This is a genomic window from Caballeronia sp. LZ029 (genome assembly GCF_031451275.1).
GTDB lineage: Bacteria > Pseudomonadota > Gammaproteobacteria > Burkholderiales > Burkholderiaceae > Caballeronia > Caballeronia jiangsuensis.
In genome coordinates this window covers 502,833-617,357 of record NZ_JARUXO010000004.1, presented here as the reverse complement: position 1 = coordinate 617,357, position 114,525 = coordinate 502,833, and the positions used below count along the sequence as shown (strand labels likewise).

General features: G+C 64.2%; 103 protein-coding genes (1 of these 103 cut by a window edge). 55 read left to right on the top strand and 48 right to left on the bottom strand.

Going from position 1 to position 114,525, the window contains the following annotated elements; all coding sequences use genetic code 11:
- Positions 1-122 carry the 3' portion of a hypothetical protein gene (locus QCE73_RS28775; RefSeq protein WP_309884602.1) on the top strand. Its footprint begins 646 nt before the window's first position, so the window shows 122 of its 768 coding nt (coding positions 647-768); the start codon falls outside the window, past its left edge; its stop codon occupies positions 120-122.
- Positions 123-172: 50 nt separating this feature from the next.
- Here the strand turns inward: QCE73_RS28775 and QCE73_RS28770 are convergent, their stop codons facing one another.
- Positions 173-1,504 carry an Nramp family divalent metal transporter gene (locus QCE73_RS28770; RefSeq protein ID WP_035509850.1) on the bottom strand — a complete coding sequence of 444 codons (1,332 nt, stop codon included), beginning with the start codon at positions 1,502-1,504 and terminating at the stop codon, positions 173-175.
- A gap of 264 nt (positions 1,505-1,768) precedes the next feature.
- Between QCE73_RS28770 and QCE73_RS28765 the strand changes: the two genes are divergently transcribed.
- The 6 genes from QCE73_RS28765 (at position 1,769) to QCE73_RS28740 (ending at position 10,591) form a co-directional block, all read left to right on the top strand.
- Entirely contained in the window at positions 1,769-2,053 is a 285-nt protein-coding gene (locus tag QCE73_RS28765; RefSeq protein WP_309884601.1) for a DUF4148 domain-containing protein, read from the top strand.
- A 344-nt stretch (positions 2,054-2,397) separates the two neighbouring features.
- Complete coding sequence (locus QCE73_RS28760) at positions 2,398-5,583, top strand: efflux RND transporter permease subunit (protein WP_309884600.1); 3,186 nt, start codon at positions 2,398-2,400, stop codon at positions 5,581-5,583.
- A 21-nt stretch (positions 5,584-5,604) separates the two neighbouring features.
- Positions 5,605-6,846 carry an efflux RND transporter periplasmic adaptor subunit gene (locus QCE73_RS28755; RefSeq protein ID WP_309884599.1) on the top strand — a complete coding sequence of 414 codons (1,242 nt, stop codon included), beginning with the start codon at positions 5,605-5,607 and terminating at the stop codon, positions 6,844-6,846.
- The gene (locus QCE73_RS28750) at positions 6,843-8,309 is read left to right on the top strand and encodes an efflux transporter outer membrane subunit (protein WP_309884598.1); all 1,467 of its coding nucleotides are present in this window, start codon (positions 6,843-6,845) and stop codon (positions 8,307-8,309) included. Before QCE73_RS28755 ends, QCE73_RS28750 begins: the two co-directional genes overlap by 4 nt.
- A 96-nt stretch (positions 8,310-8,405) precedes the next feature.
- Complete coding sequence (locus QCE73_RS28745) at positions 8,406-9,119, top strand: heavy metal response regulator transcription factor (RefSeq protein ID WP_035509834.1); 714 nt, start codon at positions 8,406-8,408, stop codon at positions 9,117-9,119.
- Positions 9,116-10,591, top strand: a complete 1,476-nt coding sequence (locus QCE73_RS28740; RefSeq protein ID WP_309884597.1) for a heavy metal sensor histidine kinase — start codon at positions 9,116-9,118, stop codon at positions 10,589-10,591. The genes QCE73_RS28745 and QCE73_RS28740 overlap by 4 nt, the downstream gene beginning before the upstream one ends.
- 10 nt (positions 10,592-10,601) lie before the next feature.
- Here the strand turns inward: QCE73_RS28740 and QCE73_RS28735 are convergent, their stop codons facing one another.
- From QCE73_RS28735 to QCE73_RS28690, 10 genes are all read right to left on the bottom strand, one after another.
- Positions 10,602-11,228 (bottom strand): hypothetical protein, encoded by a 627-nt coding sequence (locus QCE73_RS28735; RefSeq protein ID WP_309884596.1) that lies wholly within the window; start codon positions 11,226-11,228, stop codon positions 10,602-10,604.
- Between the two features lie 143 nt (positions 11,229-11,371).
- On the bottom strand, positions 11,372-12,343 hold the full coding sequence (locus tag QCE73_RS28730) for a hypothetical protein (RefSeq protein ID WP_035509829.1): 972 nt from the start codon (positions 12,341-12,343) through the stop codon (positions 11,372-11,374).
- A gap of 140 nt (positions 12,344-12,483) precedes the next feature.
- The gene (locus QCE73_RS28725; RefSeq protein WP_035509871.1) at positions 12,484-12,831 is read right to left on the bottom strand and encodes a hypothetical protein; all 348 of its coding nucleotides are present in this window, start codon (positions 12,829-12,831) and stop codon (positions 12,484-12,486) included.
- Between the two features lie 123 nt (positions 12,832-12,954).
- The gene (locus tag QCE73_RS28720; RefSeq protein WP_035509828.1) at positions 12,955-13,305 is read right to left on the bottom strand and encodes a hypothetical protein; all 351 of its coding nucleotides are present in this window, start codon (positions 13,303-13,305) and stop codon (positions 12,955-12,957) included.
- Positions 13,306-13,495: 190 nt separating this feature from the next.
- Positions 13,496-13,657, bottom strand: a complete 162-nt coding sequence (locus QCE73_RS28715) for a hypothetical protein (protein WP_309884595.1) — start codon at positions 13,655-13,657, stop codon at positions 13,496-13,498.
- A gap of 295 nt (positions 13,658-13,952) precedes the next feature.
- Positions 13,953-16,682, bottom strand: a complete 2,730-nt coding sequence (locus tag QCE73_RS28710; protein WP_309884594.1) for a molybdopterin-dependent oxidoreductase — start codon at positions 16,680-16,682, stop codon at positions 13,953-13,955.
- A 660-nt stretch (positions 16,683-17,342) separates the two neighbouring features.
- Positions 17,343-18,605 carry an FAD-dependent oxidoreductase gene (locus QCE73_RS28705; RefSeq protein WP_309884593.1) on the bottom strand — a complete coding sequence of 421 codons (1,263 nt, stop codon included), beginning with the start codon at positions 18,603-18,605 and terminating at the stop codon, positions 17,343-17,345.
- Entirely contained in the window at positions 18,602-18,946 is a 345-nt protein-coding gene (gene nirD, locus QCE73_RS28700) for a nitrite reductase small subunit NirD (RefSeq protein WP_035509869.1), read from the bottom strand. Before nirD ends, QCE73_RS28705 begins: the two co-directional genes overlap by 4 nt.
- Positions 18,947-18,963: 17 nt before the next feature.
- Positions 18,964-21,504, bottom strand: a complete 2,541-nt coding sequence (gene nirB / locus QCE73_RS28695; RefSeq protein WP_309884592.1) for a nitrite reductase large subunit NirB — start codon at positions 21,502-21,504, stop codon at positions 18,964-18,966.
- An 11-nt stretch (positions 21,505-21,515) separates the two neighbouring features.
- The gene (locus QCE73_RS28690) at positions 21,516-22,841 is read right to left on the bottom strand and encodes an MFS transporter (RefSeq protein ID WP_035509868.1); all 1,326 of its coding nucleotides are present in this window, start codon (positions 22,839-22,841) and stop codon (positions 21,516-21,518) included.
- Positions 22,842-23,443: 602 nt separating this feature from the next.
- Here QCE73_RS28690 and cobA point away from each other — a divergent pair.
- The 7 genes from cobA (at position 23,444) to QCE73_RS28655 (ending at position 32,785) form a co-directional block, all read left to right on the top strand.
- On the top strand, positions 23,444-24,211 hold the full coding sequence (cobA, locus tag QCE73_RS28685; RefSeq protein WP_035509822.1) for a uroporphyrinogen-III C-methyltransferase: 768 nt from the start codon (positions 23,444-23,446) through the stop codon (positions 24,209-24,211).
- Between the two features lie 93 nt (positions 24,212-24,304).
- Positions 24,305-24,877 carry an ANTAR domain-containing response regulator gene (locus tag QCE73_RS28680; RefSeq protein ID WP_035509819.1) on the top strand — a complete coding sequence of 191 codons (573 nt, stop codon included), beginning with the start codon at positions 24,305-24,307 and terminating at the stop codon, positions 24,875-24,877.
- A gap of 13 nt (positions 24,878-24,890) precedes the next feature.
- On the top strand, positions 24,891-26,021 hold the full coding sequence (locus QCE73_RS28675) for a CmpA/NrtA family ABC transporter substrate-binding protein (protein ID WP_309884591.1): 1,131 nt from the start codon (positions 24,891-24,893) through the stop codon (positions 26,019-26,021).
- 729 nt (positions 26,022-26,750) lie between these two features.
- Positions 26,751-27,236: an adenosine-specific kinase gene (locus QCE73_RS28670; protein ID WP_187606465.1), complete on the top strand. Its 486-nt coding sequence runs from the start codon at positions 26,751-26,753 to the stop codon at positions 27,234-27,236.
- Positions 27,237-27,539: 303 nt separating this feature from the next.
- Positions 27,540-28,115 (top strand): DUF2760 domain-containing protein, encoded by a 576-nt coding sequence (locus QCE73_RS28665; protein ID WP_309884590.1) that lies wholly within the window; start codon positions 27,540-27,542, stop codon positions 28,113-28,115.
- Entirely contained in the window at positions 28,112-29,998 is a 1,887-nt protein-coding gene (locus tag QCE73_RS28660; protein ID WP_309884589.1) for an Hsp70 family protein, read from the top strand. Before QCE73_RS28665 ends, QCE73_RS28660 begins: the two co-directional genes overlap by 4 nt.
- On the top strand, positions 29,999-32,785 hold the full coding sequence (locus QCE73_RS28655; RefSeq protein ID WP_309884588.1) for an Hsp70 family protein: 2,787 nt from the start codon (positions 29,999-30,001) through the stop codon (positions 32,783-32,785).
- 177 nt (positions 32,786-32,962) lie between these two features.
- Here QCE73_RS28655 and QCE73_RS28650 read toward each other — a convergent pair whose 3' ends face one another.
- Complete coding sequence (locus QCE73_RS28650; protein WP_309884587.1) at positions 32,963-33,109, bottom strand: hypothetical protein; 147 nt, start codon at positions 33,107-33,109, stop codon at positions 32,963-32,965.
- Between the two features lie 257 nt (positions 33,110-33,366).
- On the opposite strand from QCE73_RS28650, the gene QCE73_RS28645 reads away from it, so the two are divergent.
- The gene (locus QCE73_RS28645) at positions 33,367-35,376 is read left to right on the top strand and encodes a hybrid sensor histidine kinase/response regulator (RefSeq protein ID WP_035511651.1); all 2,010 of its coding nucleotides are present in this window, start codon (positions 33,367-33,369) and stop codon (positions 35,374-35,376) included.
- A 633-nt stretch (positions 35,377-36,009) separates the two neighbouring features.
- On the opposite strand, the gene QCE73_RS28640 is transcribed toward QCE73_RS28645, so the two are convergent.
- Positions 36,010-36,684, bottom strand: a complete 675-nt coding sequence (locus tag QCE73_RS28640; protein WP_309884586.1) for an alpha/beta hydrolase — start codon at positions 36,682-36,684, stop codon at positions 36,010-36,012.
- Between the two features lie 18 nt (positions 36,685-36,702).
- Entirely contained in the window at positions 36,703-37,092 is a 390-nt protein-coding gene (locus QCE73_RS28635) for an MAPEG family protein (RefSeq protein ID WP_309884585.1), read from the bottom strand.
- 104 nt (positions 37,093-37,196) lie between these two features.
- Between QCE73_RS28635 and QCE73_RS28630 the strand changes: the two genes are divergently transcribed.
- Complete coding sequence (locus QCE73_RS28630) at positions 37,197-37,592, top strand: DNA-binding protein (RefSeq protein WP_309884584.1); 396 nt, start codon at positions 37,197-37,199, stop codon at positions 37,590-37,592.
- Here QCE73_RS28630 and QCE73_RS28625 read toward each other — a convergent pair.
- From QCE73_RS28625 to QCE73_RS28615, 3 genes are all read right to left on the bottom strand, one after another.
- Positions 37,576-38,427, bottom strand: a complete 852-nt coding sequence (locus tag QCE73_RS28625) for a metallophosphoesterase (protein WP_309884583.1) — start codon at positions 38,425-38,427, stop codon at positions 37,576-37,578. The two genes, QCE73_RS28630 and QCE73_RS28625, sit on opposite strands and share 17 nt — an antisense overlap.
- Positions 38,424-39,410 (bottom strand): diacylglycerol kinase family protein, encoded by a 987-nt coding sequence (locus QCE73_RS28620; protein ID WP_309884582.1) that lies wholly within the window; start codon positions 39,408-39,410, stop codon positions 38,424-38,426. The genes QCE73_RS28625 and QCE73_RS28620 overlap by 4 nt, the downstream gene beginning before the upstream one ends.
- Positions 39,411-39,521: 111 nt before the next feature.
- Positions 39,522-39,962 (bottom strand): CBS domain-containing protein, encoded by a 441-nt coding sequence (locus QCE73_RS28615; RefSeq protein ID WP_035501590.1) that lies wholly within the window; start codon positions 39,960-39,962, stop codon positions 39,522-39,524.
- Positions 39,963-40,233: 271 nt separating this feature from the next.
- On the opposite strand from QCE73_RS28615, the gene QCE73_RS28610 reads away from it, so the two are divergent.
- Positions 40,234-41,193: a chemotaxis protein gene (locus QCE73_RS28610; RefSeq protein WP_309884581.1), complete on the top strand. Its 960-nt coding sequence runs from the start codon at positions 40,234-40,236 to the stop codon at positions 41,191-41,193.
- 109 nt (positions 41,194-41,302) lie between these two features.
- Here the strand turns inward: QCE73_RS28610 and QCE73_RS28605 are convergent, their stop codons facing one another.
- The 3 genes from QCE73_RS28605 to QCE73_RS28595 all read right to left on the bottom strand — a co-directional run bounded on the left by QCE73_RS28605 (position 41,303) and on the right by QCE73_RS28595 (position 42,719).
- Positions 41,303-41,581: a hypothetical protein gene (locus QCE73_RS28605; protein WP_035501587.1), complete on the bottom strand. Its 279-nt coding sequence runs from the start codon at positions 41,579-41,581 to the stop codon at positions 41,303-41,305.
- A gap of 296 nt (positions 41,582-41,877) precedes the next feature.
- Positions 41,878-42,192: a response regulator gene (locus tag QCE73_RS28600; RefSeq protein ID WP_309885273.1), complete on the bottom strand. Its 315-nt coding sequence runs from the start codon at positions 42,190-42,192 to the stop codon at positions 41,878-41,880.
- 179 nt (positions 42,193-42,371) lie between these two features.
- The gene (locus tag QCE73_RS28595; RefSeq protein ID WP_035501623.1) at positions 42,372-42,719 is read right to left on the bottom strand and encodes a hypothetical protein; all 348 of its coding nucleotides are present in this window, start codon (positions 42,717-42,719) and stop codon (positions 42,372-42,374) included.
- A gap of 290 nt (positions 42,720-43,009) precedes the next feature.
- Between QCE73_RS28595 and QCE73_RS28590 the strand changes: the two genes are divergently transcribed.
- Both QCE73_RS28590 and QCE73_RS28585 read left to right on the top strand, forming a co-directional pair.
- Positions 43,010-44,032, top strand: coding sequence for a transporter (locus tag QCE73_RS28590; RefSeq protein ID WP_035501584.1), 1,023 nt, complete (start codon positions 43,010-43,012; stop codon positions 44,030-44,032).
- Between the two features lie 68 nt (positions 44,033-44,100).
- Positions 44,101-44,283, top strand: a complete 183-nt coding sequence (locus QCE73_RS28585; RefSeq protein WP_404989820.1) for a CsbD family protein — start codon at positions 44,101-44,103, stop codon at positions 44,281-44,283.
- Between the two features lie 35 nt (positions 44,284-44,318).
- Here QCE73_RS28585 and QCE73_RS28580 read toward each other — a convergent pair whose 3' ends face one another.
- A complete protein-coding gene (locus QCE73_RS28580) occupies positions 44,319-44,786 on the bottom strand; it encodes a nuclear transport factor 2 family protein (RefSeq protein ID WP_309884580.1) in 468 nt (155 codons plus the stop codon).
- A gap of 97 nt (positions 44,787-44,883) precedes the next feature.
- On the opposite strand from QCE73_RS28580, the gene QCE73_RS28575 reads away from it, so the two are divergent.
- Positions 44,884-45,468 (top strand): TetR/AcrR family transcriptional regulator, encoded by a 585-nt coding sequence (locus tag QCE73_RS28575; protein ID WP_309884579.1) that lies wholly within the window; start codon positions 44,884-44,886, stop codon positions 45,466-45,468.
- A gap of 8 nt (positions 45,469-45,476) precedes the next feature.
- Here QCE73_RS28575 and QCE73_RS28570 read toward each other — a convergent pair whose 3' ends face one another.
- On the bottom strand, positions 45,477-47,003 hold the full coding sequence (locus QCE73_RS28570) for a PLP-dependent aminotransferase family protein (protein WP_309884578.1): 1,527 nt from the start codon (positions 47,001-47,003) through the stop codon (positions 45,477-45,479).
- Positions 47,004-47,181: 178 nt separating this feature from the next.
- On the opposite strand from QCE73_RS28570, the gene QCE73_RS28565 reads away from it, so the two are divergent.
- From QCE73_RS28565 to QCE73_RS28545, 5 genes are all read left to right on the top strand, one after another.
- Complete coding sequence (locus QCE73_RS28565) at positions 47,182-48,279, top strand: ABC transporter ATP-binding protein (protein ID WP_309884577.1); 1,098 nt, start codon at positions 47,182-47,184, stop codon at positions 48,277-48,279.
- A 72-nt stretch (positions 48,280-48,351) separates the two neighbouring features.
- Positions 48,352-49,386 carry an ABC transporter substrate-binding protein gene (locus tag QCE73_RS28560; RefSeq protein ID WP_035501580.1) on the top strand — a complete coding sequence of 345 codons (1,035 nt, stop codon included), beginning with the start codon at positions 48,352-48,354 and terminating at the stop codon, positions 49,384-49,386.
- Between the two features lie 80 nt (positions 49,387-49,466).
- Positions 49,467-50,738 (top strand): ABC transporter permease, encoded by a 1,272-nt coding sequence (locus QCE73_RS28555; protein ID WP_309884576.1) that lies wholly within the window; start codon positions 49,467-49,469, stop codon positions 50,736-50,738.
- Positions 50,739-50,744: 6 nt separating this feature from the next.
- Positions 50,745-51,581, top strand: a complete 837-nt coding sequence (locus QCE73_RS28550) for an ABC transporter permease (RefSeq protein WP_035501577.1) — start codon at positions 50,745-50,747, stop codon at positions 51,579-51,581.
- Positions 51,582-51,929: 348 nt separating this feature from the next.
- Positions 51,930-52,397: a DUF3331 domain-containing protein gene (locus QCE73_RS28545; RefSeq protein WP_309884575.1), complete on the top strand. Its 468-nt coding sequence runs from the start codon at positions 51,930-51,932 to the stop codon at positions 52,395-52,397.
- Positions 52,398-52,457: 60 nt separating this feature from the next.
- On the opposite strand, the gene QCE73_RS28540 is transcribed toward QCE73_RS28545, so the two are convergent.
- Positions 52,458-53,072 (bottom strand): NAD(P)-dependent oxidoreductase, encoded by a 615-nt coding sequence (locus tag QCE73_RS28540; RefSeq protein WP_309884574.1) that lies wholly within the window; start codon positions 53,070-53,072, stop codon positions 52,458-52,460.
- Positions 53,073-53,512: 440 nt separating this feature from the next.
- Here QCE73_RS28540 and QCE73_RS28535 point away from each other — a divergent pair, with 440 nt between their 5' ends.
- The 11 genes from QCE73_RS28535 to QCE73_RS28485 all read left to right on the top strand — a co-directional run bounded on the left by QCE73_RS28535 (position 53,513) and on the right by QCE73_RS28485 (position 71,281).
- Positions 53,513-53,710 (top strand): hypothetical protein, encoded by a 198-nt coding sequence (locus tag QCE73_RS28535; RefSeq protein WP_035501573.1) that lies wholly within the window; start codon positions 53,513-53,515, stop codon positions 53,708-53,710.
- A 540-nt stretch (positions 53,711-54,250) separates the two neighbouring features.
- Positions 54,251-54,706, top strand: coding sequence for a cellulose biosynthesis protein BcsD (gene bcsD / locus QCE73_RS28530; RefSeq protein ID WP_035501620.1), 456 nt, complete (start codon positions 54,251-54,253; stop codon positions 54,704-54,706).
- A gap of 122 nt (positions 54,707-54,828) precedes the next feature.
- On the top strand, positions 54,829-55,581 hold the full coding sequence (gene bcsP, locus QCE73_RS28525; protein WP_309884573.1) for a cellulose biosynthesis protein BcsP: 753 nt from the start codon (positions 54,829-54,831) through the stop codon (positions 55,579-55,581).
- The gene (gene bcsQ, locus QCE73_RS28520; protein WP_035501571.1) at positions 55,578-56,366 is read left to right on the top strand and encodes a cellulose biosynthesis protein BcsQ; all 789 of its coding nucleotides are present in this window, start codon (positions 55,578-55,580) and stop codon (positions 56,364-56,366) included. Before bcsP ends, bcsQ begins: the two co-directional genes overlap by 4 nt.
- A complete protein-coding gene (gene bcsA, locus QCE73_RS28515; protein WP_035501569.1) occupies positions 56,363-58,579 on the top strand; it encodes a UDP-forming cellulose synthase catalytic subunit in 2,217 nt (738 codons plus the stop codon). Before bcsQ ends, bcsA begins: the two co-directional genes overlap by 4 nt.
- Positions 58,579-61,068, top strand: coding sequence for a cellulose biosynthesis cyclic di-GMP-binding regulatory protein BcsB (gene bcsB / locus QCE73_RS28510; protein WP_309884572.1), 2,490 nt, complete (start codon positions 58,579-58,581; stop codon positions 61,066-61,068). Before bcsA ends, bcsB begins: the two co-directional genes overlap by 1 nt.
- Before the next feature lies 1 nt (position 61,069).
- Entirely contained in the window at positions 61,070-62,212 is a 1,143-nt protein-coding gene (bcsZ, locus tag QCE73_RS28505) for a cellulose synthase complex periplasmic endoglucanase BcsZ (protein ID WP_309884571.1), read from the top strand.
- Complete coding sequence (locus QCE73_RS28500) at positions 62,206-66,798, top strand: cellulose synthase subunit BcsC-related outer membrane protein (protein WP_309884570.1); 4,593 nt, start codon at positions 62,206-62,208, stop codon at positions 66,796-66,798. Before bcsZ ends, QCE73_RS28500 begins: the two co-directional genes overlap by 7 nt.
- 78 nt (positions 66,799-66,876) lie before the next feature.
- Positions 66,877-67,830, top strand: a complete 954-nt coding sequence (locus tag QCE73_RS28495) for a LysR family transcriptional regulator (protein ID WP_309884569.1) — start codon at positions 66,877-66,879, stop codon at positions 67,828-67,830.
- Positions 67,831-68,289: 459 nt separating this feature from the next.
- The gene (locus QCE73_RS28490; RefSeq protein ID WP_309884568.1) at positions 68,290-70,542 is read left to right on the top strand and encodes a TonB-dependent siderophore receptor; all 2,253 of its coding nucleotides are present in this window, start codon (positions 68,290-68,292) and stop codon (positions 70,540-70,542) included.
- Between the two features lie 55 nt (positions 70,543-70,597).
- On the top strand, positions 70,598-71,281 hold the full coding sequence (locus tag QCE73_RS28485; RefSeq protein WP_035501562.1) for a Fe2+-dependent dioxygenase: 684 nt from the start codon (positions 70,598-70,600) through the stop codon (positions 71,279-71,281).
- A 1-nt stretch (position 71,282) separates the two neighbouring features.
- Here the strand turns inward: QCE73_RS28485 and QCE73_RS28480 are convergent, their stop codons facing one another.
- Positions 71,283-72,242 (bottom strand): LysR family transcriptional regulator, encoded by a 960-nt coding sequence (locus QCE73_RS28480; RefSeq protein WP_309884567.1) that lies wholly within the window; start codon positions 72,240-72,242, stop codon positions 71,283-71,285.
- A gap of 133 nt (positions 72,243-72,375) precedes the next feature.
- Here QCE73_RS28480 and QCE73_RS28475 point away from each other — a divergent pair, with 133 nt between their 5' ends.
- The 3 genes from QCE73_RS28475 to QCE73_RS28465 all read left to right on the top strand — a co-directional run bounded on the left by QCE73_RS28475 (position 72,376) and on the right by QCE73_RS28465 (position 76,714).
- Positions 72,376-74,517: an FUSC family protein gene (locus QCE73_RS28475; RefSeq protein ID WP_309884566.1), complete on the top strand. Its 2,142-nt coding sequence runs from the start codon at positions 72,376-72,378 to the stop codon at positions 74,515-74,517.
- A 220-nt stretch (positions 74,518-74,737) separates the two neighbouring features.
- Positions 74,738-76,234: an acetyl-CoA hydrolase/transferase family protein gene (locus tag QCE73_RS28470; RefSeq protein ID WP_309884565.1), complete on the top strand. Its 1,497-nt coding sequence runs from the start codon at positions 74,738-74,740 to the stop codon at positions 76,232-76,234.
- Positions 76,235-76,357: 123 nt separating this feature from the next.
- A complete protein-coding gene (locus QCE73_RS28465; protein ID WP_035501558.1) occupies positions 76,358-76,714 on the top strand; it encodes a host attachment protein in 357 nt (118 codons plus the stop codon).
- A gap of 51 nt (positions 76,715-76,765) precedes the next feature.
- Here QCE73_RS28465 and QCE73_RS28460 read toward each other — a convergent pair whose 3' ends face one another.
- Both QCE73_RS28460 and QCE73_RS28455 read right to left on the bottom strand, forming a co-directional pair.
- A complete protein-coding gene (locus QCE73_RS28460; protein ID WP_309884563.1) occupies positions 76,766-78,154 on the bottom strand; it encodes an FAD-binding oxidoreductase in 1,389 nt (462 codons plus the stop codon).
- A 405-nt stretch (positions 78,155-78,559) separates the two neighbouring features.
- A complete protein-coding gene (locus tag QCE73_RS28455) occupies positions 78,560-83,425 on the bottom strand; it encodes an NAD-glutamate dehydrogenase (protein WP_035501555.1) in 4,866 nt (1,621 codons plus the stop codon).
- Between the two features lie 225 nt (positions 83,426-83,650).
- Between QCE73_RS28455 and QCE73_RS28450 the strand changes: the two genes are divergently transcribed.
- Positions 83,651-84,076, top strand: a complete 426-nt coding sequence (locus QCE73_RS28450) for a cupin domain-containing protein (protein ID WP_309884562.1) — start codon at positions 83,651-83,653, stop codon at positions 84,074-84,076.
- Here the strand turns inward: QCE73_RS28450 and QCE73_RS28445 are convergent.
- Together QCE73_RS28445 and QCE73_RS28440 are read right to left on the bottom strand one after the other, a co-directional pair.
- Positions 84,073-84,567, bottom strand: a complete 495-nt coding sequence (locus QCE73_RS28445) for an LEA type 2 family protein (RefSeq protein WP_035501552.1) — start codon at positions 84,565-84,567, stop codon at positions 84,073-84,075. The genes QCE73_RS28450 and QCE73_RS28445 overlap by 4 nt on opposite strands.
- A 27-nt stretch (positions 84,568-84,594) precedes the next feature.
- Positions 84,595-85,110 carry a metal-dependent hydrolase gene (locus tag QCE73_RS28440; RefSeq protein ID WP_187606503.1) on the bottom strand — a complete coding sequence of 172 codons (516 nt, stop codon included), beginning with the start codon at positions 85,108-85,110 and terminating at the stop codon, positions 84,595-84,597.
- A 258-nt stretch (positions 85,111-85,368) separates the two neighbouring features.
- Between QCE73_RS28440 and QCE73_RS28435 the strand changes: the two genes are divergently transcribed.
- Positions 85,369-85,875 carry a M48 family metallopeptidase gene (locus QCE73_RS28435; RefSeq protein WP_187606504.1) on the top strand — a complete coding sequence of 169 codons (507 nt, stop codon included), beginning with the start codon at positions 85,369-85,371 and terminating at the stop codon, positions 85,873-85,875.
- Positions 85,876-85,891: 16 nt separating this feature from the next.
- Here QCE73_RS28435 and QCE73_RS28430 read toward each other — a convergent pair whose 3' ends face one another.
- From QCE73_RS28430 to nthA, 5 genes are read right to left on the bottom strand one after another with little or no spacing between them, the layout of a single operon-like run.
- Positions 85,892-86,593, bottom strand: coding sequence for a 4'-phosphopantetheinyl transferase superfamily protein (locus QCE73_RS28430; RefSeq protein ID WP_309884561.1), 702 nt, complete (start codon positions 86,591-86,593; stop codon positions 85,892-85,894).
- Positions 86,590-86,976, bottom strand: a complete 387-nt coding sequence (locus QCE73_RS28425) for a tautomerase family protein (RefSeq protein ID WP_238217114.1) — start codon at positions 86,974-86,976, stop codon at positions 86,590-86,592. Before QCE73_RS28425 ends, QCE73_RS28430 begins: the two co-directional genes overlap by 4 nt.
- Before the next feature lie 22 nt (positions 86,977-86,998).
- Positions 86,999-87,796: a nitrile hydratase accessory protein gene (locus QCE73_RS28420; RefSeq protein ID WP_309884560.1), complete on the bottom strand. Its 798-nt coding sequence runs from the start codon at positions 87,794-87,796 to the stop codon at positions 86,999-87,001.
- A gap of 1 nt (position 87,797) precedes the next feature.
- Positions 87,798-88,472: a nitrile hydratase subunit beta gene (gene nthB / locus QCE73_RS28415; RefSeq protein WP_309884559.1), complete on the bottom strand. Its 675-nt coding sequence runs from the start codon at positions 88,470-88,472 to the stop codon at positions 87,798-87,800.
- Positions 88,469-89,122: a nitrile hydratase subunit alpha gene (gene nthA, locus QCE73_RS28410; RefSeq protein ID WP_309884558.1), complete on the bottom strand. Its 654-nt coding sequence runs from the start codon at positions 89,120-89,122 to the stop codon at positions 88,469-88,471. Before nthA ends, nthB begins: the two co-directional genes overlap by 4 nt.
- A 123-nt stretch (positions 89,123-89,245) precedes the next feature.
- Here nthA and QCE73_RS28405 point away from each other — a divergent pair, with 123 nt between their 5' ends.
- Positions 89,246-89,440 (top strand): DUF1059 domain-containing protein, encoded by a 195-nt coding sequence (locus tag QCE73_RS28405; protein WP_035501542.1) that lies wholly within the window; start codon positions 89,246-89,248, stop codon positions 89,438-89,440.
- Between the two features lie 17 nt (positions 89,441-89,457).
- Here the strand turns inward: QCE73_RS28405 and QCE73_RS28400 are convergent, their stop codons facing one another.
- The 5 genes from QCE73_RS28400 to QCE73_RS28380 form a co-directional block, all read right to left on the bottom strand.
- Positions 89,458-90,288 carry a GNAT family N-acetyltransferase gene (locus QCE73_RS28400; RefSeq protein WP_404989839.1) on the bottom strand — a complete coding sequence of 277 codons (831 nt, stop codon included), beginning with the start codon at positions 90,286-90,288 and terminating at the stop codon, positions 89,458-89,460.
- Positions 90,289-90,488: 200 nt separating this feature from the next.
- Positions 90,489-90,728: a hypothetical protein gene (locus QCE73_RS28395; RefSeq protein ID WP_035501540.1), complete on the bottom strand. Its 240-nt coding sequence runs from the start codon at positions 90,726-90,728 to the stop codon at positions 90,489-90,491.
- Positions 90,729-91,019: 291 nt separating this feature from the next.
- Complete coding sequence (locus QCE73_RS28390; RefSeq protein ID WP_309884555.1) at positions 91,020-91,526, bottom strand: cupin domain-containing protein; 507 nt, start codon at positions 91,524-91,526, stop codon at positions 91,020-91,022.
- 19 nt (positions 91,527-91,545) lie between these two features.
- On the bottom strand, positions 91,546-92,340 hold the full coding sequence (locus QCE73_RS28385; RefSeq protein ID WP_309884554.1) for an alpha/beta hydrolase: 795 nt from the start codon (positions 92,338-92,340) through the stop codon (positions 91,546-91,548).
- Positions 92,337-93,368 (bottom strand): M14 family zinc carboxypeptidase, encoded by a 1,032-nt coding sequence (locus QCE73_RS28380; RefSeq protein ID WP_309884553.1) that lies wholly within the window; start codon positions 93,366-93,368, stop codon positions 92,337-92,339. Before QCE73_RS28380 ends, QCE73_RS28385 begins: the two co-directional genes overlap by 4 nt.
- Before the next feature lie 237 nt (positions 93,369-93,605).
- Here QCE73_RS28380 and QCE73_RS28375 point away from each other — a divergent pair, with 237 nt between their 5' ends.
- Entirely contained in the window at positions 93,606-93,857 is a 252-nt protein-coding gene (locus QCE73_RS28375; RefSeq protein ID WP_035501533.1) for a DUF4148 domain-containing protein, read from the top strand.
- Between the two features lie 11 nt (positions 93,858-93,868).
- On the opposite strand, the gene QCE73_RS28370 is transcribed toward QCE73_RS28375, so the two are convergent.
- Complete coding sequence (locus QCE73_RS28370) at positions 93,869-95,050, bottom strand: acyl-CoA dehydrogenase family protein (protein ID WP_309884552.1); 1,182 nt, start codon at positions 95,048-95,050, stop codon at positions 93,869-93,871.
- 82 nt (positions 95,051-95,132) lie between these two features.
- Positions 95,133-95,513: a nucleotide pyrophosphohydrolase gene (locus QCE73_RS28365; protein WP_309884551.1), complete on the bottom strand. Its 381-nt coding sequence runs from the start codon at positions 95,511-95,513 to the stop codon at positions 95,133-95,135.
- 290 nt (positions 95,514-95,803) lie between these two features.
- Here QCE73_RS28365 and QCE73_RS28360 point away from each other — a divergent pair, with 290 nt between their 5' ends.
- On the top strand, positions 95,804-97,009 hold the full coding sequence (locus QCE73_RS28360) for an NAD(P)/FAD-dependent oxidoreductase (RefSeq protein WP_035501528.1): 1,206 nt from the start codon (positions 95,804-95,806) through the stop codon (positions 97,007-97,009).
- Between the two features lie 7 nt (positions 97,010-97,016).
- On the opposite strand, the gene QCE73_RS28355 is transcribed toward QCE73_RS28360, so the two are convergent.
- Both QCE73_RS28355 and QCE73_RS28350 read right to left on the bottom strand, forming a co-directional pair.
- Entirely contained in the window at positions 97,017-98,000 is a 984-nt protein-coding gene (locus QCE73_RS28355) for a 2-dehydropantoate 2-reductase (protein ID WP_309884550.1), read from the bottom strand.
- A 70-nt stretch (positions 98,001-98,070) separates the two neighbouring features.
- Positions 98,071-98,259, bottom strand: coding sequence for a DUF2970 domain-containing protein (locus tag QCE73_RS28350; RefSeq protein ID WP_035501527.1), 189 nt, complete (start codon positions 98,257-98,259; stop codon positions 98,071-98,073).
- Between the two features lie 212 nt (positions 98,260-98,471).
- Between QCE73_RS28350 and QCE73_RS28345 the strand changes: the two genes are divergently transcribed.
- From QCE73_RS28345 to QCE73_RS28305, 9 genes are all read left to right on the top strand, one after another.
- Positions 98,472-100,229, top strand: a complete 1,758-nt coding sequence (locus QCE73_RS28345; RefSeq protein ID WP_309884549.1) for a nitrite/sulfite reductase — start codon at positions 98,472-98,474, stop codon at positions 100,227-100,229.
- On the top strand, positions 100,226-100,603 hold the full coding sequence (locus QCE73_RS28340; RefSeq protein WP_309884548.1) for a DUF934 domain-containing protein: 378 nt from the start codon (positions 100,226-100,228) through the stop codon (positions 100,601-100,603). The genes QCE73_RS28345 and QCE73_RS28340 overlap by 4 nt, the downstream gene beginning before the upstream one ends.
- Positions 100,604-100,807: 204 nt before the next feature.
- A complete protein-coding gene (locus QCE73_RS28335; RefSeq protein WP_035501522.1) occupies positions 100,808-101,242 on the top strand; it encodes an Hsp20/alpha crystallin family protein in 435 nt (144 codons plus the stop codon).
- Positions 101,243-101,255: 13 nt separating this feature from the next.
- Complete coding sequence (locus QCE73_RS28330; RefSeq protein WP_309884547.1) at positions 101,256-101,660, top strand: Hsp20/alpha crystallin family protein; 405 nt, start codon at positions 101,256-101,258, stop codon at positions 101,658-101,660.
- Between the two features lie 149 nt (positions 101,661-101,809).
- On the top strand, positions 101,810-102,589 hold the full coding sequence (locus tag QCE73_RS28325; RefSeq protein ID WP_309884546.1) for an ABC transporter substrate-binding protein: 780 nt from the start codon (positions 101,810-101,812) through the stop codon (positions 102,587-102,589).
- Between the two features lie 5 nt (positions 102,590-102,594).
- A complete protein-coding gene (locus QCE73_RS28320) occupies positions 102,595-103,383 on the top strand; it encodes a methyltransferase domain-containing protein (RefSeq protein ID WP_309884545.1) in 789 nt (262 codons plus the stop codon).
- Between the two features lie 75 nt (positions 103,384-103,458).
- Positions 103,459-104,106 (top strand): H-NS histone family protein, encoded by a 648-nt coding sequence (locus tag QCE73_RS28315; protein ID WP_309884544.1) that lies wholly within the window; start codon positions 103,459-103,461, stop codon positions 104,104-104,106.
- Positions 104,107-104,238: 132 nt separating this feature from the next.
- Positions 104,239-104,514 carry a hypothetical protein gene (locus QCE73_RS28310; RefSeq protein WP_309884543.1) on the top strand — a complete coding sequence of 92 codons (276 nt, stop codon included), beginning with the start codon at positions 104,239-104,241 and terminating at the stop codon, positions 104,512-104,514.
- Positions 104,515-104,693: 179 nt separating this feature from the next.
- A complete protein-coding gene (locus QCE73_RS28305; RefSeq protein ID WP_035501512.1) occupies positions 104,694-104,954 on the top strand; it encodes a hypothetical protein in 261 nt (86 codons plus the stop codon).
- Between the two features lie 45 nt (positions 104,955-104,999).
- Here the strand turns inward: QCE73_RS28305 and QCE73_RS28300 are convergent, their stop codons facing one another.
- Positions 105,000-106,415 carry a PLP-dependent aminotransferase family protein gene (locus tag QCE73_RS28300; RefSeq protein ID WP_309884542.1) on the bottom strand — a complete coding sequence of 472 codons (1,416 nt, stop codon included), beginning with the start codon at positions 106,413-106,415 and terminating at the stop codon, positions 105,000-105,002.
- Between the two features lie 155 nt (positions 106,416-106,570).
- Here QCE73_RS28300 and QCE73_RS28295 point away from each other — a divergent pair, with 155 nt between their 5' ends.
- Positions 106,571-107,899 (top strand): aspartate aminotransferase family protein, encoded by a 1,329-nt coding sequence (locus QCE73_RS28295; protein WP_035501511.1) that lies wholly within the window; start codon positions 106,571-106,573, stop codon positions 107,897-107,899.
- A 58-nt stretch (positions 107,900-107,957) separates the two neighbouring features.
- On the opposite strand, the gene QCE73_RS28290 is transcribed toward QCE73_RS28295, so the two are convergent.
- From QCE73_RS28290 to QCE73_RS28270, 5 genes are all read right to left on the bottom strand, one after another.
- A complete protein-coding gene (locus QCE73_RS28290) occupies positions 107,958-108,407 on the bottom strand; it encodes a PaaI family thioesterase (protein ID WP_309884541.1) in 450 nt (149 codons plus the stop codon).
- On the bottom strand, positions 108,404-109,867 hold the full coding sequence (locus QCE73_RS28285; RefSeq protein WP_309884540.1) for an efflux transporter outer membrane subunit: 1,464 nt from the start codon (positions 109,865-109,867) through the stop codon (positions 108,404-108,406). Before QCE73_RS28285 ends, QCE73_RS28290 begins: the two co-directional genes overlap by 4 nt.
- A gap of 16 nt (positions 109,868-109,883) precedes the next feature.
- Positions 109,884-111,458, bottom strand: a complete 1,575-nt coding sequence (locus tag QCE73_RS28280) for a DHA2 family efflux MFS transporter permease subunit (protein WP_309884539.1) — start codon at positions 111,456-111,458, stop codon at positions 109,884-109,886.
- Between the two features lie 11 nt (positions 111,459-111,469).
- The gene (locus QCE73_RS28275) at positions 111,470-112,561 is read right to left on the bottom strand and encodes an HlyD family secretion protein (protein WP_309884538.1); all 1,092 of its coding nucleotides are present in this window, start codon (positions 112,559-112,561) and stop codon (positions 111,470-111,472) included.
- Between the two features lie 157 nt (positions 112,562-112,718).
- Complete coding sequence (locus QCE73_RS28270) at positions 112,719-113,657, bottom strand: LysR substrate-binding domain-containing protein (protein ID WP_309884536.1); 939 nt, start codon at positions 113,655-113,657, stop codon at positions 112,719-112,721.
- A 176-nt stretch (positions 113,658-113,833) separates the two neighbouring features.
- Here QCE73_RS28270 and QCE73_RS28265 point away from each other — a divergent pair, with 176 nt between their 5' ends.
- Positions 113,834-114,370 (top strand): carboxymuconolactone decarboxylase family protein, encoded by a 537-nt coding sequence (locus tag QCE73_RS28265; protein WP_309884535.1) that lies wholly within the window; start codon positions 113,834-113,836, stop codon positions 114,368-114,370.
- Positions 114,371-114,525 lie beyond the last annotated feature (155 nt).

Here is a 114,525-nt window from a genome sequence, read left to right as displayed (position 1 = left end):
GCTCGTTATGTGCTCTCAGCAACGTGTCGGTGTCCGTCGAAGCGACTGTCGTGAACGGGCAGCTCACGATCGTCGGCGTGACGCCGCAACGAGATCAGGCGTTCTATCTGTCGGCGCAGTAGAGATTGGCGGCGCGCCATGTACGTGACCGGTGCATGGCGCTCATATTCGATCAGCCGATCCACTCCGTCGCCGTCTGCACGACGAGCCATATGTTCGCCGCGCTGATCACGACGAACAGCGCCCACGCGACAAGCTTCATGTGCGGCTTGTTCGCGAACGCCCCCATCAGGCTTCGATCGCTCGTCATCCGAATCAATGGATAAAGCGCGAACGGCAACTGCAGGCTCAGCACGACCTGACTCGCGACCAGCAGCTTTCCGACCGCGCCGTTCCCCATCACATATACGCCGATCAACGCCGGCACGAGCGCCAGCGCCCGCGTGATGAACCTGCGCTGATAGCAGGGAATCTTCAGGTTCAGAAACCCTTCCATGATCACCTGCCCCGCGATGGTTCCGGTGAACGTAGAGCTTTGCCCCGACGCGAATAGCGTCACCGCAAAAAGAACCGCGGCAAGTCCGGTGCCGACGATCGGTGCAAGCAGCTTGTACGCATCCTCGATTTCGGTGACTTGCGTGTGCCCCGTCGCATGGAACGCCGATGCCGCGAGAATCAGGATCGCCGCATTGATGAGCAGCGCAAGAACCAGCGACACGATGGTGTCGAGCCGCGAGAAACGGATCGCCGACGCGAGGCTCTTCGCATCGCGATTCACGACGCGCGTCTGCACGATCGAGGAATGCAGATACAGGTTATGCGGCATCACGGTCGCGCCGAGAATGCCTATCGCGAGATAGAGCGGTTCGCGCTCGCTCAACGCGTGAATCGAAGGCACGAGCCCCGCGGCGATGGAAGGCCAATGCGGCTTGACGAGCACGAGCTCGACGACATAACCCACGCCGATCGTCGCAATCAGCCCGAGCATGATCGCTTCGAGATCGCGAAAGTTCTTGCCCTTCAATCCGAGCACGATGAGCGTATCGAATGCGGTGAGCACCACGCCCCATATCAGCGAAACACCGAACAGCAAGTGAAACGCGAGCGCGCCGCCGAGCACTTCCGCGAGATCGCACGCGATGATCGATAACTCCGCCAGCATCCATTGCACATTCGCGACGGGCTTTGCATAGCGCTCGCGCGAAAGCTGCGCGAGATCCTTTCCCGTGACGATGCCAAGCCGCATCGAAAGGCATTGCAACACCATCGCCGCGAGACTCGACAGCACGACCACGAACAGCAGGTTATAGCCATAACGCGATCCGGCTTCGATGTCCGTCGCCCAGTTGCCAGGGTCCATGTATCCGATGGAAATGAGCAAGCCCGGTCCCGCGAATTGCAGCAGCTTTTTCCAGAGCGGCGCGCCCGGCGAAACAGCCACCGAGCCTTTGACTTCCGATGGACAAAACGGCGCTGTGGCCGTGGTCGGCAGATTGAAAGGCAATTTATCGGTTCCTGATTTTAAGTGGCTTACAAACCGCTCTCGCGGGCGAGTCTATCATCGGCCACACGCGATTTCAGACAGCCCTTCGATGCTTCTTCCTCGTGTTCAGCGCGCGCTCCAATCTGACGATAACGCCATCTGATCGCCAGCATGTCGTCACGGTGCTACACATAGAATCCAGTGGTGGCTGTGGTAAGCGTGCCGACGTTGCAAATCGCACACCCGCACGCCGCGTTCATCCTTCAAACACATGAGGAGTACGCCATGAAACTGGTCACACGCATCGCCATGATCGCGCTCGCCGTCGCACCGCTGACCGCGCTCGCACAACAGTCCGACGGCCTGACGCGCGCACAGGTCAGACAGGACCTGCAACGCGTCGAGCAGGCCGGCTATAACCCGTCCGAGCGCGACGCCTTCTATCCCACCGACATCCAGGCAGCGGAAGCGAAGGTCAGCACGCAAAGCGCATATGGCGCTTCAACGGATGGCAGCTCGTCTTCCGGACGCACGATGTCGACGACACCGCTCGGCCAGACGCCGCAATAAGCACGCAGACATTCCTATCGAAGAGACACGCGCGGCTCCCATCGACCGCGAATGATCCCGCGCCGTCTCGTTGCATTCCAGCACACACAGTTACCGGCGCATAAGTTGCGCTATTCCCCCCTATTCAATAACAAGCACGCATTCCTACCGCGCGCTTTCGCAAGCTTGCTTTCAAATCGCCTTATCTGACAGTCGCGCCATATTCACGTCATATTGTCGTTGGCACCCGGCCACTACCATAGCGACACGGATGGCGAACCGCACGCCTCGTTCCGTCATTGCGTCTCGCGCGCCGCACTCGCCTCTTTCGCAGCGCCCTTCCCCAGCATCTTCCGAACGACTCAATGTGGATAGTCAACGTTGCGCTTAAGCGGCCCTACACGTTCATCGTGATGGCCATCATGATTCTGCTGGCGACGCCCTTCGTCCTCTTGACGACGCCGGTGGACGTGCTTCCCGAAATCGATATTCCCGTCGTCAGCATCATCTGGAACTACACGGGCCTGTCCTCGCAGGACATGGCCAATCGCATCACGTCGGTCAACGAGCGCAGTCTCACGACCACCGTGAACAACATCGAGCATATCGAGTCGCAATCGCTGCCGGGCATCGCGATCATCAAGCTCTTTTTGCAGCCGACGGCGAATATCCAGACCGCGATCGCGCAGACCGTCGCTGTCGAGCAGGCGCAACTGAAGCAGATGCCGCCGGGCGCGACGCCGCCGCTCGTCATCAGCTATTCGGCGTCGAGCATTCCGGTGATCCAGCTCGGCCTATCCAGCCCGAAGCAGTCCGAGCAGGATCTGAACGACACCGCGCTCAACTTCCTGCGTCCGCAACTCGTGACGATACCCGGCGCGGCCGTGCCTTATCCCTATGGCGGCAAGACGCGCCTCATCTCCGTCGATCTCGACACGCGCGCGCTGCTCGCCAAGGGGCTCACGCCGACCGATGTCGTGCAGGCCGTCAATGCGCAGAACCTGATCCTGCCGACCGGCACCGCGAAGATCGGCCCGCGCGAATATACGATCAACATGAACGGTTCGCCCGCGACCGTCGCGGGTCTGAACGATATTCCCGTGCGCACCATCAACGGCGCGACGACCTATCTGCGCGAAGTCGCGCACGTGCGCGACGGCTTCTCGCCGCAGACCAATATCGTGCGGCAGGACGGGCATCGCGGCGTGCTGATCTCGGTGCTGAAGAACGGCAACGCATCGACGCTTTCCATCGTCAACACGCTGCAGGATCTGTTGCCGCAAGCGCGCGCGTCGCTGCCGCCCGATCTGAAGATCAGCGCGCTCTTCGATCAGTCCGTGTTCGTGAAGGCCGCCGTGCAGGGCGTGGTGCGCGAGGCGCTGATCGCAGCCGCGCTCACCGCCGCGATGATCCTGCTCTTTCTCGGCAACTGGCGCAGCACGTGCATCATCGCGATCTCGATTCCGCTCTCGATACTCTCGTCATTGATCGTGCTGCATGCGCTCGGGCAGACCATCAACATCATGACGCTCGGCGGCCTCGCGCTCGCGGTCGGCATTCTCGTCGACGATGCGACGGTGACGATCGAGAACATCGAACGCCATCTGCATCTGGGCACGAATCTGCATGACGCGATTCTCGAAGGCGCGGGCGAAATCGCGGTGCCCGCGCTCGTTTCGACGCTATGCATCTGCATCGTGTTCGTGCCGATGTTCTTTCTCACCGGCGTCGCCAAGTTCCTGTTCGTGCCGCTCGCGGAAGCCGTCGTGTTCGCGATGATCGCGTCGTACATTCTGTCGCGCACGCTCGTTCCGACGCTCGCGATGCTTCTGATGGGACACGCCCACGCGCCCGATTCGAAAGCGAAGCCGAATCTCTTCATGCGTCTGCATCGCCGTTTCGATCGCGGCTTCGAACGCATGCGCGGCGCGTATATCGTCATTCTGTCGACGCTGCTCGTGAAGAGGCGCCTGTTCGCCACGCTCTTTCTCGGCTTCTGTCTGCTCTCGACGGCGCTCGTGTTCGTGCTCGGCGAGGACTTCTTTCCGAGCGTCGATGCAGGCGATATCCGCATGCACATGCGTGCGCCGACCGGCACGCGCATCGAGGAAACCGCGCGTCTCGCCGATGAAGTCGAAAAGGTCGTGCGCCAGATCGTGCCGCAGGACGAACTCGCCACCATACTCGATAACCTCGGCCTGCCTTATAGCGGCATCAATCTCTCGTACAGCAATGCAGGAACGATCGGCACGCTCGACGGCGAAATCCAGGTCGCGCTCAATCCCGATCATGCGCCGACGCAAAAATACATCGACGAATTGCGTGCGCTGCTGCCGCGCCGCTTTCCTGGCGTCGAGTTCTTCTTTCAGCCCGCGGACATCGTCACGCAAATCCTGAACTTCGGCCTGCCCGCCGCCATCGACGTGCAGATTCAAGGGCAGAACGCACAGGCGAACTTCGAAGTCGCGAGCAAGCTGATGAAGCAGGTCCGCATGATTCCCGGCAATGTCGATACGCACATCCAGCAGAAGCTCGATGAACCCGCGATCAACCTGCAGATGGATCGCACACGCCTGCAACAACTGAATCTCTCCGCGAGCAACGTCGCGCAGAACGTGCTCGTTTCGCTGTCGGGCAGTTCGCAAACCGCGCCGGGCTTCTGGTTCAATTCGCGCAATGGCGTCGAGTACAACCTCGCGGTGCAGACGCCGCAGTATCAGATCTCATCGATCGACGAGCTGCTGCGCACGCCGGTGTCCGCATCGATCAACGGCCCGACGCAACTGCTCGGCAATCTGGTGCGCATCGCGCCGGAGAATCAGTTCGCGGTGGTCACGCACTACAACATCCGGCCCGTGATCGATCTCTTCGTGAGCGTCGAAGGGCGCGATCTCGGCGGCGTCGCGCGGCAGGTAAATCATCTCGTCGATGAAGCGCGCAAGACGCTTCCGCGCGGCAGCCAGATCGTCGTGCGCGGTCAGGTCGAAACGATGCGCACGTCGTTCTTCGGCCTCGGCCTCGGCGTCGCGATGGCGATCGTGCTCGTGTATCTGCTGATCGTCGTGAACTTCCAGTCGTGGGTCGATCCGCTCATCATCGTGAGTGCGTTGCCCGCGGCGCTCGCCGGCATCATCTGGATGCTCTTTCTTACCGGCACGCACTTAAGCGTGCCCGCGCTCACCGGCGCGATCATGACGATGGGCGTCGCGACCGCGAACAGCATTCTGATGGTGTCGTTCGCGCGTCAGCGTCTGAACGCCGGCATGCCGCCGCTCACCGCCGCGCTCGAAGCGGGCGCGAGCCGCATACGCCCCGTCTTGATGACCGCCTTCGCGATGATCATCGGCATGATTCCGATGGCGCTCGGTCTCGGCGAAGGCGCGGAGCAAAATGCGCCGCTTGGCCGCGCCGTGATCGGCGGCCTGCTCTTCGCCACGGTTTCCACGCTCTTTTTCGTGCCGCTCGTCTTCGCGGGCATCCACGCGCGTCTCGCGCGCCGCGCCGCGCGCAAAGGCCCGGCGCAGCATGAAAACGGCAGCGGCCAACACTGACATCACAGCATCCCGACGAACATGACCGAAAAGAACCACGCATCGCTTGCGATTCCCGCTCGCGACCCGAACGAAGGGCCCGCGCTGCCGCCGCGCCAGGTCGAATGGAAGCGCGCGAAGATCGCGCTCGTCATCGTGCTCGCGTTGCTCGCGATCGGCGCGGCGCGCACCGTCGTCACCGACGTGCTGCATAGCCGCTCGATCGCCTCGCGCACGCAGCAGAACGCGCAGCAGTATGTGAACGTCGTGTTGCCGACGCAAACCGATGGCGGTGGTGAAACGACCTTGCCGGGCACGCTGCGCGGCTTCGTCGAATCGCCTATCTATGCGCGCGCGACGGGTTATCTGCTGCACTGGTATGTGGATATCGGCGCGCGCGTGAAGCAAGGCCAGGTGCTCGCCGATCTCGATACGCCCGAGATCGATCAGGAACTCGCGCAGGCGGTCGCGCAACGCGATCAGACGGCGTCGAGCCTCGGTCTCGCCAAGAGTTCGCTCGAACGCTGGCAGCAATTGCGTCAGCGCGATGCGGTGTCGCAACAGGAACTCGACGAACGGCAAAGCACCTACAACCAGGACGTCGCGAACCTCGCCGCGGCGGATGCCAACGTGAAGCGCCTGCGTCAGCTCGAATCGTTCAAGCGCATCGTCGCGCCGTTCGCGGGCGTCGTCACGCAACGCAATGTCGATGTGGGCGATCTCATCGATGCGGGCAGCGGCACGAGCCGCGCGCTCTTCGCGCTCGCGCAGTCCGATCCGTTGCGCGTGTTCGTGCAAATGCCGCAGGCGTATGCGCAGAACGTTTCGCTCGAACAGGACGTGACGGTCTCGCAGGCGGAACTGCCCGGCCAGCAGTTTCACGGCAAGATCACGCACATCTCCGGCGCGATCGACGTGCCCACGCGTTCGTTGCAGGTCGAAGTGACGCTGTCGAATCCCGATGGCCGCCTGCGTCCCGGCGCGTATGTGCAGGTTGCGGTGCCAGCAACCGCACATGCGCGTCTGCTGGTGCCGGGCAATGCGTTGCTGTTCCGCTCGGAAGGCCCGCGTCTCGCGGTCGTCGATGCCGACGGGCACGTGCGTCTGCACAAGATCGTGATCGCGCAGGATCTCGGGCAGTCGCTCGAAATCGAGAGCGGCATCGACGCGACGGACAAGGTCATCATCAACCCGAGCGATTCGGTCGCGGATGGCGATCATGTCGTGATCGCGCCGCAGCAGAAGCAACAGCAGCCTGCTTCGGGTAACAAGGCCACATCATGAAAGCCGCGCTTTGCATCACGCTCGTTTCGATGCTCGCCGCGTGCACGGTCGGGCCTGACTATCGCCGGCCCGTCGCCGAAACGCCGCCGACATGGAAGACGGATTCGTACTGGCGCGTGGGCGAGCCTTCGCATGCGCCGCTTGCGCTCGGCTGGTGGCAGACATTCGACGACGACACGCTGACCGGCCTCGAAACGCAGGCGCTCGCGCAAAACCAGACGCTCGCCGCCGCGAGCGCGCACTACGCTCAGGCGCGCGCGACGCTTGCACAGACGTCCTCGCTCGCGCTGCCCGAAATCGATCTCGGCGCGAACGCGTCGCGCTCGCGCATTTCGCGCAACCGGCCCGTCAACAACTACGCGACGCCGAACAGCTCGACCGTGCAGAACGATCTGAAGCTCGCGCCGACCGTCGATTACGACGTCGATCTCTTCGGCCGCATTCGACGCGAGGTGGAAGGCGCGCGTGCGTCGGCGGACCAGTCGCGCGACGATCTCGCGAACGCGCGACTCGTGCTGACCACCGATCTCGCGAGCGACTACTTCTCGATACGCGAGCTCGACGCCGAAATCGACGTGCTGAACCGCTCCGTCGATCTTCAGAACAAAGCGCTCGACTATGTGAAAGCGCAACACGATCTGGGCGCGGTATCCGGCCTCGACGTCTTGCAGCAACAGGCGCTGCTCGACCAGACGCGCGTGCAGGCGCAACTGCTTCTGAATACGCGCGCGCAATTCGAGCACGCGATCGCCGCGCTCGTCGGCACGCCCGCGCCGCAATTCTCGATTGCGCCCGCGCTGACCGAGCGCCCGCTTCCGCCGATCCCACTCGGCGTGCCGAGCGACGTGTTGCAGCGCAGGCCCGATGTCGCCTCGGCCGAGCGCGCGATGGCCGCCGCCAATGCGCAGATCGGCGTCGCGAAGGCGGCGTTCTTTCCGAGCCTCACGTTGAACGGCACGGTCGGCTGGGAGAGCACCGCGTTCTCCAGCCTCTTCTCCGCGCCGAGCCTTTTGTGGACCATCGGCACGATGGCGAGCCAGGTCGTCTTCGATGGCGGACGGCGTTCGGCCGCCGTCGACTTCGCGAATCAGGGCTATGTCGCGGCCGTCGCGAATTATCGGCAGACCGTGCTCGGCGCGTTTCAGCAAGTGCAGGACGGCATCGTCGGATTGTCGGTGCTCGACGGCGCGGCGAACCAGTCGCACGCGGCGGTCGAAGATGCGCGGCGCTTGCTTTCGCTCGCGAACGATCGCTATTCGGGCGGCCTCGTCGCCTATCTCGATGTGATCACCGCGCAGCAGCAATTGCTCACGAGCGAGCGTCAGGACGTGCAGATTCACGGGCAGCAGCGCACCGTATCGGTGGCGCTCGTGAAGGCGCTGGGCGGCGGATGGAACGTGAATGACGCGGCGCACGACGGCGAAGAAATGGCGAATGCAGCCGACAAACCGCCCGCGCGCTGACATCGATCGAAACGTAAGCAAGATGCCCGCGAGACTCGTATAGTAGGCATTTGAACAATACGGTAAACACACACTGAACGCGCACAGGTGCCAGGCATGAAAGTCCTGATAGTCGAAGACGAACACAAAGTGGTGGATTACCTGCGCTCGGGTCTGACCGAGCAAGGCTGGGTGGTCGACATCGCGATGGACGGCGAGGAAGGCACGCATCTCGCCATCGAATACGACTACGACGTGATCGTGCTCGACGTGATGCTGCCAAGACGCGATGGCTTCTCGGTGCTGAAGGCGCTGCGCCTGCAAAAATCCACGCCGGTCATCATGCTCACCGCGCGCGATCACATCAACGATCGCGTGCGCGGACTGCGCGAAGGCGCGGACGACTATCTCACGAAGCCGTTCTCGTTCCTCGAACTCGTCGAGCGTCTGCATGCGCTCGCGCGCCGCACGCGCGCGCAGGAATCGACGCTCATATCGGTCGGCGATCTGTATGTCGATCTGATCGGCCGCCGTGCGACACGCGATGGCGTGCGGCTCGATCTCACCGCGAAGGAGTTCCAGTTGCTCTCCGTGCTCGCGCGCCGTCACGGCGACATTCTCTCGAAGACCGCGATCACCGAGCTCGTCTGGGAAGTCGATTTCGAAAGCCACACGAATGTCGTCGAAACGGCGATCAAACGGCTGCGCGCGAAACTCGACGGACCGTTCCGCACGAAACTGCTGCATACCGTGCGCGGCATGGGCTATGTGCTCGAAGTGCGCGAAGCCCGCGACACGCGCGATGCAAGGGAAGACGCGAGACCATCATGAACATGCAGTGGGCATCATCTTCGGACGAACCGCGCACGCAGCGCTCCATCTCGCGGCGACTCGCCGTGATGTTCGCGCTCGTCGCGCTGTTCGTGTTTTCGCTCGTCGGCTCGGGGCTCTTTCTGGTGCTGCGCGTGCAACTGGAGCAGCATTTGCGCGACTCGCTCGACAATCGCGCGGAAGTTGCGCGGCTCATCGTCACGCACGTATCGAACCCGGACAAGTGGAAGATCGCGAAGGAGAAGCTCGCCGACATCACGCCGCGCGACGGCTCCACGCTCTTCGCCGTCTCCAGCAACGATCCGCGCTTCGAATACGGCTCGCCGCCCGCAGGCCACATCACCAAGCGCGTGATGGGCGGCTATGTGCGCTTTCGTCCCGAAGGCCGCGCCTACGACATGCTGATGACCACGCTGACGATTCCGCCGAACGCGGACCGTCCGCCCTTGCAACTCTTCGTCGCGATCGATTGCTCGCCGAACGTCCATACGATGCGCGCTTTCGGTCTCGCGCTGGCCGCGTTCATGGCGCTATCGACCGTCGCGGTGCTGCTGCTGAGTTATTCGGTCGCGCGCTTGGGCCTCGCACCGCTCGCGCGTCTCACACGCGATGCATCGAAGCTCAGCCCGAACAATCGCTCGCAACGGCTGAACACGCGCGCGCTGCCGATGGAACTGGACGATCTCGCGAAGTCCTTCAATGGCGCGCTGGAGCGCCTCGATCACGCATACGGCCGGCTCGAATCCTTCAACGCCGATGTCGCGCACGAACTGCGCACGCCGGTCACGATCCTCATCGGTCAGACCGAAGTGGCGTTGACGCGCGACCGCTCGATCGATGAATTGCGGCATACGCTGCAATCGAATCTCGAAGAGTTCGAGCGCGTGCGCGCGATCATCAACGACATGCTGTTTCTGGCACGCGCCGATCAGGGCGAGCGCGCGACCGGACTCGTCGAAGTGTCGCTCGCGGCGGAAGTCAACCGGACGCTCGAGTTTCTGGAAATACCGCTGGAAGAAGCGCAGGTTCGCGCGGTCGCAAGCGGCGATGCACGCGCGTTCGTCAACACGTCGCTGTTCGGACGCGCGCTGTCCAATCTCGTGATGAACGCGATCCAGCATTGCGCGCCGGGCGCGACCATTGCCGTGTCGATCACGCGCGAGCATGGCCGCATCCGTATCGCGGTGGCCAATCCGGGCGAGCTGATCCAGCCGCACGTGAAGGAGCATCTCTTCGACCGCTTCTATCGCGCGGAGAGTTCACGCACGAACAGCCGTGAAAATCACGGCCTCGGGCTCGCCATCGTGAAGGCGGTGGCGGAGATGCATCGCGGCACGGTGTCGGCGACGAGCGAGCACGGCATCAACACGTTCTCGTTCTCCGTCGCGCGTTTCGGCAATGAACCCCGAACGGCGGAGGACATGGCCTTGCCCGTGCCGCCCGTCGTCGAGACGAAATCCGCCACGACATGACGAGCGCGCGTCACTGACAGAAGTATTCGTCCGATGCCGCCACCGGCGCTTCGGCCGTCGCCGGCTTGAAATGACTGTACTTGCGATACGTCTTGCCGTTCACCGTCACGGACTCGGCAGCTTCCGTCTCGCCCGACGACGACGCGATCGCACTGCTATGCGCTTCGACGTTGCCGTTGCCCCAGCTACTCGCGCGCGCATACGATCCGCTCTTGGACGTATCGGTCTTGCCTTGTTCCGACATCGCGTTCGTGACGGGATTGCCGAAGCTCTTCGTATCCACCGACGATTTCGGCGGCGTATAGCCCCACTTCGACGTGAGCGTGCTCATGTCGATTTCCTGCGGCTTCCAGCCGACGATTTTCGCGCCGTTCGTGAGCGGCGACAATTCCACCGCGACGATCTGCGTGCCGCGCCGCGCGACGAGCAGGCACTTGCCGCCCGAACTCTGCAAGGGCACGTAGCCGCTCGACGGCAGGAGCGCGAGCGCCTGCGCGTTGGGCATCGGCTGCACACCGGCCGGGTTCGCGGCCCAGATCACGCCGGCGCTGGCGTCGGCGCGCGCGCTCGACGGCATCATCGACACGGCCGCACTCGCCGCGAGCGCGATGGCCGCCATTTTCTTGTGACTCTTCATCGCATGCCTCAGCGGGAAAACGAGGGTTGACTCTCCGGGACCAGTCTTTCAGAGCCAACCCTTCAAAGGGAGAGACGGCCTGGCTGGCCAGGCGCGTCTCTACAGTTCTACGGCACCACTTTGCCATCGAACCTGCTGCTTCCTCACTTCACCAGCGAGACCTCGATCTTCTCGCCGATGGGCGTGCTCGCGACTTCGACGCCGTTCGTGCTGTCAGAGTGATCGTACACGCGCGCCGCGACCGGCGTCGGCTGTGCGACCTGCTTCGCGGGCGCCGGCTGAGCCTGCTTCGCGGCGTCCTGCGACTTCAGGTTGACTTCCGGATTGTTTGCGGCGGTCACGGGCAGGCCGAGGCGTTCGCGGATCAGCGGATCGCGATACTTTTCGTCATCCGACAGCACTGCGTCAGCGCCCGACTTCGCGAGCGGCGTGGTCGTGCCCGGGCACAGATGGCCGGTCGCTTCGACTGCGCGGCGATTCGCGTCGCTCTGGCACAGGAGTGCGAGCGCGACATCGGTCAGGCCCATCGCGCGGAATTCGCGTGCATCGAGACGGCGTACGCAAGCCTGATCGACGAGCGTCGTGCCGCCGGTCGCTCCGAAGCCCGTGATCGACAGGCCGAAGCTGGCCGAGCCCATGCAGGTGTCGGAGAGCGTCGTCGTGAGCGCGGGGGCCGCGATCGACGGCGTCGTGCGCACCGAGTACGAGCTCTGGTTGTAGTCGACCGTCGTGCGCGTGTCGAAGGCGCTCGAACCGGGGCCGGTGGCTGCCTTGTTGGCCGCGTCGGTGCCGCTCGCATCCGTGCCCGAGTTCGTGAGCTGCGGCATCGACAGCGAGATGTTCACGTTCGACGATCCGCCCTGCGCCGACGAACGCCCGCCGCTCGCCGTCGCGACGCCGAGACCGCCCACCGACGACGAATTGGAACTGGTGTTGGCCGTCGAGTTCGCCGACGTGCCGATGTTGTTCAGGCTCGAACCGCCGCCCTGGCCGATGCCCGTGGATGTCGATCCCGACACCGAGCCCGACGAGGAATTGGCCGCGGTATCGGCGTGGGCCAGTTGTGCGGCGCAAAACAGAACCGCGCATGCCAATTGCAAAGTGGTCTTGTTCATTTGGTGCTCCGGAAGAAAGGGGACCTCACAGCGCATGACGGTCCCGGACGACTTAGAGTTTTTTTATAGGGTTCGGCAAAGGCGGAGTTGTGCGAGCACGCGCTCGTCTGACGCCGCCCCTGCCTGGCTCACAGGCCGGCTTAACGCCAGCCGCCGCCCAGCTTGCTCCATGCATTGGCCGCTGCATCCGCGCCCGAGGTGCCGCCCGCTTGTGCGTTGCCGTGACCGAAGCCGCCCGCGTTCGACGTGTTGGTGTGGCTCGTCGTGGCGTTGGTGGCGTTGCCCGTCACGCCGAAAGCGTTGCCGGCGATCGATTGCGCGTTGCCGTTGGCCGTGCCGTAGTTGCTGGCGGTGAAATGGCCGAAACCCGAGACCGAAGCGGAGGTCGAGCCGCCCGAGGTCGAGGACGAGCTGGAGTTCGTGGTCGTGGCCATCGCGGCGACGGAGACGAACGAGAGCAGTGCAGCAGCGATCAGAGTGCGTTTCATGATTTGCATTCCTTATCGAATAAATAAGATTGGATTTCGTTATTTGTTGTTCGAACTACTGGCACGACGGTTGCGGATAAGCGAACCCCGTTGCGGCGAAGTCCGCCCTCCGTCGCCGCGTGCTTAACGCCAGCCGCCGCCCAGCTTGCTCCAGGCGTTCGCAGCAGCGTCGGCGCCCGAGGTGCCCGTTGCCGTCGAACCACCGAAGCCCTTGCCGCCAGCCGACGACGTGTTGATGTGGCCGGTCGTTGCGTTGGTCGCGTTGCCCGTCACGCCGAAGCCTTGACCAGCGAGTGCCGATGCATTGCCGTTGGCGATGCCGGCGTTCGTTGCGGTGAACGAACCGTAGCCGAACACGGCTGCTGCGGTGTTGCCGCCCGACGTCGAGCTCGAGCTGGAGTTCGTGCCCGTTGCGAAAGCAGCGGCGGAAACGAGGGAGAGGACGGCTGCTGCTGCGATCAGTTTGCGTTGCATGTTGAAGTCTCCAAGTGTAGGCGCACGGTCAATTCCAGCTACATCGACGCCGGTATGTAGCGGGCACAGCGAGTAATTCATTTAGTTAGTATTCCTACTTCAAGCGCTAGCCTTAATTTCACTTTGGCGAACCAGCGTGAAAATCAGCGAGCGTTTGAAATGGGACGCGCCTTGGGCGCGGGCTAACCGGTCAGGAGCAGTGCGATGCGCGAACGTCGTGGACTTCCATCAGCGGAAGTCGTCGTTCGTGCAAAAGGTCGATGTGTGCTTGTGACGGGCTTTTGGCTTCCGTCGAGCAGATCGTGGCGCGGTGGTCTTCCGCCTGGTCGATTTGATTTGCGTTCTTCTTCATCGCAATCCCCGTAACACACTTTATGTTTTGTCAGGCTTTGGTCTTTCAATTGCCTGCGTTTGATGTGACTTTACGGAAGATGAAGCGGGCGCTGCGTGGGCCATCCAACATTACATTTCACGTCGTAACAATTCGTGAGAAATTTGGTGGTCCACCCCTCATTCGAGCAGGACGACACCCCGGAAACGCCCTGTTTCCGGGGGTCTCCGAGGGTTCACCCGGATAGTGCCAGGGTTCCTGGACGAAAAAAAAGCGGGCGACATGCGCCCGCGTTCGTAAGGTACACGCGCGAAAGTCAGACCGTGCTCAGGCGCGCCATTTCCGTCTCGACGATGAGCTTCTTCAGTTCCGGCACGCAGGAACCGCAGTTGCCGCCCGCCTTCACGCACGACGTAACTTCCGCGGCGGTTTTCAGTCCCTTGTCGCGAATCGCATTGCAGATCGTATTGCGTCCGACGCCGAAGCACGAGCACACGGTTGGTCCCGTATCCTCGCCCTTGCCGATAGGCTGGCCGAGCAGAAGACTCGCGCGGTCTTCGTCGTCGAGCCGGTCCTTTTCGAAGAGCGTTGCAAGCCATGCGCGCGCGGGCAGATCGGGCCGCTCGGAGATGAACACGCAACTCTCGATGCGTTCATCCACCACATGCGCCGCGCGATACACGCCCGCGCTCTTGTCCTCGTATTCGATCCAGTCCGCATGCCGATCGTCGATATGAAAGAGCGCACGCGCCCAGTCGTGATGATCGCCATGCGACGTATCGAAGCGATTGCGTCCCGCCATCTCGTAGCGCATGTGATGTGCGCCGTGCACGCGCGTCCAATGCGTGACCATGTCGAGATCGGGCGCGGCGCGCGACAGCGAAAAGCCGTGCCACGTGACGTGAAATTTCTCGATCGCGACCGGCGTGTGCTTGAACTCCGGCTCGCCCGAAACGGGATCGACGACGGGATTGACCACCGCACCGACGCGCGCATCCGAGGCGACCTGATCGTTCCAGTGAATCGGCACGAACACGCTGCCGCGCGGCATGCCGCCACCGTGTTGCACGCGCGCGATCATGGACCCCCAGCGGCTCGACACGCGCGCCAGTTCGCCTTCGCGCACGCCGCATGCGAGCGCGTCTTGCGGATGCATGTCGATGAACGATTCGCTGATGTGTCCCGCGAGCTTCGCGGAGCGGCCGGTGCGTGTCATCGTGTGCCATTGATCGCGCACGCGGCCGGTGTTGAGCACGAGCGGATAGTCTTCATCGGGCGCGTTGACGGGATCGCGCGGCGCTGTCGGGACGAAGCGCGCGCGGCCGTCCGCGTAGCTGAAGCGGCGCGTTTCGAAGAGCCTCGCGGCGCTGCCTTCCTGCACGGAACGCAGCGGCCATTGCGTCGGCTGCAACGCGTCGTATTGCGCGCGATCGAGGCCCGTCAGACCGCCGATGTCGAACGCGCGGTGCACGCCCGTCGACGCATCGTTGCGATACGCCGAGAGCCTCGCGTGCTCGTCGAAGATCTCATGCGGACCCGCGAAGCCGAAGCCTTCGAAGCCCATGCGCGTTGCGACGTCGCAGATGATGCGCCAGTCCGCGCGCGCGTTGCCCGGCGCCGGAATGAACGCGCGTTGGCGCGAGATGCGCCGCTCCGAGTTCGTCACGGTGCCATCCTTCTCGCCCCAGCCGAGCGCGGGCAGCAGCACATCGGCGAATGCGTTGGTATCGGTCTTTTCGATGATGTCCGAGCTCACCACGAGTTCGCACTTTTCGAGCGCCCGCTTCACGCGATCGCCATCGGGCAGGCTCACGACCGGATTGGTGCCCATCACCCACACCGCTTTCACGCGGCCGGATTCGATTGCATCGAACAATTCGACGGCTTTCAATCCCGCGCGCTCTGCAATCGCGGGCGAATTCCAGAACGTCTGCACGATCTCGCCGTGCAACGGATCGCCGAACTCGAGATGCGCGGCGAGCGTATTCGCGAGGCCGCCGACTTCGCGGCCGCCCATCGCGTTGGGCTGGCCGGTGAAAGAGAACGGCCCCATGCCCGGCTTGCCGATGCGCCCCGTCGCCAGATGACAGTTGATGATGCCGTTGACCTTGTCGGTGCCCGCGCTCGACTGATTCACGCCTTGCGAATAGACGGTCACCACGCGCTCCGTGCGTGCGAACAGTCGATAGAACGCCATCAGATCGTGCTGATCGAGCTTGCAGTCCTTCGCGGTTTGCGCGAGATCGGCGGGTCCTGCGGCGGCGAGCGCGGCCTCGAAGCCGTGGGTATGCGCATCGACGAAGGCGGCATCGGTCGCGCCGTGTTCCGCGAGGAATGCGAGCAGACCGTTGAAGAGTCGCACATCGCTGCCGGGCTTGAGCGGCAGATGCAGATCGGCCATTTCGCAGGTAGCGGTATAGCGTGGATCGATCACGACGATCTTCATTTCCGGCCGTTTCTCCTTCATCTTCACGATGCGCTGAAAGAGAATCGGATGGCACCATGCCGTGTTCGAGCCGACCAGCACGACGAGATCGGCGAGTTCGAGGTCCTCGTAGTTCATGGGCACGAGGTCTTCGCCGAATGCGCGCTTGTGCCCCGCTACCGATGAAGACATGCACAGCCGCGAATTCGTATCGATGTTCGCGCTGCCGATGTAGCCCTTCATCAGTTTGTTGGCGACGTAGTAGTCCTCGGTGAGCAACTGACCCGATACATAGAACGCGACCGCATCCGGACCATGCTCGGCGATGATGCGCGCGAAGCCGCTCGCGACGGTGCCGAGGGCATCGTCCCATGAGATGTCGGAGAGCGATCCGGTGTGTCTGTCGCGCAGCTTCGGTGTGAGTAGGCGTCCTTCTAGTCCGACCGTCTCGCCGAGGGCCGAGCCCTTCACGCACAGGCGGCCGAAGTTCGACGGATGCGATTCATCGCCGGCGATCGTTACTTCGGTCGCGCTCTTCGGCGACGCTTGCACGCCGCAACCGACGCCGCAATATGGGCATGTCGTTTTGACAGACGCGGGTTCTATCGGGATGATGGTCATGTTCTGCGTCTCTCTTGGTTGGCTATCCGGGGTTTTTTTGCCGGATCCCGTGTTCGTGTCGGTCTATTAGCACTGCCCCTGTGCGGGGCGGCAGTCACTTTCTTTGCTGCTGCAAAGAAAGTAACCAAAGAAACAGCTATCCCCAGCCTAAGCACTTCACGCCGGCCGCGGCACAGGCGATTGGCCTAATGGCCCGGCTGTAGCGAGTGCCCTCGAAGGTCTCGCGGGGCTTGGACCGCGCACGGTGTGACTCATCGCACCACATAACAAACTGGTTCAGCACCAAATAGGTCCGACCCGCTTCGCGGCCGACCGGTCAATCGGGTGCGCGTGTGCTTCTACTTCGGTTTCCCTCGCATACCCAACGGCAGCGCGTAGCGCTGTGCCGATGCTCTTTCGTGCTGAACCAGCGCCCTAAAACTTCTAGCTCGTCAGACCGTGCGCGAGCCAAGCCCGGTTGGTCCTTTGGGGGCGACACTTAGGCGAGGGCCACCGCGGGCTGGCAAGCATGGCCAAACTGCGTGTGACCGCGGGCTTAAACGAGCTGCTTTCTTTGGTTACTTTCTTTGCAGCAGCAAAGAAAGTGACTGCCGCCCCGCACAGGGGCAGTGCTAATAGACCACAAAGAAAACGGGATCCGGCGACAAACCCTGAAACGCTCTACTCCGCTTCACAAAGAACCCTGCCAAAAAGAAGCTTGCCCCGCAGATGCGATACATCGACGCGGTTCTGAATCAGATCGAAGTACCACCCACCGTCCTTCACATCGCCATAAAGCACTGCACCGATCAAACGCCCCGCTTGCAACACGAGACGCTTGTACACGCCACGCCGCGGATCGCGCAGCACGAGATCCTCACTATCGTCGCCACCGATGAAATCGCCAGCCGAATACAAATCGACGCCCGTCACCTTCAGCTTGGTCGCAGTCGCGCGCTGCACATACCGTCGATGCCCCGCCCCCGCGAGATGCGCGCCCGCCACGCGCGCCTGATCCCAGATCGGCGCAACGAGACCAAAGGTCGCCGAACGATGCTGCACGCATTCGCCCACCGCATAAACGCGCGGATCGAAAGTCTGCAAGGTGTCGTCGACGACAATCGCGCGCTCGCAATGCAGACCGGCCTCTTTTGCAAGCGCGATGTTGGGCCGCACGCCCGCCGTCATCACGACGAGGTCCGCGTCGATCTGCGTGCCGTCCGCAAAACGCACCGCACGCACGCGTTCCTCGCCGACGATTTCAGTGGTCTGCGCAGCCATCGCGAAACGCAGGCCCTTCGCTTCGAGCGAACGCCTGAGCAACGCGGATGCGGTCGCATCGAGCTGACGATCCATCAGGCTCTCGCCCGCATGCACCACCGTCACCGACATGCCCTGCCGCTGCAATCCGTTCGCCGCTTCGAGCCCGAGCAGGCCGCCGCCGATAATCACCGCATGACGATGATCGCGCGCCGCTTCGAGCATCGTTTCGACATCCTGAATGTCCCGAAACGCGATCACGCCGGGAAGATCGCAGCCAGGCACGGGAATGATGAAAGGCTTCGAACCGGTCGCGATCAGCAGGCGGTCGTAACGCACTTCGACGCCCTTCTGCGAACGCACGATGCGCCGCGCGCGATCGATCCCGACGACCGCATCGCCCGCATGCAGCGTGATGCCGTTCGCGTCGTACCATTCGCGCGTGTTGAGAATGATGTCGTCGACGGACTTCTCGCCCGCGAGCACCGGCGACAACAGAATGCGGTTGTAATTGCCGTAAGGCTCGGCGCCGAACACGGTGATGTCGTACAGTCCGGGCGCGATCTTCAGCAGCTCCTCGACCGTGCGCATCCCCGCCATGCCGTTGCCGATGACGACGAGCCGCTGGCGCGGCGCGCTATCGCGCAACGACGCCATGCCCGCAACCGCATATTCGGTCTTCATGCCGCGACCCACACCTTGCCGCCCGCGACCTTCACGCGATATGCGCTGACCGATAGCTCCGGCGTTTCAAGGCATTCGCCGGTGCGCAGATCGAAGTGCTGCTTGTAGATCGGCGATGCGACGACGATGCGCTCGCCCAGACTCCCGACAATCCCGCGCGAGAGCACCGCGGCCTGCGAATGCGGATCGTAGTTGTCGATCGCGTACAGCGTCGACTCTTCGCCCGCGAGATGAAACACCGCGACCTGCGTGCCCTTCACGAGCGCACAGACGCCTGTATCGGGCACGATGTCGTCGAGTTCACAAACGGCGGTCCAGTCCTGTTCGATGCGGTCGTTCATGATCATTTCTCCAGGGTTCAGACGGTTTCGACTACGACGGGAATATCGTTCAACTTCGACTTGCGCTCTTCGACCGTCGCGGGACGGATCTGGCCGCGCTCTTCCACGAAGGTCACGTTCGCATCGCCCTGTTCGCTGTTGACGAAGTGACGGAAGCGCTTGCGCGTGTTCGGGTCCGTGACGGCCTTCTTCCACTCGTCCTCGTAGGTATCGACGACGAGTTGCATCTCCGCTTCGAGTTCGTCGGCGATATCGAGCTTGTCGTTGATGACCACGTCGATCAGATAATCGAGGCCGCCTTCGAGGTTGTCGCGCCACACGCTCGTGCGTTGCAGGCGATCCGCCGTGCGCACGTAGAACATCAGGAAGCGGTCGATATAGCGCACGAGCGTGTCGTGATCGAGATCGGACGCGATGAGTTCGGCGTGACGCGGCTTCATGCCGCCGTTGCCGCAGACATAGAGGTTCCAGCCCTTTTCCGTCGCGATCACGCCGACGTCCTTGCCTTGCGCCTCGGCGCATTCACGCGTGCAGCCCGATACGCCGAACTTGATCTTGTGCGGCGTGCGCAGGCCCTTGTAACGGTTCTCCAGTTCGATCGCGAGACCGACAGAATCGCCGACGCCATAGCGGCACCACGTCGAGCCGACGCACGACTTCACCGTGCGCAGCGCCTTGCCGTATGCATGGCCCGATTCGAAGCCCGCAGCGATCAGCTCTTCCCAGATGAACGGCAATTGCTCGACGCGCGCGCCGAACATGTCGACACGCTGGCCGCCCGTGATCTTCGTATAGAGACCGTACTTCTTCGCGACCTGCCCGACCGCGATCAGACCATCGGGCGTCACTTCGCCGCCCGCCATGCGCGGCACGACGCTATACGTGCCATCGCGCTGAATGTTCGCGAGGTAGTAATCGTTCGAATCCTGCAGGCTCGCGTGCTCCTTCTTCAGCACGAACTCGTTCCAGCACGACGCGAGAATGCTCGCGACCGCCGGCTTGCAGATATCGCAGCCGCGCCCTTTGCCGTGTTTCGCGAGCAGCGAGCCGAACGTGCGATGCCCTTCCACGCGCGCGATGTGATAAAGCTCCTGACGCGAATACGGGAAATGCTCGCAAAGATGATTGCTCACGGCGAGACCTTGCCGCTTCATCTCCGACTTCATCACCTGCGTGACGAGCGGCACGCAGCCGCCGCACGACGCGCCTGCCTTGCACGACGCTTTGATCGCGCCGATGCTCGTCGCGCCCGCGCAGACCGCCGCACAGATTTCCGCCTTGCTCACGTTGTTGCACGAACAGATCTGCGCGCCATCGGGCAATGCCTCGACGCCGAGCGCGGGCTTCGCCTTGCCATCGCTCGACGGCAGGATCAGAAACTCGGGCGCTTCGGGGAGCTCGATCCTGTTGAGCATCATCTGCAGGAGCGTGCCGTATTCGGTGGCATCGCCGACCATCACGCCGCCCAGCAGAAACTTGCCGCAGTCGGACACGACGATCTTCTTGTAGACCTGCTTGCGCTCGTCGCTGTACTGATACGTGCGGCTGCCGGGCGTCTTGCCGTGCGCATCGCCGATGCTCGCGACATCGACACCCATCAGCTTGAGCTTCGTGCTCATGTCCGCGCCCGCGAACGCGGCTTCCTCGCCGATGATCTGTTTCGCGACGATGCGCGCCATGTCGTAACCGGGCGCGACCAGGCCGAACAACTGGCCTTGCCACAACGCACATTCACCGATGGCGAAGATATCGGCGTCGCTCGTGCGGCAGGCGTCGTCGATCACGATGCCGCCACGCGCGCCGATCGTGAGACCCGCGGCGCGTGCGATGTCGTCGCGCGGACGAATGCCCGCGGAGAACACGATCATGTCGGTGTCGAGATGCGTTTCATCGGCGAAATTCATGCGATTCGCGGTGCCCTCGCCCTCGACGATCGCGAGCGTGTTCTTGCCCGTATGAACCGTGACGCCGAGTTCCTCGATCTTCGCGCGCAAGACGCGGCCGCCGCCGTCATCGACCTGCACGGCCATCAAACGCGGCGCGAATTCGATCACATGCGTTTCGAGTCCCATGTCGCGCAACGCCTTCGCTGCTTCGAGACCGAGCAGACCGCCGCCGACCACCGTGCCCGTTTTTGAGCGCGCGCCGAACGACTGCATCGCTTCGAGATCCTCGATCGTGCGATACACGAAGCAGCCGTCGCGATCCCGGCCCTCGACCGGCGGCACGAACGGGTATGAACCGGTCGCGAGCACGAGCTTGTCGTACGGCAGCACTTCGCCGGTCGAAGCCGTGACCGTACGCGCCGTGCGATCGATGGCGACCGCGCGCGCATTCAGCTTCAGCGCATAGCCGGAGCGCTCGAAAAAGCCTGCTTCGACGAGCGAAAGATCGTCCGCGCTCTTGCCCGTAAAAAATTCGGTCAGATGCACGCGGTCATATGCGGCGCGCGGTTCTTCGCACAGCACCGTCACGTGCAGCGCTTCATTGCCGCTCTCGGCGAGACATTCGAGGAACTTGTGGCCGACCATGCCGTGGCCGATGACGACGATTTTCATGACGGGCCTTCTCAGTTTGCAATGACGTTGTTGGCTGCGAGCGCGCTTTCGCGCAACGCCGCTTCGCGTGCCTTGTGTTCGGGCGAGAAGCGCACCGCGAGCGCGCACAGCGCCGTGCCCGCGACGACCACGCCGAGCATCGAGAGCGTCGCCTGGGCGTTGCCGAGCCCTTTCATCAGGAAGCCCGCCGCGACCGCGCCGACGTTGCCGCCCGCGCCGATCACGCCGGCCACGCCACCCAGCGCGCGGCGATCGATGAACGGCACGAGCGCGTAAGTCGCGCCGCACGCCATGTGCGTGAAGAGACCGAAGACGAGCATCGAAACGATCGCGAGCACGACGCTCGGCGCATGGGCGAATGCATAGAGACCGATGCCTTCGCCTGCGATCAGTGCGAACAGCAAGGTCGCGCGGATATCGAGGCCTTTCTTCGCGGCGGCTTTATCGGAGAGCCAGCCGCCGAGCGCGCGGGCGAAGAGCGCGAGCAGGCCGAAGCTGCCCGCCGCCATGCCTGCCTGGCCGAGCGTGAGATCGAAATGATCGACGTAGTAGATCGCCGCCATGTTGTGGATGAACACTTCCACGCCGAAGCACGCGCCATAGGTCACGAACAACATCCACACGCGATAGTTCGAGCATGCGGTGACGAAGCTCTGCCAGCCGCCCTTCTTGCCGCCGTCGATGGCGATGCCCGCGCGGCGCAGCGTCGCGAAATCGCCTTGCGGGCAGTCCTGCGTGTAGCGCCAGTAAAAGAAGGCCATCACCGGCATCGCGATGCCCGGCACGATCAGCGCGACGCGCCATGCCGATGCTTCGCCGGTGCCGAGCGCGATCGCGGCCGCGACGAAGAGCGGAATGATCGCCTGCGCCGCGCCCGCGCCTGCATTGCCCCAGCCTGCCGTCGTCGCGTTCGCGGTGCCGACGACGTTCGGCGCGAACATCACCGACGTGTGGTACTGCGTGATGACGAAGCTCGCGCCGATCGCGCCGATCGCAAGACGGCACCACAGGAAGCTGTCGTAGCCCGTCGAGAACGCCGCGCCGAGCACCGGCACCGATCCCGCGAGCAACAGCGCGCTATACACCTTGCGCGGCCCGAAACGATCGCACATCGGACCGACGACGAGGCGCACCAGAATCGTCACGGCCACGGCCGCGATGTTGATATTGGCGACCTGATCGGCGGTGAGACCATACTCGCGCTTGATGAGCGGCATCAGCGGCGCGCATGCGAACCACGCGAAGAAGCACACGAAGAACGCCATCCATGTGAGATGGAAGGCGCGCATCGGCGCGCTGCGCATGCTGAAGAGATCGATCCGGGTGGCTTTGTCCATCGTCTTTCCGCAAAAAAAGAAAGGCGTCCCGCGCATTCGACCGGGAAGCCGATGCGGGGGACGCCGTTGTCCGAAGCCCGCACGTATTCACCTGCCGGGCGCTGTATTCAGGACGGATCGCCGTTGATCCGATGGCGAAACATAAGGCAAGGGCTGTGCCATGCGCGCGGCATCGGCCTGAAAGCCTTGCTGCGTATGGCTTTGCAGAACCCATGCACTGCCAGGGCGCACGCACTGCACGACATGTTTCGATGCAGACGGGCACAGGGATGGTGCGACGCAGCACCGGTGACGTGCGCAGTCGTGCACGAATCTTTGTACCAACCGGTTCACTCGGACGAAGCACGATCGCGCCGAAGCGGTGCCGCGTCTGGCGAAACGCGCACAAGCACTGTGCGGCGAGCGCGGGCCTGTGCCTATTTCATGCAATGGCGCGCTTATTGCATTGAGAAAGGCACTGCGGGCAACGGCGTTCGCGGCATCTCGAATCGGAAGAGCAAGGACAAAGGCGTCCCTTCGTGCAGCGACACGAGCGGACGCTATCGGCGTTTGCCGCGCCGATGCGACTCATATACGCACGTTCGCAGAACAGGTAAGCAACGATGAGCACCATCAAAGGCAAAGTCACTCTCTTAAGCGCAGGCCCCGGCGATCTCGACCTGCTCACCCTGCGCGCCGCGAAGGCGCTCGCCGCAGCCGACATCCTGCTCGTCGACGATCTGGCCAACGCCGATATCGTCACGCTCGCGCCGCATGCGCGCGTGATTCGCGTCGGCAAGCGCGGCGGCTGCAAGTCGACGCCGCAAGCGTTCATTCAGCGCCTCATGCAGCGTTATGCGAAAAAGGGATTGCATGTGGTGCGCGTGAAAGGCGGCGATGCACTGCTCTTTGGCCGCGCCGGCGAAGAGATCGCCGCATTGCGTGAAGCGCATATTGCGGTCGATATCGTCAATGGTGTGTCATCCGGTTTCGCAGCGGCGGCGGGACTCGGCATCTCGCTCACGCATCGCGATCATTGCCAGGGCGTGACCTTCATCACCGCGCACATGCAGGATCACAGTCAGCCCGACTGGGCCGCGCTCGCCGCCACAGGCACCACGCTCGCGATCTATATGGGCATGAGCCGCATCGCGAGTCTCACGGCATCGTTGCTCGACGTGCTGAGCGCGAGCACGCCCGCCGCAGTTGTCCAGAACGCGGGATCGTCGCAAGAGAAGCGGCTCGTCACGACGCTCGACCGTCTCGCCGAAGAAGCCACGGCAGCCGGTCTCGGCAGTCCGGCGGTGATTCTCATCGGCGGTGCGATTGGAGAAGCGGCTGAATTCACGGCGCATGCAGCAAGCGCCGAAGGCCTGGCCCATGCCGCGTGAAGCAGGTTCTCAAAAGGCAGGCGGCGCGCTACAGTCGTTGATGTCGTATCAGCCGCCGTTGCCGTTCTTCGCATGAGCTCTTCCGCTGCCCGCATGCTGCGCGTTCTTCTCGTCACCGACACCGACAAGCCCATCGGCGATTTGCGCGAGCAACTCGCACGCATGGGCTATGACATGCTCGCCGAGGTCGCCGCGCCGTCGGCGTTGCACCGGGCCGTCGAGAGCCAGAAGCCCGATGTCGTGATCATCGATACCGAATCGCCCTCGCGCGATACGCTCGAACAGCTCGCCGTGATGAACAAGGCCGCGCCGCGTCCCGTGTTGATGTTCAGCAACGACGCGGATCAGCAATTCATCCGCGCGGCGGTCGGCGCGGGCGTCACCGCATATTCCGTCGAAGGGCTCGCGCCCGAGCGGCTCGCGCCGATCATCGAAGTCGCGCTCGCGCGTTTCGCGCATGAAGCGCAGTTGCGCCAGCGTCTCGCGAAAGTCGAGGACGAACTGGAGCAGCGCAAGGTCATCGACCGCGCGAAGCGTCTCCTGATGGACAAGCGCGGCATGTCCGAAAACGATGCCTACGCGGCACTCCGCAAGCGCGCGATGGATCAGGGCGTGAAGGTCGCGGAGATCGCGCGTCAACTGATTGCGCTGTCCGATCTGTTCTAGCGCCACCGAACCTATGAACTCCCCCGACACGACTTCTCCCGCGCCCGAACGCACGCATCTGCGGCTCGGCTTCGTTGCTCTTTCCGATGCCGCGCCGCTCGCCGTTGCGGCATTGCGCGAACTCGGCGCACGGCACGGCATCACGATCGAGCTGTGCCGTCAGCCGTCGTGGGCCGCCGTGCGCGACAAGCTGCTTTCCGGCGAGATCGACGCCGCGCACGCGCTCTACGGGCTCGTGTATGGCGTGCAACTGGGCATCGGCGGGCCGCAGGCGGACATGGCGGTGCTGATGGTCCTCAATCGCAACGGTCAGGCGATCACGCTGTCGCGCCCGCTCGCCGATGCGATTGGCGGCGGCGCGAGCGTGAAGGACGCGTTGGGATCGCTCGGGCGTCCGCCTGTCATCGCGCAGACGTTTCCGACCGGCACGCACGCGATGTGGCTCTACTACTGGCTCGCGGCGCACGGCGTGCATCCGTTGCGCGATGTTCAGAGCATCGTGATTCCGCCGCCGCGCATGGCCGATGCGCTCGTCGAGGGCGCGCTCGACGGCTTCTGCGCGGGCGAGCCGTGGCATGCGGTGGCCGAGGCCGGCGGCGCGGGCAAAACGGTCGCGTACACGAGCGAGATCTGGCCGGATCATCCGGAGAAGGTGCTCGCGTGCCGGCGCGATTTCGCGGCGCTCTATCCGGCGACGGCGCGCGCGCTGGTGCGCACGATGCTCGATGCGTGCGCGTGGCTCGATGCGGGCGAGCATCGTTCGGAGATCGCGGAGGCGCTGGCGTCGGAGAGACTGCTCGGCGTGCCGCGCGCGCTGATCGAGCCGCGCCTTGCCGCAGCGAACGGCGGGGATGCGCGCGCGCTGCCGGTGCGTTTCTTCGATGGCGGCGCGGTGAACTATCCGCGCGTTTCGGATGGCGTGTGGTTCATCACGCAGTATCGGCGCTGGGGTATGCTCGATGCCGATATCGACGATGGAGGCATCGCGGCGAGCGTCAATCAGACCGCGCTTTATCGCGACGCGGCGCGGGGGGCGGGTATTGCCCTGCCTGACGAGCGGCGCTCGGCCACTTTTTGCGATGGTCGCGTATGGGATGGTAGTGATGCGGTGGGGTATCTTACGGGGTTTGAAATGCGCGCTTAGGGGGTGGTCGCGATTTTTTTTCGCCGGATCCCGTGTTCGCGTCGGTCTGTTAGCACTGCCCCTGTGCGGGGCGGCAGTCACTTTCTTTGCTGCTGCAAAGAAAGTAACCAAAGAAACAGCTTTCCCCAGCCTAAGCACTTCACACCGGCCGCGGCACAGGCGATTGGCCTAATGGCCCGGCTGTAGCGAGTGCCCTCGAAGGTCTCGCGGGGCTTGGACCGCGCACGGTCTGACACCTCGCGCCGCTCGCGTCACTGGTTCAGCACCAAATAGCTCCGGCCCGCTTCGCGGCCGATGGGTCAATCGGGTGCGCGTGGGCTTCTTCTTCGGTTTCCCTCGCATACCCAACGGCAGCGCGTAGCGCTGTGCCGAAGCTCTTTGGTGCTGAACCAGCACGCCAAAACATTTGGTGTGGCAGACCGTGCGCGAGCCAAGCCCGGTAAGTCCTTTGGGGGCGACACTTAGGCGAGGGCCACCGCGGGCTGGCAAGCATGGCCAAACTGCGTGTGACCGCGGGCGGTGAGAAGCTGCTTTCTTTGGTCACTTTCTTTGCAGCAGCAAAGAAAGTGACTGCCGCCCCGCACAGGGGCAGTGCTAATAGACCAACACGAACACGGGATCCGGCGAAAAAAGCCTCCCCCCAACCCTCATCCCAACAAACCAGCGTTCCTTATCGAACGCCCCCAAAGCACCTACCATGGAATCTCCAGCGCGCACCGGAGACGCCCCATGGAACTGCTCGCCATCGCCATCGACAAGCCCGAGGACACCAACTTCATCCTCGGCCAGTCGCACTTCATCAAAACGGTCGAGGATCTGCACGAGGCGCTCGTCGGCGCGGTGCCGGGCATCCGCTTCGGGCTCGCGTTCTGCGAGGCATCGGGCAAGCGTCTCGTGCGCACATCGGGTACGGACGACAGTCTCGTCGAAATGGCCGCGCGCAATGCGCAGAACATCGGCGCGGGGCACAGTTTCATCATCGTGCTCGGCGATGGCTTCTTTCCCGTGAACGTGCTCAATACCGTCAAAACCGTGCCGGAGGTCTGCCGCATTTTCTGCGCGACCGCCAATCCGACGCAGGTGCTCGTCGCGCAGACGGATCAGGGACGCGGGATCGTCGGCGTGGTGGATGGCCTGCCGCCGCTCGGCGTCGAAACCGACGAGGACGTGAAGTGGCGCCACGACCTGCTGCGCAAGATCGGCTACAAGGCCTGAATCGCCCCCGAAGGCCCGCCGCGCCTTGACTTGACAGCGCAAATCGCGAGAATGTGGCCCGCCGCCGCGCGCCTCGCCCGCGCTTTTTTCCGGCCGGGGCGCGACATCATGGAAAATACGGGGATACGGTATAAACGCCGTTAGCGCTTTTCATGCTTTTCCGCGCTTTCGCGAACGACGCGGCCCGATCGCCGCGCGCACCGGCAGCATCCCGGCATCACCCCCGCCTACACGGCACCGAACACCGGCCACCCGCGCCGCCCGAGGATAGGGTCGTCCTCGCGCGGCCAACAGGAGCATCACATGACCGACATGAATCCAGGCTTTTTCGGCAGGTTAGGCATTGCCTTCGGCGTCTTCTTCGGCGTTCTGGGCAACGCAGCATTCGCGGGCCGCGTGCAGCGCCTGCGCGAAGCACCCGAAGCGCCCGATTTCACGGCAGAAGCGCCCAAGCCCGCCGCCGCACCCGTTCAACCCGCGCCGTCCGCGCTGAAAGAATCCAGTCCCGTCGCCGCGCTGCAACTGCTCGGCCTTCTGCAACGCGATGCGCGCTTCATCGATTTCGTTGAAGAGGACATCGCCAATTACAGCGACGGCGATATCGGCGCGGCCGCCCGTCTCGTGCACGACGGCTGCCGCACGGTGCTGCGCGAACACTTCACGATCAAGCCCGTGCGCACAGAAGCCGAAGGCAGCCGCGTCACGCTGCAGGAAGGTTTCGATGCGGCCGCCGTGCGTCTGACCGGCAATGTCGTCGGCAAGCCGCCCTTCAGCGGCCAGGTGAGCCATCGCGGCTGGAAGGTCGAAGACACGCGCCTGCCCAAGCTCGCGCCGTCCCATGATGCAAGCATCGTCGCGCCGGCGGAGGTGGAACTGTGAGCGATATCGACAGCAACGAAAATCAGGCGCGCTATTCGATCGGCATCGATCTCGGCACGACGCATTGCGCGCTCTCCTACGTCGACATGAGCGCGAGCGACGGCGAAAAGACCGCGCAGGGCGTGCTTTCGATCCCGCAACTGACCGCGCCCGGCGCCGCCGAAGAGCGCGATCTGCTGCCCTCTTTCCTCTATCTGCCGCACGAGAACGAGCTCGCGCCCGGCGATCTCACGCTGCCGTGGACGCAGGAGCGCACGTTCATCGTCGGCGAACTGGCGCGAAGCCGTGGCGCGGGCACGCCGATCCGCCTCGTCTCCAGCGCGAAAAGCTGGCTGTGCCATCCGGGCGTCGATCGCCGCGCGGCGATCCTTCCGTCCGATGCGCCCGAGGAAGTCGAGCGCGTGTCGCCGCTGGAAAGCTCGGTGCGCTATCTGACGCACTTGCGCGAAGCGTGGAATCACGCGCACCCCGAGGCGCCGTTCGATCAGCAGGACGTCACCGTGACGATTCCCGCGTCCTTCGATCCCGCCGCGCGCGAACTCACCGCCGAAGCCGCCAGCGCCGCCGGCTATTCGCGCATGACGCTGCTCGAAGAGCCGCAGGCCGCGCTCTATAGCTGGATTCAGAAGTCCACCGGCGGCTGGCGCAAGCAAGTCAAGGTGGGCGATGTGATTCTCGTCGTCGATGTCGGCGGCGGCACGACCGACCTCTCGCTGATCGCGGTCGTCGAGCGCGAGGGCAATCTCGAACTGCATCGCGTCGCGGTCGGCGAACACATCCTGCTCGGCGGCGACAACATGGACCTCGCGCTCGCGCACACGGTCGCGCGCAAGCTCGCGGCGCAAGGCACGCAGCCCGATCCGTGGCAATTGCGCGCCCTCACCTACGCGTGCCGCGCGGCAAAGGAAACGCTGCTCTCCGATCCGACCGCCGAAGCCGTCCCGCTCGTCGTGCCGAGCCGCGGCTCGAAGCTGATCGGCGGGTCGCTGCGCACCGAACTCACGCGCGCTGAACTCACGCAGATCCTGCTCGAAGGATTTTTCCCGCAAGTCGATGCATCGGCGCGGCCCGTTTCGCGTGCGCGCGTCGGTCTCACGCAGCTCGGTCTGCCCTACGCGCAGGACGCCGCCGTCACGCGCCATCTCGCCGCGTTCCTCGGCCGGCAGGTCAACGCGCTCGCCGAGATCGAAGGCTTGCAGCATGAAACGCCGCAAGGCGCGACGCTGCTGCATCCGACCGTCGTGCTCTTCAACGGCGGCGTGTTCAAGTCGCCGCTGCTCGTCGAACGCGTGATGACGACGCTGAATTCATGGCTCGCCGCCGAAAACGCACCTGCCGCGCGTCTGCTCGAAGGCGCCGACCTCGATCTCGCGGTCGCGCGCGGCGCGGCCTATTACGGCTACGTGCGGCACGGCCGTGGCGTACGCATCCGTGGCGGCACGGCGCGCGCGTACTACGTCGCGGTCGAATCGGCGATGCCGGCCGTGCCCGGACTGGAGCCGCCCGTGCAGGCGCTGTGCGTCGCGCCGTTCGGCATGGAAGAAGGCACCGACGCCGAGTTGCCCGCGCAGGAATTCGGGCTCGTGGTCGGGGAGCCGGTGCATTTCCGCTTCTTCGGCTCGTCGGTGCGCCGGCAGGATCAGGTCGGCACGCTGCTCGAATACTGGCAGCCGGACGAGTTGCAGGAACTCGAAGAGATCGAGGCATCGCTGCCGCCGGAAGGCCGCACGCCGGGCGAAGTCGTGCCCGTCAAGCTGCATGCGCGCGTGACCGAAGCGGGCACGCTCGAACTCGAAGCGATTCCGCGCGGTTCGTCCGAGCGCTGGAAGGTCGAGTTCGACGTGCGTGGCGGCGTCAGCGCGGATCAGGGCATGGGACTGTAAGTGTCCGCGCGCAAGAAAAAGGTCTCGGGCGCGCGGTACAGCGTCGGCATCGATCTGGGGACGAGCAATACGGTGGTCGCGTATGCGCCGGCCGGATCGAACGATATCCGCGTGTTCGAGATCGAGCAGTTGGTTGGCGCCGGCGAAGTCGCGGCGCGGCCGCTCTTGCCTTCGCTGCGCTATCACTTCGCGCCCGGCGAGCTCAAATCCGCCGATCTGCAACTGCCGTGGGGCGAGATGGAAGCGCCCGCCGTCATCGGCGCATTCGCGAGGAAGCTCGGCGCGCAGGTGCCCGGACGGCTCGTGTCGAGCGCGAAGAGCTGGTTGTCGCATGCGGCGGTCGATCGCCTCGCGCCCATTCTCCCGTGGGGCGCGGGCGACGACGTCGAAAAAATCTCGCCCGTGATCGCCAGCGCGAGCTATCTGGCGCACGTGCACGCGGCGTGGAACGAGCGCTTTCCCGACGCGCCGCTCGACGCGCAAGACGTGGTGCTGACCGTCCCGGCTTCGTTCGATGAAGGCGCGCGCGCCCTCACGCTCGAAGCGGCGCGCATGGCGGGGCTCGAATCGCTGCGGCTGCTCGAAGAACCGCAGGCCGCGTTCTACGACTGGCTGTTTCATCATCGCGAAACGCTCGCCGGCGAACTCGCCGATACGCGGCTCGTGATGATCGTCGATGTCGGCGGCGGCACGACCGACCTCACGCTCATCCAGGTCGCGATGGAAAACGGCGAGCCGGTGCTCACGCGCATCGGCGTGGGTAACCATCTGATGCTCGGCGGCGACAACATGGACCTCGCGCTCGCGCATCTCGTCGAGCGGCGTCTCGCGGGCGGCGATGCGCGTCTGTCCGCCGGGCGTCTCTCGCAACTGGTCGAGCGCTGCCGCGCCGCGAAGGAGCAGTTGCTCGGCGCAAATGCGCCTGATTCCACGTCGATCACGCTGCTCGGCGCGGGCGCGAAGCTCATCGGCGGCGCGCGTTCGGCGGAAGTCACGCGCGACGAGATCGAGCAGATCATCGTCGAAGGCTTCTTTCCGAAGGTGTCCGCGAGCGATCGACCCGGTCGGTCACGCGGCGGCATCGTGGAATTCGGGCTGCCGTATGCGAGCGATCCGGCCATCACGCGGCATATCGCGGCCTTTCTCGGCCAGCACGCGGGCGAGGCGCGCAAGGCGCTCGGCGCGAGCGCCGACACGATCGCCATCCCGGACACCTTGCTGCTGAACGGCGGCGTGTTTCGCGCCGAGCCGCTCGCGCGCCGCGTCGCCGATACGCTTTCCGGCTGGCGCGGCGAAGCGGTCAACGTGCTCGCGAACGGCGATCCCGATGTCGCGGTCGCGCGCGGCGCGGTCGCCTATGCGCTCGCGCGCGCGGGCCATGCGCCGAAGATCGGCGGCGGTTCGGCGCGCAGCTTCTTCCTGCTGCTCGAAGACGACGCCAACGCGATGCGCGGCGTCTGCGTCCTGCCGCGCGGCACGGAGGAAGGCCAGCCGATCCATCTCGCCGACCGGACCTTCGCGCTCACGCTCGGCGCGCCGGTGCGCTTTCACCTGGCGTCGTCGGTGGCCGAGACGGCTTACGAGGCGGGAGCGCTCGCGGACCTCGCGGCCGCATCGGGCGATTTCGTGCGCCTGCCGCCGGTCGCGACAGTCATCGATCCGCGCGCCGCGGACCACGGCCGGGCGCGCGAAACGCCGGTCCAGTTGACGACATCGCTCACGGAAGTCGGCACGCTGGAGATGCACTGCACGGCCGTCGACGATCCCGCGAAACGCTGGCTCCTCGAATTCCAGTTGCGCCGCGAAGCGCCCCAAAGCGACGACGCCGCGAGCGAATCGCATCCGGCGCTGCCCAAAGCCATCGAACTGATCGACCGCACCTTCGGCGCGAAGTCGCACGACATCGGCCCGAAGGAAGTCAAACGCCTGCGCGCGCAGCTCGAACAGACGCTCGGCGCGCGCGACACGTGGGACATCGCGCTCTTGCGCGAGCTCTTCGGCGCGTTGTTCGAGCGCGCGAAGAAGCGCCGCCGCAGCGCCGATCACGAGCGTCTGTGGCTCAATCTCACGGGCTACTGCATGCGGCCGGGCTTCGGGCATCCGCTCGACGAATGGCGCGTCGAGCAGTTGTGGACGCTCTTCGATCAGGGCATCCAGTACAGCAACGAAAGCCAGATCTGGTCCGAATGGTGGACGCTGTGGCGCCGCGCCGCCGGCGGACTTCCCGAAGCGGCGCAGTTGCGGCTGCTCGACGACATGGCCTTCGTGCTTCAGCCGCCGGGAACCAGCCGCTATCGCAAGGCGGCTGGCGCGGCGCGCGCGGGCTATGAGGACATGGTGCGGCTCGCGGCGTCGCTGGAGCGCGTGCCGGTCGAGCGCAAGGTCGAGGCCGGCGAGTGGCTGCTCACGCGCCTCAAAAAGCCTTCGGAGAACGTGCAGAGCTGGTGGGCGCTGGGCCGCATCGGTGCGCGTGCGCCTTTCTACGGCAGTGCGCACGGCGTCGTGCCGCCGGAGGTCGCCGTCATCTGGCTCGATGCGATCCTCGCGCTCGACTGGAAGAAGATCGATCCCGCCGCGTTCGCCGCCGTGCAGATCGCGCGCATGACCGGCGACCGCTCGCGCGATCTGCCCGACGAGGCGCGCGCGGCCGTCGTGCAACGCCTCGAAGCGATGGGCGCGGCGCAGGCGTGGATCGCGATGGTCCGCGAGACCGTCGAACTCGATCGCGCGGACGAAGGCCGCGTCTTCGGCGAAACGCTGCCTGCGGGGCTGAAGCTCATCCGTTGAGCATCGCAAGCGCGGCGCATCGGCGTCGAAATGCTTCGTCCTCAGAAGTTTTTTCGCCGATGCGTTGCGCGAGAAGCCCGCCTGCTCTTGAATACCGGCTGACCGCATCCTATGGTTATCAATGTGTCGATATGGACACGCACTGAAGGAGGTCAGCATGCCATCCCCACGCAAGGCTCAAGCGAGCCAACCCGCCGAAACGGAAATGTCGAGCCGTAAAAAATCGGCCGGCAGCAAGGCTTCGCCCGCGAAGGCAGCAGGCGCGAAGGAAATGCAGGTCACGAAGCGCACCACCAAGGCCAAACCGAAAAGCTGAGCGGCCATCCGAAGTTCCGCCCTCGTCATCGTGCGGGGGGCATTTGATGTGGCTGTCCTTCGAATCGGCGGGCGCAAACCAGACGCTCGCCGGTCGGCTACCGAAGCCGACCCTGCCGATCTCCTTCCTCCCTCCGCCTTGCTCCCATCGCCCTAATAAAGACGCAATAATTTCCGGATATAACGGCTGATTGCTAAAAAAAGGCGTATTTGTATGACCGCATTGGCCTAAAGTAGATATCCCGATTCCGTAAGCGAGCACGAAGATGGCCGTACCGCAGCGCGCCGCCGGCGTGCGCAATCCAGGAATTCTTCTCGCGGCAGCCCGTGAAGCCGGCGCGAGCCTGGTGCGCAATCTGTCGATACCGGCGCCGTTTTCCGATCCCGCGCTGGAGGCGCAGTTTCTCGAAGACCACAGCCAGCGCTTCTGCGCGTTCCGGCGCGCATCGACGCTGCTTGCGCTCGCCATCTGGACGTGCTTTCTCTGGTGGGACTTCAGCTTCGCGCGCGGCAACCAGGCGCTCGCTTCGCGTCTGCCCGATATCCTCGCGCTGCGCTTCGCGGGCATCGCGCTGCTGTTCTTCGTCGGCGTTCTGGTGCTGCGGCCGGCGTTCCGCTCGCACGCGAGCTCGCAGCGCATCATTCTCACGGGCATTTACGGGCTCCTGTGCCTGATCCTCGCGATGGTGGCGATCACGCCCGCGCCCTACAACTACACGCAGCACTTCATCGGCCTGTGTCTCGCGCTGTTCTTCCAGTTCAGCTTTTTCTATCTGCGCTCGCGCGTCGCGCTGACCGCCGGGATCATCACGCTGGCGTCGATCGTCGTCCTGCAGATCACCATTCATCTGCTCAACCCCGAGGATTTCTTCGCCGGGCTGTTCTATATGTTCAACGTCGTGGTCGTGGGGCACGGCGTCTGCACTCATGCGGAACGCGTGTCGCGCGAGCGCTATAGCTCGGAACGTGCGCTCGCGTCGCTCAATGACGAATTGCGCGCCGCCAATGTTTCGCTCGGCCGCAAGAACCGCGAGCTCGAAGTATCGAAGAAGGATCAGGAGAACAAGACGAACGCGCTGCTCGCGCTGCGCGAACAGCAGATGATCGCCGCGCAGACGGCGAGCCGCGAGAAGTCCAACTTCCTCGCCGCCGCGACCCACGACCTGCGCCAGCCGATGCACGCGCTCAACCTTTTTCTGCAGGCGGCCGCCGAGGCCATCCGCAACGGCGAATTCGATCAGGCCGAGCGGCTCATCAACGAATGCGGGCGCTCGTCCGTGATCCTTGCGCGGCTGCTGAACGCGGTGCTGGATCTGTCGCGGCTGGAATCGGGCCGCGTGGTGCCGCGCTATCACGTCTTCGATGTGCGGCAGATCGTCGAGGAAGCCGCCGAGCAGTTGCGTCCATTCGCGATGAGCCGGGGCGTCGAATTGCGTTTGCGGCTGCCGAAGGAAGACGTGGTTTGCGTGCGCAGCGACGCGCACTGGCTCGGGCGAGCGGTCGCGAATCTCGTGTCGAACGGCATCAAGTATGCGGACCAGAACAAATCGTCGAAGCCGACGGTGATCGTCGGCGTGGTGCGCTCCGCGACGCGCGCGCGCATCGACGTGCTGGACAACGGCATCGGCATTCCGGCCGATTACTTCGACGCGATCTTCCAGCCGTTCTTTCAGGTCGACAATCCCGAGCAGGATCGCGACAAGGGGCTGGGGCTCGGACTGTCGATCGTCAACGCGGTGATGTCGATGCTCGACCAGCATCGCATCGAACTGAAGTCCACCGAAGGGCGCGGCTCGCGCTTCTCGCTCGAAATGCCGCTGTGCGGGCCGTCGCCCGACAAGCCATCAGCACGCGCGCCGGCGCGCTCCGAAGCGGCCGATATGGCGCAGCTCAAGGGGCGCTATGTGTTGCTCGTGGAAGACGACGGCCTCGTGCGTGCGTCCACCGAGGCGCTGCTTTCGCAATGGGGCGTGCTTTATGACTCCGCTGCGAGCTTCGAGGAGTTTCAGTCGATCCTGGGCGATATCGAGCGCTTTCCCGATCTCATCATCACGGATTTCCGGCTGCGTGATGCCAAGACTGCTCGTGAAGTGGCGATGCTTGGAGCGGCGCGGCTGGGGCGGGCTTGTCCGTGTCTTGTCGTGACGGGGGAGCCGGCGGCGAGTATTGTGCCGCTTGCCTGTGAGCAGGATGTGCTCTCTAAGCCGGTTAGCCCGGCGGAGCTGCGGCGCGGGATGCTTGCTTTGATTGCTGGGGAATGTGTTGTGACTGCTTGATGAGGATCGCGGTTTTTTTTCGCCGGATCCCGTAATCGTGTTGGTTTATTAGCACTGCCCCTATGTGGGGCGGCAGTCACTTTCTTTGCTGCTGCAAAGAAAGTAACCAAAGAAACAGCTATCCCCAGCCTAAGCACTTCACACCGGCCGCGGCACAGACGATTGGCTGAATGGCCCGGCAGTAGCGAGTGCCCTCGAAGGTCTCGCGGGGCTTGGACCGCGCACGGTCTGACACATCGCACCACATAGCAAATTGGTTCAGCACCAAAAAGCTCCGGCCCGCTTCGCGGCCGATGGGTCAATCGGGTTTGCCGGCGCTTCTTCGATGGTTTCCCCCGCATACCCAGCGGCAGCGCGTAGCGCTTTGCCGATGCTCTTTCGTGCTGAACCAGCGCGCTGAATCGTCTCGGGCGTCAGACCGTGCGCGAGCCAAGCCCGGTAAGTCCTTTGGGGGCGACACTTAGGCGAGGGCCACTGCGGGCTGGCAAGCATGGCCAAACTGCGTGTGACCGCGGGCGGTGAGAAGCTGCTTTCTTTGGTTACTTTCTTTGCAGCAGCAAAGAAAGTGACCCCCGCCCCGGGGAGGGGCAGTGCTAATAGACCGACACGAAAATGGGATCCGGCGAAAAAAACCTACCCCACCAACCTAGCCCCCAACCACCCCCGCAAAGCCTCAACCTCCTCCATACAAACCGAATGCGGCATCGGATACGCGTGCCATTCCACGTCACACCCTTGCGCCCGCGCAAATTCACAAGCCTGCTCGCCAAGACTCACATTGAGCACATCATCGAAACTCCCATGCGCGGCGAAGATCGGAATCGAGCGATTCGCGTCGCTGAACGATTCATCGATCAACCCTTCCGACGGAATATAGCCCGACAGCACGATCAGCCCCGCGAGCTTCTCGGGATGCGTCAAGCCCGCCTGATAGGTCATCGCGCCCCCTTGCGAAAACCCCGCGATGAAAATGCGCTCGCTCGGAATGCCCCGCGCGTTCTGCTCCGCGACGAGCGCCCGAACCCGCTCCACCGACTTCACGATCCCCGCCTCGTCCACGCGACGATTGATGCCCTCGAACGACAGGATGTCGTACCACGCGCGCATCACATACCCGTTGTTAGCGGTGACAGCAATCTCAGGCGCGTTCGGAAACACGAAGCGGATGGCGGGCGCATCGGCGAGACGCAATTCGGGCACGAGCGGCACGAAGTCGTTGGCATCGGCGCCCAGGCCATGCATCAGAATGACGGCGAATTCGGGATTCGGCGCGGTTTCGATCTCGATGGTCGAAGGTTGATCGGTCATTGCCCTTCACTCCTCTCGTCAGATGATGGGAACGAGTATCTGCACGATGCCGACGACCGACACCAGCCACACCAGCGAGCGCACGAACGGCACGCCCGACACGTAGAGCGGAACATAAACCAGGCGCGCGACGAAATACGCCAGCGCGCCGTAATGCGTGAGCGCATTCTCGCGCCCCGTCACGTGCACCATCAGCACCGCGATGGCGAAAATCGGCAACGTCTCGAACAGATTCGATTGCGCGCGCATCAGCCTACCCGACAGCCTGCCGGGCGGCGGCGTCGCGGCATCGCGCGGGCCGGCCTGGTATCTGAGGCCGACTTCGCGATTGCGCACCACAGCCGGGAGCAACACTTGCACCAGCGCGAGCACGAGCGTCCAGGCCAGCATCGTCAGTTCGAAACTCATGGCGCCTCCATGGAAAGATATAGCCACTTCGGGTCGCGCTCATGATGCCATCACGATCCGCGAGCGTGTAGTCTTGAGTGCGATCCGCCCGGAGCCTTTCATTCATGCATGCGATGACCCTTCGTCTGTCACCCGGCGACGACCTGCGCGCCGCGCTCGATCACGCATTCCGCACGCACGGGCTTTCGGCGGCCTTCGTGCTGCAGGGAATCGGCAGCCTCAGCGTCGCCCGGCTACGTCACGCGGGCCGCGATGAAGTGTCCGAACTGCGCGGCGACCTCGAAATCCTCACGCTCGCCGGTACGTTGTCCGCGCAAGGTCCGCACCTGCACATGAGCGTATCCGACGCCGACGGCCGCGTGTCCGGCGGCCACGTCACGCCGGGATGCATCGTGCGCACGACGGCGGAAATCGTCGTCGCGAATCTGCCGGGCGAACGCTACACGCGCGAGCACGACGCCGCGACAGGCTTCGCGGAGCTCGTCATCCGGGCAACGTGAGCGCGGCCACCGGCTTCGCGCCGTCGAGCGCGAGTCCGTGGCGCGCGATCATCTCGAACGCTTCGCCCGTCTCCGAGTAATCCCAGCGCTCGACCGTGGTCTGCCGCGCGCCGCCGTCGCACGCTTGCGCGTCGTGGCGAATCACGTTCACCGAATTGTCGATGGTGCCGCGCGTGCGCCGCGACAGCGCCGTGCCCGCCTGCACCGCCCACACGCGCCGCGACAGACCCGCGAAGGTATCGTGCAGCGGCAGCACGTAAGGCAGATGGATATGCCCGCCGAGAATCAGGTCCGCGCCCGCGCGCGCCCAGCGCTGCACCGCGCGCTCGCGTCCGTGCAGCAGATTCTTTTCGTCCTGCGCGCGCGTGACGGCCACCGGCTGATGCGTGACCACGACGCGCAACTGCGCCGCGCTCGCCGCCTCCAGGCGCGCGGCGACGCGTCTGACCTGCCGCATCGACACTTCGCCGTTCTTGTGACGGTAAGCGCGCGTCGTGTTCACGCCCAGCACGAGCAGTTCGGGCGATTCGAAGCCCGGTTCGAGATCGGCGCCGAACACGCGCTGATGATTCGCGTACGGATAACAGAGCCGCGCGAGCGGATTGAAAAGTGGAATGTCGTGATTGCCGGGAACGACGAGCGCCGGCGTCGCGCCGAGCGCATCGACGAACGCACGCGCCGCGGCGAACTGCTGCCTGCGCGCGCGCTGCGTGATATCGCCCGAGAGCACGACCAGATCGGGCGACAAAGCATCAGCGAGACGCAGCAGCGCCGCGACGACCTGCGGCCGCTCGGTGCCGAAATGCGTATCGGAAATCTGCAACAGCAAGGTCATGAGCGATTCGCTTCGGCCACCGCCGGTTCGGGCTTGAGCAGAAAGAGCGGCTTGTCGGACACGTGGAATTCCAGCGGCATGCGCAGCTTCGTGATCTCGCCATCCGTCGCGATCTTGATCGCTCTGCGCCGCTTCGAAGGATGCGTCACCGTGATGCGCTCGAACGTGAAGCTCACGACGTGATCCGAATCCGACAGACGCCCCGCCGCGCCATGCAACGACAGCCACAGATGCATGAGCCGCCCCACCGGGCGCGGCGCAATCGCGACGAGCAAGCCCTGTTCCAGCGCGCGCGCTTCGTTCGGCATGCCGATCTGCTCCATCTGCAGCCGGTTGTTGCCGACGAAGAGCGTCGATGAGCGAATCTCCGTGGTGCTGCCTTCGTGATCGATATGCAAACGCAAATGCCGATGCGGCTTTAGCATCGTGAAAAGCGCCGACCACAGCGCGACCAGGCGGCTGCGGCCGAATTGCCGCTTGTAGATTTCGCGATCTTCGAGCAGCCGCGGATAGAGGCCGAGACTCGCGTTGACGAGAAACATGCGCCCGTTGACGAAGCCGACCTGCACCGGATAGGCGCGCGCATCGAGCAGGAGCTGGGTGGATTGTTCGAGGTCGGCGGGAATGCCGTGGTCGCGGCTGAAGTAGTTGAACGTGCCGCGCGGCAGCACCGCGAACGGGCAACCGGCGTCGTACGCCGCATGCGCGACCGTGCACAGCGTGCCGTCGCCGCCCGCGCCGACGAGCACGCCCTCCTGCGCGCACGCCGCCGCCGCGGTTTCACGCGCGATTCTCGCGAGGCGGCGCGGATCGTCGACGACGCGCAATTCGAAGCGCCGCCCCGCCGCGCCGAGCTCGCGCTCCAGCACGGTGCGCGTCGCGTCGGCCTGACGGCGGCCCGAACCCGCGTTCATCACGATGAAGAACGGCGCGTCGAGGGCGAGCGTCTTCTCTCTTTCGGCGGATGCGGCTGTCGGGGTCATCGGCGGCGCTCCTTCGTTATCCGCGCGAGAAGCGCACGGCGAGCCTGACTCCGCACTCGCGCGCGGAGCCTGCCGATTATAACGAAATGCTTACAGCCGGACCGCGCACGCTTACGTATGCTCGCCGCGAATGTAGTACTCGAGTTGCTGAATGGTGAACTGCTGCTCGGAGATGATGTTCTTCACCAGATCGCCGATGGAGATCATGCCGACGAGCTTGCCGTTGTCGATCACCGGCAGATGGCGCATGCGCTTGTCGGTCATGAGCGCCATGCAGTCGTCGGTGGTCTGATCGGGGCGCACGTAGCGCACGTGCGACGTCATGATGTCGCGCACGGGCGTCTGCTTCGACGCGCGGTCCATCAGGACGACTTTGCGCGCATAGTCGCGCTCGGTCATGATGCCGACGATTTCATCGCCCTCCGTGACGATCACCGCGCCGATATGCTTGTCGGCCATCATCTTGATCGCATCGAAGACCGACGCCGTTGCGGCAATCGTATAGACCGTCTGTTCGGGTTTCGAATTCAGAACCTGTGCGACTGTTGCCATCGAGCGCCTCCGTTATGAGCGGGGAACGTTGTTGCGCCTGGGCGACGGGTTTGTCTTGCGCCTGTGTGGAGCGTAAAGCCTCGCGCACCATTGCCTTCATAGGCATTAACCCGACCATTCAAAAAGTATAGCCGCGATTCGCGCCTCGTCGGACGCGCGACATTCATTCTGCGCGCGTTCTGTTTCGGCTTCAGTTTCGTCGTCGGATGCCGCTAACAGGCACATACACGACGGCAACGCGGCGCGATGCACCGCTTAGAGGGAGAACGAGGTGAGCAGTTCACAACAGGATATCGAGCAGCGCGTGCGGCTCGCGGGCAGCAACATGTTCGAATTGCTTCTGTTCAGGCTCGGCGAGGCGCCGGGCTCGGAACAGCGGGAGCTTTACGGCATCAACGTATTCAAGGTGCGCGAGATTCTCGCGATGCCGACGATCACGGCCGTGGCCGGATCGAGCGAGGAGATTCTCGGCGTCGCGGATATCCGCGGACAGATCATCCCCGTGATCGATCTCGCGCGCATCACCGGCTGCCGGCCGAAGAACGGGCCGAAAATCCTGCTCGTCACCGAATTCGCGCGCACGACGCAAGGTTTCGCGGTCGAGGAAGTCGACGATATCGTGCGGCTCGAATGGAATCAGGTGTTGTCGGCGGAATCGCACTCGGGCGGCAAGACGGTGACGAGTTTCGCGCGGCTGGACGGCAACGTCGATGGCTCGCGGCTCGCGCAGGTGCTCGATGTCGAGCGCATCGTGCGTGACGTGCTGCCGTCACAGGAAACCGATATCACCGAGGCGAACACCGGGCGGCTCATTCTCAAGCCGGGCGCGCGCGTGCTCGCAGCGGACGACTCGGGCGTCGCGCGGGCGCTCATCGAGCAAAGTCTCACCGCGATGGGCGTGCCCTTCGTGATGACCAAGACGGGCCAGGAAGCGTGGGACGTGCTGGAAGCCGCGCTCAGGAAAGCGCAGAAGGAAGGCACCGAGGTCGCGGATCACATCGCGCTCGTGCTTACCGATCTGGAAATGCCGGAGATGGACGGTTTCACGCTCACGCGCCGCATCAAGGCGGAAACGGGGCTGATGCACATTCCGGTGGTGATTCACTCGTCGCTGTCGGGATCAGCGAACGAGCAGCATGTGCGCAAGGTCGGCGCGAATGCGTATGTGTCGAAGTTCGAGGCGTCGGAACTGGCCAACGTGATGCGCGGCGCGCTCGCGCACGCGGCCTGAAAAACGATCGGCGCCCGCTGAACACAAACCTTTTGAGTCTGTGTCAGCGGGCGCCGGAGCAGTCCTTCAGCCGATACGCCCGGCGGATGAGCCGGGCCAGCCGCTTCGATTAGTGACCGAAGAAGACCGATTGCGGGTTGTTGCTCGATTGCGCCGCACGGTTGCCCGATTGAGCCAGCGTGTCACGCGAGCCGCCGAAAGCGGTCGTGTTCGTGCCGTTGGCGTTTTCTTCAGCGGCGATCGCTTGTGCGCTCGGGCCTTGTTGCGACGTCGGCGCGCCAACTGCCGGACGGTAGAACGGAGCCGGGCCGTAGCCGCTTGCGAAAGCGGGTGCGGCGAGCGTGGCGGTAGCGGCGATCAAAAGGGTAGCGATGAGATTGCGTTTCATGGTGAGCTCCAAAGACGGTTGACGTTCAGTCAGAAAGCGCCGCAGCGGTCTTGCGAGAAACTGTCTGCTACGTCGATGAAGCGCAGTGTATACCCCTACTATCGCTTTTTTATCTCCATAAATTTCAATTCAGTTTTCGCTGTGCGCCAACAATCGCTGGCTGCACGAGCGTGCGGATTTCCCGTGGACGACCGTCTGACAAGGGATTGGGCGTGCTGCAGCGCAATTCGACGTCGCGCGTCGTTTGGCAGGGACGGAACAATTATTTGGAGAACGACCGTGCGATGCGCGCTCGTTCAGTGAACGAGTCGCCCGATCAGGCGAACGAGCGCGGCGGGCGGATTGCCCTTTTGGCAGTAACCGTCGAATCCGGAGTGCATGCCTTCGGTTCGCACGGTTTCTTCGCCCAGCGCCGTAAACGCGATGATCACCGCATCGCGCGTGCGGGCGACTCGGCGAAGCACGCGCGCGGTCGCGTAGCCGTCGTGCTCCGGCATCGTGATATCGAGGATGACGATGTGCGGCACCCAGCCGTCGACCGCATGAAGCGCATCGACGCCGGATAGCGCGAAACGGGTGTCGAAACCGTCCGATTCGAGCGCGGCCGACAGCGCTTCGGCGCTGTAGGCGTTGTCGTCGACGACGAGGATGCGCCACGGATCGCGGTCGACGTCGACGCTGCGGTCCGTCTAGAGGGAGCAATGTGGGGAATGCAGGGAGACTGGCATGGGCACTTACCTAAAGCACATACCGGCATTGCAGCATTTCTTGCGCCCGCGATCCGCCCAAATCAGGCGTCGGCCTCTTTTTTGCCTTTGCGACGCTTTCCCGATGCCCCTTCATCTTCACGCAGCCGCGCGTTCGCTTCGACGAGCGATGCCGCGTCGCACTGGCGCAACGCGAGATCGACTTCGCCGAGGGCGCCGAAAAGCGCCGCCTGCTCCGCCTCGTCCAGCGGCGTTGCGCCGGGCCCGGTTACGCGCCGCGCTTCCTTGTCGAGCCGCTTCATGAGCTTCGCGCCGAAGCGGGTATCGAGCACGCCCTCGCGCGCGAGCCCCGCGATCAACGACGCGAGTCGGACGAGGCCGCCCGCCGTGGTTTGCGTCGTCGTCCCGTCCAGATCGTCACGGTCTTCCACTGCCTTCTCCCCAGGTTGGCACGCGACGCCGCGCGGGCGGCCGACTCGATGCGTGGCGCCGCGCGTGCGCCCGTCTTGCGTGGCGCGATGATACGCCGACAATATGACAGTCATATTTGCACAGACCGGCGCGCCGGTGGCGATCGTTTCACTTGCGTTTGCGCGTTACGATCGCGATTCGGGGCGCGACCGATGGCACACTAGCGCGTGGCGGCGTGCGTGCCTGAAACGTCGAGGTCCGCATCCCCGGCAGACGCGCCGACATCCCCAGAATGCAACCGAATGCCCGCATGAATCCCGCTACCCTGCAAAGACCGCCCTACGGTTCCGACTTTTCCGGCCTCGTCTGCGGCTTCCGATTTCATGTCGATCACCCCGGCGAGCCGATCGATGCCGAAGCCGCGAGCGAATGGCTCGCCCGCGACGACACGACCCGCGAGTTCGTCTGGCTGCACTTCGATCTCGCGAACAGCGCCTGCGAGCGCTGGATGCGCGGACGCCTCGGCCTGCCCGACGCATTCTTCGAGACGCTCAACGAAGGCTCGCACTCGACGCGCATCGAGCATCAGGAAGGCGCGCTCTTCGCGGTCATCAACGATGTGATGTTCAACTTCGAGCTGACGCCCTCCGAAATCGCGACGCTGTGGGTCTATACGCATCAGAAGCTGCTCGTCACGGCGCGGCTCAAGCCCTTGCGTTCGGTCGATTCGCTGCGCGAGTCGGTCAGGCGTGGCGAAATCTTCCGCTCGCCCGCCGAACTGCTCGCCCACATGCTGCGCGATCAGGCGGATCTGCTCGTGCATATCGTGCGGCGCACGAGCGTCGAGGTCGACGGCATCGAGGATCGCTTTCTTTCGATGCGCGGCGCCGCGACCCGCACCGATCTCGGCGGCTTGCGGCGCGTACTCGTGAGGCTGCAGCGTCTGCTCGCTCCCGAGCCGGGTTCCGTGTTCCGTCTGCTCGCGCGGCCGCCGCGCTGGCTTCATTCGCAGGACATTCAGGATTTACGCGACGCGACCGAAGAGTTCTCGCTCGTGCTCAACGATCTCGCCGGACTCGTCGAAAGGATCAAGCTTTTGCAGGAAGAAGTCGCGACGCGCATGGACGAGCAAAGCAACCGCACCCTCTTCACGCTGACGCTCGTCACCGTGCTCGCGCTGCCGATCAACATCGTCGCGGGCTTCTTCGGCATGAACGTGGGCGGCATTCCGCTTGCGGAAAATCATCATGGTTTCTGGCTGCTGGTCGTGATCGTCGCGACCTTCACCGTGCTCGCCGGATGGTGGGCCTTCCGCCGCCGCCGCGACATGTAGCGAGCCGGCCGGGCACGTTCGATGCGAAGTCTCCGATGAGGCTCATGCCTCGCGAAACGTCGGAGGACATGATGGATAAGAACCGCATCGAAGGCACGGCTCGCCAGATGAAGGGCATCGTCCGCGAAGCCGTCGGCAAGGCCACAGGAAACCGCGGGACGCAAATGCGCGGCACCGCCGAAAAAATGGCGGGAAAGATGCAGGCGAAGCTCGGCGCGGCGGCGGATGCCGTGCGCCGGATCAAGAAATAAGCGTCGCGCTTTCTGCTGACTTTCTGCTGAAACCGTCAGAAGCCCAGGTCGCTCAGGCTCGGATGATCGTCGGGCCGGCGACCTAGCGGCCAGTGATATTTGCGATCCGCTTCCTTGATCGGCAGATCGTTGATCGACGCGTGACGGTGCGTCATCAGACCCGCCTCGTTGAATTCCCAGTTCTCATTGCCGAAACTGCGATACCAGTTGTTCGCATCGTCATGCCATTCGTAGGCAAAACGCACCGCGATGCGATTGCCCTTGTACGCCCATAGCTCCTTGATCAGCCGATAGTCGAGTTCGCGCGCCCATTTGCGCCGCAGGAACGCGACCACTTCCTCGCGCCCGTTCGCGAATTCCGCTCGATTGCGCCAGCGCGTATCCACGCTATAAGCGAGCGACACGCGCTCGGGCTCGCGCGTATTCCACGCATCTTCGGCGAGACGGACTTTGAGCTTGGCGGATTCTTCATCGAACGGCGGAAATGGCGGCTTGGATTCCATGGCGAGTCCTCGTTTATCAAGCGATGAGATGAGTAGACAGGTCTGTCTACTCGACGCACTCTAGCGCAGGTAGACGAACCTGTCTACAATCGATTGCATGAATACTTCTGCCGTCTCCATCGATGTTTCCGAACTCGCGCCCGACGCGCGCATCCTGCATACCGCGCACGATCTCTTCTATCGCGACGGTATTCGCGCGACGGGCGTCGATCGCGTGATCGCCGAATCGGGCGTCGCGAAGAAAACGTTCTATCGCTACTTTCCGAGCAAGGACGATCTGATCGTCGCGTTCCTGGATTTTCGTCACGATAACTGGATGGCATGGTTCCGCGATGCGCTCGCGCGGCACGGCGGCACGCTCAGCGCGCTTGTGCCCGCGCTGGCCGAATGGTTCGGCAACGAGGCTTATCGCGGCTGTGCGTTCATCAATTCGGTCGTCGAAGTCGGGGCGACGTTGCCGCAGGCGGTCGATATCTCGCGGCGTCACAAGCGTGACATGACCGCGGCGATCCGCACGCTGATGCCGGGTTCGCGCACGGCGAAAGCGGATGCGCAAGCGCTCGCACTGGCGGTGGACGGGGCGATCGTTGCCGCGCAATTCGCGGAGTCGCCCGCGGATGCATTGAAGGCGCTGGCGCGCGTGGTGCGGGCGATCGCGGCGGCGCAACGGAGCGCCCAATAACCGGCGCGCTATTTGATCGATGCGCTTTCGATTGATGTGACAGCCCGCTTCGATGAACCCGGCGATATCGCCTGTTCAACCACGTCCGCGAGCCGCGCGAAGTGAGGCGCGATCTGATCGTTCGGCACGCACGCGTAACCGAGCATCAAGCCCTTTCGCGCCGCGAGCCGGTTCAGATAATAGTTGTCGAGCGGACGCGTCACCACGCCGGCGGATAGCGCGCTGGCGGCGATCATTCGGTCATCCGCCGAATCGGGTAAATCGAGCACGAAATGCAGGCCGGCTTCATCGCCCCGCACGGAAAGCGTTTCGCCGAAGCGTTCGCGGATCGCGTTGATCAGCAACTCGCGTCGCTCGCCGTACAGGCCACGCATACGGCGCACATGTGACGTCAGATGGCCATCGAGAATGAACTCAGTGAGCACGGCCTGCTGCATCAATTGACCCTCGCGATAGAGTTCGGCCACGCCGGTACGAAAGGAATCGACGAGGTTGTCCGGCACGACCATATACCCCATGCGCAAGCCGGGATAGAGCATCTTGCCGAGACTGCCGACATAGATGACCTGTCCTGCGTCGTCGAGTCCCTGTAGCGATGACAACGGGCGGCTGCCATAGCGGAACTCGCTGTCGTAATCGTCCTCGATGATCCACACCTTGTGCTGACGCGCGAACTCCAACAGCGCGCGGCGTCGCGCGAGACTCATCACCATGCCGAGCGGATATTGATGCGACGGCGTCACGAGCGCGATGCGCGGCGGGTCCGCCATGTCGCGCGCGGTGGGGTTGAGCCCTTCCTCGTCGACGGGAATCGGCACGAGCGTCAGTCCCGATGACTGCAGCACGCTGCGCACGCCCCAGTAGCACGGTTCCTCGACCCACGCGCGATCGCCGAAATCGGTGAGCAGGCGCACGGCGAGATCGATGGACTGATGAATGCCCGTCGTGATGATGATCTGGTCCGGCTGACACTTCACCGAGCGCGCGACGCGCAAATAATCCGACAGCGCACGCCGCAGCGGCCGATAGCCGCCGCCCGGCGCATACGTGAGCAGTTCGGGGCTCGCGCGCTTCCACAAACGCGCCTGCAAGCGGCTCCATGTCCGCGCCGGAAATTCCGCGACGTCGGGCACGCCGGGCATGAACGCGCCCCACTGCTTCGGCGACACGCCTGCCTGCGCGATCAGACGCTCGCCGCGACGCGAGATCGTGCACGGCGCCTTCGCCTCCTCCGCCTGTCTCGCCTTGCCCGCGACGCCATCGCGCGGCGCGGTGTCGGCGACATAGGTGCCGCTACCGGTCGTCGACGTGACGTAGCCTTCGGCCGTGAGCTGGTCGTACACATGCAGCACGGTATTGCGGGCGATGCCGAGATCGATCGCGAGCGTGCGCGAACTCGGCAGCTTCGTGCCGGGCGCGAGCTGGCCCGTCAGGATGGCCTGCTGCATGAGTTCGAGCACTTGCCGGTACATCGGCTCGGCGGCGGAGCGGTCGAGCCGCGCGCTTAGCCAGTCGGCCAGGATGATGGTATCCATGAATTCGTCACCGCCTGGAACCACTTGTCCGAAACGCCTAAGTGGCTCTATTTTGAATATTGAAATGGCTCCCCATTGTAGAACCGTAACGGGCTATAGTTATCGCAAGTAGTGGAAATAATTTCCGGGCGTCGAAGGCGGTCGGAAGTATCAGGGTTTTCCGAAGGAGACACGGAAGATGAAATCCGATCAGGTGATCGTCAGCTTTCGCGGCGTGCGAAAGACCTACGACGGTGAAACGCTCGTCGTCAAGTCGCTCGATCTCGATATCTATCAGGGCGAATTCCTCACGCTGCTCGGGCCGTCCGGCTCCGGCAAGACCACCTGCCTCATGATGCTCGCGGGCTTCGAGTTCCCCACCGGCGGCGAGATCTGGCTCGACGGCAAGCTGCTCAACAAGGTGCCGCCGCACAAGCGCGACATCGGCATGGTGTTTCAGAACTACGCGCTCTTTCCGCATCTGTCGGTGCAGCAGAACGTCGAATATCCGCTGACGGTGCGCAAGATGTCCGCCGAAGAGCGCGCGCATCGCGTGAACAACGCGCTCAAGATGGTGCGCATGGAAAGCTTCGCGAAGCGTTATCCGGCGCAGCTTTCCGGCGGCCAGCAGCAGCGTATCGCGCTGGCGCGCGCGCTCGTGTTCGAGCCCAAGCTCGTGCTGATGGACGAGCCGCTCGGCGCGCTCGACAAGCAGTTGCGCGAGCACATGCAAATCGAACTCAAGGCGCTGCACGAGAAGCTCGGCGTCACCTTCGTCTATGTCACGCACGATCAGGGCGAAGCGCTCACGATGTCCGACCGCGTCGCGGTGTTCGACAAGGGCATCGTGCAGCAGCTCGACACCGTCGATCATCTGTATGAAGCGCCCTGCAACGAGTTCGTCGCGAACTTCATCGGCGACAGCAACCGGCTGCGCGGCACCATCGAACAGATTCAGGGCGACTTCTGCGACCTCCGTCTCGCCGACGGCACGCGTCTGTCCGGTCTCAACGTCGCGAATGCGAAACCGGGTGCGCCGGCCATCGCGTGTATCCGTCCGGAGCGCATGAAGCTCACGCAGGGCAACGGCCACGCGAACGGCAACATCAACGCGCTCGCGGGCGAAGCGAAGAGCCTCATCTATTTCGGCGATCACGTCCGCATGCGCTGCGGCGTGCGCGAGCAGGACGAATGCTTCGTCAAGGTGCCGCTCGGCACCGCGGCGCTCGACGGCTTCACGCCCGGCTCGCCCATCGCGCTCGAATTCGCGCCCGAGCATTTGCGTGTGTTCGCCTGAGTCTCGATCGGGCGTCGCGCTTCCCACGTAGGTCCACTGACAAAACCAAGTCGAAGAAGAGAGGAAACCATCATGAAGAAGTTCGCACTGTGTTCCATGGCGGCTGCGCTCGCGTGCGTGTCGGCGGCGTCGGGGGCGGCGGAAATCACCGTCGTCAATTTCGGCGGCGCGAATGGCGACGCGCAGAAGGTCGCGTTCAATCAGCCGTTCGAGCAATCGTCCAAGAACAAGGTCACGGCCGTCGAATACAACGGCGAGCAGGCCAAGGTCAAGGCGATGGTCGAAGCGAAGCACGTGAACTGGGACGTGGTCGAAGTCGAATCGGGCGATCTCGGCCGCGGCTGCGACGAAGGTCTCTATGAAAAGCTCGACTGGTCGAAGATCGGCAAGAAGTCGGACCTCGTGCCCGAATCGCCGCAGACCTGCGGTGTCGGCTTCTTCGTGTGGTCGACGGCGCTCGCCTACAACGGCGACAAGCTGAAGTCCGCGCCGGCAGGCTGGGCGGACTTCTGGGACACGAAGAAATTCCCCGGCAAGCGCGGCATGCGCAAGGGCGCGCGCTACAACCTCGAATTCGCGCTGATGGCCGACGGCGTCGCGCCAAAGGACGTCTACAAGGTGCTCGGCACGAAGGCCGGCGCGGATCGCGCGTTCAAGAAACTCGACGAACTCAAGCCGAACATTCAGTGGTGGGAGGCCGGCGCACAGCCGCCGCAGTTCCTCGTCGCGGGCGATGTCGTGATGTCCACCGCGTATAACGGCCGCATCGACGCGGCGCGCAAGGAAGGCAAGAACCTGAAGGTCGTGTGGAACGGCAGCATCTACGATCTCGACTACTGGGCGATTCCGAAGGGCTCGCCGAACAAGGACGTCGCGCAGCAGTTCATCGCGTATTCGGTGTCGCAGAAGCCGCAGGAAGTCTATGCGAAGAACATCGCGTACGGCCCGGTGAACAAGGCCGCGATCTCCGCGCTGGACGCGAAGACCAAGGCCGACATGCCGAATTCGCCGGATAACGCGAAGAACGCGGTGCTGCAGGACATGGCGTTCTGGACCGATCACGGCGACGAACTCGAGCAGCGTTTCACCGCGTGGGCGTCGAAGTAAAAGCGTCGAAGTAAAGGCGTCATAGGCAGCAAGACGGTCGCGCTTTTCGAAAGCGCGACCGCAAAGAAGGAGACTCAAGCGTGAACACCATGACGATCCCCGCGGAAGAATCGCGCGAATCGAGCGCGCGTCTGAAGCGCGAACTGAAGATCGCCGATGCGAAGAAGCGCGCCATGGCGCTCATGCTCATCGCGCCGCTCGCCATTTTTCTGTTTTTGATTTTCGTGGTGCCGATCGGCGCGCTGCTCACACGCGCGATCGAAAATCCCGAAGTGGCGAACGCGCTGCCGCACACCGGCGCGGCGCTCGCGAAATGGGACCGCAAGACGCCGCCATCAGACGAAGCGTATGCCGCGCTCGCGCAGGACCTCACGACGATCTCGGAAGGCGAATCGGTGGGCGCCCTCGCGCGGCGTCTGAACACCGAAATCCCGGGTTATCGCTCGCTCGTTGCGAAAACCGCGCGCGCGATGCCGCTCAACGGCGACGACGGCAAGCCGCTGCCCGCCGCGCAGATCAAGGCGAAGATCATCGAACTCGACGACCGCTGGAACGATCCCGTCTATTGGCAGGCGATTGCGAAGAACGCGGGCCGCTATTCGCCGTTTTATATCCTCGCGTCGCTGGATCACAAGCAGGACGGCTTCGGCAATATCGTTCATGCGGACCCGGATCAGTCGATCTATCTGAACGTCTTCGGCCGCACCTTTGTGATCGGCGTGGGCGTGACGCTGTTCGCGCTGCTGCTCGGCTATCCGCTCGCCTACTGGATTTCGACGCTGCCCGAACGCCGCGCGAACCTCGTGATGGTGCTCGTGCTGATTCCGTTCTGGACATCGGTGCTGGTGCGCGTCGCCGCGTGGATCGTGCTTCTGCAAAGCGAAGGGCTCGTGAACGCCGCGCTGCTCGGCAGCGGGCTGATCGGCTCGCCGCTCGCGCTGCTCTTCAATCGCGTGGGCGTCTATATCTCGATGACGCACATCCTGCTGCCCTTCATGATCCTGCCGCTCTACAGCGTGATGAAGTCCGTGCCGCCGACGTATCAGCGCGCGGCCGTTTCGCTCGGCAGTCATCCGTTCGCGGCGTTCTGGCGCGTCTATGTGCCGCAGACTTATCCGGGCATCGGCGCGGGCGTGCTGCTCGTGTTCATTCTCGCGATCGGTTACTACATCACGCCGGCGCTGCTCGGCGGGCCGAACGATCAGATGGTCAGCTATTACATCGCCTACTTCACCAACGTGACGATCAACTGGGGCATGGCATGCGCGCTCGGTGCGCTGCTGCTCGCCGCGACACTGCTGCTCTACGTGGTCTACGGACGCTTCACGCGCTCCAACGTGAGCCTGGGGTAAAGAAAGATGAAACTCGCCAAACCGATGTTCGCGCCGCACACGTCCGCGATCGAACGCATCTGGTATTTTGCGTTGCGCATCATCTGCGTGCTGACGCTGCTGTATCTGATTCTGCCCGTGCTCGCGATCGTGCCGCTGTCGTTTTCGTCGAGCACGTTCCTGGTCTACCCGATTCCGGGCTGGTCGATGCGCTGGTATCACAACCTCGTCATGTCCGACGAGTGGCGCATGGCCGCGAAGAACAGCTTCATCGTTGCGCCGTCCGCCACGCTCGTCGCGACGATCCTCGGCACGCTCGCGGCGGTCGGGCTCACGAAGGCGAACTTCCTCGGCAAGAGCGTGCTCATGGCCGTGCTCATTTCGCCGATGATCGTGCCGGTGATCGTCGTTGGCGTCGGCATGTATCTGTTCTTCGCGCCGCTCGGCATCGCCAATACGTATTTCGGGCTGATTCTGGCGCACGCGGCGCTTGGCGTGCCGTTCGTCGTGACGACGGTCGGCGCGACGCTGCAGAATTTCAACTACAACCTCGTGCGGGCGAGTCAGTCGCTTGGCGCGAGCCCGTTGAAAACCTTCTTTCGCGTGACGCTGCCGGTCATTGCGCCGGGCGTGATCTCGGGCGCGCTGTTCGCGTTCGCCACTTCTTTCGATGAAGTCGTCGTCACGCTCTTTCTCGCCGGCGCCGATCAGACGACGTTGCCGCGGCAGATGTTCACCGGCATTCGCGAAAACATCAGCCCGACGATCGCCGCGCTCGCGACGATCCTCATCGTGTTTTCGACGAGCCTGCTGCTTGCGCTCGAATGGCTGCGAGGCCGTGCGGCAGCGCGTGCGATCGCTTAGCGAGGCGGTCCGAGACAGGGATCGCGGACCGGCGCAGAGGCTCTATAGCCGAGGCTTTGACTGGGACCGCGCGCGCCTCTGACAGGCCGACTTGCCAGACCATTCACGCCGATCTCGAACAAAACCATCGCGGCGCTGGGTGATTGCGGCTGAGAATGCCGTCCGCATCGGTCCGCGAGCCACCTTACGAACCGCTTGAACGACCGCCAGTCAAGGCGCTGCGTGGGTCCTCGTTTCCGTTCGATCGATTATTCGCAGCAACGGGATAGTGTATTCACTGATGCAGTATTTATCGGAATGTGCTTAATGACGTACGTTCTAGGTCGAGTCAAAGCCTGGAACAATGCCATGACAGCTTTTTCGAAAAGAGCGGACCCGTGGTCACAGACGGTTCACCTGCTCGAAGCGATGCCGATGGACATCGCTCGCACAGCACCATCCCAGAAATCCGCGCGCGCCGAAAACGCGTTCCTGGAACGCCTGACGCGCGACTGGAACCGCACGCACCCGCATCACGTGGACGATCGGCTGCCGTTTCCGCAAGCGATCGTGCGCGTGATCGAGCGTCCGAGCAGCGCGACGGCGCTCGTGTACTGGTCCGATCCCGGTACATGCCACTACGGTTATCAGGGCTGGCGCGCCACGACCGCGACCGCGGAAGGCGTCTGCTCGCTATCCGGGATGCCGATTCATCGTGGCGATCAGGTCTATCGGCCATCGCAGCGCGATCCGAAGCCGCAGAACGCCGCCGCGATGATCCTCGCCGACGCGATGCCGAAGAACGCCGAGGAAATGGAAGTCGACCTGCAAGGCTGACGAGCGGCGGGAAAATGGAGCGGCATCGTCAGTCGATGCCGCTTCTGCTGGCGCGCGCGCTCAATATCCGACCGTGATGCGCTGGCGGATATGCGCGCCGCGCTCGAATTCGTCGAGGAAGGCGATCGCGTAGTCGTCGAACGAAATCCAGCTTCGCCCGCCGTTATCGACGAGCAATTCGTCCACGCCGAGCCGGAATTTTTGCGTGCGCGGTCCGGACACGAATTCGGCCGACGGCGAAACGAAAGTCCATTCCACATCGCGTTCGCGGCGTAGCGCATCCAGAAACGCTGCGCCCGCTGTCGCTTCCGGCCTGTACGCGTCGGGGAAATCCGGCAGATCGAGCACGCGCTGACCGGGAGCCGCATACAAGCTCCCCGCGCCGCCGACAACCAGAAGACGCTGCACGCCGGCGCGTTTCACCGGCCCGACTATCGCGCTTTCCGACACGGTGGCGAAGCGCGTCGCGCTGAACACCGCGTCGTGTCCCGCGAGCACGGCAGCGAGCGCGTCGGCATTCAGCACGTCGACGTCGTGCGCGCTGACGCCATCCCGCTTTTCGAGGCCGGACGTGTCGCGCGCGATCGCGCTGACCGTGTGTCCACGCCGCAACGCTTCCTCCATCAGCCGGCTGCCGACATTACCCGTCGCCCCGATGATCGAGATTTTGCTCATGCCACATTCTCCTTTCCTTTTACGGCGTTCGCACCGGCGCCGTCGAAACGGCCGCTTTTTGTTGTAGAAAAATAAACCGTGGCCTGACAAGCGCTTTCGATAGCGTTTGTTTCCACATCAGACGAAATCGGAGAATCGATTAGCGCACGGTCATTTGTAAAAGCATACGTAACGACATATGGTCATGCAATTTCCGGGCCGATTCCAGCCCTTCCGCGCAATATCGACACACCGTTGTCATATTCAAATTGCGCTTTCGGAAACTCACGCCGCCGTTACACTAGAGGCCCCGCACTCTCTCGAAACGCAAGATAGCGGCGATTACCGGCGCGCCGTGTACAGCGGTTTCGGAGCGAGTTCCCAAATCGAAGTCGCCAAAATGTCATGACATTGGTTTATATTGCAGTTCCTCGCCGCTCCATTACCGGAAGGAGTAAATCGTGAAGAATCCGCAATTGCAGGGTGCCATCGAAGGACGCGACAATCCGGCAGGCGAAACCGCCTACGAGCCGATTCCGATTCGCGCAGTCTCAAAGGAGTCCGGTGATGAACCCGGCTACTCCGATTCGCTGGACATCCCGCTCAATTACGGCATCGTGATGGACGCAGTCAGAGACGCGGTACGCGCGAATCCCTGAACGTTCGAGTTTTCATGCGAAGCGCCCCACTCGGGGCGCTTTTTTTTCGTCCGCGCCCGGCATTCGAGCGAACCGCGACCTTGCCAGATAGCAACGATTTGCTGCCGTTTTAGTACGACCAATCAACCAATTCGACGGCCTTTCGCTCATGCGATTGCGCGATAAGTCAATCGGTGTGAATCAGAGCCGACACCCCGATGCAGTGCATTAACGGGATGGTACACTGCCGCCTCCGCCGCGCCGGGCGGGGCTGTGCCCATATTTCGAGACGGGCGCACAGTGTCGATATTTCGTCCATCCCCATCGGCGCCTAATGCCTGAATTGGGTCGTCTGTCGCGTCCTGTTCGCCCGATCCGACAAAGAAATCCGCTGCTAGTCTTTCCACTGGCGAAAACAATCGCATTGAAGTAAGTTCAGACGTGTAATAGCGCCTGGACAAACGTCCGGATCAATGCTCGCGGGTTAAAGGGATGGCCGGCGGCGACGTTAACAAGACTGATCAACAACGCGCTGTGGCTCGCGCCCTGCCGAACCAAAACATGGCCGCTATTTTCAATTACCTGTTGGACAGTCAGATTTCCCGGCAATGGCGGGGCCTTCTGGCCGCCCTTGCGGACGAATTCGAAGCGCAGATCGGGCGCAACGAACTGCGTCAGTTGATGCATCGCGTGGGCAGCCGCTTCGCCGAAGCCCGGCCGTTGCCGCCCTGCGATTCGACAGCGGCGCTCGCCGACGCGCTCAACGCGTTGTGGCGCGACACCGACTGGGGCTTCGTCGAGCTTGCCGATGAACGCGACTATCTGAGCATCGTGCATTACTGCGCGCCGCTGCCCGCCTTCGGCGAAAGCGCGCTCGCGTGGACGCCCGCGTTTCTCGAAGGCGCGTATCAGCAGTGGCTCGCCGCACTCGGCGCGCAAGGTCTCGCGATCCGGCAGGCGAGCGAGTTCGGCGACGACACAGCCATCGAATTCAGGCTCGCGCGCGTCGCGGCCTGAAGCGTCTTCAGCGCAATCCGACCGCCGCCTCGATGCGGCGGCATCGAGCGCCCGCAAAGGGCGGCTCCAAACAAGCAGCATCGGCCAGGCAGCAAGAATAGGCACGACGAGGAAGCGGCATCATGAATACTTCGCGCGACATCGAGAAGCTGTTCGATCATTTCGGCGGCAATGCAGGCGATTATCAGGAAATCGGACGAGAGAACGAGGCCAAGACGGCGCGCACCCGCTGGCCGCTGCTCGCGACGCTCGACTTCGCGCAGCCGGCGATTCCCGAAATCGCGCCGCGCCGCGACGTGCAACTGAACGCCGCGCAGCCACGTCCGGATGCAGCGTCCGGCGAGCCCGCCGACAAGCCGACGCCGATCCATCGTGGCAAGCAGCCGCTCTTCACGCGGCCGCATCGCCGCACTATTCCGCCTGTCAATCCGCCGGCCGCGGAGTCGCTGAGCGCGTTGCGTTTCTCGGCGCCCGGCGCATCGGCGTCGAACGAAACCGGAACGATTGCGGATTCGGCCTCCACGCCCGCCGCAAGCGTGCCGCCGGTCGAATCGAAGCCCGTGACGGCTGACGCCAACCCCGCCGCATCCACCACCTTCGGCTCGAACTTTCTGGCGCGCCGCGCGCCCGCTCAAGTTGCGCCGGTGACGCCCGCCGCCCCGACGCCGCGTGCGTCCGAACCGGCCGCCGCGCCGCAGTCGATCCTCGGCAAGCTCTTCGGGCAGCCGGCTCCGACCGTCCCGAGCGCGCCGGCGGGTTCGCTCGACGCCGTGTTCGAGCGCCTGCGCCACGCCCGTCCGCAAGGCGACGAATCCACGAACAAGCACGCAGGCGCCGGCCACGCCGCTCACGCAAGCCGCCTCTCACGCTCATGAAAGTCATCACGGTAGTTTCCGCGAAGGGCGGCGTCGGCAAGACGACGCTCGCCGCCAATCTCGCTTCGGTGCTCGCCGCGCGCAGCCGTCGCGTGATCGTGCTCGATCTCGATCCGCAGAACGCGCTGCGCCTGCATTTCGGCATTCCGCTCGACAGCATCGACGGCATTTCGCGCGCGACGCTCGCGGGCGACCCGTGGCAAACGGTGATGTTCGACGGCGTCGATGGCGTGACCGTGCTGCCCTACGGCGCCGTGATCGAGGACGATCGCCGCCGCTTCGAGGCGCTCGTCGACAACGATCCCGCGTGGCTCGCGCATTCGCTCCAGTCGCTCGCGCTCGACGCCAGCGACATCGTGATCGTCGACACGCCGCCGGGCTCGTCCGTCTACACGCGCACCGCGCTGACCGCGGCAAACTTCGCGCTGAACGTCGTGCTGGCGGATGCCGCGTCCTATGCCGCGATTCCCGGCATGGAGCGCATGGTCGATGCCTATGCCGCGCCGCGCCAGGATTTCGGCGGCCAAGGCTACGTCGTGAATCAGGTCGATCAGTCGCGTCAGTTGAGCAAGGACGTGCTGAAGGTGCTGCGCAACATGCTCGGCACGAAGCTGTTCCCGGGCGTAATTCATCAGGACGAAGGCGTCTCCGAGTCGCTCGCGTGCGACACGACGCTCATTCATTACGATCCGCTTTCGCAAGCCGCCGCCGATCTGCGCGCGTGCGGCGACTGGCTCCTCTCGGCCGTCGATGCGATGGCTGCTTCGTCGAGGAAGCTCGCATGAGTTCCACCAAGATCCCCTCGCCCGAAACCGAGGTCAGCGTCGCGACCTCGCGCCTCGAACGTTTCGTCGATGCGGGCATCTGGGGCAGCCGCGTCCTCGTGATCCTCCTCACGATCTTCGCCGCGTTCGCGCTGTATTTCGTCGTCACGGTGCCGCTCGCGTTCGGTCAGCAGCTCGCCTTCGCGACGATCTGCTTCGTCTGCGCGCTCGGTTTTCGACGCCTGCAAGGCCAGTACGCGACCCTCGTGATGATCATGCTGTCGATCGTCGCGTCGGGCCGCTACATGTTCTGGCGTCTCACCGAAACGACTTATTGGGAGCGTCCGCTCGACGCCGCGTGGGGTCTGTTGCTCGTCGCGGCCGAAGTCTACGCGTCGCTCGTGCTTCTGCTCGGCTACTTCCAGACCGCGTGGCCCTTGAAGAGAAAGCCGCTGCCGCTGCCCGCCGACCGCAGCGAGTGGCCGACCGTCGATGTCTTCATCCCGACGTACAACGAGCCGCTCTCGGTCGTGAAGCCGACGATTTACGCGGCGCTCGCGCTCGACTATCCGGCCGACAAGCTCGCGATCCACGTCCTCGACGACGGCCGCCGTCCCGAGTTCAAGACGTTCTGCGAGGAAGTCGGCGTCAACTGGACGATCCGCACGCACAATCGTCACGCGAAGGCCGGCAACATCAACGAGGCGCTGAAGATCACGAAGGGCGAATTCCTCGCGATCTTCGACTGCGACCACATTCCGACGCGCTCCTTCCTCCAGATCTGCCTCGGCTGGTTTCTGCGCGACAAGCTGCTGTCGATGCTGCAGACGCCGCACCACTTCTTTTCGCCCGATCCGTTCGAGCGCAATCTCGGCACGTTCCGCAAGGTGCCGAACGAAGGCGAGCTGTTCTACGGCCTCGTCCAGGACGGCAACGATCTCTGGAACGCGACCTTCTTCTGCGGCTCGTGCGCGGTGCTGCGCCGTTCGATGGTGGAAGAGATCGGCGGCATCGCGGTCGAAACCGTGACGGAAGACGCGCATACCGCGCTCAAGCTGCATCGGCTGGGCTATACGACCGCGTATCTCGCGATTCCGCAGGCGGCGGGCCTCGCGACCGAGAGCCTCTCGGGGCATATCGGCCAGCGCATCCGCTGGGCGCGCGGCATGACGCAGATCTTTCGGATCGATAATCCGCTCACCGGCAAGGGTCTCAAGATCGGCCAGCGGCTTTGCTATCTGAACGGCATGCTGCACTTCTTCTACGGCGTGCCGCGCCTCGTGTTCCTGACCGCGCCGCTGTCGTATCTGTTCTTCGGCGCGCACGTGATCGAAGCGGCGGCGAGCACCATCGCGATCTTCGCGCTGCCGCACATGATGCACGCGAGCATCACCAATTCGCGCATGCAGCGCAGCTTCCGCCACTCGTTCTGGGCCGAAGTGTATGAGTCGGTGCTCGCGTCGTATATCACCGCGCCGACGCTGCTCGCGGTCATCAACCCGAAGCTCGGCAAGTTCAACGTGACGGCCAAGGGCGGGCAGATCGCGAAGGATTACTTCGACTGGTACATCTCGCGGCCGTATCTGTTCCTGCTGCTCCTGAACCTGCTCGGCTTCGTCGCGGGCGTCGTGCATATCGTCATGTACTGGCATGTCCGCAGCGAGGTGAACACGACCATCCTCAATCTCTGCTGGACGGTCTACAACATGCTGATTCTCGGCGCGTCGGTGGCGGCGGCGAGCGAGCGCAAGCAGGTGCGCGCGACGCATCGCGTGACGATGAAGATGCCCGTGATGCTCAAGTTCTCGACCGGCCGCACGCTCGCGTGCGAGACCATCGACTACTCGGAAGGCGGCGTCGGCGTCGCGCTGCCGAGCAAGCTCGAAGTGCCGATGCACGAGCGCGTGACCGTCTCCCTCTTCCGTGGCGACGAGGAATATGCGTTCCCGGCGACCGTCGGCTATACCGAGCCGGGCCGCGTCGGCCTGCGCTTCTCGCAACTCACGCGCGAGCAGGAATACGACTTCGTCAAGACGACTTTCGCGCGCGCGGATGCCTGGACCGGCTGGTCCGAGGGACGCCGCCCGGATACGCCGCTGCGCGGCCTGTCGCACGTGCTGCTGGTGGGCACGCGCGGCATTGCGGGATTGTTCGAGCATTTGTACAGCGACCTTCGTACCTGGATGAATAAGCGCCCAGTCGATGTGAAGAAGCTGAAAACCAAAGACCAATAATGGGCACGGGTATGTCGAAGTTGCGCGTTGAAAAACAAACGGGCGAGCGCGCGCCGCGTTTTTGCGAAAGACCTTTTGCGCGTGCATTGGCCGTCTTGATGGCCTTGCAGACTGCATTCGCGGCGCCGTTCGCTTCCATCGCGGCGGCCGCGGAAGCCAATGCCACGGCGGGCGCCGCGCAGCAGGCGACCGGCGTCGGCGCCGTGCCCGCGCCGAGTCCGGCCATGGTGTACAACCCTGCGTCGATTCAGCAACCGGCGCTCGCGATGCCCGTCCCCGCGTTCTCCGGCAAGCCCGACAAGCCGCTCACCTCGCGCATCCCGACGACCGCCGATCCCGGCACGCTCGTGCCCGGCGGACGCCGTCAGACACTGACCTTCGCCGATTACGGCGCGCTCGATCCGCTGCAACTGCGCGGCACCGATGGCCAGAACGGCATCGCGTTCTCGGTGCGCGGCGACGAAGTCGTGACCGGCGCGATCCTGCATCTGATCTATAGCTATTCGCCGTCGCTCCTTCCCTCGATCTCGCAACTGAAGGTGCTCATCAACGGCGAAGTGGCCGCGACGCTGCCCGTGCCGCGCGATCAGGCCGGCGTGCTGGTCGCACGCGACGTGGCGATCGATCCGCGCTTCATCACGGAGTTCAATCACCTCAACGTACAGTTGATCGGTCACTACACGCAGCAATGCGAGGACCCGTCGAGCTCGACGCTCTGGGCGACCGTCAGCAATGCGAGTTCGCTCGATCTCACGTATGCGTCGATCGCGAACAAGCCCGATCTCGCCGCGCTGCCGCAGCCGTTCTTCGACCGCCGCGACGTGCGCCGCCTCGAACTGCCGTTCGTGTTCGCGGGCAAGCCGAGTCTCGCCGCGCTGGAATCGGCGGGCATGGTCGCGTCGTATTTCGGCTCGCTCGCGGGTTATCGCGGCGCGATTTTCCCGGCGCAGACCGATAACGTGCCGCTGTCGGGCAATGCCGTGGTGTTCGCCACCGGCGATACGAAGATCGCGGGCGTCGATATTCCGCCGGTTTCCGGTCCGACCATCGCGCTCGTCGAACGCGACGCGAGCGCGCGTGGCCGCCTCCTGCTCGTGCTCGGCCGCGACGACAACGAGTTGAAGACCGCCGCGAAGGCGCTCGGCGTCGGCCAGAACACGCTGTCCGGCACGAGCGCGACGATCACGCAGTTCACCGACCTGCAGCCGCGCCGCCCGTACGACGCGCCGAACTGGCTGCCGACCGATCGCCCCGTGCGTTTCGGCGAACTCGCGGAAGCGCGCGATCTGACCGCCCACGGCTACGATGCCGACGCCGTGCGCGTGAACCTGCGCGTGCCGCCCGATCTCTTCATGTGGCAGACGAAGGGCGTGCCGGTCGACCTCGGCTATCGCTATACCGTGCGGCCGGCGCCGGATCGCTCGTCGCTCAATATCAGCGTGAACAACGGCTTCGTGCAGTCGCTGCGCATTCCGGCGGTGTCGACATCGACGTTCGATCTCGGCCAGTACTTCAGCCGCGTGCTGCCGGACAAGACCGTCGCCGCGCGCCGCGAAATCTATCTGCCGCCGCTGCTCATCACGCCGCGCGCGCAGTTGCGCCTGCACTTCTACTACGACATTCCGAAGACCGGCGAATGCCAGGGGCGCGTGCTGGATAACGTCGTCGGCGCGGTGGATCCGAATTCGACCATCGATCTTTCCGGCTTCCCGCACTACATGGCGCTGCCCGATCTGGCCGCGTTCGCGAACGGCGGCTTTCCGTTCACGCGCTTAGCCGATCTCTCGCAGACGGCGGTCGTGCTGCCGAACGAGCCGAATTCGGCGGACTACAGCCTGTATCTGCTGGAGATGGGCCGCATGGGCGCATCGACGGGCTATCCGGTGACGGGCGTCACCGTGACGAGCGCGGGCGATGTCGACCGTTTCGCCGACAAGGATCTGCTGATCCTCGGCTCGCCCGGCCGTCAGCCGCTCCTGCAGCGCTGGGCCAAGCAGATGCCCTTCTCCGGCGACGGCGACGCGCGCACTTTCCAGCTCTCCGATGTCGCGTTCAAGCTCGTCGACTGGTGGCATGGCGAACAAGGCCCGGAACGCTCGCCCGCGCGGGCGGACCTGTCGCTCGTGAGCTCCAACGGCGACGCGCTCCTGACCGGCTTCGAATCGCCGCTGAAGAGCGGGCGCAGCGCGGTGGCGCTGATCAGCGCGGCCGGACAGTCCGACGCCGATCTGTCCGCCGCCCTGCTCGACAACGATCTGCTGCCTTCCATCCAGGGCGCGATGGCCGTGATCCACGGCCGCACCGTGACGGTCACGTCGAACGGCGAGGCGTATTACGTCGGCCATCTGTCGCCGATGCATTACATGCGCTGGGCGCTGTCGTCGCATCCGCTTTTGCTGGTGCTCGGCGGCGTGCTCGCCGCGCTCATCATCGCCGCCCTGTTCTACCGTGCGCTGCGCTCGATCGCTGCACGGCGTCTGAGGGACTGATATGCGGGTATCCACCGCCAAGTTTTTCGCTGGTGCATTCATCGCCGCGTCCGCGGCAGGCACGCAGGCCGCGCAGCAATGCGACTGGCCCGCGTATCGCCTCTTCGTCGAGCGCGTCGTGCAGGCCGATGGCCGCGTGGTCGATCGCTCCACCGACGCGCAGCAGACCACGTCCGAAGGACAGTCCTATGCGATGTTCTTCGCGCTCGTCGCGAACGACCGCGCGACGTTCGACCGGCTGCTCGGCTGGACGCGCACGAATCTGTCGGCCAATCAGTTCGATGCGAACAACCTGCGCCTGCCCGCGTGGCAATGGGGCAAAAGGCAGGACGGCTCGTTCGGCGTGATGGATCCGAACTCGGCCTCCGATTCGGACCTGTGGATCGCCTACGACCTCTTCCAGGCCGGTCGTCTGTGGAAGGAGCCGATGTACACGAAGCTCGCCTATGCGCTCGCGACGCAGATCGTGAAGCAGGAAATCGCCGATCTGCCGGGGCTGGGTCCGATGCTCCTGCCGGGGCCGCAAGGCTTTCGCGTGGGTGACATCACGCGTCTGAATCCAAGCTATCTGCCGCTGCCGGTCCTGCGCGGCCTCGCGCACGAGATGCCCGACGGCCCGTGGGCGAAGCTCGCGCAGAACGCCGCGAAGATGATCAGGGTCACGTCGCCGCGCGGCTACGCGCCGGACTGGGCCGCTTACCAGAACGGCCAGTTCGTCGTCGATCCGAAGAATGGCGATGTCGGCAGCTACGACGCGATCCGCGTGTATCTGTGGGCCGGCATGGCGTCGAGTAGCGACCCGCTCGCGCGTGCGTGGCTCGATGCGCTCGGCGGCATGCGTCAGAGCGTCGCGCAGACGGGTTTTCCGCCGGAGAAGGTATCGACCATCAGCGGCGCGGCGAGCGGCGAAGGTCCGCTGTCGTACTGGGGCGCGCTGGCGCCGTACTTCAAGGCGCTGAACGACGAACGCGGCCTCGGCCTCGCGCGCACGCATCTCGAAGCGCTGGTCGCGCCGCCGGGCGCGGGGCGCGAGCCGGTCTACTACGACCGCGTGCTCGGTCTGTTCGGCGGCGGTTTCGTCGACGGGCGCTATCGCTTCGATGAAAACGGCCGTCTGTCGCCGAACTGGAGAAGCGCATGCTGATCCGGACTCGCAAACGCGTCATCGCGGCGCTGCTCTGCGCCGCACCGGCAATGGCCTTCGCTCAGGCCGCGACCGATCCGCTCACGGTGCTCATCGATCAGGGCAAGTACTGGCAGGCGCACCGGCGCGGCGACCTCGCGGAGCAGGCGTGGCAGAAGGTGCTGCGCATCAATCCGAAACAGCCCGACGCGCTCTTCGGCATGGGCATGGTGCTCGCCGACCGCAAGGACGGCAGCGGCGCGCAGCAGTATCTCGCGCAGTTGCGTCAGGTCGCGCCGAACTACCCGAACATCGACGAACTCGGCCGGCGTCTGGGCGAAACCAGCTCGCGCGATCAGACCGTCAACGACGCGCGGCGTCTCGCGCAAAGCGGACAAAGCGCGTCGGCGGTGCAGGAATACAAGCGCGCGATCGAAGGCAAGCCCGCGACGCCCGAGCTTCAACTGGAGTATTACCAGGCGCTCGCCGCCACGCCGCAAGGCTGGGACGAAGCGCGGCGCGGCCTCGAACAACTGGCGCGCCAGAATCCCGACGATCCGCGCTATCAGCTCGCCTATGCGCAGCATCTGACGTATCGCGATACCACTCGGCGCGACGGCATCGCACGGCTCGCCAAGCTGTCGGGCGACAGTTCCGTCGGCGCGGATGCGAAAAAGAGCTGGCGGCAGGCGCTGCTGTGGCTCGGCGCGCGCGCATCGGATGCGCCGCTCTATCAGGCTTATCTGCAAGTCTCGCCCGACGACGCCGCCGTGAAGGCGCGCTTCGATTCGATGGTTCTGCAGGACAAGTCCGCCCGCGAACGCGCGCAGGCCGGCGCCGCCGTCGATGCGCGCGGGCGCACCGTCGCGGAAGGCTTCACCGCGCTCGATCGCGGCGATCTCGTGACGGCGCGCGCACGTTTCTCGTCGGTGCTCGCGAGCGATCCGAACGATGCCGACGCGCTCGGCGGCATGGGCGTCGCGGCGCTCAAGCAGGAGCGTTTCGCGGAAGCGCGCACGTATCTCGAACGCGCGTCGCGGGCCGGCAATCCGGCGCGCTGGAAAGACGCGCTCACGAGCGCGACGTACTGGACCTATACGAGCGATGCGATCGGCGCGCGCAGCAACGGCCAGATCGCGCAGGCCAAGGCGCTCTTCGAGCGCGCGATCGCGATCAATCCGTCCGATGTCACCGCGCAGGTGCTGCTCGGCGAAATGCTGCTCGCGAACGGCGATCCGCGCGGCGCGGAACAGGCGTATCGCATGGCGCTGCGCCGTCAGGCCGACAATCCTGATGCGATCCGCGGGCTCGTCGGCGCACTGGCGGCTCAGGGTCGCGGCGACGAGGCGCTCGAATTCGCCAATCGCCTGAACACGGAGCAGCAGGCGAAAGCGGGCGGCATCAACAAGCTGCGCGGCGAAGCGCAGGCCGCGCAGGCGCGCGCCGCCGAAGCGCGTGGCGATCTCGGCGCGGCGCGCAGTCTCTTCGAAGACGCGCTGCTCAACAATCCCGACGATCCGTGGCTGCGGCTCGACCTCGCGCGCATCTACGTGCGTCAGGGCGCGGTCGGCAATGCGCGCAGCATGATGGATGGCCTGCTCGCCACGCATCCCGACATGACCGACGCGCTCTACGCGAGCGCGCTGCTCTCAGCCGAAACGCAGGACTGGTCGGCGGGGCTTGCTCAACTCGACCGCATTCCCGCCGCGCAGCGCACGCCGGCGATGACCGCGTTGCAGCATCGTCTGTGGGTGCAGCAGCAAGCCGAACTCGCGACGCGCACCGCCGCGGCGGGCCAGCGTCAGCAGGCCTTCGCGATCCTGCGCCGCGCCGAGCCGGTCGCGGCGGGCAACGCGGAACTGATGGGCGCGGTGGCGTCGGCGTATGTCAAGGCGGGCGATCCGGCTCGGGCGCTTGCGCTCGTGCGCGGGGCGATCGCCAATGCGCCGAACGACACCGGCTTGTTGCTGCAATACGCGGGCATTCTGTCGGCGACGCAGCAGGACGCCGAACTCGGCTCCGTGATGCGCCGGCTTCAGTCGATGCCGCTCACCACGCAGCAGCGCGCGGACTTCAACAATCTGAACGTGGGTATCGTGGTGGCGCGGGCGGATGTCGTGCGCAGGCAAGGCGATCTCGCCGCCGCCTACGACGTGATCTCGCCGTGGCTCGCCGCGATGCCCGACAACGCCGATCTGCAGGCGGCGCTCGGCCGCATGTACACGTCGGCGGGCGATGACCGCAACGCGCTCACCTGCTATCAGAACGCGCTGTCGCGCCGTCCCGAGGATATCGGTCTGCAGACGGCGGCGATGTCTGCCGCGAGCGGCATGCGCGATTTCAAGCTGGCCGAGACCTACGCGAATCAGGCGTATGAAGCCGCGCCGAACGATCCCGGCGTGCTCGCCGCGATCGGCCGGATGTATCGCGCGCAAGGCAAGCTCGATCTCGCCGCGCAGTTCCTGCAGCGCTCGCTCATCGCCGCCAATACGCCGGTGCAGGTCGCGTCCGCGCAGGGTCGCGGCAATGTTCCGCCGGGCTGGGAAAGCGCGATGAGCCGCATCGGCTCGAATCCGCTGCCCGGCACCAATCCGTTCGAAGGCAAGACGGCCGTCGATACGGCGTCGAATCCGGCGCTCGCATCGGGCGCGTCCTATCGTCAGGTCCTTCCACAGAGTTACTCGCAGCCCGTGCCGAACTATCTGCCGCCTCCTCAGCCCGCGCCTTATACGACGCCTTACGTGGCGCCTTCCTCCGCTCCGCCGACGATGCCCAATGCCGTGCCGCGTCCGGCTCAGAGCGGTGGATATGGTCCGGACACGTACGGCTCCGGGCAATCGGGCGCGCCGTTGCAGCCCTATCCGGGACAGGATGCGGGTGCGTCGGGTGTGTATCCGGCGCAGGGGTATCAGCAGCAACCGCCGGTGTATCAGCCGTATCCGCAGCAGCAGGGTTATCCGCAGCAGCAGGGTTATCAGCAGCAGCAGGGTTATCCGCAGCAGCAGCCCTATCCGCAGCAGGCGCCGTACGCCGCCCAGGACCCGTACGCGGCGCCCTGGCCGATGTCGCCCGGCGCGCGCGATGCGCAGTCGAACGCCTACGCGCCACCACCCGCAGCCAGCACGACGAAGAAGAAGCAGGCGTCATCGCGCAAGACGACGGCGCAGCGTCCCGCCGATCCCTACGCATACGGCGCGCCGCCGCAGCAGCAGCAATACCCGCAGGCGCCCTACGGCCAGCAGCCCTATTACGCGCCGCCGCAACAGTACGCGCAGCAGCCGTATATCCCGCAGCCGCCGGCGGGCTACGCACAGCCTTACTATCCCTCGCAGACGCAGCCCGCTCAGCGCGCCGCCGCGGCCGCGACGATGAGCGCGGGCGGCGCGCCCGTTCCGGTCGCGAATTCGCAGACCGCGGGCGTCGCGGAAGAACTCGCGCAGATCAATCGCGAGCAGGCGAGCACGGTATCGGGCGGCCTCATCTTCCGCAGCCGCGACGGCGAAGACGGCCTCTCGAACCTGACCGATATCGAAGCGCCCATCGAAGGCCGCATCAAGGCGGGCAACGGACACGTGATCGTGCGCGCGACGCCCGTCACGCTCGATGCCGGCACCGCGAGCAGCCAGCCCAACACCCTCGCGCGCTTCGGATCGGGTCGGGGCGCGATCGCCAATCCGCCGACCAACAACTACGGCTCGCAGACGGCGACGGGCGTCGGCCTCTCGGTCGGCTATGAGAATCGCAACTTCAAGGGCGATGTCGGCACGACGCCGCTCGGCTTTCGCGAGACCAATGTCGTCGGCGGATTGCAGTATCAGAACGCGATCAGCGACAAGGTGTCGTACTCGCTCGCGGTCGCCCGCCGCGCGGTGACGGACAGCCTGCTCTCCTACGCCGGCACGCGCGATCAGGGCGCGAACCTCGAATGGGGCGGCGTGACATCGACGGGCGCGCGCGCCGACCTCGGCTGGGACGACGGCACGAGCGGCGTCTACCTGAACGCGGCGTATCAGTTCCTGGACGGCAATCAGGTCGCGACCAACAATGCGGTGAAGGGCGGCGGCGGCATCTATACGCGCCTGTTCAAGGACGCGGACCAGACGCTGACCGTCGGCGCGAACACCACGCTCATGCACTACGACAAGAACCTGTCGTACTTCACGTATGGTCAAGGCGGCTACTTCAGCCCGCAGCAGTACGTGATCCTGAACTTCCCGGTCGAATATGCGGGACGTACGGGACTCTTCACCTACGATCTGAAGGGCTCGATCGGCGTGCAGCATTATCGTCAGGACGCGTCGAACTATTTCCCGACGAACTCGACGTATCAGTCGATAGCCGCGAACTCCGGCGCCACGCCGGACGCGGGCGCGGTCTATCCGAGCCAGAGCAAGACGGGCGTGTCGTATTCGCTGAGCGCGACGGGCGAGTATCAGCTCGCGCCGCAACTCGCGTTCGGCGCGACGGCATCGTTCGGCAACGCGTATCAGTATCGCGAGTGGCTCGCCGCCGTGTACGTGCGCTACAGCTTCACGCGTCAGAGCGGCGCGGTCCCCGTGTTCCCGCCTCAGGCGTTCAGCTCGCCGTATCTGTCGCTGTCGAACTGATGTTCTTGCGCGCGCGCTCCGCTTGCGGCTAGGCTTGAGCCCACTGCCGCAAGCGGGCGCAACCGCAAGATCAGCCGAATGAAAACCCAAAGCGCGCTCGTCGCGAACAACGACCAGTTCCTGCGCGACCTGCAGTTGTTCTGCATCGTCGCGCGGCGCTCGAGCTTCATCGCCGCGGCCACCGAGACCGGCATCTCGCCGGCGCACGTCAGCAAGCGCATCGCAATGCTGGAGACGAGCCTCGGCGTCAAGCTCTTCATGCGCACGACGCGCCGCGTGTCGATCACGAGCGACGGCGAAGCGGCCTTCCAATGGGCGCAAAAGATTCTCGACGACGTGCAAGGCATGGCCGATGCCTTCGCCGGACTCGACGATCCGCGCGGGCTTTTGCGCATCGGCACGAGTCTGCGGCTCGGGCGCGAGCACGTATCGCCCGCCCTCACCTTGCTCAGGCGGCGTCATCCGGGCCTCGAAATCTGGCTCGAACTGCTCGACCGGCGCGTCGATCTGCTCGGCGACAACTTCGATATCGACATTCGCGTCGGCGAGGTGCTGGAGCCGCATCTGATCGCGCACAAGATTGTCGAAAGCTTTCGCGTGCTGGCCGCCGCGCCCGCGTATCTGGAACGGCGCGGCGCGCCGAAGACGCTCGCCGAACTCGCGCACCACGACTGCCTGCTTTTTCGCGGACGCGATCAGCGCTTCGGCGTCTGGCGTCTCTCCGGTCCGAACGGCGAAGAAAGCGTCAAGGTCACGGGGCCGATCGCATCGAACCACAGCGACATCGTGCGGCAATGGGCCGAGGAAGGCTTCGGCATCGTGATGGGTTCGATCTGGGATGTCGCCGCCAGCCTGCAGGATGGCCGGCTCGTGCCCGTCCTGCCCGCCTACCGGCAGCGCGCGGACGTGTGGGCGGTCACGTCGGCGCGCTCGTCGCATTCCGCGAAGATCCGCGTGTGCATCGACTTCCTCAGGCAGCAATTGACGATCGGGCCTTATGCGCTCGTGACGTCCGGCGTCGCCGGGTTCTGAACTCCGTGTCCACGCGCGGTAAAAAAGTAATCCGCCACTTTTTGTCCGCAATCTTTGCGGATTGAATCCGTCGCCGCACTCGCCGGCGCGCATCTTCGCTCAAAACCTCGTCCCACGGGCCTCTACGGTCCATCGCGCAGCACCCAGACCCCGCATCTTCACACTTGTTTTCGTTGCGCCGACGTCACGGTAACCGGAAAAAAAGCCTCTTCGCGGCAGGTGTTTCTTTCCAAATGTTTCTTGAAATGTAATGATACTGATTCGCATTTAACCGAATCGCAACGCCAGGCTGAAACAATGAAGCCCGTCGCGATCCACGGGCGCTTACAGGGCGCCGCCGCCGGTTCTTCTCGACGACGTCGCCCGCTCCGCTTTGATCTCGGTTCGATCAAACATCGGCACGCGAAAACCCGCTTCGCTGCCGATTGGGATTTCACTAACAAGCATCGGGGAAACGACATGTTGAGAAAGACGCCGCTCGCCGCGGCATTGGTAACTATTGCCGTCGCGCCCATGGCAGCGCCGCTTTACGCCCAGACCGCACCGCAGGCCGCTCAGGCCGCATCGCAGAACGCGCCTTCATCGCAAATCGCGCAGCAGGCGGCTCCCGCCCAGAACGACACCGCCGCACCCGAAACCGCCGCCCTGCCCGCCGTCAAGGTGACGGGCCAGGCCGACGCGCCCGATTTCCAGCCGGACACGTCGAGCGTCGGGGCGAAGGTGCCGACCGCGCTGCGCGACATTCCGCAGGCTGTCGTCGTGGTGCCGAAGGCGGTGCTGAATTCGCAGGCGGTGAGCTCGTTCGCGGACGCGCTGCGCAACGTGCCGGGCGTCACGCTCGGCGCGGCCGAAGGCGGCCAGATCGGCAACAACATCAACCTGCGCGGCTTCTCGGCGCGTACGGACATCTATCTCGACGGTTTCCGCGATCGCGGCCAGTACTATCGCGACACCTTCAACCTCGAATCGATCGACGTGCTGTACGGCCCGTCGTCGCTGTACTTTGGGCGCGGCTCGACGGGCGGCGTGATCAACCAGGTCAGCAAGCAGCCGAACATGAAGCCGCGCGCCGATGTCTCGCTGCAAGCGGGCACGCATGACCGCTATCGCACGACGGTCGACATCAACCAGCCGATGACCGATACCTCGGCGTTTCGCGTCAACGCGTTCGGCCAGTCGCTCGGCTCGACGCGCGACGAGATGATCAACAAGGACTTCGGCATCGCGCCCGAAGTGAAGTTCGGTATCGGCACGCCGACCCAGGTGACGCTGTCCGCGCTGATCCAGCACAACCGCGATCAGCCCGACTACGGCATTCCGCCGCTGAACGGCCACCCCGCGCCCGTCGACACGAAGACCTTCTATGGCTTCACCGACGACCGCACGATCCAGGACGTGCAGACGGTGAACGCGCGCGTGGAGCATCGCTTCGACGACATGTTCACGCTGCGCAACCAGACGCAGTTCAGCCACTACAGCACCGAGGCGCGCGCGACCAACGCCGCGGCCGTGCTGACGGGACCGCTCGGCACCTCGCCCGCGCTCTCGAACGGCAACTACACGACACTGCCGCTGTCGTCGCTGTTCGTGCGTCTGCAAGGCAAGGACCGCAACATCAACGATCACTCGGTCTACAACTCGACCGATGTCCAAGGCAAGTTCGCGACCGGCTTCCTCAAGCACGACATGCTCGCCGGCGTCGATCTGAGCCACGAAACGTACAGCAACCAGAGCTTCACCGCGACCACGCCGGGCCTGCCGTCGAACACGCTCGCGATCGTGCCGCTCGTCAATCCGCCCTACGTGCCGCGTCCCGCAAACTATCGCGAGGTGGCGACCAATCTCGCGGAATCGAGCGCGAACGGCATCGGCCTCTATTTGAACGACACGATCTCGATCGGCGAGCACTGGAAGTGGATCGGCGGCGTGCGCTGGGACCGCTACGAGGCGGCCATCAACAACTCGATCAACGCGCCGGGCTACGCGACGCAGACGAACTACTTCACGAGCGTGCGCACCGGCGTCGTGTGGCAGCCGACTGACTGGCAGTCGTACTACGTGTCGTACGGCACGTCGTTCGATCCGTCGCTGGAAGCGCTCACGCTCACCAGCGGCCAGCAGAACCTGCCGCCCGAGCACAACAAGTCCTACGAAGTCGGCTCGAAGTGGGATCTGCTGAACGGCGGCCTGTCGATCACGCAATCGCTCTTCAACATCGAGAAAACCAACGCGCGAACGCTCGCCTCGGACGGCAGCTACTCGCTCGACGGCAACGTCCGCGTGCGCGGCTATCAGCTCGGCGTGGCGGGTCACATCACGAAGCAGTGGCAGATGTTCGGCGGCTACACCTACATGGACGGCACGATCCTGCAGGCCTTCGACGGCACGCAGGGCAACCAGCTCGCCAACACGCCGCATCACATGCTCACGCTGTGGACCACGTATGACTTCACGCCGGTATGGCAGGTCGGCGGCGGGCCGTCGTATGTATCGTCGCGCTATGCGGCGAACAACAATCTGGTCCAGGTGGGCGGCTACGTGCGCTGGGACGTGATGGCCGCGTATCATCAGAAGCGCTACGATATCCAGTTCAACGTGCAGAACATGTTCGACAAGAAGTACTACGACGCCCTGATTCCGTCCGACGGCGGACGCGCGGTGCCGGGTCTTGGCCGCACGTTCATCGCGACGTTGAATTACCGCTTCCGTTGATGTAAATGCGAGCGCGCCGTGTGCTACGCGGCGCGCGTTCGCGAAGGCAAGAAAAATGATCCTCTCGATACCGAACGTGCTGAGCCCCGAAGACGCCGCCGCGATGCGCGCGCGACTCGAAGCCAGCGACTCGTGGGTCGATGGCCGCGCGACCGCGGGCTATCAGGGCGCGCCGGTCAAGCGCAACATGCAGATCGCGGAAGGCTCGCCGATCGCGCTCGAAATGGGCGATGCGATCGTCGGCCTGCTGGAACGCCATCCGCTATTCATCAGCGCCGTGCTGCCCAATCGCGTGTATCCGCCGCTCTTCAATCGCTATGAAGGCGGCATGCATTTCGGCAGTCATGTCGATGGCGCGATCCGCATCGTGCCCGGTCATGGCGCGCGCGTGCGCACCGATGTATCCGTCACGCTCTTTCTCACGCCGCCCGAAGAGTATGACGGCGGCGAGCTCATCATCGAAGACACCTACGGCGTGCAGGAAGTGAAGCTGCCCGCGGGTCATGCGATCGTCTATCCCGCGACGAGTCTTCATCAGGTGCGGCCCGTCACGCGCGGCGCTCGCGTATCGAGCTTCTTCTGGGCACAAAGCCTCGTGCGCGACGACGGCCAGCGCGCGCTCCTCTTCGATCTCGACAACGCCATCCAGCGCCTGAACGCGACCAATGGCGACGAAGCCGCGAAGCGTTCGCTCGTCGGCTGCTATCACAACCTGTTGCGCATGTGGAGCGAGACGTGAGTCACGCGACGCGCAAAACGTTCGCAGCCGTCTGCCCGACTTCCGCGAGCAACGCTTCGTCGCGCGCGATCACGTCCGGCAGATGCGCGCGCAGAAACTCCACCCAAGTGCGCGTCTTCGCATCGACGAACTTGCGCGACGCATAGAGCGCAAAGAGACTCGTGCGCTGCAACGTGTGACGCGGCAACACGCGCACGAGCGAACCGTTGCGCAAGCCCTCGATCGCCGCATAGAGCGGCAACATGCCGATGCCCATGCCTTCGCGGATCGCGACCACGAGCGATTCCGCGATATTCACCTGCACCGTTCCGCTGATTTGCAAGGTCTCGCGGCCCTCGGGCCCTTCGAGCGTCCATTCGCGTGCGGGAAACGCGGGCGTCTGCAAGGTGAGGCAATCGTGCTGCGCGAGATCGGCCGGTTCCTCGGGCGCGCCACGCGCGCGGATATATTCCGGCGATGCGCACAGAATGCTGAAGGTCGCGCCCAGCTTGTGCGAGATCACTTCCGAATCCGACAACGCGCTCGCCGACACGACGGCCACGTCGCTGCTGCCCTCGAAGAGATCGGGCATGCGTTGCGACAGCGTGAGCTCGACCTTCACATCGGGATAAAGCGCGCGATATCGGGCGATGGCGGGCAGGATGTAATGCTGCCCGACGCTCGCGAAGCTGAACATGCGCAGCGTGCCCGACGGATGCTCATGCGCGCAGCTTGCTTCTTCTTCGGCGCCGTCGATGTCGGCGAGAATCTGCCGCACGCGTTTCAGATAGCGCTCGCCCGCCGACGTGAGCGCGAGACGCCGCGTCGAGCGGTTCATCAGGCGCGTGCGCAAATGGGCTTCGAGTTCGGAGACGGCGCGCGACATCGCGCCTGTGGTCGAGTTCATCGACTGTGCGGCAGCCGTGAAGGTGCCGGCTTCGATCACGCGGGCGAAGACCCGCATGTTCTGTAGGGTATCCATCAAACCGTAGCAATGACATCGGAGACGGTATTGTCCGCCTTTCCGCGCGATCGATTGTTGTTGAATCCGGAAAGAATGTTCCCGGATTCCCACATTAATCCGGCAAGACGACTTGCCTACAATCGGCGCCTTCTTGAGCAGAGGCATATCGGCGGATCGCATGTCGTTCATGGAAGCACGCTTGTCGACGCGCGACTGGTTCGCCACCAACGGTCACGTGTGGCTGCATCTCGCGAAGACGCTGCTCGCCGCGTTCATCGCGATGGGCATCGCGATGCGCCTGGAATTGCCGCAGCCGCGCGTCGCGATGACGACCACGTTCGTGCTGATGCAGCCCTTCGCCGGCATGGTGCTCGCAAAGAGCGTCTATCGTTTCGCGGGCACGGCGCTCGGCATGCTCGCCGCGCTCGTGCTGGGCGCCGTATTCGTGCAGCAGGCCGAACTCTATGCGCTCGCGCTGACGTTATGGGTCGCGGCGTGCACCGCGCTCGCGGTGCGTTATCGCCAGTTCCGCTGGTATGGCTTCGTGCTCGCGGGCTATACGGCCGCGCTGATCGGCATTCCCGCCGTCGCCGATCCGAACGGCCTCCTGATCGCGACGCTCACGCGCGGCGCGGAAGTGATGCTCGGCATCGTGTGTTCGAGCGTGGTGAGCGCGCTCGTTTTTCCGCGCCATGCCAGCGCGACGCTCATGCATTCGCTCGATGCGCGTCGGGCGCAATTCGCTACATTCGCCGCCGACGTGCTGCGCAGCCGTCTCTCGCGCATCGCTCGTGAGCGCCGTTTCGCCGATTTCGTCGATGAGATCGTCGGCTTCGAAGCGACGCGTGGCTTCGCCGCCTACGAGTCGCCCGCGATGCGTCAGGAGAACGGCAAGCTCGCGCAACTGAACAGCGCGTTCATGGACGCGTGCGCGCGCCTTCATGCGCTCGATCAGTCGATGAAGCGACTGCGCGCCAACGACAGCGCGCGATGCGCACACGAAGCCCTCGTGCCTTTTCTCGAAGAACTCGCGCGCATCTTCGAGCACGCATCGCTGAACGTGCATCTGGAACGCTACAAGGCGACGCTGCCGAAGCGTCTGCGCGATGCGCAACGCAAGCTCGCGAACACCGACGCAACGACGCAACTCGACTTCACGACATCGGCGGAGCTTCTGTATCGCTTCATCGACGATACGATTCGCTATGCATCGATCGCAAACGGCGAGCGTCTGAAAGATCGCGCATCCTCGCGATATGAAGCGAAGACCAACCGCTTCGTACTTGCCGCGACGTTCATGCGCACCGGCATCGTGATCGCCGCGACCGCGTGGTTCTGGATCGTCACGGCGTGGCCGAGCGGCGGTTACGCGGTGATCGGCGCGACGCTGGCCTGCGCGTTGTCGTCGGCATCGGCGCGGCCGTCGAAGTTCATCGCGCAGATGGCCGCGGGCGCGGCGCTCGCGATCGTCACGGGATACACGTACCTGTGTCACGTGTATCCCGCGATCGATGGCATCGCGCTCTTGTGCGCGATGCTCGCGCCGCCGCTCGCGGCCGGCGCATTCCTCGCGATGCGCTCCGGCACCGCCGGATACGGCATCGGTTTTTGCGTGTTCTTCTGCCTGCTCGCCGCGCCCGACAACCGCATCGTCTACGATCCCGCGCTGCTGCTGAACAACGGCCTCGCGGTGCTCGTCGCGATGCTCGCCGCGGCCATCGCGTGCGCGGTCATCGTGCCGCCGCGCACGCCGTGGCTGGTTGGCCGGACCCTCGCCGAACTGCGCGCTCAGGCCGCGCTCGCGTGCGAAGGCAAACTGGCGGGACTCGGCGAGCGCTTTCATTCGGGCACGCACGATCTGATGTCGCAGTTGCGCGGCCTGCTCACGCGACGCTCGCGCGAACATCGTCATGCGCTGTCGTGGATGCTCGTCACGCTCGAAGTCGGACAGGCGATGATCGATCTGCGCAACGAAGCGCGTGCGTTGCAAGCACAGCGCTTTCCCGATGCATTGCGCATCGCGTGGAGCACGTCGCTCGCGCGCGTGCTGCGCGATATCGCGGTGCTTTTTCGCACGCCGGACAGCGCGACGCTGCGTCGTGCGATCGGTTCGGTCGTCGCGTCGATCCTGATCGCGCAGAGCATGCTCGAACTCGCGCGCGCCGAGCGCGATGCGCGTCACGACATGCAACGCGTGCTCGCGTGCCTGCACTTCATTCGCACCGCGCTCGTCGATCCCGATGCGCCTTTCGTGCCTGCGCATGAAAAGGTGCCTTCCTGGCGTAGCGATTAATTCACGGCCTCGTGCGCCCTATAGTGGAGTCGATTCATCGTCGGCGCGCTTATTTGCCGCACTTCCACGACGGTTTCAGACGACCGTATGTGCATCCGATTGGATCGAGCGCAAAGTGGTACGGCATTGGAACAATGTCTTTCAACCTTGCGATCTCGATGACAAAGCGCGCTACCTATAATCGCCTTCGGTTAAACGAAGCTCTGGAAGATAGACGTCGATGTACGAAGACCGCATTCGCTGTGCCGCCTTGCGCGGGAAGATCACCTCGGCCGCCGAAGCGGCCCGACTCGTGCGCGACGGCATGATCGTCGGCGCGAGCGGCTTTACGCGCGCAGGCGACGCGAAGGCCGTGCCGCTCGAAATAGCGCGCCGCGCCCGCGAGGAAAACGAGCCGTTACGCATCACGCTCATGACGGGCGCGTCGCTCGGCCATGACACGGACCGCATCCTCACCGAAGCCGGCGTGCTCGCGCGCCGCCTGCCGTTTCAGGTCGATACGACCTTGCGCCGCGCGATCAATCGCGGCGACGTGATGTTCGTCGACCAGCACCTGTCCGAAACCGTCGAACTGCTGCGCGCGAATCGCCTCGGCAAGCTCGATCTCGCGATCATCGAAGCCGCCGCGATCACGGAGACGGGCGGCATCGTGCCGACGACTTCGGTCGGCAATTCCGCGAGCTTCGCGATACTCGCCGAACGCGTGATCGTCGAGATCAATCTGGCGCAGCCGATCGCGCTAGAAGGGCTGCACGACATCTGGATTCCCGAGCACCGGCCGCAACGCGAGCCGCTTCCGATCGTGCGCACGGATGACAGGATCGGCGTGGCGGCCATCGAGATTGCGCTCGACAAGATCGCCGCCATCGTCATCACGAACACGCCGGACAGCGCGTCCACCGTCTTGCCCGCCGATGAAGACACCGCGCTGATCGCGGGTCATCTGATCGAGTTCTTTCAGCATGAAGTCTCGCGCGGCCGTCTGCCGAAACGATTGCCGCCGCTGCAGGCCGGCATCGGCACGATCGCGAACGCGGTGCTGTCCGGATTCGCCGCGTCGCCGTTCGAAGCGCTGACGATCTATTCCGAAGTGCTGCAGGACTCCACCTTCGATCTGCTCGATTCCGGCAAGGCCACGTTCGCATCGGGCGCGTCGATCACGCTGTCCGGAGAGCGGCAGGACAAGGTGTTGCGCGATATCGAACGCTATCGCGACAGGCTCGTGCTGCGGCCGCAGGAAGTGAGCAACCATCCCGAAGTCATCCGGCGTCTGGGCCTCATCGCGATCAATACGGCGCTCGAAGCCGACATCTACGGCAACGTGAATTCGACGCACGTCGGCGGCACGCACATGATGAACGGCATCGGCGGCTCGGGCGATTTCGCGCGCAATGCCGCCTACGCGGTCTTCGCGACGAAATCCGTCGCGAAGGACGGACGCATTTCGAGCATCGTGCCGATGGTGCCCCATTGCGATCACAACGAACACGATGTCGATATCGTCGTGACCGAGCGCGGGCTTGCCAACCTCACCGGCCTCGCGCCACGCGAACGCGCGATGAGCGTGATCCAGAACTGCGCGCATCCGCTTTACCGCGATCTGTTGCGCGACTATTACCGCGATGCAGCAGCGGCCGGTGGCCACACGCCTCATCGTCTCGATCAGGCATTTTCGTTTCACACGCGCTTCGCGGCGAGCGGTTCGATGCTGCCTTGAAGCGAATTCGCGCGCGTTATGCTGCGCCGCGAAAGCGAATGCCGCGCGAGAACGAAGCCGTTGCACGAAGATTAGGCGCACAATGGCGGGAGCCTGCTTGGGCTGGCGAACAGGAGGAGCATCATGACCGCCATCACCTGGGTGCTTGCCGCCGATGCCAGCCGCGCCCGGATCTTCGAGACGCAAGGACTGAAGCTGGACTTGCGGCAAGTCGAGGACATCAGGAACCCGGCTACGCGCGCGACGGAAACGGCAGAAAGAGACCGGGAAACATTCGCCAGGACCGTCGGCGAGTATCTCGAACAAAGCCGTCTGCATCAACGATTCGATCGCTTGCGACTCGCGGTCGAACCTCGGTTTCTCGGCCTGTTACGAAATCATCTGAGCGGCGAAACGCTCAAGCTCGTCTACGAGGAAGTCAACGGCGACGTGTCGAACACGGACACGCGCGATATGCGCCGTCATCTCGACCGGCCCTGAACAGCGCTTAGAGCGCGCCGTTTCCCGCGAGGAGAGACGGCGCGCCACGAATCACGCCGCGGGCGTGATGTTCTGATTGCTACGGAACACGTTGTCCGGATCGTAACGCCGCTTCACTTCGGCGAGCCGCTCGTAGTTCGGGCCATACGCCGCCTTCACGCGTTCGCCTTCTTCACCGGTCATGAAATTCACGTAGACGCTGCCGATTGCGTGCGGCGTCATCGCGGCGAACATGTCGCGCGCCCACTTCGTGCACTTCTCGTCGTCGGCGGCATCGCTCCAGCGGCCGTGAATGTTGATGGTATAGATCGAATCGCGATTCGCGTAAGCCGTCGCATCGACGGGAACGCGGTTCGTCTGTCCGCCCATCGCGCCGATGAACACCTCGCATTGCGTCGACGGTAGCGATTTCACCGCATTCGTCAGGATGTCGAACGTTTCGTCGTTCAGACTCGCGAAGTTGTGCGACTTCCAGTAGTTGCGCTCGCCGGGTGTCAGCAGCGGATCGAACGCCTTCTGCCATGCGGCGAAAGGCATTGCCCCTAGATGCTCGCCGTAGGGCGTGCCGAAGCTGCGCACGGGCGCAAGCGCCCTTTCACCGTTTTCGACCGGCCCGACATAGCAACTCGCCATCACGACGACCGGCTTGCCGTGAACGCTCTCGGGCAGGAACGGCAACGGCGGCGCGAGACGCAACACGGCCCATACGGTCAAATCGTCGGAACTTTGCGCGACGAACTCGCGATACTTCGGCAGCACTTCGTCGGCCTGTTCGAGCGGATACACGACGAGGCCGCCGTAGATCTGCGGACCCACTTCATGCAACCGGTATTCGAACAGCGTCACGACGCCGAAGTTGCCGCCGCCGCCGCGCAACGCCCAGAAGAGATCGGGATCGCTGTCCGCGCTCACGCGCCGCCATGTGCCGTCCGCCGTGACGATCTCCGCCGCGACGAGGTTATCCACCGTCACGCCGAACTTGCGGCTGATCCAGCCGAAGCCGCCGCCGAGCGTGAGACCCGCGACGCCTGTCGTCGAGTTGATGCCGAGCGGCGTCGCGAGGCCGAATGCCTGTGCTTCGTGGTCGAAGTCGGAGAGCAGCGCGCCAGGTTCGACATACGCGCGTTTCGCTTGCGGATCGATGCGCACGGATTTCAGCGCGGAGAGATCGATCATCAAGGCGTCGTCGCTGACTGCGCTGCCCGCGATGTTGTGCGATCCGCCGCGAATCGAGACCAGAAGGCCGTTGTCGCGCGCGAACGCGAGTGCGGCGATCACGTCGGCGGTGCCCGCGCAACGCACGATGAGCGCGGGGCGCCTGTCGATCGTCGCGTTCCAGACCTTGCGTGCTTCGTCGTAGTCGGTTTGCTCCGGTGAGATGATCCTGCCTCTCACCGACGCCTTGAGGGTGTCGATCGCTTCGCCTGAGATATTGACCATTGTGAGACCTCGCTGCTGAATGAAGCGCTGCAACGTTTCCGACCCTGCCAGTTGGTACGCGAAAGCGCAAGGAACCCGCCATCGGATCGTGCGTGGCGTGTCGATCGGATGCACACCTGAGAGACCACGAGAACGGGGATGAATTGCGAAAAGCGGACGCTTGGGTCCGCTCGTTGATTTAATGCTTCAGGTTATGCAATGTAAAGTGCCCGACCAGTTAAATCATGCACGCGATCTAGCATGTATCGGACAAAGTTGCCGATGCGCGCCGATAGCGAATTGGGTACTTCATGAGTTTGATTCGGATCACTTATATTCGACATCGATTAAGGACACACTGCTTACTTAGAAAGCGCAACGGGCGCCTTGCGGCGCCCGTCCATTTGCATCACGGCACTACGCTTCTCAAGCCCGTTCCAGCACCGCCATCTCCCGCACCACCACGAGCAGCATCGACAGACTCGCCCCGCCGCTCGCCCGCAATTCCGCCAGGAGCCGCGTATAACGATCCAGCGCGTCCTGCCGCTTCGCACGCCAGCTTTCGACGATCACATCGGGCGCATCGATGCCGCGCGATTGTTCCAGCGCACTCACGGTCAGCGCACGCTTCAATCGCGCAAGCTCTTCCAGCGCCGCCGCGCGCGCGAGCAGATCCCAGTGCGTGACGATCGGCAGCGCCATCGCCCGTTCGGCGATACCGCGATAATCGAGCAACGTGCCGATGCCGAAGTACACGCTCGCGACGAGTTCGAGACTGCGCTCCGAGCACGCCGCCACTTCCGCGCTGTCGAGCACGGCCGTCGCGATTTCGCCGCTCGCGACGCGCGCCGCGAGGGTGCTCTCGACGCCCGCATCCTCGAGTTCGCGCCGGCGCGCATACCATGCGTCGAGCTGCGGCGCGGGCAGAAGCGCGGGCAGTTGCGGTGCAAGCCGGTGCGCCGCCTCGCGGCAGCGCGCGAGCACGCCGCGCGCTTCGTGTGCGGCAAACCCGTTGTGCATCAGATGGCGCAGGAACCAGAGCGAGGTATCGTCGAGCAGACGCACGACATCGACGAACATACGCGCCTGCACTTCATCCGCGACGATATTGTCGAGCCTGTCGATGCTGCCCCACAGATCGTCGAGATCGAAGACGTCGCGCACCATCAGCACCGCGCGCACGATATCGCTCGGGCACGCATCGGTCTCTTCCATCAGCCGATGCACGAAGGTGCAGCCCACGCGATTGACGAGCGCATTGGTCAGATGCGTCGCGAGAATTTCGCGCTTCAGCGGATGGCGCTGCATCGTCTCGCTATAGCGCTGCTGCAAGGGCTTCGGGAAATAGTCGGGCAGCATGTCCGCGACGAGCGCATCTTCGGGCACGTCCGAATCGAGCAGTTCGTCGTAGAGCCACATCTTGCCGTAGGCGAGCAGCACCGCGCGCTCGGGCGATGTCAGTCCCGACTTCGCGGCCGCGCGCTCGGCGATCTCGTCGTCCGAAGGCAGGAACTCGATCCTGCGCTTCAAGCGCCCCGCGCGTTCGAGAAAGCGCATCATGCGCGCCTCGGCGTCGAGCGTCTCGGCTTCGTGACGCTTCGCGATCGACAGCGCCTGCGTCTGCGCGTAGTTGTCCTTCAGCACGAGCAGGCCGACTTCATCGGTCATCTCGGCGAGCAGCGCGTTGCGTTGTTTCTCGGTCATCTCGCCATCCGCGACGACGAGCCCGAGCAGAATCTTGATGTTGACCTCGTGATCCGAACAATCGACGCCCGCGGAATTGTCGATCGCGTCCGTGTTCATGCGCCCGCCATGCTGCGCGAACTCGATGCGCCCCAGTTGCGTGAAGCCGAGATTGCCGCCTTCCGCGACGACCTTCACGCGCAGTTCCGCGCCGTTCACGCGCACGGCGTCATTGGTGCGATCGCCGACTTGCAGATGCGTCTCCGCGCTCGACTTCACATACGTGCCCACGCCGCCGTTGTAGAGCAGATCGGCTTCGGCAAGCAGGATCGCGCGAATGAGTTCGTTCGGTGCTAGCACCGATGCGCTGATGCCGAGCGCCGCCTGCACTTGCGGCGAGATCGGAATCGACTTCGCCGTGCGCGGATAGACGCCGCCGCCCGTCGAGATCAGCGAAGCATCGTAGTCGGCCCAACTCGAACGCGGCAGCGCGAAAAGACGCGCGCGTTCCTCGAAGCTCGTCGCCGCATCCGGCACGGGATCGAGAAACACATGCCGATGATCGAACGCCGCGATCAGCCTGATATGGCGCGACAGCAGCATGCCGTTGCCGAACACGTCGCCGGACATGTCGCCGACGCCGACCACGGTGAAATCCGTCGTCTGCGTATCGAAGTTCATCTCGCGGAAATGGCGCTTCACCGATTCCCACGCGCCGCGTGCGGTGATGCCCATTTTCTTGTGGTCGTAACCGACCGAGCCGCCGGACGCGAATGCATCGTCGAGCCAGAAGCCGTATTCGTGCGCGATCGCGTTCGCGTAATCGGAGAAAGTGGCCGTGCCCTTGTCCGCCGCGACGACGAGATACGGATCGTCGGGATCGTGACGCACGACGTCCGGCGGCGGCACGATGCCGTCGGGCGTGCGGTTGTCGGTCACATCGAGCAGGCCGCGCAGGAACATCTGATAGCACGCGACGCCTTCGTTGAGAAACGCTTCGCGGTCCGTCGCGGGCGGCGGATTCTTCACGACGAAGCCGCCTTTCGATCCCACCGGCACGATCACCGTGTTCTTCACCATCTGCGCTTTCATGAGGCCGAGCACTTCGGTGCGGAAATCCTCGCGTCTGTCCGACCAGCGCAGCCCGCCCCGCGCGACGCGTCCGCCGCGCAAGTGCACGCCTTCCACGCGCGGCGCATAGACCCAGATCTCGAACATCGGCTTGGGCTCGGGCAGGCCCGGCACCTTCGACGGATCGAGCTTGAACGACACATACGGACGCGCCTGGCCATTCGCATCGCGATGGAAATGGTTGGTGCGCACCGTCGCCGTAATGACGCCGAGGAACTGGCGCAGGATGCGGTCTTCATCGAGGTTCGGCACCTGATCGAGCGCCGCTTCGATATCGGCGAGCACGCGTTCGGCAGCCTTCTCGCGATCTTCGGCCGAACCGCCGCGCGCCGGATCGAAGCGCACCATGAAGAGTTGCAGCAGCTTCTTCGCGATCGGCGGATTGCCGATCAGCGCGCGCTCGATATACGCGTCGCTGAACGTGGAGCCGACCTGCCGCAGATACTTCGCGTACGCGCGCATGAGCGTCACGTCGCGCGCGCCGAACTGCGCACGCAACACGAGGCGGTTGTAGTCGTCGTTCTCGATCTCGCCCGACCACACGCTCGCGAACGCATTCTCGAAGAGCGGCTTCACGCGATCGATATCGAACTCGACATCGTCCTGCAATTCGAGGCCGAAATCGTGGACCCATGCATTAGGCGCGCCGGTCGGCTCGATCAGATACGGCCGCTCTTCATCGACGCGCACGCCGAGATGTTCGAGCATCGGCAAGCTATGCGACAGCGCGATCGGATCGCCTACACGATAAACCTTGAAGCGGAACGCGCGCCGCCCGGCTTCGATCGGACGATACAGGCTCATCGACAAACCGCCGGGGCTCGTGTGCGTCGCCTCGATCAGTTCGATGTCGCGTACCGCCGTGCGCGCCGGATAGTCTTCGCGATAACCGGCGGGGAACGAATCGGCGTAACGCTGTAGCAGACGATTGCCCGCCTCCTCGCCGTGACTGTCGATGAGCGCATCGGCGAGATCGTCCTGCCAGCGGCGCGCCACCTGCACGATGCGCGCTTCGAGTTCGCGTGTATCGACTTCGGGCATCGCGCCCCGGTCTGCGCGCACGACGATATGAATTCGCGCGAGCGGCGATTCGGACAAAAGCGGCGTGAACTCGATGCTCTTGCCGTTGAACGCCTCCATCAACACCTTGCTGATGCGGCGGCGCAGGTCGGTGTTGAACTTGTCGCGCGGCACGAAGACGAGGCACGACACGAAACGGTCGAAGCGGTCGCGCCGCACGAAGAGGCGCGTGCGCTGATGTTCCTGCAAACGCAGCACACCGATCGCGATATCGAAGAGCACGTCTTCATCGGCCTGAAAAAGCTCGTCGCGCGGATACTGCTCCAGCACCGAGATGAGCGACTTCGCGAGATGCCCTTTTTCGAGGAAACCCGCACGCCGCACGATGTTCGCGCATTTGCGCCGCACGATCGGGATTTCGGAAGTCGGCACGAGATACGCGGTCGATGTATAGAGGCCGAGAAAGCGCCGCTCGCCGGTCACCTTGCCATCGGGCGACGTGCGCTTCACGCCGACATAGTCGAGATAGCCCGGCCGATGCACCGTCGCGCGCGAATTGGCCTTCGTGAGAAAGATCGGCGCCGCGCCTTCGATGATCGCGGCCGCGCCCGGCGGCAGCGGCGTCACGTCGCCCGCCGAGGGCGCGCGCAAGGTCTCGCGCAGAATGCCGAGGCCCGAGCCCGCGACGCCGCGCAGCGCGGGGCCGCCTTCATGCTCGACGAGCTCGTAATCGCGACAGCCGAGGAAGGTGAAATGATCCGCGACCATCCATTCGAGGAACGCGCGGGACTCGATGCCGTCGGGCGTCGTGTCGCGCGTCTTCAGTTCGCCGATCGCGACGCGCGCCGATTCGACCACCTTCGGCCAGTCCTCCACCGCCGCGCGCACGTCACCCAGCACGCGCGCGATGTTGTCGCGCACTTCTTCGAGACGCTCGCCGTCGCCGCAGCGGTCCACTTCGAAATGGATGAACGATTCGAGCTCGGAGTTGCCGTCGCCCGCTTCGGCGTGTCCCTGACCGATCCGCTCGATCTCGCCCGCATGCGCGCCCTTGCCGGCGCGCCACACGCGAAACACCGGATGAATCGCCGAATGCAGCGCGAGGCCGAGGCGGTTGAGCTCCATCGTCACCGAATCGACGAGAAACGGCATGTCGTCGTTGACGATCTCGACGACCGTGTGATCCGAATGCCAGCCGTGCTGCTCCAGATTCGGGTTGTAGACCCGCAGCACCTCGCGCCCGCGCACGAACTTCTGCGCAGTCTGCCAGTGCGCCATCGCGGCGCCGTAGAGATCGGCGACATCGCGGCTCGCGATATCCTCGACATCGACCTGCTCGTAGTAATAGCGAAGAAGCGGTTCGATGACCTTGAAGGTCGGTTCCGGCAATCGTCCCCGCGCGAAGTCCAGAAGATCGTTGATGAGTTGTTCGACCCGCGCTTCGTTCTTGACCAGCATGGTGTCCTCCCGAGTCTTTCGGTTGCGATGCGGTTGCGGCACACTCTTCAGTCAATCAACGAGATTATGCGCCGGCCCGCGCTTTTGGCCCCGGGTCGGGCATGTGCGGTTGCACAAACACGGTGCGCGCATTTCCGGTACCTTAGCCTCGCCGCGTGACCTTTGCGCGACATCGGCTTTCGGCTATCGTCGAGAGCGGCGCATCGAACCGACGGAGGAGCACCCATGCAGGTCACCACGCAAGAGACAGCGCAGCAAACGGTCGTCACGGTGCGGCCGCAGGAGAAACTCGCCACGGTTCAGCATCTGCCCTATTTCATCGGTTTGTCGGCGGCGACGGCCGGCACGCGCGGCCTCGCGATGCATCTCGTCGTCGTGCCGCCGGGCGGGCGTGGCGAGCCGCATGTCCACGTGGGCTACGAGACGGGCATCTATATTCTGGAAGGACGCATCGAGACGCGCTATGGGCCGGGACTGGCGGAATCGGTCATCAACGAGCCGGGCGACTTCGTGTTCATTCCGCCCGGCGTGCCGCATCAGCCGGTCAATCTGAGCGCGACCGAGCCTGCCCGCGCCGTGATCGCGCGCAACGATGCCAACGAGGCGGATCGCGTCGTGCCGTACGATCCGCGGGAAGCGCCGGCGTCCTAGTCGCCGGCCGCGCCCATTCCCGGAAGATCGACGTAGCCGCTGTCGGCGAAGCGCGCGCCGCCGAACGCGCCGCCCGCGAGCTTGCCGCGCACCGCATACGAAACCTTGCTGACCGTACCGCCGTTCGCGAAGCCGAACGCCTGTCGCGCGACCGAGAACGCCGATACGGTCACCGGCACCGACACCACCGTCTCGCCGAAACGCGGCACCGTCCCGCGCTGATCGCTCACGCCGCTCGCGAACGCGCGGCCGTTGAGGTCGAGATCGAGCGCGACGCCGTCGAAGTCGATCGGCGCATCGTTCGGGTTCTGCACGCGCAGCTTCACGGCGAAGCGCATTTCGAGCCCCTGGCCTTCGAGCGGCTCGATGCCCGCGACCGTCACGCGCATCGCGTCGCGGTTGAAGAAACCCGCGCAGCCGTCGAGCGCGAGCATCGCGAGCAACGCGGCGAAGAAGAGAAGGAAGCGATTGCGCATCGGGTTCGGTTGCATGGAAACGTGACTCCTCGCGATGACGTGCTAGATATGCAGCGCATTGAGCAGCATGCGCCCATAGGCATGATGAAACCAGACATCGTCGACGACGAACAGCGCCGCGGCCCACGAAGCGGCGACGATGATCAGATCGCAATGCCCGCTCGTCCACAGTCTGAGCGAATGACGCCCGACGATCCACGGCACGCCGAGCGGATTCGGCCAGTCCGCGAAGAGATGCATGAGGCCGCCGCACGCGAAGCCGAACGCGACGGGCGCCGCCGGATGCCGCCCGAGAAAGTGATATGAAAGCGCAAGGAGCGCGGCCCAGCCGATGCCCCAGTGCGTGAGCGTGCGATGCGTGATCCAGAGTCTGCGGGCGCGCGTCCACCATGCGACTTCGAGCCAGTCGGGCGCGGTGGCGCCGACGATGCCCGCCACCAGCGCCAGCGCGCCCGACATCATGTCGGCATCCGCGAACCGCGCCGGATGCATCACGACCGCCGCCGCGATGATGCCTGCCGCCCATCCGGTTGCGTGATGCGCCTTGCTCGATGCCATGAAAAACCTGCCTTTGTCGCCCATGCCGAAAGAGCGCGCATGTTCGCACGGCGGGCATATCCGTAGCCGGGCTGAAACATAAACTTACGGAATTGCGCGCATCGAAACACGCTTGTGATCACAACGGCGGCGAGGCGGCGCGGCGTTGACTAAAATGGTTGCTAGACTGCTGCGCAATTCACGCTGCGGACGCTGCCGATGCGTCCCACGCCCGCCTGCGCATCAGGCATTGAACGTATCCATACCCATCCGGCCGTCATGCAACAGTTGAAATACCTGAGCGCCTACCCGAACACGCTACAGGACAAGGTGCGCCGACTGATCGCCCAGCAACAACTGGGCGCTTATCTCGACGCGCGCTATCCGAGCAAGCACGCGGTTCAGTCCGACCGCGCGCTCTATCAGTATTGCTCGGACCTGAAGCAGGAATTCCTGCGCGTCGCGCCCGCAATCGACAAGGTTTTCTACGACAGCAAGCTCGACGTGCTGCGTCACGCGCTCGGCCTGCACACCGCGATCTCGCGCGTGCAGGGCGCGAAGCTCAAGGCGAAGAAGGAAATCCGCATCGCGTCGCTCTTCAGGGACACCGCGCCCGAGTTTCTTCGGATGATCGTCGTGCATGAACTCGCGCATCTGAAGGAAAGCGATCACAACAAGGCGTTCTATCGGCTGTGCGAGTTGATGCAGCCGGGCTACCATCAGATCGAATTCGACTTGCGGCTCTATCTCACGCAGCGCGATCTCGCGCGTACCAAGGCGGCGTGAGCGTCGCTGCGCTGCATCAATATGACCAGGCGAGCGCGGCTGCGTATCCGCAAGGCGCTTCCAGCGAAACGGCGACGAACGCGCCCGCTTCACGCGTGAGCGCATAACGATCGCCTCTGCGCGGCAGCACGGAAAAGCTCGTCATCGTGATCGCCGCGCCGCCGATGCCGACGCCGTGCGCCTTCAGCACCGCCTCTTTCGCCGTCCAGCAGTCGAAGAACCTGGCGTTCTGCGCGGGCTCTTCGGGCAGCGCTTCGATCTCGTGGCGCTCCATGTCGGCCAGCACGGCGGGCGCCAGTTCGCGCCATTTGAACGTCGCGCGGGCTTCTTCGATATCGACACCCACACGCCTTTCCCGCGATACCGCGATCAGACCGAACGCGCCCGAATGCGACACGTTGAAATCCGGCGCGTCCGGATGCGCGAGGAACGGCCTGCCGCGGTCGTCGGCGTCGAGCATGAGACTCGCGGCATCGCGATCCGTATCGGCGGCGACCACATGCCGCAGCGCGCAACGCAGCGTGGCAAAACGCGCGGCATCCGCATGACGCAGGAAGCGCGCGGCGCGAGCGCGCTCGCTCGCGTTCATCGCGGCGTAAGCGGCGCTGTCGAGCGGCGCGGAGAAATCGATTTGAACCTGCCACACGCGCACGTCTGCGGGCGCATCGGCGGGAAGGGGCATCGGTTGAATGTCGAAGGGAATCGTCGTTGCCGTCATTTGGGTGCGTACTGTGCCTCGCCATTGCCGAAGGACCAGTTCTCCTTCTTCACTTCGACGAGACTGATGAACACGTCCTCGCGCCGCAGTTTCAGGCGTTCGTGCAGGCCATCGGCGACGGCCTTGTAGAACGCGCTTTTCTTCACGACATCGCGGCCTTCGTTGAGCGTGACCTGGATCACGACGCAATCATCCGTGCGGCTGATGCCGAGATACGTGCGATCGACGATGAAATCCGACGCGCCATGCTCGGCGACGATCTGAAAGCGATCGTTCTCGGGCACATCGAGCGTGGTGCGCATCGCGTCGTACACCACGTCGCCGATGGCCGTGCGATATGCGCTGTCCTTGCCTTTCTGCAGATCGATGCGAACGAGCGGCATGAGTCTCTCCTCGTGAATGGTTTCAGCGATAGTCCGGATGCAGCAGCAGTTGCGGCAAGCCCGCGCGATCGACATACACGACCGCGTTCTGCCCGAATTCGGTCATCAGCGCATCGGCGGTGGCGTGCGTCGCGCCGAGCACGAGAAGGCTCGCTTCGGCCAGCCAGATGTTCTTCGGATCGATGCCCTCGCCTGGCAGCGCGCGCAAGCCTGACTGCCCGACGCGCTCGATCAGCTTGCGCTGACGCGTCGCGTTCTCCTCGGGCGCAAGCTCCTGACCGAACGGATTGAACGCAGTGACGAACACGGCGCTCGCGACATCGTGTTGCGCGAGCAACGACGCCGCTTCGGCATTCGCGACGCCGATTTTCATATCGATGCGCGGCTGCGCATCGATCCGATAAATCGCCGCGTGATACACAGCGAGCGTCGCGGGCGGCAGTCCTTGCGTGCGCGTCAGAACGATCGGCTGGCCGTGCGGCGTGGCGCGTGCGGCCTCGTCCCATTCGACGCGCCGCTGCGCGAGCGTCTCCTCGCTCACGCAGCCCTTTTCGGCCGTCAGGCGTTCGAGCGCGCTCAGCCAGTGCGTGTAGTAGGTATCGCCGTGGTCGGGATCGCCCGCCGCCTGCGCATCCCTGATCGCGACGCTCAACGCGTGCGCCCACTCCTTCCACGTGAACACGCCGCGCTCGTACAGCGCGAGCGTCATCGCGAAAGCCTGCGCTTCCCACGGCGCGCGAAACACCGGGCCGGCCTCGTCGAAAGGCAATTCGGGCAGGACGGCGCGCAACTCATGCAGCTTCGGTTCGTTCGAGGTCATGTCACGCGCGCGCGGCGTCGAGATAAGGTTCCCAGCAATCGACGCACACCGACGACGCGGTCGTGTCCGGTCCCCACAACGCTTTCGCATCGAAACGCACGGTATAGAGCCAGTGCGGGTGCTCGCCATTGCCGAGCGCGTTTTCATCGGGGAACACATGCGTGCCGCGCACCGCGACGATGCGCCCGGGCTTCCCCCTGCAATAGCGCGGCAGGCGCGTATGCGTCGGCGGATTCATCAGCTTCGTGCGAACTTCATCGCCGACAGCGAAGCGCGCCGCCGATGTCGCCGGACGTTCGACCGGCGAACCGCGCAACAGCGCCGCGCTCACGTCCACCGCCTTCAGCACGCGCACGTCCGGCTTCGCGGCGGTCTGCGAGCGGCCGCTCGCGATTTCGTCCGCGCTCGCGAGCCCCTTCGCCATCAAGAGCTTCTTCAAACCCTCGAACCAGATTTCGTAGTAACTGCTGCCGAGATATTGCGCGGGCGGCAGGCTTTCGCGCGCGGCACGCGACGTGTCGATGTTCCATTGGCCCGTTGCGCCCATCGCGAGCGTGACGGCCAGAACCCGCCGCTCCCACTCCGCATGAAACGGCGCTGCGCCCGGCATGTCGCAGGCATCGATTTCGACCGGACCGAACGCCTGCATGCCGCCCATGTCGTGCGCCGCGTTCATGCCGATGCTCCCGTTGCCTGCGATGGCGCGAGCGCGAGGCCCGTGCCGATCATCGAATCGCGCGTGACGAGGTCCGCGAGCGCGTCTTCGTCGAGATGATCCGTACCGGCCGGACGCATCGGCACGACGAGATAGCGCACTTCGGCGGTCGAATCCCACACACGCAACTCGACGTGTTCGGGCAATGCGACGCCGAAGTCCTTCAGCACGCCGCGCGGATCGATCACCGCGCGCGAGCGATACGGCGCGGACTTGTACCACACGGGCGGCAGCCCGAGCACGGACCACGGATAGCACGAGCACAGCGTACAGACGACCATGTTATGTACGTCCTCCGTGTTCTCCAGCGCGACCATGTGCTCGCCTTGACGCCCGGTGTAACCGAGCGATGCGATGGCGGCGCTGGCGTCGTCCAGCAGCCACGCGCGAAACGCCGGATCGCGCCACGCCTTCGCGACCACGCGCGCGCCGTTGCGCGGCCCGACCTTGTGTTCGTAAGTCTCGACGAAGACATCGAGCGCCTGCGGATCGATATAGCCCTTCTCGACCAGCAGCGATTCGAGCGCGCGCACGCGCAAATCCATCTCGGGCAGCGCGCTGGCTTCGTGATCGTGATCGTGATCGTGGTGATGAGGATGATCGTGGCTCATGTGCGGACTCGCGAATGGCACAGACGTCACACGTTACCGGAGTGCGCGCGCGCGTGCAAACGTCGGCACGGCCGCCTGCACGCCGCCTATACTTTGATCAGCGTCTCATGCGAGGAGGATGCCATGACACGCAAGTACATCGATTGCCGCGAATGCCCGAGCGACGTGAAGTGCAGCGTCGCGCTTTCCGCCGACACCGAGGACGAACTGATGGAAGCCGCCGTGCAGCATGCGGTCGCGGTGCATCAGCATACCGATTCGCCCGAGTTGCGCTCACAACTGAAGACCTTCTTCCACGAGGGCGCGCCGCCTGCGTGATCGCGGTTTGCCGGTCTTCAGCCGAGCTCGAAAGTCGTCACGCCGAACACGTTAGCAAGCGGCACGTCCGGGGCCGCCTGCGTGTACATGCGCGCCGTTTCGAAGACGCTCTTCATGTCGTGCTCGACGGCGAGCGCGAGCGCGGCGGGATTGCTTTCGGGCACGTCGAGGAACACGGTCTCGCCCGGCAGCGCGGACACGAGCGCGCGATACAGCGCACGCGCGGTCGCGAGATCGTCGGCGAACAGCGGACCGATCTTGTGACCCATGCCGCAACGCCGGATCACGGCGAGGCCGCGCACCGCGTCGCCATCGAGCGCGGCGAGTGCGCGCGCGTGCTTTTGCGGCTGCGACAGCCACGCGCGCAGGAACGCGGCGCGCTCGCAGGCGAACATGCGCGTGTCGTAGCCGAGCAGGCGATCGAAGGGAACAGCCGAGGCATCGGCGATCGTCACGCCATCGACAGAATCTTCATCCGCCGACGCGACGCCTTCATAGCGCACGTTCCGATACGCGAGCACGAAGCCCGATTTGCGATAGTTCGGCTGCTGCGCGAGCACGCCGTCGAGCCCGATGTTGCGCGCGCCGAGATAGCGCATGCCTTCGTTCCACAGGCGCATGCCGAAGCCCTTGCCGCGCCATTCCGGGCACACGATATACAGGCCGATGAAGCCGAATGCATCGCCGTATGCGACCGCGGAGATGCAGCCGACCGGCGTGCCGTCCCACGTGCCCACGAAGAAGCCCTGCGAGTCGGCGGCGAAGAAAGAGCGGGCGTCGTCGAGGCCCGGATTCCATCCTTCGGTCGCGGCCCAGTCGAGTGCGACATCGACATCGCGCGGCGTCATGCGGCGCAGGGCGAAGCGGGGATCGTCGGGTGCGGCGTCAGATGGACAGGGAACGGACGGCATGTGACACGCCTTGTCGGAATGCAGGTGCGTTCAGTGTCGCGCGTTTCTGGTGCAGGGGAAAGATGCAGCGAGGGATGGGTACAACGGGGAAGTGGCGGGACAGCGGAAGGACATCGGGGCGAACGTGCTCGCCCCGGTCAGGAGTACCCCTGGCGCCGCTCGCCGCGGCTGAAGCTCTGGCGCGAGCGCCAGTCTTCCGAGCGCAGGACGTGCTCGCCGTCCTCGCGCGCCGCTTCTTCGGAATCGAAGCCTTCGTCGCTATACGCGACGACCTTCATTCCGCCCCCCGCCGCTCGCTCGACGGTGATGCCCCAATGCCACCCGCCTTCCTGATGGAAGATATGCAGAGTCGGTTTCGACGATGTGGTCTGTTCCATATGTGCGGCTCCTTCAAGCAGACGCCCGTACTGCTTACCGGCCCTGCCCGATGAAACGCTCTGTGCGTACCGGCGTTTGATTGTTCGTGTCGATGCTTCTCGATGCGTGAAGCGAAGGGCTCATGCCACCCGCCAGGAACAGCATACGCAATGCGATGCTGCGTTGCAACACGAGGTTTCCCTATGCGTGGCCGCAACAGCACACGCTTTACAAGAATTAACAAGAATAAGCAGGAATGTCGCGATCGTTGCATGCAGTAAGCGGCGGAAACGCCGCGTGCTGCGCGGGATTCACTCGCCGTCCCAATAGCCGAGCGAATCGCTTGCGCGAAAGACGGCGCGCAGCCCTTTGACGCCCGGCTCATCGACGACGAGCACGGCCTGGCGGCCCGTATCCGGATACTCGACCACTTCGGGCGACTGCATCGTGCTGATCGCGAGATAGCGCAGCGTCTGCGTGCTCGTCTTGACGATCTGATGCGCCGTGTCGGCATTGCCCGGCGGACACGCGATGACATCGCCCGCGCGAATCGGATGCGTTTCCCCGCCGAGCCGCACTTCGCCCTCGCCTTCGATGACGAAGAACATCTCCTCGTTCACGCGATGATGATGAAACGGGAACGCGCGCTTGCCCGGTTCGAGCACGATGAGGCTGTAGCCGAGCTTCTTCGCGCCGATCATGCCGCCGATACGCGCGATGCGCGGCGCGTAGCGTTCGGCGGCTGCGCCCGTCGGTGCGAATTCGGGCGGCAGCGGTTGAGGATCGAGCGTATCGAGATTGACGATGGGCGTTTTCATGATGTCTTGAGTATCGAAGTCATGCGCTTGTCGCGCGAATGTCACGCGTGCTTTCGTGCTCGCCGAGCCACGCGGCGATCGCGTTGCACGTCCACTCGGCATCGTCGTGCGGCAGATCGTGGCCGGCCCACGGATGCACCCTGTGCGGCGCGCGCCATTGCTTCGCGATGCGCGCCGAGCATACCGGATCGACGAGCCGGTCAGCCGCCGACGACAGCAGCAGCACCGGACAGCGCGGCGCATCGCGGGCCGCGTGAAAGCGAGCCGCTGCCGCGAGCTGCCGCAGCGCATTCGATGCGCTCGCGCCATGCGTGCGCCGAAGCTGCGCCCAGTGCGCAATGTCCGCATCGCGCGAGTCAGCACGGTTGCATGTGAGGTCGAAAATCATCTCCTCGCATCGTTCGGGTTGCGTCCATATCATCGCGATGCGGGCGAGCATCGGCCATGCCGTGGGACGCAGGCGTTCGGGCAGGCGCGCGAACGGGCGCATGCTGGTGTTGATCAGCACGAGCCGCTCGATCTCGCCCGCGTGACGTTCGGCCCACGCGGCCGCGACCATCGCGCCGAGCGACATGGCGAGCACGCGACATGGAAAGCGCAGCTTCAGCGACGCGGCGCGCTCGCGCACGAAGTCCATCATCGCGACGACGGAATGCGGCGCCGCATGCGCGTGTTCGACGCCATTGCCCGGCAAATCGATGCACACGACACGCTCGCCCTCTTCGACGAGCCCATGCGCGACGAGTGCCGCATCGAACGCGCCCCAGTGACGCGTTTCGCGTGTGAGACCGCGCAGGAGCACCCAGTCGCTCATGACGTGCGCTGCCAGTGCGCGCGCGCGCGCCGCAACACGTCCTCGCGGAATTCGCCGCTCGGCAGCCAGCGCCGCGATGAAAACGCGGCGCGCGTGAGGAAATCGAAGAAGTTCGGATGACGCCGCAACACGCGCCGCGTGCGATGCGCCTTGATCGGATTGAAGATGCCGAGACGCGAGAACATCTGCATCGGATTCTTGCGAATCCAGCGCCACGAGCCGAGTTCGAGCGTCATCGGCAGAAAGATGTTGGGCGCGCGCGAGCGGTCATACGCGAAGTCCCACAGATCGCCGTGCAACAGGTATTGATGGCTCTGCGGCTCGAATGCGTAGCCGTGATGCGGATACGATTCCTCGAACATCGTCTTCAGCAGAAACATTTCCGGCAGATGCGCCATTTGACGCTCGGTGCGCGCGTACGGAAACCAGATGCTGTCGTCCCAGCCGAATCCCGAATGACAATCGAGCGCGAAGCTGAGCGGCCGCGACATCAGTTGCTCCTCGACGACCGAAAGCAGCGCCGCGCTCTCCACTTCCATGCGGCCGTCCACCGGCCCGCGATACCACGGCAGCCACGGCCCGATGCGCTGGCCGCCCGCGAGAAACGGCACGCGTCCCTCGGCGCTTTGCGGCGCGTTGCGCATCAGATCGACACCATTCGGATTCGCGCGGGTGCGTGCGAACATGCCGCCGGGATTGACGATCGGCATGAAGATGAGACGGATCGCGCGCAATTGATGATGCAGCGTGTCGTCCCATTCGAGGCGGCGCAACAGCGCGCGCATGTATTCGAGCACGAGCTGCGTGCCGATGCATTCGAGCCCATGCACGCCGCCGAAAAAGCCGATCGCGGGCGCTTGCGGATCGTCCGAACCGATCGCTGCGGTCAGGATCGGAAACGATTGATGGCGTGCGCGCACTTCGCCCATCGTGCGCCACGCGAAGCGCGCGCCGCCCGCGATGCGGATCGCCTTCAGTTCGTCCATCTCCGGAAATCTGCTGGTGACGGCGACGCTCGAGGTGCTCATGACGGCGGCCTTTTTGTCGTGTATTCGTTGGCTCAGGCTTTGGCTCGGTGTTGCGCGGCACTCCCCGCCCGAAAAAATCGAGTATAGGGCGCTTCGTCGGTACACGACATATCGAATATCACGCCGCGCGCACGCAAAACGCAATCAATGTACGGTGCGCTACCAAAACGGGTTCTGCACGTTCTCGTTCTGTCACCTAGAATGAAATCGCCGTGTCATGCGGTGTGAGGGTTCGTCATGTCATCCATTCCCCGTTTCATCGTCGGCGCGCTGGCATTGTGCTGCGCGGCCGCTGCGCTCGCGCAACCGCAGGCGCAAACCAGTGATCCGAACGCACCGAAAACCCGCGCGCAGGTCCGGCAGGAGTTCCTGCTCTGGCGCTCGGTCGGCTACGATCCGAATGACTGGCTGAACTATCCCGAGAATGCAATGCGCGCGAGCCGCATCATCGCGCAGCGTCAGGCTCGCGGCGAAACCTCGGTGCAGTGATACCGCATTCGTCAGGTTGATTCGACGCGCGGCTTTTGCCCGCGCAGAATGCGCCGCGCGATGCTCCAGCGATGCACTTCCGACGGACCGTCGTAGATCCGGAAGGCGCGCATGTCCGCGAAAATCCGCGCCACGACGGTTTCATGCGTGACGCCCTGACCGCCGAGCACCTGCACCGAGCGATCGACGACGCGCCACAGCGCCTCCGATGACACCACCTTCGCGACGCTCGATTCGTGCTTGCCGAGCACGCCCTGATCGAGCACCCACGCGCAGTGCCAGATGGCGAGGCGCGTCACGTGCAAATCCATTTCGTTGTCCGCGAGCATGAAGCCGACGCCTTCGTGCTCGCCCAATGCGCGGCCGAACGCCTGACGCTCTCGCGCATATGCCGTCGCGACGTCGTGCGCGCGCCGCGCGGCGCCGAGCCAGCGCATGCAATGCGTGAGACGCGCGGGCGAGAGTCGCACCTGCGCATATCGAAAGCCTTCGCCCGGCTCGCCCAATACGTTCTCTTTCGGCACGCGCAAGCCCTCGAAGCGCACGACGCCGTGGCCGCCGGTAAAACACGTGTCGAGCGAATCCATCGCACGTTCGATGATGATGCCCGCGCTCGACATATCCGCGAGGAACATCGTCGCGGGACCGTCGGCGAATTTCGCCATGATGATCGCGACCGCCGCGCCCTCCGCGCCGGTGATGAACCACTTGCGTCCGTCGATCACGTATTCGTCGCCGTCCTGCGCCGCGATGGTCTGCAGCATCGAGGGATCGGCGCCCGCGCCCGGCGACGGCTCGGTCATGCAAAAACACGAGCGGATGTCGCCCGCCGCGAGCGGCCGCAGCCAGCGTTCCTTTTGCTGCGGCGTGGCGACGGCTTCGAGCAGGTGCATGTTCCCTTCGTCGGGCGCGGCGATATTCAGCGCGACGGGACCGAGCGGCGAATAGCCCGCTTCCTCGAACAGGATGGCCTTGGCGACGTGATTCAGGCCGAGGCCGCCGAATTCGGGCGATACGTGACTCGACAACAGTCCCGCCTTGCGCCCTTTCGCAACCAGTTCGGCGCGCAGCGCTTCGTTCGGGCCGTGCGGCGTGCAACGCGGATCGCGCTCGAAGGGGATGATTTCTTCAGCGATGAAAGCGCGCACGCGCGCCTGCAGATCGGTGAGTTCGGGCGAGAGGGAAAAGTCCATCGGCAATCCTCTAAGGGAACGGGCTGAACCGAAGCTTAACCGTGCGGGCGCACTGCGCGCCAGAGGCTTTGCCCGTACATGCTCACTCGTCGTACTCGGTGTATTTGCGCGCGTCGCCCTTCACTTTGTGCGCCGGATACTTCGACCGGTTCAGCGCCATTTTTTCGATCAGCGCGAGATGCAGATCGACGTCGAGCGAATCCGCGAGCATCACGAGATACGCGAGCACGTCGGCCATCTCGTGACGGATCGCGCGTAGTTTTGCTTCGTCGAGTTCGGCCTTCTCGCCGGTGGCGAGCCATGTGAACGGTTCGAGCAACTCGCTCGCCTCGACGGACAGCGCCGCCGCGAGATTCTTCGGCGAATGAAAGCGGCTCCAGTCCCGCTCGCGGACGAACTCGCGCAGCATGTCGCGCATCTCGACGAGCTCGCTTGCGTCTTTCTGCTGATTCTGCTGCTCCATGGTCTTCCTCTGACGTTTCGTTGCGTACCTTAGCTTAGCGCGACAGCGCAACGCCTTCGCCTTTTCGCCGCTTCCGTCGATCCAACTACGCCTCGATATGTCCCAGAAGCGTGTCTCGATGTCGGAAACTCACATACATCAGGTCCAAATTCGCGAATTCGAGACAATTTGACACGCGCGGGACAATTTTCTTGCATCGATTAACTGCGACTCATAGAATCGCAGTTAATCGATGACGACGAAGACCGTCCGTCGAGCGACCCCAATATCGAATTCCAAGGAGCATCGAAATGTCCAAGCGCATTCTGGTAGTCGGAGCCGGCTTCGCCGGCATGTGGAGCGCCCTGTCCGCCGCGCGTCTCATCGATCAGCACGGCCGGACTGATATCGAAGTCGTTCTGATCGCGCCGGAGCCGCATCTGCACGTGCGTCCGCGTCTGTATGAAGAGAACGCCGCGGGCATGAAGGCGCCGCTGCTGGACATCTTCGCGTCCACGGGCGTCAGGTTCATTCAGGGTACGGTGGAGCGCATTCACGTCGAGCGCAATGAAGTCGACGTGCTCGGCGCGGACGGCACGCCGTCGTCGTTGAACTACGACCGTCTCGTTCTGGCAACCGGCAGCCGCCTGTTCCGCCCGCAGATTCCGGGGCTCGCGCAGCACGCGTTCAGCGTCGATCAGGTCGATGAAGCCGCCACGCTCGAAGCGCATATCAAGGCTCTCGCGACGCAGCCCGATACGCCCGCGCGCAATACGGTGGTCGTCGCCGGCGGCGGCTTCACGGGCATCGAAACGGCAGCGGAAATGCCGGCGCGCCTGCGCGCTGCGCTCGGCGCGGATGCGAAGGTGCGGGTCATCATCGTCGAACGCAACAAGGAAATCGGTCCGGACCTCGGCGCGGGTCCGCGTCCGGTCATCGTCGAGGCGCTCGAATCGCTCGGCGTGCAGTGGCGGCTCGGCGCGGCGGTGACGTCCGTCGATGCGAACGGTCTCAGCACGTCAGATGGCGAGCGCATCGAAGCGAGCACCGTGATCTGGACCGCCGGCGTGCGCGCGAGCGCGCTGACCGCGCAGATTCCCGCCGAACGCGACGCGCTGGGCCGCCTGCATGTGGATCGCAATCTGCGCGTGCTGGGTGTCGATACGGTCTACGCGACGGGCGATGTCGCCTACGCCGCCACCGACGACGAAGGCAATCACGCGATGATGTCCTGTCAGCACGCGATGAACCTCGGCCGCTCGGCGGGCCACAATGTCGCGGCGGATTTGCTGGGCGATGCGCCGATTCCGTACAGCCAGCCGAAATACGTGACGTGTCTCGATCTGGGCCCGTGGGGCGCGGTCTATACGGAAGGTTGGGAGCGTGAGGTGAAGATGTCGGGCGCGCAGGCGAAGCAATTGAAAACGCGCATCAACACCGAGTGGATTTATCCGCCGAGCGCGGAGCGGGCCGAGGCGTTCGCGGCCGCGGACCCGCTGCGAATCGTCGTGGCGTAAGGCGAACTCACGCCGCCGGATAGAGCCCCAGCGTGCGCGCGTGCAGGCGCGCGAGTCCGAGCAGGGCATCGGTGAACGGCGTCGGCACGCCGGTCATCGCGCCCAGTTCGCGTACCGACGCGACGAGCGCATCGAGCTCGACCGCCTTGCCCGCCTCCACGTCCTGCAACATCGACGTTTTCATCGCGCCGAGCTTGAGCGTGACGGCGTGACGGTCTTCCGGCGCCTGTTCGATGGGAATGCCGAAGCGCGCGCCGATCTCCTTCGCTTCGAGCATGACGTTCGTCACGAAGCCGCGCACGAGATCGTCGCCCAGGATGCGGTCGGTCGTTGCGCCGGTGATCGCGCTGATGGGGTTCATCGTCATGTTGCCCCACAGCTTGAACCAGACATCGCGCTGAATCTGCGGTGAGAGCGTGGCGTCGAAGCCAGCCTTCGAAAAGAGCGACACGAGCGATTCGGTGCGTGCGGTCGGCGCGCCCGTCGCTTCCCCGAGAATCAGACCTTTGCCCTGTCGATGCCAGATGACGCCCGGCGCTTCGACGAAGCAGCTCGCATGCACGACGCAGCCGACGGTCTGCGCGCCCGGTATCGCGGCGGCGATCGCGCCGTGCGGATCGACCGACGACAGGCGCTTGCCCGTGAAAGGCTCGTTAAGGCCGTCGCAGAACCACCAGGGCACGCCGTTCATCGCGGTCAGCACGGTGGTGTCGCTCGAAAGCAGCGGCGCGATATGCGTGGCGACGGATTCCATCGCGGGCGCCTTCACCGCGACGATGACGAGATCCTGTGCGCCGAGATCCGCGGGCTCGGCGCTGGTCGCGACCTTCACGGTATGCGCCGCGTCGGTTTCGACGAGCCGCAGCCCTTCCTTCTTCAACGCTTCGAGCGTCGCGCCGCGTGCGACCACGCTGACATCGCAGCCCGCCTGCGCGAGCTTCACGCCGATCCATCCGCCGATGGCGCCCGCGCCATATACGCAAACTTTCATGGTCCGATCCTCGCTCGTGGCAATCATCCGATCGCCATTGTAAGAGCGGGACGGCCCGCGCGCCGCGCGATCAGTGCGCGATACCGGTGGCGAGCTTCGCGACCGTCAGCAGCGTCAATCCGAACGCGCCCGCGAGCATCACGGCGACGACCGGCAACAGCGGCAGCTTCACATGCGCGAAATCGGCGTTGTGCGACGCGCGCTTGCGCACGCCGAAAAAGCTCCAAAACACGATGCGCATCATCTTCAAGAGTTCCATGAGCGGCTCCTTTGCATGGGTCCGTATCGATTTTCCATGCATCGATGTTGCGCGCCGCGTCATGTGAAAAACAGCAGCAGTTGCGCTGTATTCGGCGGTAGCAGAATGACGCGCGATATCGGCTGCTACCGTCGAATCGATCGCAACTGCTGCTTTCGGAATGCCGTGGCGCGCTCTATCGTTGGCCCTCTCTCCGCCAATGCGCCGCATCCATGTACCGATACACCGAGTTCGACAAGTCCTTCGTGAAAAGCCGCGCCGCGCAATTCCGCGATCAGCTTGAGCGCTGGCAGGACGGCCGCCTGAGCGAAGATGCGTTCCGCCCGCTGCGCCTGCAAAACGGCTGGTATGTGCAGCGCCATGCGCCGATGTTGCGTGTGGCCGTGCCCTACGGCGAGTTGTCGAGCGCGCAATTGCGGGTGCTCGCGCGCATCGCCCGCGAATACGACGATCCCGATCCCGAGGTCTATCGCGCAGCGAGCGAAGCGCAGGGCAAGCTCGGCACCGAACGTCTGCCGTCGCATTGCGCCCATTTCACGACGCGCACCAACGTCCAATTCAACTGGATTCCGCTCGACAAATCCGCGGACGTGATGGACCTGCTCGCCACCGTGGACATGCACGGCATCCAGACGAGCGGCAATTGCATCCGCAATATTTCCTGCGATGAACGCGCGGGCGTCGCGCCCGACGAAGTGGCCGATCCGCGCCCTTTCGCCGAGATCATGCGGCAATGGACGACGCTGCATCCCGAGTTCGCGTTCCTGCCGCGCAAGTTCAAGATTGCGATCACGGGCGCAAGCGAAGATCGCGCGGCGACCGCGTGGCATGACGTCGGCCTGCAACTTGTGCGTAGCGAAGGCGGAGAGCTCGGCTTTCGCGTGAGCGCGGGCGGCGGCATGGGGCGCACGCCGGTGATCGCCACGCCGATGCGCGAGTTTCTGCCGTGGCGGCACATCATGAACTACATCGAGGCGATCGTGCGCGTGTACAACCGTTACGGCCGTCGCGACAACAAGTACAAGGCGCGCATCAAGATTCTGATGAAGGCGGAAGGCCAGCGCTATATCGATGACGTCGACGAAGAGTTCCGGCAGATCGTCGAGCATGACGGCGCGCCGCATCTCATCTCGCAAGCGGAACTGGACCGTGTGAGCGCGTCCTTCGTGCCGCCTGCGCTGAATGTCCCGCCTGCGACCTTCGACGACATCGACCCGGACGGCCATCCGCTCTTCGCGCGCTGGCTGCAACGCAACGTGGCGCGGCATAAGGACCCCGCGCTGCGCATCGTGACGCTGTCGTTCAAGCGTCTGCTGCAATCGCCCGGCGATGCGAGCGCGGACCAGCTCGACATCGTCGCGAATCTCGCCGATCGCTTCTCGGCGGGCGAAGCGCGCGTGACGCATACGCAGAATGTCGTGCTGCCGTGGGTGCGCGCAAGCGAGCTGTTCGCACTATGGCAAGCCGCGCGCGAAGCAGGCTTCGCGAGCGCGAACGTGCAGCTTCTCACCGACATGATCGCGTGTCCCGGCGGCGACTTCTGCGCGCTCGCGAATGCCCGTTCGCTGCCGATCGCGCAGGCCATCACCGAGCGCTATCAGGATCTCGACGAACTCGACGACATCGGGGAAATCGATCTGCATATCAGCGGCTGCATCAATTCGTGCGGGCATCATCACAGCGGGCATATCGGCGTGCTGGGCGTCGACAAGGACGGACGCGAGTGGTATCAGATCACGCTCGGCGGATCGGACGGCAGCGCAGCGAGCGGCGCGGCGCAACCCGGCAAGGTGATCGGACCGTCGTTCAGCGCGGCCGAAGTGCCGGATGTGATCGAGGCGATTCTTTTGACCTATCGCGATACGCGCGAGCGCAATGAGCGCTTCATCGATACCGTGCGCCGCGTGGGCCCCGAACCCTTCAAGGCGGCCGCGCATGCAGCCCGGACGAACGACGAGGTGACGGCATGAACGGCACGCGACGCATGCGCATTCTCGCGCTCGAAGATCACGACGCGGATAGAAGCGAACGCGTCGCGATCCTCTCTAACGACGACGATCCTCAATCGCTGAAAGATCGCCTGAAGGATATCGATCGCATCGAACTGCACTTCCCGCATTTCACCGATGGCCGTGCTTATAGCCAGGCTTATCTGCTGCGCAAACGTCTGGGTTTCGACGGAGACTTGCGCGCAACCGGCGACGTGTTGATCGATCAACTCGTACAAATGGAACGCACGGGATTTTCGAGCGCGGTGCTCAAGGAAGGCGTGGATATCGCGGATGCCGAACGACAGTTCGCGCGTTTCGCGGGCTACTATCAGGGCGATCTGGCGTCGCACTGAAGCGCGCATGCGGACGGATATAAGCGCGCTTCGACGCCTTTCAAGAGCCGCCACGCGAAAATAAAAAGCACTGGAAACATAGGCCTCCGGTATTGAAACGATAGCCTTCGCACCTACTTTGGATGCAAGGGCAGCGGCACAGCGCGCTGTCGTTTCAACTTCCTGCTGCCGGCCTCGTCGGGCCGCACTATCGGAGACTGGACCATGAGTGACTTTTATTTTGGCGGCGACGTTTTCTCGGAGCTGGACCGCGTGCAACGGCAGGTGTCCTCGCTCTTCGGCAATCTACCTTCCAGCATTCGTTCGAGCCGCGCGGATGCTTTCCCTCGCCTGAATATCGGCAGCACCGATGACGCGATTCATATCGTCGCGTTCGCGCCGGGCGTCGAGCCCGCATCGCTCGATGTGACCGTCGACAAGGGCACGCTCACCATCAGCGGCGAGCGCCGCGCGCAAGCAAGCGTGGAAGGCGCCCGCACCTATGCGAAAGAACGCTTCGCCGGCAGCTTCCGCCGCGTGATCGAGTTGCCGCAGAACGCGGACGCCGACAAGGTCGAAGCGCGCTATGAGAACGGCACGCTGTCCATCACCATCGGCAAGCGCGAAGCATCGAAGCCGCGCGCGATCACCATTCAGTAATAGGGAAAACATCATGACCGAGAATACGCAAGTCGCCCCGCAAGGCACGAACGACGTGGCGCGCAAGAACGAAGACACGGTGCGCCGTGCAACGGTGACGCCCGCGGTCGATATCGTCGAGGATAGCCACGGCATCACGCTGTGGGCCGATCTGCCCGGCGTGTCGCGCGAGAAGCTCGACGTGAAGGTGCACGATGCCCGCCTCACCATCGAAGCCGAAGCGGCACTGCCCGTGCAAGGCGCGGTGCGTGTGCATCATGCCGAATTGCGCGCGCCGCGTTTCGCACGCGCCTTCACGGTGAGCGACGATTTCGACACCACGAAGATCGACGCGAATCTCACCAACGGCGTGCTCAGACTCACGATCCCGCGTCGCGAGGAAGCGCGTCCGCGCCGCGTCGAAGTGCGCGCGGGCTAAGCGCCGAAAACAACGCCATAAGTTTTGATTCGAACGGCCGCGATCTTTTCGCGGCCGTTTTTCTTTTTGCGCTACACACACGCCTCTATAATCGTCGGCGGCGGCTCGCGTCGCCTACACTCATAAACTCATGCAAAGAAGGGACTATCGTGAAGAGGCTGTTGACGGTGTTGTTGGGTTCGATGCTGATCGTATCGATCGGCGTGCATGCAAAGGAATGGTCGACTATCCGCTTCGGTGTCGATGCAAGTTATCCGCCTTTCGAATCGAAAGCACCCGACGGCACGCTGGTCGGCTTCGACATCGATGTCGGCAATGAACTCTGCCGGCGTCTCAATGCGAAATGCGTGTGGGTCGAGAACGCATTCGACGGCATGATTCCCGGCCTCAAGTCGCGCAAGTTCGACGGCGTGCTTTCCACGATGTCGATGACACCCGCACGCGTCAAGCAGATCGCGTTCTCCAGCAAGCTCTTCCATGTGCCCACGCGCCTCGTCGCCAAGCGCGATTCGAGCATCCAGCCGACGGCCGATTCGCTCGCGGGCAAGACGGTCGGCGTCGAGCAAGGCTCGATGCAGGAAACCTACGCGAAGGCGCACTGGGGCGCTAAGGGCGTGAAAGTCGTCTCGTACGCGGATCAGGATCAGGTGTATCAGGACTTGCTCGCCGGGCGTCTCGACGCATCGCTGCAAAATGCCGTGCAGGCGGAACGCGGCTTTCTCGATACGCCGCGCGGCAAGCCCTACGGCTTCGCGGGCGGCGCGTTGGAAGACAGCGCGATCTTCGGGCCCGGCACGGCGATCGGCTTGCGCAAGGAAGACACCGACCTGAAGGAAAAGCTCGACGGCGCCATCGCCGCGATGATCAAGGACGGCACCTATAAGCGCATCGAGCAGAAGTACTTCGACTTCGATATCTACGGCGAGTAACGACGATGACGCAGCCCGCGAACGATCAATCCGATGTGCATCGCGCAGCCGTGCAAGGCTATACGGCCAACGCGGATAGCTATGTGCGCGGGCGGCCCGACTATCCGCCGGAACTCGCGGGCTGGCTCACCGGGACGCTCGGGCTGAAACCCGGCGCGAGCGTCGTCGATCTCGGCGCGGGCACGGGCAAATTCACGCCGCGTCTCGTGCAGACGGGCGCGCGCGTGATCGCGGTCGAGCCGGTAGATTCGATGCGCGCCAAGCTCGCGGCCACGCTGCCCGATGTCGAGGCGCTCGCGGGCACCGCGCAATCGATACCGCTCGAGGATGCTTCGGTCGATGCCGTCGTGTGCGCGCAGTCCTTCCACTGGTTCGCGAGCAGCGCCGCGCTCGACGAGATTCAGCGCGTGTTGAAGCCGGGAGGCCGCCTCGGCCTCGTGTGGAATCTGCGCGATGCGCGCGTGCCGTGGGTTGCGAAGCTCGACGCCATCGTCAATAAATACGAAGGCGACGCGCCGCGCTATTACACTGGCGCGTGGCGTCACGCATTTCCGCATGAAGGCTTCGGTCCGCTCGTCGAAACGCATTTCTCGCTCGGCCATACGGGTTCGCCCGAAGATGTGATCGTGCATCGCGTGCGCTCGACGAGTTTCATCGCGTCATTGCCGGAAGCGGCGCGCGTCGAAATCGATGATGAGGTGCACAAGCTCATCGAGCGCGAACCCGAGCTGAGCGGCAAGCGTGAAGTCACCGTGCCTTATGAAACCGCGGCGTTCGTCGCGATCAGGCAGTAACAATCAGCGCGCGTTGGCACGCAGTCGAGTGGCACGCACGAGCCGAGAATAGACAACACAAAAGAGGAGACAGCAATGGCGACACTCAAGCAGATGCAGGCAAAGCTGAAGAAACTGCAGGCGCAGGCCGAGCAACTGATCGCGAAGCGCGCGCAAGCCGTGCTCGACGATATACGCGCGATGATGGAAAGGCACGGTCTCACGACCGCGGATATAGACAAGCACGGAAAGAAGGTCAAACGCGCTGCAAAGCCGAAGGTCGCGCTGCCCGCGCCGGCGGGTCGCCATCAAGCGATGACGAAGCTCGCTAAAAAAGGCAAGCTGCCGGCGAAGTATCGCAATCCGAAGACGGGCGAAACCTGGAGCGGCTGGGCGCGCCCGCCTGCGTGGATCGCGAACGTGAAGGATCGCAGCAAGTTTCTGATCGATGCGGACAGCGCGGAAATAGCGGTCAAGCCGAAGGCGGCCGCCAAGAAAGCCGTGGCCAAGAAAGCTGCGGCCAAGAAGACCGCGGTTAAAAAGACTGCGGCGAAGAAAGCAAAGCCAGCGCAAACGAGCGCGCCGGCCGCGAAGAAAGCGACTGCGGCCAAGCCTGCCGCGAAGCGCAGCGCGCCGCGCAAACGCACCGCGAAAGCAGCGCCCACCGCCGCGACCGTGCCTGAGCAAAGCAATGCAGGCGCTCCGGCATCGACGACCACCGGCGACGCATCGGCATCGAATTAGCCTTTTTTCCAGGGGAGCACGGAAAGAATCGACATGGGTGCGCGGCCATCGCCGCGCGCCCGCAAGGATCTTTGGCTTCGGCATGATGCTTGCGTGAACGTAGATACCCATGCAGAGAATGTCGAGGACGCCATGCATCATTCGATCGAACCGCACGAACTGACGAAGATCGATATTGCGCGCTTTCACGTCGTACAAGTCTCCGACGGCACCTTCACCGTCGTGCTGTGGGAAGCGCCCGAATCCGACGCCGACGCCCCGCCCGTGATGCACGCCAAGACATCGACACTCACGATTCGTCTGTGCGATCCGCTCAACGCCGTGCGTCGAAAAGATGTCTGCGAGCACTTGCGTGCGCAACTCGCTGCGTCGCGAGTCAGGCAAACACATCGCGAAGCCATCGCGTAATCCCATTGTTTGAGATCGGCGAAAACTCAATTGGCTTTTCGTGCGATTAAAAAGCGGCCAAGTCCTTCTACACTGCGTTCGCATGTCGGGTGCGTTTCGTAGCGAACGATTCGCTTCTCCGATTGCGGTTGTCACTGCCAGATAACCGCATCTCCTCATATTTTTGTCGGAGCAATCTCGTGAACAAGCGACTCGTAGTGGGCTTTGCTATTGCATTGAGTTCTCTCTTCGCCGGTTCGGCATTTGCAAGCGGTTATGGGCCGGCGCCGCATTATCGTCCCGATGTCGGTGCGCCTGCTTCGCAGCATGGCGTGAGCGCGCAAACCTTCGCGGCGGAAGAAGCCGCGCAGGGACGCGGTGATTTCGGCAATACGGAACGCACCGCGCAGGTTCAGCGCGGACAGGTTTCCGCATCCGCTTCTTCGCAAGTGGCGCAATAAGCTTTGATTAATACGGACACGACGATTCGATTCGTCGTGTCCGCTTTAAAAGCCTTTGATCGTTTTTTCCAGAAACGTCCAGAGTGCATCGTCCACGGAATAAGGGACGTTGAATCTGAAGCACGCGCTTTCTGCATCGTCGGGACGGAAGTAAGAGCCGGGCGCGAGCCATATGCCGTGCTGCAATGCGCGCGTCGCGACGGCGCTTCCTTCTGCGGGATCGATCGGTAACGCACCCCACAAAAACAGACCCGCACGCGGACGCCGGAACAACTCGACGCCCAGCGCATCCATGCGATCCTCGACGAGCGCATGGGCGTCTTTCAGCTTCTCCACGACGAATTCCACATGCCGCGCGTAGCGCCCTTCCGTCAGCACTTTCTCGACGATGCGCTCCGTCGCCTCCGATGACGTCAGTCCCACCGCCATCTTCGTGCGCGCCAGTTCGCGCAACACATCTCGTTCAGCGACGACATAACCGCAACGCAGCGCGGGCGTGATCGTCTTCGCAAAGCCGCCGACGTATAGCACGCGGCTCAGCCCTTCCATCGCCGCGAGCAAGGGCGCGCCGGGCGGCGCGAGCTCGCGGTTCACATCGTCCTCGACCACCCACAGGCCGTGACGCTCCGCGATCTGCATCAGACGAAACGCCGACGCCGTGCCGAAGGTCGCGCCCGTCGGATTCTGCAAGGTTGTATTGAGAAAGACCGCTTTCGGCCCATGCTCGATGACGATGCGCTCGAACACGTCCGTATCGATGCCCGCGGCGGTGCGCGGCACGCCATGCACCTGAAGCCCGGCGAGCCGCAGAATCTGCAGCAGATTGCAGTAGCCCGGATCTTCGACGACGACCGCATCGCCCGGGCGCAGCAACGTGCGCACGATGAGATCGAGCGCCTGCGTCGCGCCCGCGGTCAACAGCACGTTCGACGCGGCATCGACCGGCAGACCATGACGGTCCAGTTGCTCCGCGATGCGCTCGCGCAACGGCGCGAAGCCGTACGGATGCCCGTAATCTGCGATGCGCGCCGAAGGCACGCGACTCACCGCGCGCAACGCATGCTGAAGGCCGCTCTCGTTGACCCATTCGTTCGGCAGCCAGCCGCAGCCGGATTTGATCGGCACGGAATGATCGGCGAATACGTCGGACAGAAGCCATGTCGCGGTGAGGCTCGGCGGTTGCCATTCGACCGCGCGCACGCGTTCGCTGCGCCCGCGCGCGGCCACGCGATAGCCCGAACCGCGCCGCGCGGTGACGAGGCCCATCGACACGAGCCTGCCGTATGCCTCCGTCACCGTGAACGTGCTGAGACTTTCCGCCTCGGCGAGACGCCGCACCGAGGGAAGGAGCGCGCCCGCGCGCAGCGTCTGCTCCTCGATCGCCGAAGAAAACGCGCGCACCAGTTGTTCGACGAGCGTCGGCGCCTGCCGCGTGCCGCGCTCCAGCTTGAGTTCGATCATGGATTCGAGAATAGCGCGGTCATCGCGCATCGGCCAATACAGTTTGCAGCATTTTGCCAGCACAGTTGGCAGCGCAGTGATCGAACTGTCTATGCCGTGCAATTTTGCCGAGGAATACAGTGCACAGACCGTTCTTTCCAAGGAGGAGACCCGCCATGAATGCTCGCCCCGTCATCGACGACCTTTCGTCGTTCTGGATGCCGTTCACCGCCAATCGCCAGTTCAAGGCCGCGCCGCGCCTGCTCGAAAGCGCGAAGGGCATGTACTACCGCTCGACCGACGGCCGCGAAGTGCTCGACGGCACCGCCGGTCTCTGGTGCGTGAACGCGGGCCATTGCCGGGACGAGATCGTGGACGCGGTGCAGAAGGCGCTTTCGACGCTCGACTTCGCGCCGACCTTCCAGATGGGCCACCCGCTCGCCTTCGAAGCCGCGACCAAGGTCGCCAACCTGATGCCCGAAGGGCTCGACCGCATCTTCTTCACGAACTCGGGCTCGGAATCGGTCGATACCGCGCTGAAGATCGCGCTCGCCTACCACCGCGCACGCGGCGAAGGCCAGCGCACGCGACTGATCGGCCGCGAGCGCGGCTATCACGGCGTCGGCTTCGGCGGTATTTCGGTCGGCGGCATCGCACCGAATCGCAAGACGTTCTCGGGCGCGCTGTTGCCGTCGGTCGATCATCTGCCGCATACGCACGATCTCGCGCGCAACGCGTTCACGAAGGGCCAGCCCGCATGGGGCGATCATCTCGCGGACGATCTGGAACGCATCGTCACGCTGCACGATCCGTCGACGATCGCCGCCGTGATCGTCGAGCCGCTCGCCGGTTCCACGGGCGTGCTCGTGCCGCCGCAAGGCTATCTGCAAAAGCTGCGCGACATCTGCACGAAGTACGGCATTCTCCTGATTTTCGATGAGGTGATCACCGGCTTCGGTCGTCTGGGCAAGGCGACGGCGAGCGAGTACTTCGGCGTGACGCCCGATCTCATCACGATGGCGAAAGCGATCAACAACGCGACCATTCCGCTGGGCGCCGTCGCTGCGCATCGCAACGTGCACGACACGGTCGTCAACGCGGGCGCCGCCAATGCCATCGAGCTGTTCCACGGCTATACGTATTCGGCGCACCCGGTCGCGACCGCCGCGGCCATCGCGACCATCGATCTGTATCAGCGCGACAAGCTGTTCGAGCGCGCCGCGTCGAAGGCCGAGAAGTTCGAAAGCGCCGCTCACGCGCTGCGCGATGCGCCGTTCGTGAAGGACATTCGCAATCTCGGACTCGTCGCGGGCATCGAGCTCGAATCGCGCGAAGGCGCGCCGGGCGCGCGTGCGTATGAAGTATTCGTCAAGTGTTTCGAAGCGGGCGTGCTCGTGCGCTACACCGGCGATATCCTCGCGTTCTCGCCGCCGCTCATCATCGAAGACGATCAGATCGATCAGATCTTCGGCACGGTGAGAAAGGCGCTGGAAAGCGTGAAGTAAGCGGTTTTCTCGCGGCAGACAGCCCGGATCCTCGCGATGAGGAACCGGGCTTTTTCTTTTACCGCTCCATGACGAGCAAGGTCGATGTCGCCGAGGCGAACAATCTGCCTCGCACATCTTTGAGCGTCGCTTCGGCGAACGCGGCGCGGCGTCCGATCGACAGCACGCGTCCTTCCGCGCGCAGCACACCCGAATCGCGCGTGACCGCCTTGTGATACGCGACTTTCAATTCGAGCGTCGTATACGCCTGCGTCGCGGTCAGGCATGAATGCACCGAGCAACCGCACGCGGAATCGAGCAGCGTCGCCGCATAGCCGCCGTGCACGGTGCCGATCGGGTTATACGCGTGATCGCCGGGTACGCCCACGAACACCGCCCTGCCCGCTTCCACTTCGATGAATTCGAAATCCAGCGACTCCAGAATGCCCGGCTTGCGTCCGCTCGCGATCAGCTTGCGCAGTTGCGCGAGACCATCGAGGCCGGCGGCGGTTTCTTCGATCAGGCTCATTTCGTCGTCTCCGTTTTATCGCTGGCGGTCTTGATCACGTCGTCATCGCCGGTCACGCTCCAGCCGCCGCCGAGCGAACGATAGAGCGCCACCGCCGCGAGCGCATGTTCGCGCTTCGACTGGTTCAGCGCATCGGCGTCGCGCAGATACGATTGCTGGGCGTCGAGCACATCGAGAAAGCTGGCCGCGCCGCCCTTGTACAACTGCGTCGATAGCGTGAGCGACTGGCCGGATGCGGAAAGCGCATCGGTGAGGCGCGCGGTAGATTCGGTCGTGCTGACGAGATCGCTGCGCGTGTCCTCGACATCCTTCAGCGCTTCGAGCATCGTCTGACGCAGACGCAGTTCCGATTCGCGCATCTTGCTCTGGTTCTGCTCGATATCCGCCGTGATGCGTCCCGCGTTGAAGATCGGGCTCGTCGCGTTGAGCGCGGCGGAGAAGAGGTTGTCGGTCAGCGTCGGCAATCCGAGATATGACGATGCAAGCAAGCCATCCGACAGGCGCAGCGAAAACTTCGGATAACGCTCCGCACGCGCGACGCCGACTTCCGCCGCGCGCTGCTGCACGGTCGCGTATGCGACGAGCACATCGGGACGGCGCAACAATGCTTCGGACGGCAACATCTGCGGCGCGCCGCTCGCGGGCACGGGAATGACAGGCGCGGCGCCCGGATTCGCGAGCATCAGCTTGTCGATGGATTCCGGCGTGCGGCCCGAATACACCGCGATCAGGCTCAACTGATGCTGAATCGTCGCCTGCGTACGCGGCACGCGCGATTGCAGATCGCTAAGCTGATTCTGCGCGCGCGCGACATCGAGCTTCGTCGACAGGCCGTATTGCAGGCGGCGTTGCGTGAGCTTCAACGCGCGTTCGCGAATCTCCTGGTTGTCTTGCAGGATTTTCAGTTCGGCTTGCGCCCAGCGCAGATCGACATACGCGGCGGCCGTATCGGCGGCGAGCGCGAGCCTGACCTGATCCGCGGCATGTTCACGGCCGACGAGCTGCGCCTGCGACGCGAGCAATTCCAGACGCTCGCCGCCGAATACATCGGGCGTCCAGCTCAGCGTCAGGCCAAAGCCCGCCTGCTTCACATAGCCGAGCGGCGGCGGCGTGTTCTGGCGCGAGTACGATCCGCCCGCGCCCGCGTCCAGTTGCGGCAGCAACGCGGCGCGGCGTTGCGTCGTGATCGCTTCTGCCTGCTTCACGCGCTCGACCGCCGCCTGCACGTCGAGGTTGTCGTTCAACACCGACGTGACCAGCTCATGCATGACCGGATCGTTGAACTGATTCCACCATGCAGTCGGATCGACAGCTTGCTTCGGCACATCGACGTTCCAGTCGGCGGGCGCGGTCGCGTTCACGGTCGCGGGGAGATCGGCGTGCGATTCGGGCTGCACCGCGCACGCGGCGAGCGTCAGAGCCGTCACGCCCGCAAGTATTTCGACGAATAGTTTCTTCATGATCGAAGCATCCGGTTCAGTGCGCATCGGAGGAAGGCGGCGCGCTCGTGATCGGCTTCGCGAACATCACCGTCATCAAGCCGAAGAGAAAACACAGTGCGAGCACATAGAAGCAATCGGCGAAGGTCAGCACGAGCGCTTCGCGCATCACGAGCGCATGCAGCGATGCAAGTCCCGCCTGCGACGCATTGAGCGCATCGCCCGCGACGGACGACAGATGCGCGGAGCTGCGCGAGAGCAGATCGTCGATGACGGGCCGGCCGATCGTCACGTTCTCGCTCAGGCGCAGGTAATGCAGATTGAGGCGATCGTTGAGCATCGTCGCGCTCACCGCGATGCCGATCGCGCCGCCGAGATTGCGCATCAGATTGAAGAGTCCGCTCGCCGATTTGAGCCGCGACTGCGGCAGCGAACCGAGCGCCATCGTGACGATCGGCGGCACCGCGAATTGCTGGCCGATGCCGCGCAGCGCCTGCGGCAGGAGGAACTGTTGCCAGCCCCAGTCGTGCGTCAGCGGCGTATAGAAGTAACAGCCCGCGCCGAAACAGATCAGCCCGAATGCGAGCAGCACACGCATATCGATGAAACGCGACGCGAAGCCGTATACGCCGATGGAAAGCAACTGGAAGCAGCCGACGGAGAGCAGCGCGAGACCCGTATCCAGCGAATCGAAGCCGCGCACGCGAGCGAGAAACACCGGCGTCAGAAACACCGACACGAAGATGCCGATGCCCGTCACGAACGACAGCACGCTGCCTATCGCGAAGTTGCGCACGGCGAGCGCGCGCAGATCGACGATCGGGTCTTTCGCCGTGAACGCATGCACGAGGAACAGGAAACCGCAGATCGCCGAAATCCACGTACATACGATGATCACGTCGTCGCCGAACCAGTTCTTGCGCGGCCCTTCCTCCAGCACATATTCCAGACAGCCGAGAAAGCCCGACATCAGCACGATGCCGAGATAGTCGCCCTTCTTCAGCAGCGAAAGATTGGGCTCGTCGATATGCACGTACTTCGGCACGAGCAGCGCGACGACGAGACCCGGCACCACGTTCAGATAAAAGAGCCAGTGCCACGACCATTGATCGGTGATCCATCCGCCGATCACGGGTCCGATGGCGGGCGCGAGCGACGCCAGCGCGCCGATGGTCGTCGATGCGATCAGGCGCTGCTTGCCGGGGAAGATCACGAAGGCGGTCGTGAACACGGTCGGGATCATCGCGGCGCCGAGCGCGCCTTGCAGGCCGCGAAAGAGGATCATCGAATTGATGTCCCATGCCATGCCGCACAGCATGCTCGTGATCGTGAAGCCGACCGCCGATGCAACGAAAAGCCAGCGCGTGGAGAACACTTTCGACAGCCAGCCCGACATCGGAATGACGAGAATCTCCGCGATCAGATAGGACGTCTGCACCCAGGACAACTCATCCTGGCTCGCGGACAATCCGCCGCCGATATCCTTCAGCGACGAAGCCACGATCTGGATATCGAGCGTCGCCATGAAGAAGCCGAGGCACATCAGCGCGAACGCGAGCACGCGCTGTCTTATCGGCTGGTTCGCGGGATCGAAGGGAACGGTGTGGGTCATCGCCGCGCTCCTCAGCCGTTCGACTGCTTGGCGAGATGAACTTTCACGGTCGCCGAAAGACCCGGACGCAGCACCGATTCCATGCCCTTCGGCACATCGAGACGGATGCGCACCGGCACGCGCTGCACGATCTTCGTGAAGTTGCCGGTCGCGTTCTCCGCCGGCAGCACGCTGAAGGTCGCGCCGGTCGCGGGCGCGAGACTTTCGACGTGGCCGGTCAGCGGCACGCTGGATGCATCGAGTTCGACATCCGCTTCATCGCCCGCGCGCATCTTCTTCAACTGGTCTTCCTTGAAGTTCGCATCGACCCAGAGTCCCGTCGACGGCACGATGGTCAGGAGCGACGTGCCGACGTTCGCGAGCACACCCACGCGCGCCGTGCGATTGCCGACATAGCCATCCACGGGCGAGCGGATCGTCGTGTATTCGACATTCAGCTCCGCGACGCGGCGCGCCGCTTCGGCCGTGGCGACGCGCGCCTGCGCATCCGCGATCTGCGCTTCGATCACGCTCAACTGGCGCTTCGCCGCCACCAGCGACGCGCCGCTTCGATCCACCGATGCCTGCGCCTTCGTGTAGTCCGCATCCGCGCGTTCGACGATCTGGTTCGACACGGCATCGTCCTTCACCAGTTCGCGATAGCGCACCCGATCCTGCCCGCTGCGCGTGAGTTCTGCCGACGAAGCGCGCACTTCCGCCTGCTGCTGATTGATGACGGCGGCCTGCAACGCGTCCTTCGCCTGCAATTCGACCACCGCCGCGCGCGCGCCCGACAATTCGGCGTCGGCTTGTGCGAGGCGTGCGTCGTAGTCGCGCGCATCGAGGCGGATCAGCACCTGACCCGCCTTCACGCGCTGGTTGTCCTGCACGAGCACATCGGTGACGAAGCCGTTGACCTTCGGCGCGAGCACCGTCACATCGCCGCCGACGTAGGCATCGTCGGTCGTTTGCACGAAGCGCAGCACGAGCGCCCACCAGGCCACCGCGGCGATCAGCGCGAGCCCGACCAGTCCGAGCGCGAGCAGCATCCAGGGAATCTTGCGCGTCGGACGCGCGAGAGCCGGCGCCGCGACCGATGGAATATTTGTCGAAGGTGTCGTCATTTGTCGTTATAGTGCATATGCACAATTTGAATTGAGGAAAGGGCGAATCCGCTGCCCGTCATAGCCCGGAAGACTAGATGTGCATATGCACCAAGTCAACCGTCACGGCGCGCACGAGTGAATAACGCTGACGGAAAGAATCGCGGAAAGCCTTGCGTCACAAGGCCTGGAGGCCGATTTTCGAGTGCCCGGACAGCATGCTTTCGTCGGCGCAAAAGCGCACCGCATGTTCGACGAATGTGCGCACCTTGGCCGGCAGGAGCGCGCGCGTGCTGTAGGCGATCCGGATTTCGATGTGGGCATCGACGCGCTCATACGCGTCGAGCAGCGTGACGAGCCGCCCCGCCGCTACTTCCTGTGTGACGAGCGCCGTCGGCAAAACGCCGATGCCGAAGCCCTGCAACACCATCTCGCGATTGAACACCGCGCTGTTCGATGAAATATCGTGGTCGAGCGGCACGCGCAATTCCTCGCCGCCGATGCGAAACGTGAGCGCGGGCTTGCGGATCGATGGCGACATCGGCACGAACACGTGATCGACGAGTTCGGACGGATGGCGCGGCGCGGGACGCTGCGCGAGATACGCGGGGCTCGCGACGAGCACGAGCGGAATGGTTTCGAGCAGGCGCGTGACGGCGGTATCGGTGGAGAGCATGAAGGGCAGCACGATCGCGAGATCGTACCCTTCGCCGACGAGATCGATGGGCCGCTCGGTCAGCGTCACGTCGAGACGCACGTGCGGATGCGCGCGCCGGAAACTCGCGACGACGGGCGCGTAGCGGCTCATCATCACCGTCGTGTGCGCGACGAGCCGCAAGAGGCCCGTCGCTTCGCTCGCGCGGTTGGAGGCGCGCTCTTCCATCGCCTGAAGTTCGTCGAGCAGGCGCGAGCAGTCGGAGAAGAAGCGTTCGGCGGTCTCGGTCAGCGAAATCTGCCGCGTCGTACGATTGAAAAGCCGGCTGCCGAGCCGTTCTTCGAGACCCGCGATCGCACGCGACACGACGGGCGGCGACAAGCCGAGTATGTCGGCCGCACGCGCGAAGCTCTTCGCTTCGACCACCGTGCAAAACACCTTCAGGCTCGTCAGATAGTCCATGTGCGTGATCGTGACGCGTACAGAGAGCCTCGATCATGGCATGAAGCCGCCGCACTCGCACGATGAGACGATCGCGCGGTTTTACGAGCCGGGCGAGCATTCACGCGAAAGACGCATGCGCCTAAAGTTCAACCCATGCCATCGCGATGGCCAACCACTGAACGAAGGAGCACACCATGTCACGTCTTTCCCAAGTCAACGTCAACGAAGCCACCGGCCCTGCCGCCGACCTGTTCGCCGCCATCAAGAAGGCCGCCGGCCGCGTGCCGAACGCCTACGCGACCATCGGCACGCACAGCCCCGCCGCGTTACGCGCCACGCTCGACGGCGATGCGATTCTCGCGAAGAGCAGCCTCGACAAGGCCGATGTCGAAGCGATCAAGCTCGCCGTCAGCGAACTCGTGGGCTGTGATTACTGTGCTGCGGCGCATACGGTTGTCGGCAAGATGGTCGGGCTGTCGCAGAAGGAAACGCAGCAGATCCGTGCCGGTGAAGCGACCGGCAATGTGAAGCGCGACGCGCTCGTGCGGTTCGTGCGGCATGTGGCGGGGACCAGCGGGACCGTCGATGCGGCGCGTCTGACCGAAGTGCGCGAAGCGGGTCACTCGGAGGCGCAGGTCATCGATACGCTGTTCGCCATGAGCGTCATCAACTTCACGAATCTCGTGAATCGCGTGAACGACACTACGCTGGATTTTCCGGCGCTTGTGTAAGCGCTCGCCTGGTTTGGCGGTCGAGTGTTGCTTTCGCTGGGTCCCGGGGGCGTGGTGGTCTATTAGCACTGCCCCTCCCCGGGGCGGGGGTCACTTTCTTTGCTGCTGCAAAGAAAGTAACCAAAGAAAGCAGCTTCTCAGCGCCCGCGGTCACA

Excerpts from the sequence above, each read along its gene's own strand:
- QCE73_RS28765 (WP_309884601.1), top strand. The coding sequence starts at position 1,769 with ATGAAACTGGTCACACGCATCGCCATGATCGCGCTCGCCGTCGCACCG.
- QCE73_RS28760 (WP_309884600.1), top strand. The coding sequence starts at position 2,398 with ATGTGGATAGTCAACGTTGCGCTTAAGCGGCCCTACACGTTCATCGTG.
- QCE73_RS28755 (WP_309884599.1), top strand. The coding sequence starts at position 5,605 with ATGACCGAAAAGAACCACGCATCGCTTGCGATTCCCGCTCGCGACCCG.
- QCE73_RS28750 (WP_309884598.1), top strand. The coding sequence starts at position 6,843 with ATGAAAGCCGCGCTTTGCATCACGCTCGTTTCGATGCTCGCCGCGTGC.
- QCE73_RS28745 (WP_035509834.1), top strand. The coding sequence starts at position 8,406 with ATGAAAGTCCTGATAGTCGAAGACGAACACAAAGTGGTGGATTACCTG.
- QCE73_RS28740 (WP_309884597.1), top strand. The coding sequence starts at position 9,116 with ATGAACATGCAGTGGGCATCATCTTCGGACGAACCGCGCACGCAGCGC.
- QCE73_RS28735 (WP_309884596.1), bottom strand. The coding sequence starts at position 11,228 with ATGAAGAGTCACAAGAAAATGGCGGCCATCGCGCTCGCGGCGAGTGCG.
- QCE73_RS28730 (WP_035509829.1), bottom strand. The coding sequence starts at position 12,343 with ATGAACAAGACCACTTTGCAATTGGCATGCGCGGTTCTGTTTTGCGCC.
- QCE73_RS28725 (WP_035509871.1), bottom strand. The coding sequence starts at position 12,831 with ATGAAACGCACTCTGATCGCTGCTGCACTGCTCTCGTTCGTCTCCGTC.
- QCE73_RS28720 (WP_035509828.1), bottom strand. The coding sequence starts at position 13,305 with ATGCAACGCAAACTGATCGCAGCAGCAGCCGTCCTCTCCCTCGTTTCC.
- QCE73_RS28715 (WP_309884595.1), bottom strand. The coding sequence starts at position 13,657 with ATGAAGAAGAACGCAAATCAAATCGACCAGGCGGAAGACCACCGCGCC.
- QCE73_RS28710 (WP_309884594.1), bottom strand. The coding sequence starts at position 16,682 with ATGACCATCATCCCGATAGAACCCGCGTCTGTCAAAACGACATGCCCA.
- QCE73_RS28705 (WP_309884593.1), bottom strand. The coding sequence starts at position 18,605 with ATGAAGACCGAATATGCGGTTGCGGGCATGGCGTCGTTGCGCGATAGC.
- nirD (WP_035509869.1), bottom strand. The coding sequence starts at position 18,946 with ATGAACGACCGCATCGAACAGGACTGGACCGCCGTTTGTGAACTCGAC.
- nirB (WP_309884592.1), bottom strand. The coding sequence starts at position 21,504 with ATGAAAATCGTCGTCATCGGCCACGGCATGGTCGGCCACAAGTTCCTC.
- QCE73_RS28690 (WP_035509868.1), bottom strand. The coding sequence starts at position 22,841 with ATGGACAAAGCCACCCGGATCGATCTCTTCAGCATGCGCAGCGCGCCG.
- cobA (WP_035509822.1), top strand. The coding sequence starts at position 23,444 with ATGAGCACCATCAAAGGCAAAGTCACTCTCTTAAGCGCAGGCCCCGGC.
- QCE73_RS28680 (WP_035509819.1), top strand. The coding sequence starts at position 24,305 with ATGCTGCGCGTTCTTCTCGTCACCGACACCGACAAGCCCATCGGCGAT.
- QCE73_RS28675 (WP_309884591.1), top strand. The coding sequence starts at position 24,891 with ATGAACTCCCCCGACACGACTTCTCCCGCGCCCGAACGCACGCATCTG.
- QCE73_RS28670 (WP_187606465.1), top strand. The coding sequence starts at position 26,751 with ATGGAACTGCTCGCCATCGCCATCGACAAGCCCGAGGACACCAACTTC.
- QCE73_RS28665 (WP_309884590.1), top strand. The coding sequence starts at position 27,540 with ATGACCGACATGAATCCAGGCTTTTTCGGCAGGTTAGGCATTGCCTTC.
- QCE73_RS28650 (WP_309884587.1), bottom strand. The coding sequence starts at position 33,109 with ATGGCCGCTCAGCTTTTCGGTTTGGCCTTGGTGGTGCGCTTCGTGACC.
- QCE73_RS28645 (WP_035511651.1), top strand. The coding sequence starts at position 33,367 with ATGGCCGTACCGCAGCGCGCCGCCGGCGTGCGCAATCCAGGAATTCTT.
- QCE73_RS28640 (WP_309884586.1), bottom strand. The coding sequence starts at position 36,684 with ATGACCGATCAACCTTCGACCATCGAGATCGAAACCGCGCCGAATCCC.
- QCE73_RS28635 (WP_309884585.1), bottom strand. The coding sequence starts at position 37,092 with ATGAGTTTCGAACTGACGATGCTGGCCTGGACGCTCGTGCTCGCGCTG.
- QCE73_RS28630 (WP_309884584.1), top strand. The coding sequence starts at position 37,197 with ATGCATGCGATGACCCTTCGTCTGTCACCCGGCGACGACCTGCGCGCC.
- QCE73_RS28625 (WP_309884583.1), bottom strand. The coding sequence starts at position 38,427 with ATGACCTTGCTGTTGCAGATTTCCGATACGCATTTCGGCACCGAGCGG.
- QCE73_RS28620 (WP_309884582.1), bottom strand. The coding sequence starts at position 39,410 with ATGACCCCGACAGCCGCATCCGCCGAAAGAGAGAAGACGCTCGCCCTC.
- QCE73_RS28615 (WP_035501590.1), bottom strand. The coding sequence starts at position 39,962 with ATGGCAACAGTCGCACAGGTTCTGAATTCGAAACCCGAACAGACGGTC.
- QCE73_RS28605 (WP_035501587.1), bottom strand. The coding sequence starts at position 41,581 with ATGAAACGCAATCTCATCGCTACCCTTTTGATCGCCGCTACCGCCACG.
- QCE73_RS28590 (WP_035501584.1), top strand. The coding sequence starts at position 43,010 with ATGAATCCCGCTACCCTGCAAAGACCGCCCTACGGTTCCGACTTTTCC.
- QCE73_RS28585 (WP_404989820.1), top strand. The coding sequence starts at position 44,101 with ATGATGGATAAGAACCGCATCGAAGGCACGGCTCGCCAGATGAAGGGC.
- QCE73_RS28580 (WP_309884580.1), bottom strand. The coding sequence starts at position 44,786 with ATGGAATCCAAGCCGCCATTTCCGCCGTTCGATGAAGAATCCGCCAAG.
- QCE73_RS28575 (WP_309884579.1), top strand. The coding sequence starts at position 44,884 with ATGAATACTTCTGCCGTCTCCATCGATGTTTCCGAACTCGCGCCCGAC.
- QCE73_RS28570 (WP_309884578.1), bottom strand. The coding sequence starts at position 47,003 with ATGGATACCATCATCCTGGCCGACTGGCTAAGCGCGCGGCTCGACCGC.
- QCE73_RS28565 (WP_309884577.1), top strand. The coding sequence starts at position 47,182 with ATGAAATCCGATCAGGTGATCGTCAGCTTTCGCGGCGTGCGAAAGACC.
- QCE73_RS28560 (WP_035501580.1), top strand. The coding sequence starts at position 48,352 with ATGAAGAAGTTCGCACTGTGTTCCATGGCGGCTGCGCTCGCGTGCGTG.
- QCE73_RS28550 (WP_035501577.1), top strand. The coding sequence starts at position 50,745 with ATGAAACTCGCCAAACCGATGTTCGCGCCGCACACGTCCGCGATCGAA.
- QCE73_RS28545 (WP_309884575.1), top strand. The coding sequence starts at position 51,930 with ATGACAGCTTTTTCGAAAAGAGCGGACCCGTGGTCACAGACGGTTCAC.
- QCE73_RS28540 (WP_309884574.1), bottom strand. The coding sequence starts at position 53,072 with ATGAGCAAAATCTCGATCATCGGGGCGACGGGTAATGTCGGCAGCCGG.
- bcsD (WP_035501620.1), top strand. The coding sequence starts at position 54,251 with ATGGCCGCTATTTTCAATTACCTGTTGGACAGTCAGATTTCCCGGCAA.
- bcsP (WP_309884573.1), top strand. The coding sequence starts at position 54,829 with ATGAATACTTCGCGCGACATCGAGAAGCTGTTCGATCATTTCGGCGGC.
- bcsQ (WP_035501571.1), top strand. The coding sequence starts at position 55,578 with ATGAAAGTCATCACGGTAGTTTCCGCGAAGGGCGGCGTCGGCAAGACG.
- bcsA (WP_035501569.1), top strand. The coding sequence starts at position 56,363 with ATGAGTTCCACCAAGATCCCCTCGCCCGAAACCGAGGTCAGCGTCGCG.
- bcsB (WP_309884572.1), top strand. The coding sequence starts at position 58,579 with ATGGGCACGGGTATGTCGAAGTTGCGCGTTGAAAAACAAACGGGCGAG.
- bcsZ (WP_309884571.1), top strand. The coding sequence starts at position 61,070 with ATGCGGGTATCCACCGCCAAGTTTTTCGCTGGTGCATTCATCGCCGCG.
- QCE73_RS28500 (WP_309884570.1), top strand. The coding sequence starts at position 62,206 with ATGCTGATCCGGACTCGCAAACGCGTCATCGCGGCGCTGCTCTGCGCC.
- QCE73_RS28495 (WP_309884569.1), top strand. The coding sequence starts at position 66,877 with ATGAAAACCCAAAGCGCGCTCGTCGCGAACAACGACCAGTTCCTGCGC.
- QCE73_RS28490 (WP_309884568.1), top strand. The coding sequence starts at position 68,290 with ATGTTGAGAAAGACGCCGCTCGCCGCGGCATTGGTAACTATTGCCGTC.
- QCE73_RS28485 (WP_035501562.1), top strand. The coding sequence starts at position 70,598 with ATGATCCTCTCGATACCGAACGTGCTGAGCCCCGAAGACGCCGCCGCG.
- QCE73_RS28480 (WP_309884567.1), bottom strand. The coding sequence starts at position 72,242 with ATGGATACCCTACAGAACATGCGGGTCTTCGCCCGCGTGATCGAAGCC.
- QCE73_RS28470 (WP_309884565.1), top strand. The coding sequence starts at position 74,738 with ATGTACGAAGACCGCATTCGCTGTGCCGCCTTGCGCGGGAAGATCACC.
- QCE73_RS28465 (WP_035501558.1), top strand. The coding sequence starts at position 76,358 with ATGACCGCCATCACCTGGGTGCTTGCCGCCGATGCCAGCCGCGCCCGG.
- QCE73_RS28460 (WP_309884563.1), bottom strand. The coding sequence starts at position 78,154 with ATGGTCAATATCTCAGGCGAAGCGATCGACACCCTCAAGGCGTCGGTG.
- QCE73_RS28455 (WP_035501555.1), bottom strand. The coding sequence starts at position 83,425 with ATGCTGGTCAAGAACGAAGCGCGGGTCGAACAACTCATCAACGATCTT.
- QCE73_RS28450 (WP_309884562.1), top strand. The coding sequence starts at position 83,651 with ATGCAGGTCACCACGCAAGAGACAGCGCAGCAAACGGTCGTCACGGTG.
- QCE73_RS28445 (WP_035501552.1), bottom strand. The coding sequence starts at position 84,567 with ATGCAACCGAACCCGATGCGCAATCGCTTCCTTCTCTTCTTCGCCGCG.
- QCE73_RS28440 (WP_187606503.1), bottom strand. The coding sequence starts at position 85,110 with ATGGCATCGAGCAAGGCGCATCACGCAACCGGATGGGCGGCAGGCATC.
- QCE73_RS28435 (WP_187606504.1), top strand. The coding sequence starts at position 85,369 with ATGCAACAGTTGAAATACCTGAGCGCCTACCCGAACACGCTACAGGAC.
- QCE73_RS28430 (WP_309884561.1), bottom strand. The coding sequence starts at position 86,593 with ATGACGGCAACGACGATTCCCTTCGACATTCAACCGATGCCCCTTCCC.
- QCE73_RS28425 (WP_238217114.1), bottom strand. The coding sequence starts at position 86,976 with ATGCCGCTCGTTCGCATCGATCTGCAGAAAGGCAAGGACAGCGCATAT.
- QCE73_RS28420 (WP_309884560.1), bottom strand. The coding sequence starts at position 87,796 with ATGACCTCGAACGAACCGAAGCTGCATGAGTTGCGCGCCGTCCTGCCC.
- nthB (WP_309884559.1), bottom strand. The coding sequence starts at position 88,472 with ATGAACGCGGCGCACGACATGGGCGGCATGCAGGCGTTCGGTCCGGTC.
- nthA (WP_309884558.1), bottom strand. The coding sequence starts at position 89,122 with ATGAGCCACGATCATCCTCATCACCACGATCACGATCACGATCACGAA.
- QCE73_RS28405 (WP_035501542.1), top strand. The coding sequence starts at position 89,246 with ATGACACGCAAGTACATCGATTGCCGCGAATGCCCGAGCGACGTGAAG.
- QCE73_RS28400 (WP_404989839.1), bottom strand. The coding sequence starts at position 90,288 with ATGACGCCGCGCGATGTCGATGTCGCACTCGACTGGGCCGCGACCGAA.
- QCE73_RS28395 (WP_035501540.1), bottom strand. The coding sequence starts at position 90,728 with ATGGAACAGACCACATCGTCGAAACCGACTCTGCATATCTTCCATCAG.
- QCE73_RS28390 (WP_309884555.1), bottom strand. The coding sequence starts at position 91,526 with ATGAAAACGCCCATCGTCAATCTCGATACGCTCGATCCTCAACCGCTG.
- QCE73_RS28385 (WP_309884554.1), bottom strand. The coding sequence starts at position 92,340 with ATGAGCGACTGGGTGCTCCTGCGCGGTCTCACACGCGAAACGCGTCAC.
- QCE73_RS28380 (WP_309884553.1), bottom strand. The coding sequence starts at position 93,368 with ATGAGCACCTCGAGCGTCGCCGTCACCAGCAGATTTCCGGAGATGGAC.
- QCE73_RS28375 (WP_035501533.1), top strand. The coding sequence starts at position 93,606 with ATGTCATCCATTCCCCGTTTCATCGTCGGCGCGCTGGCATTGTGCTGC.
- QCE73_RS28370 (WP_309884552.1), bottom strand. The coding sequence starts at position 95,050 with ATGGACTTTTCCCTCTCGCCCGAACTCACCGATCTGCAGGCGCGCGTG.
- QCE73_RS28365 (WP_309884551.1), bottom strand. The coding sequence starts at position 95,513 with ATGGAGCAGCAGAATCAGCAGAAAGACGCAAGCGAGCTCGTCGAGATG.
- QCE73_RS28360 (WP_035501528.1), top strand. The coding sequence starts at position 95,804 with ATGTCCAAGCGCATTCTGGTAGTCGGAGCCGGCTTCGCCGGCATGTGG.
- QCE73_RS28355 (WP_309884550.1), bottom strand. The coding sequence starts at position 98,000 with ATGAAAGTTTGCGTATATGGCGCGGGCGCCATCGGCGGATGGATCGGC.
- QCE73_RS28350 (WP_035501527.1), bottom strand. The coding sequence starts at position 98,259 with ATGGAACTCTTGAAGATGATGCGCATCGTGTTTTGGAGCTTTTTCGGC.
- QCE73_RS28345 (WP_309884549.1), top strand. The coding sequence starts at position 98,472 with ATGTACCGATACACCGAGTTCGACAAGTCCTTCGTGAAAAGCCGCGCC.
- QCE73_RS28340 (WP_309884548.1), top strand. The coding sequence starts at position 100,226 with ATGAACGGCACGCGACGCATGCGCATTCTCGCGCTCGAAGATCACGAC.
- QCE73_RS28335 (WP_035501522.1), top strand. The coding sequence starts at position 100,808 with ATGAGTGACTTTTATTTTGGCGGCGACGTTTTCTCGGAGCTGGACCGC.
- QCE73_RS28330 (WP_309884547.1), top strand. The coding sequence starts at position 101,256 with ATGACCGAGAATACGCAAGTCGCCCCGCAAGGCACGAACGACGTGGCG.
- QCE73_RS28320 (WP_309884545.1), top strand. The coding sequence starts at position 102,595 with ATGACGCAGCCCGCGAACGATCAATCCGATGTGCATCGCGCAGCCGTG.
- QCE73_RS28315 (WP_309884544.1), top strand. The coding sequence starts at position 103,459 with ATGGCGACACTCAAGCAGATGCAGGCAAAGCTGAAGAAACTGCAGGCG.
- QCE73_RS28310 (WP_309884543.1), top strand. The coding sequence starts at position 104,239 with ATGCATCATTCGATCGAACCGCACGAACTGACGAAGATCGATATTGCG.
- QCE73_RS28300 (WP_309884542.1), bottom strand. The coding sequence starts at position 106,415 with ATGATCGAACTCAAGCTGGAGCGCGGCACGCGGCAGGCGCCGACGCTC.
- QCE73_RS28295 (WP_035501511.1), top strand. The coding sequence starts at position 106,571 with ATGAATGCTCGCCCCGTCATCGACGACCTTTCGTCGTTCTGGATGCCG.
- QCE73_RS28290 (WP_309884541.1), bottom strand. The coding sequence starts at position 108,407 with ATGAGCCTGATCGAAGAAACCGCCGCCGGCCTCGATGGTCTCGCGCAA.
- QCE73_RS28285 (WP_309884540.1), bottom strand. The coding sequence starts at position 109,867 with ATGAAGAAACTATTCGTCGAAATACTTGCGGGCGTGACGGCTCTGACG.
- QCE73_RS28280 (WP_309884539.1), bottom strand. The coding sequence starts at position 111,458 with ATGACCCACACCGTTCCCTTCGATCCCGCGAACCAGCCGATAAGACAG.
- QCE73_RS28275 (WP_309884538.1), bottom strand. The coding sequence starts at position 112,561 with ATGACGACACCTTCGACAAATATTCCATCGGTCGCGGCGCCGGCTCTC.
- QCE73_RS28270 (WP_309884536.1), bottom strand. The coding sequence starts at position 113,657 with ATGGACTATCTGACGAGCCTGAAGGTGTTTTGCACGGTGGTCGAAGCG.
- QCE73_RS28265 (WP_309884535.1), top strand. The coding sequence starts at position 113,834 with ATGTCACGTCTTTCCCAAGTCAACGTCAACGAAGCCACCGGCCCTGCC.